This window comes from Pseudobacillus badius (assembly GCF_002189605.1).
In the GTDB taxonomy this organism is placed as follows: domain Bacteria; phylum Bacillota; class Bacilli; order Bacillales; family Domibacillaceae; genus Pseudobacillus; species Pseudobacillus badius.
In genome coordinates, this window is the sequence record NZ_MWMM01000005.1 from 56997 (window position 1) to 171953 (window position 114957).

114 protein-coding genes and 1 riboswitch (2 of these 115 running past the window's edge) are annotated in these 114957 nt (G+C 45.5%); of the genes, 81 read left to right on the forward strand and 33 right to left on the reverse strand.

Features of this window, described 5'->3' with window-relative positions; translation table 11 throughout:
- Positions 1–838 carry the 3' portion of a histidine ammonia-lyase gene (gene hutH, locus B1A98_RS10910; protein WP_063385941.1) on the forward strand. Its footprint begins 683 nt before the window's first position, so 838 of the gene's 1521 nt are visible here — the last part of the coding sequence; its start codon lies beyond the left edge, outside the window; it ends in the stop codon at positions 836–838.
- A 153-nt stretch (positions 839–991) separates the two neighbouring features.
- Entirely contained in the window at positions 992–1435 is a 444-nt protein-coding gene (locus B1A98_RS10915) for a hypothetical protein (RefSeq protein ID WP_063385942.1), read from the forward strand.
- A 41-nt stretch (positions 1436–1476) separates the two neighbouring features.
- Here the strand turns inward: B1A98_RS10915 and B1A98_RS10920 are convergent, their stop codons facing one another.
- Complete coding sequence (locus B1A98_RS10920) at positions 1477–1836, reverse strand: DoxX family protein (protein ID WP_063385943.1); 360 nt, start codon at positions 1834–1836, stop codon at positions 1477–1479.
- A gap of 257 nt (positions 1837–2093) precedes the next feature.
- On the opposite strand from B1A98_RS10920, the gene B1A98_RS10925 reads away from it, so the two are divergent.
- Both B1A98_RS10925 and murB read left to right on the forward strand, forming a co-directional pair.
- Positions 2094–2459 (forward strand): MGMT family protein, encoded by a 366-nt coding sequence (locus B1A98_RS10925; protein ID WP_370511065.1) that lies wholly within the window; start codon positions 2094–2096, stop codon positions 2457–2459.
- Between the two features lie 234 nt (positions 2460–2693).
- Complete coding sequence (murB, locus tag B1A98_RS10930) at positions 2694–3611, forward strand: UDP-N-acetylmuramate dehydrogenase (RefSeq protein WP_087903755.1); 918 nt, start codon at positions 2694–2696, stop codon at positions 3609–3611.
- 250 nt (positions 3612–3861) lie between these two features.
- On the opposite strand, the gene B1A98_RS10935 is transcribed toward murB, so the two are convergent.
- Positions 3862–5010, reverse strand: a complete 1149-nt coding sequence (locus tag B1A98_RS10935; RefSeq protein WP_063385945.1) for an MFS transporter — start codon at positions 5008–5010, stop codon at positions 3862–3864.
- Between the two features lie 181 nt (positions 5011–5191).
- On the opposite strand from B1A98_RS10935, the gene B1A98_RS10940 reads away from it, so the two are divergent.
- Complete coding sequence (locus B1A98_RS10940; RefSeq protein ID WP_063385946.1) at positions 5192–5557, forward strand: hypothetical protein; 366 nt, start codon at positions 5192–5194, stop codon at positions 5555–5557.
- Positions 5558–5736: 179 nt separating this feature from the next.
- On the forward strand, positions 5737–6942 hold the full coding sequence (locus B1A98_RS10945; protein WP_063385947.1) for a cytochrome P450 family protein: 1206 nt from the start codon (positions 5737–5739) through the stop codon (positions 6940–6942).
- Between the two features lie 174 nt (positions 6943–7116).
- Here B1A98_RS10945 and trhO read toward each other — a convergent pair whose 3' ends face one another.
- Positions 7117–8076: an oxygen-dependent tRNA uridine(34) hydroxylase TrhO gene (gene trhO / locus B1A98_RS10950; RefSeq protein WP_063385948.1), complete on the reverse strand. Its 960-nt coding sequence runs from the start codon at positions 8074–8076 to the stop codon at positions 7117–7119.
- A 175-nt stretch (positions 8077–8251) separates the two neighbouring features.
- On the opposite strand from trhO, the gene B1A98_RS10955 reads away from it, so the two are divergent.
- Positions 8252–9025, forward strand: a complete 774-nt coding sequence (locus B1A98_RS10955) for a vWA domain-containing protein (RefSeq protein WP_063385949.1) — start codon at positions 8252–8254, stop codon at positions 9023–9025.
- 62 nt (positions 9026–9087) lie between these two features.
- Here the strand turns inward: B1A98_RS10955 and B1A98_RS10960 are convergent, their stop codons facing one another.
- A complete protein-coding gene (locus B1A98_RS10960; RefSeq protein ID WP_063385950.1) occupies positions 9088–9834 on the reverse strand; it encodes a MerR family transcriptional regulator in 747 nt (248 codons plus the stop codon).
- 109 nt (positions 9835–9943) lie between these two features.
- Here B1A98_RS10960 and B1A98_RS10965 point away from each other — a divergent pair, with 109 nt between their 5' ends.
- Positions 9944–10552, forward strand: a complete 609-nt coding sequence (locus B1A98_RS10965; protein ID WP_063385951.1) for a flavin reductase family protein — start codon at positions 9944–9946, stop codon at positions 10550–10552.
- A gap of 859 nt (positions 10553–11411) precedes the next feature.
- On the opposite strand, the gene B1A98_RS10975 is transcribed toward B1A98_RS10965, so the two are convergent.
- Positions 11412–12404: a LacI family DNA-binding transcriptional regulator gene (locus B1A98_RS10975; protein WP_063385953.1), complete on the reverse strand. Its 993-nt coding sequence runs from the start codon at positions 12402–12404 to the stop codon at positions 11412–11414.
- 210 nt (positions 12405–12614) lie between these two features.
- Between B1A98_RS10975 and B1A98_RS10980 the strand changes: the two genes are divergently transcribed.
- Both B1A98_RS10980 and wrbA read left to right on the forward strand, forming a co-directional pair.
- Complete coding sequence (locus B1A98_RS10980) at positions 12615–13796, forward strand: multidrug effflux MFS transporter (RefSeq protein ID WP_063386019.1); 1182 nt, start codon at positions 12615–12617, stop codon at positions 13794–13796.
- 264 nt (positions 13797–14060) lie between these two features.
- Positions 14061–14672 carry an NAD(P)H:quinone oxidoreductase gene (gene wrbA, locus B1A98_RS10985; protein ID WP_063385954.1) on the forward strand — a complete coding sequence of 204 codons (612 nt, stop codon included), beginning with the start codon at positions 14061–14063 and terminating at the stop codon, positions 14670–14672.
- 100 nt (positions 14673–14772) lie between these two features.
- Here wrbA and B1A98_RS10990 read toward each other — a convergent pair whose 3' ends face one another.
- Both B1A98_RS10990 and B1A98_RS10995 read right to left on the reverse strand, forming a co-directional pair.
- On the reverse strand, positions 14773–15564 hold the full coding sequence (locus B1A98_RS10990; RefSeq protein ID WP_041100560.1) for a TIGR00266 family protein: 792 nt from the start codon (positions 15562–15564) through the stop codon (positions 14773–14775).
- Between the two features lie 103 nt (positions 15565–15667).
- Entirely contained in the window at positions 15668–16276 is a 609-nt protein-coding gene (locus tag B1A98_RS10995) for a hypothetical protein (RefSeq protein WP_063385955.1), read from the reverse strand.
- 353 nt (positions 16277–16629) lie between these two features.
- Between B1A98_RS10995 and B1A98_RS11000 the strand changes: the two genes are divergently transcribed.
- The 6 genes from B1A98_RS11000 (at position 16630) to B1A98_RS11025 (ending at position 22955) form a co-directional block, all read left to right on the forward strand.
- On the forward strand, positions 16630–18729 hold the full coding sequence (locus B1A98_RS11000; protein ID WP_063385956.1) for a methyl-accepting chemotaxis protein: 2100 nt from the start codon (positions 16630–16632) through the stop codon (positions 18727–18729).
- A 172-nt stretch (positions 18730–18901) separates the two neighbouring features.
- Positions 18902–19867, forward strand: coding sequence for a cation diffusion facilitator family transporter (locus B1A98_RS11005; RefSeq protein ID WP_063385957.1), 966 nt, complete (start codon positions 18902–18904; stop codon positions 19865–19867).
- Between the two features lie 69 nt (positions 19868–19936).
- Positions 19937–20034, forward strand: a riboswitch (guanidine-I (ykkC/yxkD leader).
- Positions 20035–20094: 60 nt separating this feature from the next.
- On the forward strand, positions 20095–20433 hold the full coding sequence (locus B1A98_RS11010; protein WP_063385958.1) for a DMT family transporter: 339 nt from the start codon (positions 20095–20097) through the stop codon (positions 20431–20433).
- Complete coding sequence (locus tag B1A98_RS11015; protein WP_063385959.1) at positions 20430–20744, forward strand: DMT family transporter; 315 nt, start codon at positions 20430–20432, stop codon at positions 20742–20744. Before B1A98_RS11010 ends, B1A98_RS11015 begins: the two co-directional genes overlap by 4 nt.
- A 226-nt stretch (positions 20745–20970) precedes the next feature.
- On the forward strand, positions 20971–21981 hold the full coding sequence (locus B1A98_RS11020) for an ABC transporter substrate-binding protein (RefSeq protein ID WP_041100574.1): 1011 nt from the start codon (positions 20971–20973) through the stop codon (positions 21979–21981).
- 290 nt (positions 21982–22271) lie between these two features.
- Positions 22272–22955: a hypothetical protein gene (locus B1A98_RS11025; protein ID WP_063385960.1), complete on the forward strand. Its 684-nt coding sequence runs from the start codon at positions 22272–22274 to the stop codon at positions 22953–22955.
- Between the two features lie 57 nt (positions 22956–23012).
- On the opposite strand, the gene B1A98_RS11030 is transcribed toward B1A98_RS11025, so the two are convergent.
- The 3 genes from B1A98_RS11030 to B1A98_RS11040 form a co-directional block, all read right to left on the reverse strand.
- Positions 23013–23495 carry a hypothetical protein gene (locus B1A98_RS11030; protein ID WP_063385961.1) on the reverse strand — a complete coding sequence of 161 codons (483 nt, stop codon included), beginning with the start codon at positions 23493–23495 and terminating at the stop codon, positions 23013–23015.
- A gap of 117 nt (positions 23496–23612) precedes the next feature.
- On the reverse strand, positions 23613–24803 hold the full coding sequence (locus B1A98_RS11035) for a chromate transporter (protein WP_063386020.1): 1191 nt from the start codon (positions 24801–24803) through the stop codon (positions 23613–23615).
- A 31-nt stretch (positions 24804–24834) separates the two neighbouring features.
- Positions 24835–25143 (reverse strand): PadR family transcriptional regulator, encoded by a 309-nt coding sequence (locus B1A98_RS11040; RefSeq protein ID WP_063385962.1) that lies wholly within the window; start codon positions 25141–25143, stop codon positions 24835–24837.
- 406 nt (positions 25144–25549) lie between these two features.
- Here B1A98_RS11040 and B1A98_RS11045 point away from each other — a divergent pair, with 406 nt between their 5' ends.
- Both B1A98_RS11045 and B1A98_RS11050 read left to right on the forward strand, forming a co-directional pair.
- A complete protein-coding gene (locus tag B1A98_RS11045) occupies positions 25550–26611 on the forward strand; it encodes a DUF5105 domain-containing protein (RefSeq protein ID WP_063385963.1) in 1062 nt (353 codons plus the stop codon).
- 13 nt (positions 26612–26624) lie between these two features.
- A complete protein-coding gene (locus B1A98_RS11050) occupies positions 26625–27764 on the forward strand; it encodes a TcaA second domain-containing protein (protein ID WP_082028235.1) in 1140 nt (379 codons plus the stop codon).
- Positions 27765–27790: 26 nt separating this feature from the next.
- Here the strand turns inward: B1A98_RS11050 and B1A98_RS11055 are convergent, their stop codons facing one another.
- Together B1A98_RS11055 and B1A98_RS11060 are read right to left on the reverse strand one after the other, a co-directional pair.
- A complete protein-coding gene (locus tag B1A98_RS11055) occupies positions 27791–28276 on the reverse strand; it encodes a GNAT family N-acetyltransferase (RefSeq protein ID WP_158286031.1) in 486 nt (161 codons plus the stop codon).
- Positions 28257–28892: a TetR/AcrR family transcriptional regulator gene (locus tag B1A98_RS11060; protein WP_063385964.1), complete on the reverse strand. Its 636-nt coding sequence runs from the start codon at positions 28890–28892 to the stop codon at positions 28257–28259. The genes B1A98_RS11055 and B1A98_RS11060 overlap by 20 nt, the downstream gene beginning before the upstream one ends.
- Before the next feature lie 117 nt (positions 28893–29009).
- Here B1A98_RS11060 and B1A98_RS11065 point away from each other — a divergent pair, with 117 nt between their 5' ends.
- From B1A98_RS11065 to B1A98_RS11090, 6 genes are all read left to right on the forward strand, one after another.
- Positions 29010–29543, forward strand: coding sequence for a hypothetical protein (locus tag B1A98_RS11065; RefSeq protein WP_063385965.1), 534 nt, complete (start codon positions 29010–29012; stop codon positions 29541–29543).
- A gap of 96 nt (positions 29544–29639) precedes the next feature.
- Positions 29640–31688, forward strand: coding sequence for a transporter substrate-binding domain-containing protein (locus B1A98_RS11070; protein ID WP_063385966.1), 2049 nt, complete (start codon positions 29640–29642; stop codon positions 31686–31688).
- Entirely contained in the window at positions 31685–33061 is a 1377-nt protein-coding gene (locus B1A98_RS11075) for a sigma-54-dependent transcriptional regulator (RefSeq protein WP_063385967.1), read from the forward strand. Before B1A98_RS11070 ends, B1A98_RS11075 begins: the two co-directional genes overlap by 4 nt.
- A 242-nt stretch (positions 33062–33303) precedes the next feature.
- Positions 33304–34308: a TAXI family TRAP transporter solute-binding subunit gene (locus B1A98_RS11080; RefSeq protein ID WP_063385968.1), complete on the forward strand. Its 1005-nt coding sequence runs from the start codon at positions 33304–33306 to the stop codon at positions 34306–34308.
- A gap of 21 nt (positions 34309–34329) precedes the next feature.
- Positions 34330–36306 carry a TRAP transporter permease gene (locus tag B1A98_RS11085; RefSeq protein ID WP_063385969.1) on the forward strand — a complete coding sequence of 659 codons (1977 nt, stop codon included), beginning with the start codon at positions 34330–34332 and terminating at the stop codon, positions 36304–36306.
- Positions 36307–36527: 221 nt separating this feature from the next.
- Complete coding sequence (locus B1A98_RS11090) at positions 36528–37223, forward strand: uracil-DNA glycosylase (protein ID WP_063385970.1); 696 nt, start codon at positions 36528–36530, stop codon at positions 37221–37223.
- Here B1A98_RS11090 and B1A98_RS11095 read toward each other — a convergent pair.
- A complete protein-coding gene (locus tag B1A98_RS11095) occupies positions 37170–38474 on the reverse strand; it encodes an MFS transporter (RefSeq protein WP_063385971.1) in 1305 nt (434 codons plus the stop codon). The two genes, B1A98_RS11090 and B1A98_RS11095, sit on opposite strands and share 54 nt — an antisense overlap.
- A gap of 114 nt (positions 38475–38588) precedes the next feature.
- Here B1A98_RS11095 and B1A98_RS20470 point away from each other — a divergent pair, with 114 nt between their 5' ends.
- The 16 genes from B1A98_RS20470 (at position 38589) to B1A98_RS11170 (ending at position 57409) form a co-directional block, all read left to right on the forward strand.
- On the forward strand, positions 38589–38732 hold the full coding sequence (locus B1A98_RS20470; RefSeq protein ID WP_158286032.1) for a hypothetical protein: 144 nt from the start codon (positions 38589–38591) through the stop codon (positions 38730–38732).
- A gap of 270 nt (positions 38733–39002) precedes the next feature.
- On the forward strand, positions 39003–39944 hold the full coding sequence (locus B1A98_RS11100) for a manganese-dependent inorganic pyrophosphatase (protein WP_041113901.1): 942 nt from the start codon (positions 39003–39005) through the stop codon (positions 39942–39944).
- Positions 39945–40198: 254 nt separating this feature from the next.
- A complete protein-coding gene (locus B1A98_RS11105; protein WP_063385972.1) occupies positions 40199–41692 on the forward strand; it encodes a peptide MFS transporter in 1494 nt (497 codons plus the stop codon).
- 116 nt (positions 41693–41808) lie between these two features.
- Entirely contained in the window at positions 41809–43032 is a 1224-nt protein-coding gene (locus B1A98_RS11110; RefSeq protein ID WP_063385973.1) for an alanyl-tRNA editing protein, read from the forward strand.
- A gap of 128 nt (positions 43033–43160) precedes the next feature.
- Positions 43161–44141, forward strand: coding sequence for a DUF4003 family protein (locus tag B1A98_RS11115; protein WP_063385974.1), 981 nt, complete (start codon positions 43161–43163; stop codon positions 44139–44141).
- 571 nt (positions 44142–44712) lie between these two features.
- Positions 44713–45393 carry a GntR family transcriptional regulator gene (locus tag B1A98_RS11120; RefSeq protein ID WP_063385975.1) on the forward strand — a complete coding sequence of 227 codons (681 nt, stop codon included), beginning with the start codon at positions 44713–44715 and terminating at the stop codon, positions 45391–45393.
- A 44-nt stretch (positions 45394–45437) separates the two neighbouring features.
- Complete coding sequence (lhgO, locus tag B1A98_RS11125; protein WP_041100611.1) at positions 45438–46652, forward strand: L-2-hydroxyglutarate oxidase; 1215 nt, start codon at positions 45438–45440, stop codon at positions 46650–46652.
- A gap of 18 nt (positions 46653–46670) precedes the next feature.
- Positions 46671–46997 carry a DUF3870 domain-containing protein gene (locus B1A98_RS11130; protein ID WP_041100613.1) on the forward strand — a complete coding sequence of 109 codons (327 nt, stop codon included), beginning with the start codon at positions 46671–46673 and terminating at the stop codon, positions 46995–46997.
- A 301-nt stretch (positions 46998–47298) separates the two neighbouring features.
- Positions 47299–48240: a glutarate dioxygenase GlaH gene (glaH, locus tag B1A98_RS11135; RefSeq protein WP_063385976.1), complete on the forward strand. Its 942-nt coding sequence runs from the start codon at positions 47299–47301 to the stop codon at positions 48238–48240.
- 339 nt (positions 48241–48579) lie between these two features.
- Positions 48580–49929, forward strand: a complete 1350-nt coding sequence (locus B1A98_RS11140; RefSeq protein ID WP_063385977.1) for an APC family permease — start codon at positions 48580–48582, stop codon at positions 49927–49929.
- Positions 49930–50233: 304 nt separating this feature from the next.
- Complete coding sequence (locus B1A98_RS11145; protein WP_041100619.1) at positions 50234–51532, forward strand: Glu/Leu/Phe/Val family dehydrogenase; 1299 nt, start codon at positions 50234–50236, stop codon at positions 51530–51532.
- A 34-nt stretch (positions 51533–51566) separates the two neighbouring features.
- Positions 51567–51746: a hypothetical protein gene (locus B1A98_RS11150; protein ID WP_063385978.1), complete on the forward strand. Its 180-nt coding sequence runs from the start codon at positions 51567–51569 to the stop codon at positions 51744–51746.
- 21 nt (positions 51747–51767) lie between these two features.
- Positions 51768–52016: a biotin/lipoyl attachment domain-containing protein gene (locus B1A98_RS11155; RefSeq protein WP_041100621.1), complete on the forward strand. Its 249-nt coding sequence runs from the start codon at positions 51768–51770 to the stop codon at positions 52014–52016.
- Positions 52017–52121: 105 nt separating this feature from the next.
- On the forward strand, positions 52122–54251 hold the full coding sequence (locus B1A98_RS11160; RefSeq protein WP_063385979.1) for a sigma 54-interacting transcriptional regulator: 2130 nt from the start codon (positions 52122–52124) through the stop codon (positions 54249–54251).
- Between the two features lie 258 nt (positions 54252–54509).
- A complete protein-coding gene (locus B1A98_RS11165) occupies positions 54510–56015 on the forward strand; it encodes an aldehyde dehydrogenase family protein (protein ID WP_063385980.1) in 1506 nt (501 codons plus the stop codon).
- Between the two features lie 23 nt (positions 56016–56038).
- Positions 56039–57409, forward strand: a complete 1371-nt coding sequence (locus B1A98_RS11170) for a putrescine aminotransferase (protein WP_063385981.1) — start codon at positions 56039–56041, stop codon at positions 57407–57409.
- Positions 57410–57460: 51 nt separating this feature from the next.
- Here B1A98_RS11170 and B1A98_RS11175 read toward each other — a convergent pair whose 3' ends face one another.
- The 3 genes from B1A98_RS11175 to B1A98_RS11185 all read right to left on the reverse strand — a co-directional run bounded on the left by B1A98_RS11175 (position 57461) and on the right by B1A98_RS11185 (position 58771).
- Complete coding sequence (locus B1A98_RS11175; RefSeq protein ID WP_041100629.1) at positions 57461–57775, reverse strand: DMT family transporter; 315 nt, start codon at positions 57773–57775, stop codon at positions 57461–57463.
- Positions 57772–58110, reverse strand: a complete 339-nt coding sequence (locus B1A98_RS11180; protein WP_041100631.1) for a DMT family transporter — start codon at positions 58108–58110, stop codon at positions 57772–57774. Before B1A98_RS11180 ends, B1A98_RS11175 begins: the two co-directional genes overlap by 4 nt.
- A gap of 82 nt (positions 58111–58192) precedes the next feature.
- Positions 58193–58771, reverse strand: a complete 579-nt coding sequence (locus B1A98_RS11185; RefSeq protein WP_063386023.1) for a TetR/AcrR family transcriptional regulator — start codon at positions 58769–58771, stop codon at positions 58193–58195.
- Between the two features lie 210 nt (positions 58772–58981).
- On the opposite strand from B1A98_RS11185, the gene B1A98_RS11190 reads away from it, so the two are divergent.
- The 12 genes from B1A98_RS11190 to B1A98_RS11245 all read left to right on the forward strand — a co-directional run bounded on the left by B1A98_RS11190 (position 58982) and on the right by B1A98_RS11245 (position 70123).
- Positions 58982–59524 carry a helix-turn-helix domain-containing protein gene (locus B1A98_RS11190; RefSeq protein WP_063385982.1) on the forward strand — a complete coding sequence of 181 codons (543 nt, stop codon included), beginning with the start codon at positions 58982–58984 and terminating at the stop codon, positions 59522–59524.
- Positions 59525–59542: 18 nt separating this feature from the next.
- Positions 59543–60649 carry an ABC transporter ATP-binding protein gene (locus tag B1A98_RS11195; protein ID WP_063385983.1) on the forward strand — a complete coding sequence of 369 codons (1107 nt, stop codon included), beginning with the start codon at positions 59543–59545 and terminating at the stop codon, positions 60647–60649.
- Positions 60639–61442, forward strand: coding sequence for an ABC transporter permease (locus B1A98_RS11200; protein ID WP_063385984.1), 804 nt, complete (start codon positions 60639–60641; stop codon positions 61440–61442). Before B1A98_RS11195 ends, B1A98_RS11200 begins: the two co-directional genes overlap by 11 nt.
- A gap of 1 nt (position 61443) precedes the next feature.
- On the forward strand, positions 61444–62247 hold the full coding sequence (locus B1A98_RS11205) for an ABC transporter permease (RefSeq protein WP_041113895.1): 804 nt from the start codon (positions 61444–61446) through the stop codon (positions 62245–62247).
- Positions 62244–63317, forward strand: coding sequence for an ABC transporter substrate-binding protein (locus B1A98_RS11210; RefSeq protein WP_063385985.1), 1074 nt, complete (start codon positions 62244–62246; stop codon positions 63315–63317). The genes B1A98_RS11205 and B1A98_RS11210 overlap by 4 nt, the downstream gene beginning before the upstream one ends.
- Before the next feature lie 276 nt (positions 63318–63593).
- The gene (locus B1A98_RS11215) at positions 63594–63947 is read left to right on the forward strand and encodes a lmo0954 family membrane protein (protein ID WP_063385986.1); all 354 of its coding nucleotides are present in this window, start codon (positions 63594–63596) and stop codon (positions 63945–63947) included.
- Between the two features lie 16 nt (positions 63948–63963).
- The gene (locus tag B1A98_RS11220) at positions 63964–64614 is read left to right on the forward strand and encodes a PspA/IM30 family protein (RefSeq protein ID WP_063385987.1); all 651 of its coding nucleotides are present in this window, start codon (positions 63964–63966) and stop codon (positions 64612–64614) included.
- A gap of 100 nt (positions 64615–64714) precedes the next feature.
- Positions 64715–65458 (forward strand): cell wall-active antibiotics response protein LiaF, encoded by a 744-nt coding sequence (liaF, locus tag B1A98_RS11225; RefSeq protein WP_063385988.1) that lies wholly within the window; start codon positions 64715–64717, stop codon positions 65456–65458.
- On the forward strand, positions 65455–66534 hold the full coding sequence (locus tag B1A98_RS11230; RefSeq protein WP_063385989.1) for a sensor histidine kinase: 1080 nt from the start codon (positions 65455–65457) through the stop codon (positions 66532–66534). The genes liaF and B1A98_RS11230 overlap by 4 nt, the downstream gene beginning before the upstream one ends.
- Complete coding sequence (locus B1A98_RS11235; protein ID WP_041100649.1) at positions 66527–67159, forward strand: response regulator transcription factor; 633 nt, start codon at positions 66527–66529, stop codon at positions 67157–67159. The genes B1A98_RS11230 and B1A98_RS11235 overlap by 8 nt, the downstream gene beginning before the upstream one ends.
- Before the next feature lie 245 nt (positions 67160–67404).
- A complete protein-coding gene (locus B1A98_RS11240; RefSeq protein WP_063385990.1) occupies positions 67405–68580 on the forward strand; it encodes an LL-diaminopimelate aminotransferase in 1176 nt (391 codons plus the stop codon).
- A gap of 16 nt (positions 68581–68596) precedes the next feature.
- Complete coding sequence (locus B1A98_RS11245) at positions 68597–70123, forward strand: aldehyde dehydrogenase family protein (protein ID WP_063385991.1); 1527 nt, start codon at positions 68597–68599, stop codon at positions 70121–70123.
- Positions 70124–70207: 84 nt separating this feature from the next.
- On the opposite strand, the gene B1A98_RS11250 is transcribed toward B1A98_RS11245, so the two are convergent.
- The gene (locus tag B1A98_RS11250) at positions 70208–71419 is read right to left on the reverse strand and encodes a CdaR family transcriptional regulator (protein ID WP_063385992.1); all 1212 of its coding nucleotides are present in this window, start codon (positions 71417–71419) and stop codon (positions 70208–70210) included.
- 143 nt (positions 71420–71562) lie between these two features.
- Here B1A98_RS11250 and B1A98_RS11255 point away from each other — a divergent pair, with 143 nt between their 5' ends.
- The 5 genes from B1A98_RS11255 to B1A98_RS11275 all read left to right on the forward strand — a co-directional run bounded on the left by B1A98_RS11255 (position 71563) and on the right by B1A98_RS11275 (position 75456).
- Positions 71563–73230: a thiamine pyrophosphate-dependent enzyme gene (locus B1A98_RS11255; RefSeq protein ID WP_063385993.1), complete on the forward strand. Its 1668-nt coding sequence runs from the start codon at positions 71563–71565 to the stop codon at positions 73228–73230.
- Between the two features lie 146 nt (positions 73231–73376).
- Positions 73377–73682, forward strand: a complete 306-nt coding sequence (locus B1A98_RS11260) for an antibiotic biosynthesis monooxygenase family protein (RefSeq protein ID WP_063385994.1) — start codon at positions 73377–73379, stop codon at positions 73680–73682.
- Entirely contained in the window at positions 73679–74026 is a 348-nt protein-coding gene (locus B1A98_RS11265; protein WP_063385995.1) for a globin family protein, read from the forward strand. The genes B1A98_RS11260 and B1A98_RS11265 overlap by 4 nt, the downstream gene beginning before the upstream one ends.
- 31 nt (positions 74027–74057) lie before the next feature.
- Complete coding sequence (locus tag B1A98_RS11270) at positions 74058–74708, forward strand: cobalamin B12-binding domain-containing protein (RefSeq protein WP_063385996.1); 651 nt, start codon at positions 74058–74060, stop codon at positions 74706–74708.
- Positions 74695–75456 carry a hypothetical protein gene (locus B1A98_RS11275; RefSeq protein WP_063385997.1) on the forward strand — a complete coding sequence of 254 codons (762 nt, stop codon included), beginning with the start codon at positions 74695–74697 and terminating at the stop codon, positions 75454–75456. Before B1A98_RS11270 ends, B1A98_RS11275 begins: the two co-directional genes overlap by 14 nt.
- Before the next feature lie 31 nt (positions 75457–75487).
- Here B1A98_RS11275 and B1A98_RS11280 read toward each other — a convergent pair whose 3' ends face one another.
- The 3 genes from B1A98_RS11280 to B1A98_RS11290 all read right to left on the reverse strand — a co-directional run bounded on the left by B1A98_RS11280 (position 75488) and on the right by B1A98_RS11290 (position 77456).
- The gene (locus B1A98_RS11280) at positions 75488–75943 is read right to left on the reverse strand and encodes a hypothetical protein (protein ID WP_041100663.1); all 456 of its coding nucleotides are present in this window, start codon (positions 75941–75943) and stop codon (positions 75488–75490) included.
- An 87-nt stretch (positions 75944–76030) separates the two neighbouring features.
- Positions 76031–76825 carry an HAD family hydrolase gene (locus tag B1A98_RS11285; RefSeq protein WP_063385998.1) on the reverse strand — a complete coding sequence of 265 codons (795 nt, stop codon included), beginning with the start codon at positions 76823–76825 and terminating at the stop codon, positions 76031–76033.
- Positions 76826–76910: 85 nt separating this feature from the next.
- Entirely contained in the window at positions 76911–77456 is a 546-nt protein-coding gene (locus tag B1A98_RS11290) for a MerR family transcriptional regulator (protein WP_052477324.1), read from the reverse strand.
- 231 nt (positions 77457–77687) lie between these two features.
- Between B1A98_RS11290 and B1A98_RS11295 the strand changes: the two genes are divergently transcribed.
- Both B1A98_RS11295 and B1A98_RS11300 read left to right on the forward strand, forming a co-directional pair.
- Positions 77688–77963 carry a hypothetical protein gene (locus B1A98_RS11295; protein ID WP_063385999.1) on the forward strand — a complete coding sequence of 92 codons (276 nt, stop codon included), beginning with the start codon at positions 77688–77690 and terminating at the stop codon, positions 77961–77963.
- Positions 77960–78841, forward strand: coding sequence for a diacylglycerol/lipid kinase family protein (locus tag B1A98_RS11300; RefSeq protein WP_063386000.1), 882 nt, complete (start codon positions 77960–77962; stop codon positions 78839–78841). The genes B1A98_RS11295 and B1A98_RS11300 overlap by 4 nt, the downstream gene beginning before the upstream one ends.
- Before the next feature lie 56 nt (positions 78842–78897).
- On the opposite strand, the gene B1A98_RS11305 is transcribed toward B1A98_RS11300, so the two are convergent.
- From B1A98_RS11305 to B1A98_RS11315, 3 genes are read right to left on the reverse strand one after another with little or no spacing between them, the layout of a single operon-like run.
- Complete coding sequence (locus B1A98_RS11305) at positions 78898–80382, reverse strand: sodium/proline symporter (protein ID WP_063386001.1); 1485 nt, start codon at positions 80380–80382, stop codon at positions 78898–78900.
- A 35-nt stretch (positions 80383–80417) separates the two neighbouring features.
- Positions 80418–81389, reverse strand: coding sequence for an ornithine cyclodeaminase family protein (locus B1A98_RS11310; protein ID WP_063386002.1), 972 nt, complete (start codon positions 81387–81389; stop codon positions 80418–80420).
- A 27-nt stretch (positions 81390–81416) separates the two neighbouring features.
- Positions 81417–82577, reverse strand: coding sequence for an NAD(P)/FAD-dependent oxidoreductase (locus B1A98_RS11315; protein ID WP_063386003.1), 1161 nt, complete (start codon positions 82575–82577; stop codon positions 81417–81419).
- A gap of 172 nt (positions 82578–82749) precedes the next feature.
- Here B1A98_RS11315 and B1A98_RS11320 point away from each other — a divergent pair, with 172 nt between their 5' ends.
- A complete protein-coding gene (locus B1A98_RS11320) occupies positions 82750–83949 on the forward strand; it encodes a CdaR family transcriptional regulator (RefSeq protein WP_063386004.1) in 1200 nt (399 codons plus the stop codon).
- A gap of 78 nt (positions 83950–84027) precedes the next feature.
- Here B1A98_RS11320 and B1A98_RS11325 read toward each other — a convergent pair whose 3' ends face one another.
- Both B1A98_RS11325 and B1A98_RS11330 read right to left on the reverse strand, forming a co-directional pair.
- Positions 84028–85410 carry an FAD-binding oxidoreductase gene (locus B1A98_RS11325; RefSeq protein WP_063386005.1) on the reverse strand — a complete coding sequence of 461 codons (1383 nt, stop codon included), beginning with the start codon at positions 85408–85410 and terminating at the stop codon, positions 84028–84030.
- A gap of 220 nt (positions 85411–85630) precedes the next feature.
- Complete coding sequence (locus B1A98_RS11330; protein WP_063386006.1) at positions 85631–85813, reverse strand: SE1832 family protein; 183 nt, start codon at positions 85811–85813, stop codon at positions 85631–85633.
- 80 nt (positions 85814–85893) lie between these two features.
- Between B1A98_RS11330 and B1A98_RS11335 the strand changes: the two genes are divergently transcribed.
- The gene (locus tag B1A98_RS11335) at positions 85894–86961 is read left to right on the forward strand and encodes an NAD(P)H-dependent flavin oxidoreductase (protein ID WP_063386007.1); all 1068 of its coding nucleotides are present in this window, start codon (positions 85894–85896) and stop codon (positions 86959–86961) included.
- A gap of 582 nt (positions 86962–87543) precedes the next feature.
- Here the strand turns inward: B1A98_RS11335 and cls are convergent.
- Positions 87544–88998 (reverse strand): cardiolipin synthase, encoded by a 1455-nt coding sequence (gene cls / locus B1A98_RS11340; protein ID WP_063386008.1) that lies wholly within the window; start codon positions 88996–88998, stop codon positions 87544–87546.
- Positions 88999–89175: 177 nt separating this feature from the next.
- Between cls and B1A98_RS11345 the strand changes: the two genes are divergently transcribed.
- Both B1A98_RS11345 and B1A98_RS20475 read left to right on the forward strand, forming a co-directional pair.
- A complete protein-coding gene (locus tag B1A98_RS11345) occupies positions 89176–90564 on the forward strand; it encodes an L-cystine transporter (protein ID WP_041113885.1) in 1389 nt (462 codons plus the stop codon).
- Between the two features lie 407 nt (positions 90565–90971).
- On the forward strand, positions 90972–91115 hold the full coding sequence (locus B1A98_RS20475) for an Lmo0850 family protein (protein WP_169713112.1): 144 nt from the start codon (positions 90972–90974) through the stop codon (positions 91113–91115).
- Between the two features lie 110 nt (positions 91116–91225).
- On the opposite strand, the gene B1A98_RS11350 is transcribed toward B1A98_RS20475, so the two are convergent.
- The 6 genes from B1A98_RS11350 to mgtE form a co-directional block, all read right to left on the reverse strand.
- Positions 91226–91807, reverse strand: coding sequence for a YqaA family protein (locus B1A98_RS11350; RefSeq protein ID WP_063386009.1), 582 nt, complete (start codon positions 91805–91807; stop codon positions 91226–91228).
- 87 nt (positions 91808–91894) lie between these two features.
- Positions 91895–93058, reverse strand: a complete 1164-nt coding sequence (locus B1A98_RS11355) for an MGDG synthase family glycosyltransferase (RefSeq protein ID WP_063386010.1) — start codon at positions 93056–93058, stop codon at positions 91895–91897.
- 14 nt (positions 93059–93072) lie between these two features.
- Entirely contained in the window at positions 93073–93669 is a 597-nt protein-coding gene (locus B1A98_RS11360; RefSeq protein WP_041100689.1) for a DedA family protein, read from the reverse strand.
- Position 93670: 1 nt separating this feature from the next.
- Positions 93671–94393 carry a polysaccharide deacetylase family protein gene (locus B1A98_RS11365; protein ID WP_063386011.1) on the reverse strand — a complete coding sequence of 241 codons (723 nt, stop codon included), beginning with the start codon at positions 94391–94393 and terminating at the stop codon, positions 93671–93673.
- 158 nt (positions 94394–94551) lie between these two features.
- Complete coding sequence (locus B1A98_RS11370) at positions 94552–95919, reverse strand: hemolysin family protein (RefSeq protein WP_063386012.1); 1368 nt, start codon at positions 95917–95919, stop codon at positions 94552–94554.
- Between the two features lie 399 nt (positions 95920–96318).
- Complete coding sequence (gene mgtE, locus B1A98_RS11375) at positions 96319–97677, reverse strand: magnesium transporter (protein WP_063386013.1); 1359 nt, start codon at positions 97675–97677, stop codon at positions 96319–96321.
- Between the two features lie 189 nt (positions 97678–97866).
- Between mgtE and B1A98_RS11380 the strand changes: the two genes are divergently transcribed.
- Together B1A98_RS11380 and B1A98_RS20480 are read left to right on the forward strand one after the other, a co-directional pair.
- A complete protein-coding gene (locus B1A98_RS11380) occupies positions 97867–98637 on the forward strand; it encodes a hypothetical protein (RefSeq protein WP_082028238.1) in 771 nt (256 codons plus the stop codon).
- A 1112-nt stretch (positions 98638–99749) separates the two neighbouring features.
- The gene (locus B1A98_RS20480) at positions 99750–99920 is read left to right on the forward strand and encodes a hypothetical protein (RefSeq protein WP_158286033.1); all 171 of its coding nucleotides are present in this window, start codon (positions 99750–99752) and stop codon (positions 99918–99920) included.
- Positions 99921–99975: 55 nt separating this feature from the next.
- On the opposite strand, the gene B1A98_RS11400 is transcribed toward B1A98_RS20480, so the two are convergent.
- Positions 99976–101130 (reverse strand): dicarboxylate/amino acid:cation symporter, encoded by a 1155-nt coding sequence (locus B1A98_RS11400; RefSeq protein WP_063384439.1) that lies wholly within the window; start codon positions 101128–101130, stop codon positions 99976–99978.
- A gap of 274 nt (positions 101131–101404) precedes the next feature.
- Here B1A98_RS11400 and B1A98_RS11405 point away from each other — a divergent pair, with 274 nt between their 5' ends.
- The 16 genes from B1A98_RS11405 to B1A98_RS11480 form a co-directional block, all read left to right on the forward strand.
- Complete coding sequence (locus B1A98_RS11405) at positions 101405–102460, forward strand: D-alanine--D-alanine ligase (RefSeq protein WP_063384440.1); 1056 nt, start codon at positions 101405–101407, stop codon at positions 102458–102460.
- Between the two features lie 17 nt (positions 102461–102477).
- A complete protein-coding gene (locus B1A98_RS11410) occupies positions 102478–103854 on the forward strand; it encodes a UDP-N-acetylmuramoyl-tripeptide--D-alanyl-D-alanine ligase (protein ID WP_063384441.1) in 1377 nt (458 codons plus the stop codon).
- A gap of 218 nt (positions 103855–104072) precedes the next feature.
- Positions 104073–104783, forward strand: coding sequence for an alpha/beta hydrolase (locus tag B1A98_RS11415; protein ID WP_305954913.1), 711 nt, complete (start codon positions 104073–104075; stop codon positions 104781–104783).
- Between the two features lie 118 nt (positions 104784–104901).
- Entirely contained in the window at positions 104902–106365 is a 1464-nt protein-coding gene (cshA, locus tag B1A98_RS11420) for a degradosome RNA helicase CshA (RefSeq protein ID WP_041100705.1), read from the forward strand.
- 153 nt (positions 106366–106518) lie between these two features.
- On the forward strand, positions 106519–106998 hold the full coding sequence (locus B1A98_RS11425) for a PH domain-containing protein (RefSeq protein ID WP_082821693.1): 480 nt from the start codon (positions 106519–106521) through the stop codon (positions 106996–106998).
- Positions 106991–108493 (forward strand): PH domain-containing protein, encoded by a 1503-nt coding sequence (locus B1A98_RS11430; RefSeq protein WP_063384444.1) that lies wholly within the window; start codon positions 106991–106993, stop codon positions 108491–108493. The genes B1A98_RS11425 and B1A98_RS11430 overlap by 8 nt, the downstream gene beginning before the upstream one ends.
- On the forward strand, positions 108456–108812 hold the full coding sequence (gene acpS / locus B1A98_RS11435; RefSeq protein ID WP_063384445.1) for a holo-ACP synthase: 357 nt from the start codon (positions 108456–108458) through the stop codon (positions 108810–108812). The genes B1A98_RS11430 and acpS overlap by 38 nt, the downstream gene beginning before the upstream one ends.
- Positions 108813–108891: 79 nt before the next feature.
- A complete protein-coding gene (locus tag B1A98_RS11440; protein ID WP_063384446.1) occupies positions 108892–109908 on the forward strand; it encodes a LolA family protein in 1017 nt (338 codons plus the stop codon).
- A gap of 172 nt (positions 109909–110080) precedes the next feature.
- A complete protein-coding gene (locus B1A98_RS11445; protein ID WP_063384447.1) occupies positions 110081–110287 on the forward strand; it encodes a hypothetical protein in 207 nt (68 codons plus the stop codon).
- Between the two features lie 122 nt (positions 110288–110409).
- Positions 110410–111573 (forward strand): alanine racemase, encoded by a 1164-nt coding sequence (gene alr, locus B1A98_RS11450; protein WP_063384448.1) that lies wholly within the window; start codon positions 110410–110412, stop codon positions 111571–111573.
- 188 nt (positions 111574–111761) lie between these two features.
- The gene (locus B1A98_RS11455) at positions 111762–112043 is read left to right on the forward strand and encodes a CopG family ribbon-helix-helix protein (RefSeq protein ID WP_041100717.1); all 282 of its coding nucleotides are present in this window, start codon (positions 111762–111764) and stop codon (positions 112041–112043) included.
- Between the two features lie 5 nt (positions 112044–112048).
- Entirely contained in the window at positions 112049–112399 is a 351-nt protein-coding gene (locus B1A98_RS11460) for a type II toxin-antitoxin system PemK/MazF family toxin (protein WP_041100719.1), read from the forward strand.
- 432 nt (positions 112400–112831) lie between these two features.
- On the forward strand, positions 112832–113665 hold the full coding sequence (locus B1A98_RS11465; protein WP_063384449.1) for an RsbT co-antagonist protein RsbRA: 834 nt from the start codon (positions 112832–112834) through the stop codon (positions 113663–113665).
- A complete protein-coding gene (locus B1A98_RS11470) occupies positions 113662–114018 on the forward strand; it encodes an STAS domain-containing protein (protein WP_063384450.1) in 357 nt (118 codons plus the stop codon). Before B1A98_RS11465 ends, B1A98_RS11470 begins: the two co-directional genes overlap by 4 nt.
- 3 nt (positions 114019–114021) lie before the next feature.
- Positions 114022–114417 carry an anti-sigma regulatory factor gene (locus B1A98_RS11475; RefSeq protein WP_041100725.1) on the forward strand — a complete coding sequence of 132 codons (396 nt, stop codon included), beginning with the start codon at positions 114022–114024 and terminating at the stop codon, positions 114415–114417.
- 11 nt (positions 114418–114428) lie between these two features.
- Positions 114429–114957: the 5' portion of a PP2C family protein-serine/threonine phosphatase gene (locus B1A98_RS11480; RefSeq protein WP_063384451.1), read on the forward strand. 482 nt of this gene lie beyond the right edge of the window; 529 of the gene's 1011 nt are visible here — the first part of the coding sequence; the start codon lies at positions 114429–114431; its stop codon lies off the right edge, out of view.

Genomic DNA, 114957 nt, shown 5'->3' on the forward strand with positions numbered 1-114957 from the left:
GCTCGAAGGAATTATTGATGCGTTTCATCCGGCTATCCATGAAGCCAGAGGTTATCCGCAGCAGCTTGCTGTCGCTCAGCGCATCAGCGAATGGCTGGAGGGCAGCGGACTTATCACACGCCAGGGAGAAAAGCGGGTGCAGGATGCCTATTCTATCCGCTGTATTCCCCAAGTGCATGGCGCTTCCTGGCAGGCGCTGGATTATGTGAAGGAGAAGCTGGAAATTGAAATCAATGCGGCCACCGATAACCCGCTTATTTTTGAAGGAGGCGCCCTTGTGATTTCAGGCGGCAATTTCCATGGCCAGCCGATTGCCCTGGCAATGGATTTTATGAAAATAGCCGTAGCCGAACTGGCTAATATTTCTGAGCGGCGGATTGAGAGGCTTGTGAATCCGCAGTTAAATGATCTGCCCCCATTCTTAAGCCCGGCCCCCGGTCTGCAGTCCGGTGCGATGATTATGCAGTATGCCGCTGCTTCTCTTGTATCGGAAAATAAAACTTTAGCTCATCCGGCAAGCGTTGATTCGATCCCTTCCTCGGCTAACCAGGAAGACCATGTAAGCATGGGAACGATCGCTGCCCGCCACGCCGGTTTGATTATCCAAAACGCCCGACGCGTACTGGCGATTGAGTGTATTTGTGCCATGCAGGCATTAGAATACAGAGGAATAGAAAAATCCTCCCCGAAGCTTCGCGCTAAATGGGAACAGCTGCGCAGCATCGTGCCAAGTATAAAGAAGGATCGAGTATTCTCGGAGGATATGGAAAGGATGAATCGCGCCCTTCACCCAATTACTGCTGAACGTCTCAAAAAAAGGGTGTCTGACCTCGCTTGAAACCGAAAAAGCTGCCAGTTCTTTCGCAGAACCGGCAGCTTTTTCGGTTAGATCCTGCCTCTTTCAAAAAGTGTGAATGTGATATGATGAGAGAGAATCTGAACAAAGCTAATTTGCTGAAATTCTGCAGGGTCAAAGAAGGAGACGATCAAGTTGAACCAGTTCCTGACACTTTTAGTCTGCTTAATTGGAATGCCGATAGCCGGTTTTTTGGTTTATCGATTGCTTGAGCGCTTAATGAAGCATATAGACGTTAAAGAAGAAGAAAAAAAGAAATTGGCGGAGCTGAATCAACTCGGTGAATGCAGTCATTGCGGGCGGTTAAGCCGAATATATCAACGCGAGCTGGCTCGCTGCAGCTTGCTCCTAAGCGAACGTCCAGCAGGAAGCCCTTCACTCCCTTGTCCTCATTGCAAGCAGGAAGCGGACTATTTCCCTGTTCCGGCAGCTCTTCCTTTCCATGATACCCATCCGGATTGTTTGCCCCTCCAGAAAAGTGAGTATGCCGAGTATTACAAGGAAAAGGAGCAATGGGCACAGCTTTTATATTTATCAAAACCCGCTCGTCCCTTGATGAAGGAGGAAGGGGAAGCATAAGGCCTTTTTAAAGGGCGGCTGCATCCCCTGAATCCGCCGAGCTAGCGCTCCAATTTTTTCGCTCCTTTGATCAATGCCCATTGCAAGGGCAAACGTCCCCACAACAGCGGCTTCGGCAATTGCTTGCCATTGAGCGGCACATTTTTCGCTGCCATATAAAGGTTGGCCGGAAATACAGCCGTTAAGAAGGACGGCAGCAGCCTTGCAACAAAGTTGACGCCCTTGTTGATAAGAAGCAAACCGCCGAACAAGATTTCCATGACACCAGTGATCCACACAATTTCTTTTTTAAAGGGAATTTGACGGGGAATGATCGTTTGGAATCCTGCTGTGCGCGTAAAATGAAGGATACCCGCAGCAAGAAATCCTGCTCCATATAAAAGCCGCAATATTTGTTTCACTAAAACCACTCCTTCTTCAGACTAGTGGACAGATACTCTATTTCTTGCGGTCGACTTGCCAAGAAAAGAGATATTGTCTGCAGCCACCTTTTTTCCTTTACCCTATTATGAACAAGGCGGGCATCAAAAAATAAAAATAGCTCCAAGGTTGGAGATCAAATGATTTCTTGGGAAATAAGCCGTTGATCTGGCGAAGAAAGTTTCCTCGGAAGGAGTTGTTTGTTCATTAAAAGAAATAGATGTATGGGGGTGTCTTTTTGGGAAAGAATGAGCAATTAACACCGTTTACCGCGGAAGTAATTCGTATCTTAAAGGAAATTCCTTCCGGATGTGTTGTCACCTACGGCCAGGTGGCGCGCATGGCGGGCAGCCCGCGTGCTGCTCGGCAAGTGGTGCGCATTCTGCATTCTATGAGCCGGAAATATCAGCTGCCGTGGCATCGGGTCGTGAATGCAAAAGGGGAAATCGCTGTGCCGGATGCTGATTCCCGCCAATGGCAGCGAAGCTTGCTGGAAACAGAAGGTATTGCGTTTACGAAAGACGGGCGCGTAGACTGGAAGCAATTTGACTGTTTGGCGAAGGGAGAGGGCGCAGGAGAAGAACACGGCACAAAAGAGTCATGAAGCCATTCATCATTCAATATATAGTATAAGTGACCTTCTCTTTTTTGCTCTATTCAACCAGCCAAAAATGAACAAGGCCAGACAATAGATCGATAAATGAAGAAAGGAGCTGATCGGAGCAGATAGGCGGTCTCCCTTTCCAAAACTGTTTTTTTTGGCTAGAATGGAAAAGGGAAGAATAGTTCTTCCACCAGATTTTTTAATAATACGATAAACGTAATGAGGTATGAACATATGCGGAATGAAGAGATTTATAAAGAACTGGTTGCTATTTGCGGCGAGAAGAACGTCCTGCGTGACGAGCCCCTGAAAGATCATACGCTAGTAAAAATCGGCGGCAAGGCAGACTTTCTGGTCATGCCTGAAACATATGAAGCGGTCGCCCAAGTCATTCGCTTAAAAGAAGCGCATCAGCTGCCCTTTACCCTGCTGGGAAATGGATCAAATGTGATCGTTTTGGACGGCGGCATTCGCGGGATTGTGATGCAATTTAAACATTTGGCAGGGCTGCGGGTTGAGGGGAATCAACTCATTGCTCAAGGAGGGGCCAACATTAAGGACGCTTCCCGTTTAGCATGCGAGAATAGTTTAACGGGCTTGGAATTTGCTTGCGGCATTCCGGGATCAATCGGCGGAGCGATGGTTATGAATGCCGGTGCTTACGGCGGCGAGGTCAAGGATGTTATCGACCATGTAAAAGTAGTGACCCAACAGGGTGAGCTGCGCACCTTAAAGAAAGAGGAGCTGGAGCTTGGCTACCGCACAAGTATTATCAGCAAAAATAAAGACATTGTTCTCGAAGCGGCTTTTGCGCTTGAAGCAGGCGACCAGGCTGCAATTAAAGAAAAAATGGCTGATTTGACATTCCAAAGAGAATCAAAGCAGCCGCTTGAGTATCCGTCTGTGGGAAGTGTCTTTAAGCGGCCGCCGGGCTATTTCGCCGGGAAGCTGATCCAGGACAGCGGCCTGCAAGGAAAAGGAGTCGGCGGTGCGGAAGTGTCAACGAAGCATGCGGGGTTTATTATTAATAAAAACAATGCAACAGCGGCTGATTATATTGCCACGATTGAAATGGTCCGCAAGAAAGTCAAGGAAACATTTGGAGTAGAGTTAGAGCTAGAGGCGAAAATCGTCGGAGAAGAAGTAAAATAGGTGAAGCAAACAGCCTTGGCATGCACAGGGCTGTGCAGCTGATCGACCAAGGGGTTCGGAATGACTTTATTCCGAGCTCTTTTTGATTTTTCATTTAAAGCCCTGGAGCGACGTGCCAAGGGACATGGTGAAGAGGGACAGCGTCCGCCGGAATGGAGGTCGGCTGTTTCCGAAAAGAAAAAGGACCGGCCCGAAAAGTCATTGTTCATGACCCTTTAGGACAGCCCTGAAATATCAGCAACTGTATTTTTTATTGATTTTCCTTCATGACCGGCGGCTCTTTGAGCAGACTGCCGACGGCTGCAAGCACTAATAAGATGCCTGTAAATAGAAAGCCTTGGTTCACTGTAAAGGCAAGAAGGCCGGTCACGCCCGACCCGGCTACAACGCCGAATGAAAAGAATGCATAAAAATATCCATAAGCTTTGCCGCGGTGGGAAGGGGCAACCGCACCGACGAGCAAGGAATTGAGAGAAGGGAATAAGAAGGCAAAGCCGATGCCGTACAAGGCCATACATAGATAGAGCAGTGAAACCTCTTCCATTTGGCTGGCTAAAGCAAGGCTGAGTCCCATCATCGTCATTCCAAAAGCTAAAGTGGAGGTGGCTTTGACCCGGTCAAAGATTCTGTTTGTCGGCAACAAAAAGATCATGACCGCAACGATGCCAAAGACACTCAACAGCATGCCGCTCGTCTGGGCATCATTGCCGAGAAGAATCACTTTTAATGGAAGCATGTATGCGAGCACGCCTTGGGAAAACATAAGCAAAAAGGCGCCGATAAATGCTTTGACTACTTCTGTGCTTTTGAAAAAATCCCGAACTGTCATTTGTTCGCTCGGTTCCTCGCTTTGGTTGGCTGCCAAGCTCGTACGCAGCAAGAACAAAGTGAGCACGCCTAATAGAAGCAGAGCGGCGCCTGTAATTGTTAAGACCGTTGTTTCGCTTGTTCTGCTGGCGACAATGCCGCTGAAGGCCGGTCCGATAATGGCTGCCAACCCGACGAACGCTCCGGAGATGGCAGCGCCTTTTCCTTTTTTTTCTTCCTCTGCCTCATTAGCTAAATAAGTGAACGCGGCAGGCACAATAAAGCCCGCAAGCAGTCCGTGTAAAAAGCGGATAGCAAGCAGCGACCAGGCATCCGCCGCCAGATGATAGAGAAACAAAGCCCCGCTTGTTAACAGCAGTCCGGCTAATAGAACCTGGAACGCTCCTTTTTTGTCGGTAAGAAACCCGGAGAGAATATTGCCGATGGTATTAGAAAACGAATACATGCCAACAGCAAGCCCTGTCAAAAACGGCGTAGCGCCGAGAGACGCCGCTAAGGGGCTGATGATTGGCAGCTGGGTAAATAAATCAAAAAATGAAAAGAAAATAATTAGATAAACAAACACACGCATATGTTCAGCCGCTCCTATCTCGATGTCCTTTCTACTATTCTTCTTTTCGTCTAAAGTTTTGTCAAGGCAGCCTGTATCTTTTTAAATATTTCCATACTTAACTATTGAGTCTTACCGGTAAATAATTCAAAATAAGCAAGAGGAGTTTTATCCCTGGCAGCATAAAAAGAGGAGTTTTGTCATGAATAAAGTGTGGTTTTGGATTGTGTGGGGGCTGGCGTTTCTTGTTACGAATCTGTCTGCTCTCCCGATTGCGGCATTTATATTGTACGGCGCAGAGGCCGATGCCGGTATCTTTTCTGTTTCCTTTATGAAGCTGATTGGCCTGTTTCTTCTCATGAACCTGATTACTCTGCAAATGTTTGTAGCCGGCCGCAAAAAGGACAAGACGGGATTTATGGTCGGACTGACGGTTGCATTCCTGCAAGCGGCTAGTTTGATCGTATTTATGTCTACTATTTCAACGGCGGCTGTAATAGTTGCGATGATTGTGTTTGTAGCGGCAGCTGTTTTGCTTGTGATGGAAATACGCCGAAGAGCCTATTAATTAGATGCGGAAACTTTGTCTTCAATGGCAAAGTTTTTTGTTTTTTCGCTATAGTAATAATCAGTCGGCTGTTCAATCTTTACGTTTGGATCGGTTCCCCTGATTGTGTTATTCTTTAGGAAATCAGTTATTTTCTGTAAAAACTGAAATTTATTGTGGAGGGAGCAGGTTTCTCACCGATGAATGATTCTGAAAACAATGGCGGTTTGGCTCTATTTACAAAGGAATTCGCGAAAAATCCCTACCCTGCCTATGAAAAACTAAGAGAAACAGATCCCGTATACCCGATAACTTTGCCTGACGGGCAGCGCGGATGGATGATTACCACGTATGAAGCAGCAGTAGAGGCTTTAAAAGACCAGCGGATGATCAAGGACTTTTCCAAGCTGTTTGGCGACCAAATGGGCCATCGCAGCGTGTTTACTGAAAATATGCTTTTTTCTGATCCGCCTGATCATAAACGGCTGCGCGGGCTTGTTCAAAAGGCGTTTACACCGAAGATGATTGCAGGCATGAGAGGGCGCATTCAAGAGATTACTGATGAGCTTTTGGAGAAGGCAGCTGAAAGGCCGCACATGAACTTAATTGATGACGTTGCTTTTCCGCTGCCAATTATCGTTATTTGTGAAATGCTTGGCGTTCCATCGGCAGACCGCGATAAGTTCCGGATTTGGTCCAACTCCTTAATCGAAGGGTCAAACGGTGAAAATGCGGAGCGGATTTATGAACATATGAATGAATTTACCGGGTACCTCGGCGACTGGTTTGCCAAAACCCAGGAGAATCCAGGGGATGATTTAATCAGTCAGCTTATTCAAGCAGAGGAGAAGGGCGATCAACTGACGGAAAGAGAATTGTATGGCGTGGTCTCGCTGCTTATTATCGCCGGCCATGAAACGACGGTGAACTTAATTGGGAATGGCATGCTTTCTCTTTTGCAGCATCCTGATCAATTCAAGAAGCTGCAGAGCCATCCAGAGCTGATTCAGTCGGCTATTGAAGAACTGCTGCGCTTTGAGGGTCCGGTTGAATTCAGCACCTCCCGCTGGGCAGGAGAAGATTTTGAATTCAAGGGGAAGGCGATGAAAAGAGGCGACATCGTCATTGTTGCCCTTAATTCTGCTAACCATGATCCTTTGCAGTTTGAGAACCCTGACCTGCTCGATATTACGAGGGAGAAGAGTCCGCATTTGGCGTTTGGTACAGGAATTCATCACTGTCTTGGCGCCCCGCTGGCCCGAATGGAAGGAGAGATTGCCATTAGCAGCTTGATGCGGCGTTTTCCGGCAATGAAGTTAAGTATCGATCCAGCTGAATTAGAGTGGAGGCCGGGAATGATTGTCCGCGGGGTAAAAGAAATTCCCGTTTCTTTATATTCATCATGAAGCATTGAATAAGAGCAGTAAAGGTTTACTTCTGAAAGTGAGCGGCTAATCAGGCTCTATCATTTTTATAGATGTTATTTCGGAAAAACATTTTACAAAGAATATAGAATTGTAAGCAGAAAAGTGAGTATTCACAAAAGACCCCTTCAAAAAATGGAAGGGGTCTTTCTGGATTTATTGCTGCTTCTGGAGCTGTTTGGCTCTTTCCTGCCACTCTTCTTCAGAAATTCCATGTTCAGCCACGTATCTATTTCGCGGATGCACGCGGCATTCATGGGAACAGCTGCGCAAATAGTTATGTTCATTTTCTTCTGAGGTCAAAATCTTTTTGTTGCATTCCGGGTTGGCACAGTTTACATAGCGTTCGCACGGCTCGCCGGAAAAGTAATCCCGGCCGACAATGACATGCTCTTTCTGATTGACAGGAACACTGATGCGCTCATCAAATACATAGCATTGCCCGTCCCATAATTCACCTTGAACATCAGGGTCTTTGCCGTACGTGACAATGCCGCCGTGCAGCTGGGACACGTCTTCAAACCCTTCCTTTAGCAGCCAGCCGGAAAACTTCTCACAGCGGACGCCCCCGGTGCAATACGTTAAAATTTTCTTGCCCTCCAGCTTTTCTTTATTTTCGCGCACCCAGTCCGGCAGCTCCCTGAAGCTTTTAATGTCCGGCTTGATAGCTCCGCGAAAATGCCCGAGGTCATATTCATAGTCATTGCGGGCATCCAGAATCACCGTGTCCTCCTGCTGCATCCGCTCAAAAAACTCTTTAGGTTCCAGGTATTTGCCGGTAAGCTCTAACGGATTAACATCGTCTTCGAGCCGTAAAGTGACAAGCTCCTTTTTCGGACGCACGTGCATTTTTTTAAATGCATGGCCTTCCGCTTCGTCAATTTTGTATACCATGTCAGCGAAGCGGGGATCTTTCTTCATCTCGATCATGTACTTTTCCGTTTGTTCCACTGTGCCGGATACGGTGCCGTTAATCCCTTCATCAGAAACTAAGATGCGCCCCTTCAGCCCAAGCTCTTGGCAAAGTTGCAAGTGCTGAGCTGCATATTCTTCCGGATGATCTATCGAAACATAATGGTAATATAATAAAACTCGATATGGTTTTGTGGTAATCAATGTTTTTACCGCCTTTTATAAAATAGTTTCACCCTAAAACATACAATTATTATTTAAACAATTTTTCAGCGCGATAGCAAATGTTCCTTCTTTTATAAAAACTATTCGTTTTCATCATCTGGAATATTCTGTACAATTATAGCAGAAATGACAAATTGAAAGGTGGAGAAGCGAAATGGGAACCATTGATTTGCAAAAAAAGAGTTTGAAAGTTGTTCTTGAAAAAAAGCAATTAACAGCGGTAAAAGCCCGTGTCGGTTTAGTACTCGATATTACCGGCTCCATGAGAACGCTTTATAAAAGTGGAACCGTCCAGAAAGTAGTGGAACGGATTTTAGCTGTAGCGACGGAATTCGATGACGACGGGATGCTTGATATTTGGGTATATGACAACGAATTTTCCCGGCTTGACCCGGTGACAGAGAAGGATTTCGAAGGATATGTAGACCGGAAGATTTTGCAAAACGAGGCTGTTCATAAATTTGGAAGAAATGATGAATTGCCGGTTATGAAAGATGTATTAACAAAGTATTTACAGGAAGATCCAGCGGAAGAGCCGGCTTTTATCGTCTTCATTAATGACGGCGGCTGCCGGAAAAATATTAAGTCACTGATTGAAAGTTCAGCAGACAAGCCTTTATTTTGGCAATTTGTCGGTGTTGGGAATGGCAACTTCGATTTCCTGAAAAAGCTGGATGAGCTGGAAGGGCGAGTGACAGATAACGCTCATTTCATTCACATTGAGGAAATTGATAAAATCTCAGATGACGAACTGTACGATGCGCTCTTGAATGAATTTCCAAGCTGGATAAAGGAGGCGGGACAGAAAGGCCTATTAGCACAAATGGCAGGGTCAGGAGAAGCTGCCGCTGCCATTGCCGAGGAGCCTTCCCCTGAGCCGGAAGCCAGAGAACGAAAAGGATTTTTCGGCCGGTTGTTCAATCGCTAAAGGGAGAGTATCCATAAAAGCAGCGCAGCACCGGTCTGGATGCTGCGCTCTTCGCATATAGCCTATTTCTTATGAGCGTCTGTGTAAATGCTCATTGCCTCGCACATAAACTGCGCAAGTCCTTCACCGAACTGGTCAATATTCTTTGTGAAGCGTTCGTCGCTGATATACAGCTGTCCCAATCCTTTAAAGGCATCGAGAGAATAGTTCCCCATTCGATTTAAAAGCACATACCATTCTTTAATAGCCGCTTGTGCTTCATCGGAGTGAGGAGAAGTGTGGCGCAAAGCCGCAAGCCTCGCATAGAGCGCATTCATTTCCTCAGCGAAGCCGTCTTTTTCGTCTTTGGACAGGCTCGCCAGCTTAGCGTTTGATGCCTCTACCGCTTCATTTCCCCAGCGTTCCCGCGCCTCCTGTTCAAAAGGATTTTGGCTAAAGTCAAAGCCTGCAAATTTTTCTTTGTTCGTCATGTGAATGTCTCCTTTCATATGTTGAATGGTTTTCGCTACTGTAGCGATCATTTGGTCGAGCCGCCGCCGTTTTTCAAGCAGCATTTTTTGATGGAGCTCCAGTGCTTCCTGGCGGTTAAATGAGGGACTTTCAATAATTTCTTTGATTTTCTTCAGCGGGAAGCCAAGCTCTTTGAAAAATAAAATTTGCTGCAGGGCTTCGAGATCTTCATCCGTATACAATCGATAGCCTGCTTCGGTGGTGCTAGTCGGGCGCAGCAAGCCAATCTGATCATAATAGTGCAGTGTGCGCACGCTGATGCCTGCAATATCAGCGACTTCTTTAATTTTCATCGTCATTCCTGATTGCCTCCCCTATAGATGTAATATAAAGTATGACGTAACGGCAGAGTCAACCGCCAGTCAGAAAAAAAATAATGTTTTAAAAATAGGACAGGGAGTGAAGAGCTTGATTTCAGTTGATCCAGCAGCCAATAGCGTAAAAGAGAATTACAAGTTGTTAATTGGGAGCATTATCCCCAGGCCGATTGCATTTGTGACAACAAAAACGGAGAGCGGAGAAATTAATGGCGCGCCATTCAGTTATTTTAATATTGTGTCGGCCAATCCGCCGCTTCTCTCTCTTGCTGTTCAAAGAACGGGAACAAAGCAAAAGGATACAGCCCGCAATGCGGTTCAATTTAAGGAGTTTGTCGTTCATATTGTGGATGAAAGCAATGTCGAGAAAGTCAATGAGACAGCCGCGGCACTTCCGCCTGATGAAAGCGAAATTGAACGGGCCCGTTTAACGTTAGAAAAGAGCGAAAAAATCTCTGTCCCTGGTGTGAAGGAAGCCCGTATCCGTATGGAATGCGTGCTGGAGCACGCGTTGGAGCTGGGAGGAGGGGAGTCTCCTTCGACCGATCTTTTGATCGGAAAAATTGTGTTCTTTCATTTTGACGAGCGCGTTTATAAGGATGGCAAAATTGATTACAGTGAATTACAGGCTGTCAGCCGGTTAGCAGGAGCTGACTATGCAAAGATTGGAGATATATTTTCATTGGAGAGACCGAGATAGTCTGAAGAGTTTGAGCCCGTACATACCGATGTGCTGCCGGAAATGATCCAATGATCCTTATTTGACTAAATCTCCGGAAAGCTGTGCAGTGAACAGCTTTCTGGACGCCTCTTAAAAAATAGAAATGGTTATGGTCTTAGTTCTTATCATTCCTTTCATTAGGGAGCCTCGTGTCCTTTAAAGAGAACAGCATCTGAATAAAATAGCCGTTGGCCGTCATCTATGCAGTGACGGCCAACGGCTATTTTTTGGATGAAGGAGCCAAAAATAAAAGCGGAAAAAAGTCGAATTATAAGTTCAGCGCAAAGATTTTTTGCGAAAAAACGAAAAGGAAATCTGCACAAAGGGTTGTCTGGCTGAAGAAAACAACGAGTTATTTCCCGGTTTTTTTTCAAAAGGAAGGGCTGAAAAGCGAACAAATCGGCTGGAAGTCAGTTCAGGATATGTATGATTTATTCATTTTTTATGCACTGTCATTCATAATATATGCATAAAAAATGAATAAGGATTGCTGGAAGGTATAGTGATTAATATTTTAAAATAGAAATCAACGTAATAGACTTGTCGAATCGTGTTAAACAAACGCTAAGAGCTGCCTGGCTAGTTTGGTTCGCCAGCTTGATAACGGGGAGGAGAGAAAAGAATAAAGGAATTCGGTACACGCGAAAAGCCTTGTTATGACTGTGTTTGGAACCGGTTCTGTAAAAATGGATAAAAAATCGATTTTTGTTCCAAAATTAAGGAACCGGTTCCGAAAAGAAGGATAAAAATATGCCCCGGCTGGCTGAAAGGGGAGGGAAACTCTTTGCTAATCAACTAGTTGTCCTCTCTTCTGCTATACATGAGATGAATATAGCAATCAGCCAGGGGCAAAGCGCTTGTCGACACTTTCTCTTGCGATAATTTCAAAGCCTGAATAAATGAGCTTGGGGATGTCTTCCCCATTGGCCAATTTGATTATGTGACGGGCAGCTTTTTCACCGGCTTCGATGAAATGGAGCTTCACTGTTGTTAAAGCGGGATTCATCATCTCGGTAATGCTGTAGCCGCCAAATCCGGTGACTGAGATGTTAGCCGGGACATGCATCCCCTTTTGGTAGGCAGCTTTGACCGCACCGATGGCGATGTCGTCTGTTGCACAAATTAGAGCAGAAGGAAAGTAGCCTTCAAAAACCGCAAGTGCGCCTTCGGCTGCTTCTTTCATCGTAAAGCCGGTTTCGAAAAAATGCACTTCACAGCCGTTCGCTTCTCTTACTGCCCGCTTAAAACCTTCTTTTCTATTGATGCCGATGGCGATATTTTGTTCGCTGACTCCCAGAAACGCCAGACGCCTATGGCCCTGTTCAATAATGTATTTTCCGATGGCGTAGCCGGCTTCTTCATCATTGTGAACGAGACTGTGCACTTCTTCGTGCTGCTGGCCGACAAGGAGGACAGGGATAGCGATTTCCTCAAAGGCCTGCAAGTGCGCCTCTGTAATTTCCGTAGCCAGTAAAATAATGCCGGCAACCTTTTGCTTTGCCAGCCTATAAATAAGTTCAAGCTCGCGGGCCAGATTTTGATTGGTGTTTGACACCAGCATGTGGCTATTCCACTTGCGTAATTCATTGTCAATGCCAGCCAGAATTTGTGACGTTTCGTATGAGTCGAGGCCGGGGACGATCGTGCCGATCATATTGGTTTTCTTTGCCTTTAAGCTTTGGGCAAAGGTGTTAGGTGTGTAGCCTGTTTCCTCAATAATCGCTTCGAGCCTTTTTTTCATTTGTTCGCTGACAGAACCGCCGTTTAAGTACCGGGATACAGTGCTTTTTGCTACGCCGGCAAGCTTCGCAATATCCGCGATGGTTTTCATTTTCTCATCCCCTATGTCTCTTTCTATCGGTTCCTATTATACACTATTCTAAATTTAGGCAGAAAGGATGAATCCTTGTTGGGACGGCTAGTGTATAGAAACGACATGGTGTATGATGGAAAAAAATAGATGGCGCAACCGTTATCATAGGGACAAGGAGGGGAAAGGGTGAAACAATCTGCATTAAAGCCATTGCCGCAGAAAGAGGCTATGAGACGGCCCAATCGGTTATGGATGATTGTATTGCTTGGTTCGCTGTCGGCATTTGGACCGTTATCGGTGGATATGTACTTGCCGGCTTTGCCGATTTTGGCGAATGATTTACATGCATCGGCATCTGTTGCTCAGCTTAGCTTGACCGCCTTTTTAATTGGCCTGGCGGCAGGGCAGGTAGTCGCGGGGCCTTTAAGTGATGCGAATGGGAGAAGGAAGCCGCTGATGGCGGGGCTTGTTATTTTTACGGCCGCTTCTGTTTTGTGTGTGATCATGCCTTCCATTTGGGGACTTATTGCGATGCGGTTTGTCCAAGGAACTGCGGCCGCAGCGGGAATCGTCATTTCGCGGGCGGTGATTCGGGATCTTTATTCTGGATCGGAACTGACCAAGTTCTTCGCTTTGACGATGCTGGTGAACGGGGTGGCTCCGATCGCGGCACCGGTGATCGGAGGGCAGCTGCTTTCCTTCGTGTCCTGGCCTGGTGTATTTGGTGTGCTTGCGATAGTAGGAGCGATTACTTTGTTTGCGGTATTTGCCGGCATGCCTGAAACACTTGCGGCGGAGCGGCAGTCTGCCGGGGGGATCAAACAAACCCTCTCTACTTTTAAATTATTAATGACAGACAAAGTATTTATGGGCTATTGTCTGGTGCAAGGATTTGTTATGGCGGCCATGTTCGCTTATATAGCGGGATCGCCGTTTGTGTTGCAGGACTTCTTCGGATTATCACCTCAAGCTTTTAGTTTATGCTTTGCGGTCAATGGCCTGGGCATTGTTGTTGCTACGCAAATAACCGGTCAGCTTGCCGGGAAAATCGGCGAATCCGCTTTACTGAAGGCCGGACTTGTGATGGCGCTTGGGGGCAGCGCCCTTATGCTGCTGATGCTCGCTATAGAAGCCCATTTAATAGCTGTTCTGATTCCGCTCGTGTTCGCTGTGTCAAGCGTAGGGGTCGTATCGACCACATGCTTTTCGCTAGCAATGAATAATAAGGAACAAACAGCTGGCAGCGCATCGGCATTTCTTGGCCTTATGCCTTATATTTTTGGCGCTCTGGCAGCGCCGCTTGCCGGTATTGGCGCCGGAAGCACTACTTTGCCGATGGGAATCATTATGGTCGGCTGTCACTTGGCGGCCGTGTTCTCTTACATGCTTTTATGCCGGAAAGCTCATTAAGGAAGACCCGAAAGCAAAGGCTTTCGGGTCTTCCTCTTTTAATCGGCACCGGTTTACTGTCAATCCTCCCTCCTTTATAGACTGAAATAGAACAGGTGATTTGTTCAACGTGAAGAAAAGCTGGCAATCAAGCGTGTCAGGCTCTCGTCTGAATCGTTGGAGTCGAGGCTGTTTAGCTGTTAGTCAGAGGGGGAACTTTGAGAATAGATATTGAAAAACAGGTGAAGAATGAATGTGTAATACGTGATAGAAAGGAGATGCAAAATGGAAAGTGTAAAAGCAGCCATTGTTTATTACAGCTCGACAGGCACCAATTATCAGTTGGCCAGATGGGCAGAAGAAGGAGCTAAAGCTGCAGGTGCTGAAGTAAAAGTGCTAAAGGTGCCGGAGATTGCGCCGCCGGAGGCCATTGAATCAAATGCAGCCTGGAAAGCTCACCATGAAGCAACGAAAGAGGTGCCTGAAGTAACCGTTGATGATCTTGTCTGGGCGGATGCCATTGTGTTCAGTGTGCCCACCCGTTTTGGAAATGTCCCTGGACAAGTGAAGCAGTTTATTGATACAACCGGAGGGGCGTGGGCGAAAGGGAAGCTGGCAAACAAGGCGGTGAGCGCGATGACGTCAGCGCAAAATCCGCATGGCGGACAGGAACAGACGATTTTGCAATTGTATACGACGATGTATCATTGGGGAGCGATCATCGCAGCACCCGGCTATACGGGAGAAGCGGTGTTTGCTGCTGGCGGCAACCCTTATGGCACCTCTGTTACAGTCGATCAGGACGGCAAAATGAAGGAAAATGTGGAAGAGGCTGTGAAGCACCAGGCGAAACGAACAGTGGCCGTTGCCAAAGCTATTAAAAGTGGCATGCAGTGAACAAAATAAGTGGTGAAAAGGGTGTCCGGAACATTGTCTGGACACCCTTTTCGTCGCTGGCGGGCTTGCAGAAGTTACAAGCCGCTGCCAGTGTGTTTCTTTAATCGTTATCGCTGAACATATTGAACAGCCCGCCGATTCCGCTTTCGTCTTTTCCTTTGCCTGTCGCTGGCATAGAGGCAAAGACACGGCTGGCCAGACGGCTGAATGGGAGTGATTGCACCCACACGGTTCCCGGGCCGCGCAATGTCGCCAAGAAAAGTCCTTCGCCGCCGAATAAGGCTGTTTTTACACCTTTTACCATTTCGATATTATAATGAACGTCTCTTGTCATTGCCACCAGGCAGCCGGTATCAATCCGCAGCACTTCGCCAGGCGCCAATGTTTTTTCATGGATCGTTCCGCCGGCATGCACAAATGCCATGCCATCGCCTTCAAGCTTTTGCATAATGAATCCTTCGCCGCCGAAGAAGCCGACACCCAGTTTGCGCTGCAGCTCAATGCCGACAGATACGCCTTTTGCGGCTGCCAGGAAGGCATCCTTTTGACAGATCACTTTTCCATTTAGCGCACTCAAGTCCATCGGAATGATTTTGCCCGGGTATGGAGAGGCGAAAGAAACATGCTTCTTTCCTTGTCCTTCATTCGTAAACGTAGTCATGAACAAGCTTTCCCCGGTTAGCACCCGTTTGCCTGCGCCAAGCAGTTTCCCCATCAATCCGCTGCCCTGGTTAGATGATCCGTCACCGAAGACAGTCTCCATTTCAATCCCATCCTCCATCATCATTAAGCTGCCTGCCTCAGCGATCACGGTTTCTTTTGGGTCCAGCTCTACTTCGACAAATTGCATATCGTCTCCATAAATCTTGTAATCAATTTCATGGTTATTCATCAAAACTCCTCCTTCTTATACAGGATAGTACGGTAATTTTTTCAAAAAGGTTTCATTCTTTTTAAAATGTTTTGTAAAAGCAGGAGCAGCGCTCAGCCATTCTTTATTCAGCGTCCGTCCATTCTATTTTGTACAACAAGGCTACTTCCATCTCCTTCAATCCTTCCGGAAGCTCCCCGTGTTCGCTGTTGAGGCTCCGCATTGTACTCTTCGATGTGCCGGCCCAGCCTGACAAGTACAGGGGCTTGTTTTTCTTTAATGTGACCTTTTCATGAATCAGGGAGCTGAATGTCCAGCCCGTTGCTTTATGACTGAATTCTGTGGAGGACAGGCCGTCTGGCGACCCCTCCAGCAGTGTGGTGGCCTGTTGATCCCCGCCCGCATCGCGCATGCCGAAAGAAATCAGTTTGTCTTTAAATTTGTTTTCCGTCTCACCATAGGAGAAGAGCATGTTTTGCTTGAACTTTCCTTTTTCATACAAAACGATGGTGTACTGAATGTCCTCCCCTTTCTTCAATGTACCGTCTAATGTGAAAAACTCGATATGGCTGACCCCTGTTTTGCTGATCAATTCTTCCTCTTTCTCGCTGAGGGGGTAAGGCGCCACTGTTAATTCCGTACTGGCTGGCGCTTGCTTTTTCTCACCAGCTGCACATCCAGCCGCCAATAATCCGACGGCAATGATAAGTCCCCGCTTTAATAGTTGTTTCATTCCGTTCTCCTTTCGCTGCTCGGTCTTTTCATATAGTATAATCCAAATGAAAAACATATGAGGAAAAATTTACTACAAATGAATGAGAGAGAGCCGGTTCCCAGCCTTTTTGTCATGGAAATGATAAAAAACTATTTGCGCCTATTAACTATTATGTATGGACAGCCGATGAATTTAGAGAACATCTTAGAAAAAAACAGGTGAAAGAGTGACGGCTGTTTTTGGGGTTGTCAGAAAAAATAGAAATCTCGCTTTTTCACTCACAGTGAACAGCTGATGACAGCACGCTTATGAATGAAGAAATGAAAAACGGGACGCGGCGTGATTAAGCCCGAAGAAGAGGAGTGAAGCAGATGGGAAAGACGAAAAGTATTGCCTGGAAATTGTCCGGACTGATTGTTGGCCTATTTTTATTGCTTTTTGTCGTGTATTCTTTTGTCACAAATACGATTCTATACAATAAAAGTGTAGAAGATTCAGAGGCATACGCGAGTGAACATGCGAAGTTATATGCAGCTGAATTAAGCCAGCGCTTTGAACAAACGAGTAACATGCTGTTCACCTCAAAGCGCGTGTTTGAAGCTTTGCATAATGATAAGAAGCTGACAGCGCAGTCTGCTTTGCGAATGATTGAGAAGAATCTTTCCGAGAACCCGAACATTTTCGGTATGGGTCTCGTTTTTGAAGAAAATGCGGTTCCGATTGAGAAAACTGTCAACAAAGAGTTAACCGATCAAACCCGCCGTTTCATCCCCTATTTATATAAAGAAGAAAGCCGCATTCAAACAGAGGCTATTCACGGCTATGAAAAGGAAGGAGAGGGCGACTGGTATTTAATTCCTAAGAAAACAGGAAGACCGGTTTTAACAGAGCCTTATGAGTATGAGGCTGGAGGTCAAACTGTCTCCATGACTACTATTTCTGTTCCGTTATTTTCCAAAGACAAGCAGTTTATTGGAGTGATGACAGCGGATTTCTCGATTGAGTTCTTAAATGATCTAGTAAGAAACATGAAGCCAGATGGCGGCTATGCCAGCATTGTGACCGATCAAGGCTTGGTGGTAGCTAACAGCATTAATGAGAAGCTAACCGGGACGAATATAGAAGAGGCGTTGGATTGGAAGACCATCCGCTCCCACTTAGGCGAGCGCAAAGCCGATACGTTATATGTGGATTCCAAGCAGCTCAAGGAAAAGGCGTTTAATACATTTGCTCCGGTATCTGTTGAAGGAATAAATCAAATCTGGTCTGTACAGACAGTTGTTCCAAATTCGAGTATTTTGCAGACATTTAAAACGGTGTTATGGCTGACAATTGCCGCAGCTGTTTTGATGATTCTTTTAATGGCTGTCGTTTCAACCTGGTTCATTCATCGGCAGCTAAAGCCTTTAACGTACTTAAGGGAAGCCATTGAAAAAGCCGCGACGGGTGATTTAACAACTAAGATTGATCCCTCGCATATTCGTCCGGATGAAATCGGCTTAGTCGCAGAGGCCTTTAATGATATGCTCGGTAAAACGAACGAAGCGATCAATGTGGTGAAAGACTCATCTGTTCAATTAAAGGACTCTGCCGGTCAGGTGCATCACACATTTGAAGAGGTCTCTGCTGCGAGTGAACAAGTGGCGGCGGCTATTGATGAAATTGCCCAAGGCGCTTCTCAGCAGTCGATAGACACAGAGGACGCCAATCAGCTAATGGCCGGCCTTGCCGAACAAATAGATGCATTGGCTGCTCTCTCTGCTAGCATGAATCAGTTATCTGTAAAAGCTGGCCAATCAAATGAGCAAGGGCTGGCGCAGGTGCAGCTGCTGCGGGAGCACAATCAAGATACCGACCGGATGAATGAAAAGGTTCAAGAGCAGATTCAGACACTATCCGGCAAAATTGCTAATATTGACATGGTGATCGCTTCCATCCACGGCATTACAGCACAGACCAATTTGCTTGCTTTAAATGCCAGCATCGAAGCGGCGCGGGCGGGAGAACATGGAAAAGGATTCGCTGTTGTGGCTGAGGAAGTAAGAAAGCTTGCCGAGCAATCTCGCCAAGAAACGGATGTCATTCAACAAACCGTCCAGGAAATATTGGAGGAGTCCAAGCAAACAGTTGCTGTGATTACGAAAAATATTGAATTGGTAGAAGTTAAAAACCAATCGGTGCTTCATACAGAATCTTCATTTAAGGAAAACGCCGAACTTGCTAACCAGCTGGGTGAATTAGTCACGCGGCTAGCTGCAAAGCTAGATGAAATGGTGGAGTATAAAGAGAAGGCGGTCGAATCTATTCAAAGCATATCGGCTATCTCAGAGGAGACCGCCGCCTCTGCTGAACAAGTCAGCGCTTCAGCTGCCGAGCAGCAGAGAGAAACGGCGCGGGTGGCCTCATCCACAGAACAGATGAACAGTATTGCCCATGAATTGAAGGACGTGGTCAGCCGCTTTACCGTGTAAGAATTCCGCTTTTTTATTAGATCGGCGGAAGAATAGAAAACCCGGAGATTAACATAATAATGTTAATCTCCGGGTTTTCTTATATTGGTTTTCTATCTGCTGAAATGGATCGTCTGTATGGATAACTGCGGTTAAACCTGGGTAAGGCAACAAAAAAACGGGGAGGCGAATCATGGGCTTTATTCAATTATTGAAAAAAGGAAACACATCGTCAGGCATTGCAGCTATTGGCAATACAGTACTTGCTATTTTGAAAGGAATTGCCGCTGCATTCAGCGGTAGCGGGACGATGTTTGCCTCAGCTATGCATTCGCTGGCCGATGCAGTGAACCAGGGGTTTGTGTACTTCGGCAGCGCCTTGGCTGAAATGAAGCCATCTAAGCGGTTTCCGGTCGGCTTTGGACGGCTGATCAATATTTTTTGTATGGTAGCAGTGATCGTCGTAACGATTATGGCTTATGAAACAATCATGAAAGGCTGGAAGCTGTTAAAGCATCCGTCTGAGCCAAGTGACTTTCTATTGAATTTATTTGTGCTGGCAGCGGCGATTGCCGTAGATGGATTTATTTTAGTTAAAGCAATGAAGGAGATTGCAGAAGAAGCGCGTGCAGAGAAACAAGGAAACATTATCGTCACTGCTTTTAAAAATGCAGGAAAGGCTTCTCCTGCTACACGGTTAGTATTTTATGAAGATTTAGTGGCCACCTCGGGAGCAGTTCTTGCTTTGCTTGGCATTATTGTTACCCAGTTTTTTGGGTTTCTGGCAGCGGATGGCGCCATTACCATATTGATCGGTTTATTGATGATCATCGTCGCTTTTCGTGTTGGTTATGACAATATGGTCGGACTGATTGGTGTCGCTGCGCCCACGGAGGTAGAAAATAAGATGGCTGGCATTCTGCTGGCTGACCCGGATGTTGTCGATATTTATAAGATGAGAATGATTCAGGAGGGACGGATTTATCACATTGATGGGATTGTCGAGTTGAGAAAAGGCCTCTCGCTCGCTCAGGCGGATGATATTAAATTCCGGGTGATGGACCGGCTGCTCCGCGAACCTGAAGTGGCCGATGTCACTCTCGGCATCATTGAAGATGACGAGAAAAGACATTGGAAAGAGGTGTCTGAGCCGACCTGATTCTTTTCAAAAAGATCATTGACCGTCCAATTATTTGTTGCTAAAGTTAAAAACATAACGACTTGAATAGTTTATGCTTTCTAGGGTTCCGCGGATGCTTCCGGCCTGGTCCGAGAGAAGGCGCACAGAGCTGTTCTGTGACACGGAGGGATAAAAGCCCGGGAGATTACCACAATGAGATTGTGTAATCTTTCGGGCTTTTTTGTTTTCAAAAGGAGGAAAAATGGATGACGAAAGAATGGGTTAAAGTATTTTTTGCGGCTTTCTTCGAAGTCTTCTGGGTAATTGGCTTAAAGCATGCCGACGGTCCATGGGAATGGGCAGGAACGGCCATCGCTATTGCTATCAGCTTTTATGCATTAATCGCGGCCGGCAATAAGCTGCCGGTCGGCACTGTATACGCTGTGTTTGTCGGACTAGGAACAGCTGGCACGGTTTTATCAGAAATTCTCTTTTTTGGCGAACCCGTCAAGGCGGCCAAGCTTGTGCTGATCCTTGTGCTGCTTATCGGAGTGATCGGTTTAAAGCTTGTGACAGATGAAACGGAAGGAGAGAGGTCTTCATGAGCTGGTTTTATCTTATTCTTGCGGGAATTTTTGAAATGATGGGAGTGGCGATGATTAACAGTCTTCATAAAAATAAAAACTGGCAATCATTCGTTCTTATGGCCGCTGGCTTTGGCGCAAGCTTTCTTTTTCTTGCTTTAGCGATGGAGACACTGCCCATGGGAACAGCCTACGCTATTTGGACAGGCATCGGTGCTTCAGGCGGCGCAATTTTAGGAATGCTGCTATATGGGGAGTCCAAAGACTGGAAGCGAATAGCTTGCATTGCCATCGTGCTCGGAGCCGCCGTCGGTTTGAAGCTTGTGTCCTAAAAGAGAGAGGTCCCATATGCTCCTAAAATAGATTGCTTCTTCTGGGCTGATTGGAATGAAGGCGGCAACTCCTGCAGAAGGCGTCCGCTGGAATGAAGATCAGCCTGTTTGAAAGAAGGTTCTTTCTTAAATTAATGATTGTATCTTTCTGTAAAGGCATGGTACTATCGTAATATAAAAAATATTTTGAAAATAAAAACAGTTTTAGGGTCTAGGAGGAGAACGAATGAAAAAGTGGCTACTGGGAGTTATGCTCGGCTTGCTGCTCGTGTTAGCAGCGTGCAGCTCGGACGGCAACGAAAGCGGAGGCGGTGCTGAGGGGGAAGGCACCTCCAAAAAGAAAGATGTGAAGGTAGGAATCACCCAACTGGTAGAGCACCCATCCTTAGATGGAGCGAGAGAAGGATTTATTGAAGCATTGAAGGATGCGGGGTATGAAGAAGGAAAGAACTTAACGCTTGATTATCAAAATGCGCAAGCGGATGTAAATAATAATATGACCATTGCACAAAAGCTTGTGAATGATGGGAATGATTTAATTTTAGCGATTTCTACGCCAAGCGCTCAGGCGGCTTTGCAAGCAACGAAGGATATTCCGGTTTTATTTACGGCGATTACTGACCCTGTCAGCGCTAAGCTCGTCAAAAGCATGGAAGAGCCGGGCGGAAATGTCACAGGCACATCGGACACTCATCCGGAAGCTATTAAAAACACAATTGCTTCTATTAAAGAGTTTTTCCCTGATGCTAAAAAAGTAGGGATTATTTATAATTCAGGCGAGCCAAATTCTGTAGTCAACGTGGATAAAGCGAAAAAAGCGCTGAAGGAAAATGGTATGGAGGCCGTGGAAGTGACAGTTTCCGCTAGCTCGGAGGTCAAGCAGGCAGCCGAAACGCTGGTTGGACGGGCTGATGTTTTGTATATTCCGAAAGACAATACAGTTGTTTCTGCTCTTGAATCAGTCCTGACGGTGGCCAATGCGAAGAAGATCCCGGCATTTGTCGGAGAAAGCGATTCAGTCAAGCGCGGCGGATTTGCCTCCTACGGGTTTGAATACCATGACCTTGGCTATTCAACGGGAAAAATGGCTGTTGACATTCTTGAAGGGAAAAAACCGAGCGACATTCCGGTAGGCGTTCCTGAAAATCTGGAGCTGGTCGTCAACAAGAAAACGGCCGATCTTCTTGGAGTCAAATTAACAGAGGAACAGCAAAAGAAAGCAAAAATAGTAGAATAAAAATCTTGCATCCAGACCGCCGCAGCACTCCATGATATTTGAGTGCTGCGGCGGTCTTTGGCTTTCATGCCCCTTCACAGAATAATTAAATATGCTGCCAGTTCATTTAATTTTTTAAAACCTTTTTCGTTATGATCCGTATGATTAAATAATCCGGAAAGAGGCAACGATGAATAAAAGTCGCAAGATCGAGGGTAAGAGAAAACAGTTGCTGCATATACTTAGCAAGAACGGGGAAAAGTTGATAGCGGCGAGCTAGCAATCTTAGGAAAGGGTAGAGGGGCAATCTTGTGAAAGAATTCCACTGGGAAGAAGCTATACCATTAATTGAAGAAATTGAGGTGCAGGCGGGAGAAGGAAATGTGCCGGTAACGATAAGGAACATGCCTGACCAATTGCATTGTGCAGGCATAGGAACGGATGCTGCTGTATTTGTTCATGCGTCTAGTCCAAGCTATGCATTTAAAGTGTATGCGGAGGGCAAGGAGCAAACGAAAGTCAATGAAGTCGCTGCGTATAAGAAGCTGGCCGGCTCTTCCTGCTATCCCGTTTTTTATGGGGAAGGAAGCCGATTCATTGTGATTAGCTTCGAGCCGGGCATGAATTTATACGACTGCCTCGCGACAGGCACCTATATTCCTCCCGAAGCCATCGAACAAGTGGATCAGGCAATAGAAGAGGCCGAGCAGACTGGCTTAAACCCGCGGGATATTCATTTAAAGAATATTATTCTGCAAGATGGCGGAATTAAGCTGATTGACGTCTCGGAATATGTAAAGCCAGGAAGTGACCGGAGATGGGAGCACTTAAAAGAAGCCTATAAGCTCTATTATCCGCTTATCGCTTCCAAACCCATTTCTCCAAAGTTTATGGAATTTGTTAAGATGCACTATGAACGGCAGAAGCATAACAATTTCTCTCCAGGGCGATTCGGAAGGATGTTCGCTGCTTGGCTGGAAAAAGAGAAAAGATAAAGGCAAAAAGAGCCTGCCCCAAGGGGAACAGGCTCTTTCAAAGCATATTGCAAGAACTTAGGAGTTTGAAGCTGTTTTTTCTTGGAACGCGTTTAATTTTTCTATCGTCTTCGTAAGTAAGGGTTTGATTTTTTCAGCATCGGGCTGATCCTTTTTTGTTTCATCAATGAGAGGATACAGGCTTTCTTCAATATTCTTATAGTCCTCTGGATGTGCTTCTTCTACTTGTTCTTCAATGGCATCCCATTTTTCCTCTGCTTTTTTTCCGGAAGCTTGTAATTGAGCAGCATTCTGGGGGGCGGTATCTATAGCGCTTTGCAGTTCTTCCAGAGCAATAGATACTTCTTCCAAGCCGCCGGACAGATCAACCGGTTTCTCTTTCTCCTCTTGTTCTCCTGCTTCCTCTGTTATCACCGGTTCTTTAGCTGTGTCTGTACTTGTTGAAGCAGGCTCGGCTGCTTCGTCTTTTTTAGAGCCGCAGCCGGCAGCTGTCAGCAGCATAACAGTCATAACTGCAAGTAAATAAATAGGCGTTTTCATGTCATTCCTCCTTTTTCTCCTATCATTCCCAGCTGATTTGTCTTTAAACGGAGAAGGATGAATTCATAAGTCCTATTGAAATATTGAATAAGTTGTTTCTCTTTTTATCGATAAAAACTAGATTGGCAGGAAAGGGAAGATGAATCCCCCAGCAGCACCGGTCAGCACAACAACCCAAGGCGGGAGCTTCCAATAGGCAAGCATGCTGAACAGGATAGCCGCAAAAGCAAAATCGGCTGGTTTCAATACGGAGCTTGTCCAGATCGGATCATAAAAAGCAGCGATCAAAATGCCAACTACAGCCGCATTTACCCCCATTAGAGCCCCTTGCACATGCGGGTTGCGGCGGAGTGTATTCCAAAAAGGCAAGGTTCCCAGGATAAGTAAAAAAGCGGGCAAGAAAATCGCAAATGTCGCAATCAATCCGCCTTTCCAGCCGCTAATAACAGCGCCGATATAGGCTGAAAAAGTAAAGAGTGGTCCAGGAACAGCTTGGGCCGCTCCGTAGCCTGCCAGAAATTGCTCAGCGCTCAGCCAGCCTCCGGGAACAAATTCTCTTTCTAATAAAGGCAAAACAACGTGCCCGCCGCCAAACACTAATGAACCTGCCCGATAGAAGCTGTCTGTCATCGCCAGCCAGTTCCATGAAACCATTTCCCTTAAGAGCGGAAGAGCAAAGAGCAAGCCGAAGAACAGACCAAGGCAGATGGCCCCGAACTTCCGGGATAAAGGGAAGGACAATGTGGAGCGTTCTGTGCTGTTTGTCTGCTTATATACAAGGTAGCCGGCTATTCCGCTAATCACAATAACGAGTACCTGTGAGAGGGAACTTTGCCAAAGCAGCGTACCAGTTAAAGCTGCTAATACAATCGCCTTTCGGGTTAGATCAGGCGCCAGCTTTCCAGCCATTCCGGCAATTGCATGAGCAACGACTGCTACGGCGACAAGCTTTAACCCATGGATCCAGCCGGCACTCTCCATATCCATTCCTTGCAAAGCAAGCGCAAAGATCATTAAAGCAAGGACAGAGGGAAGGGTAAAGCCAATGAAAGCAAGAATCCCTCCAATGACTCCCGCACGCATCACCCCGATGCCAATGCCAACCTGACTGCTCGCTGGCCCAGGAAGAAATTGGCACAGAGCGACTAAATCAGCGTAATCTTTCTCGTTCAGCCACTTTCTGCGGCGGACGTATTCTTCATGGAAATAGCCCAAGTGCGCAACCGGCCCGCCGAAGGAAGTGAAGCCCAGCCGGGTGGAAATAAGCAGAATTTCCATGAGCTGGCTTATGCTAGTTTTTTTCTTCATGTTATTCACTCGATCAAACTCCTTTCCAGTTTCAATCCCGAATTTCTTTAAACAGCTCAAAGGCTTTTTGTCGTGCTTCTGCAAGGATGGTTTCGCCCCTGGCAGTCGTTGTATAATATTTGCGGATTTTCCCCTCGACTAGTTTGTCTTCACGATGTAAAAGACCGTCACGTTCCATCGAGTGCAAGATTGGATAAAGAGTGCCGGGGCTGATCGTATACCCATGCCCCCTCAGCTCCTCTACCATCCAAGCCCCGAAAACCGGATGCTCCTTTGCGTGATGCAAAATGTGGATATGAATAAACCCTAAAAATAACTTGCGCAGCACTTTTTCTTCCAAAGGAAGGTCCCTCCTTAATTTTAAATTATCAATTACGGAAATCGATATCGAAAATCATAATCAATTATAATCAACAACGAAAAGTAAATCTATGAGGTGCGGGAGATTTTACAAAACCTTTACAAACCTAGAAAAGAGATAGAGAAGGCACCCAAAGAAGAAAGAGTTTTAATTATAAAATTGGTAATGTATGACAAAAATAGTGTTTGATCAGGAAAATATCATCAAGAATTTTTGCATATTTTACAGAATATAGTTAAATAGACCTTATAAGTGTGAGGAACCTTTGTCAAAACAGGAAGAAATCCCCGCGGATTCCATCTTGTTCTATTGAAATTGATTAACTATTATGGAAAGAGGAGAAAAAATACCAAGAAAAAGCAACTTGTGTAGAGGGGAGAATACAATGAATAAAAAGATTGGTATATTCGCATTCATGCTTTCTATTATGCTTGTACTGGCTGCATGCGGCGGGTCAGGCACTAAGGAGGCCAGCGGGGAAACAGGAAAAAGCAAGGTAGCGGAGGTTTCTATTGATAAAGCAGAATTTATCCTGGCAGGAGATGACGGAGAAGCCGAAGAAGAGACAGCGGGGATGCTGCTTGTCGATTTAAAGGTAAAAAATGATTCTAAATCTTCTATTAATGTATCTTCATATGATGGTGTGTATTTATATGACGGTGATGAACAGCTGAGCCCGGAGACATCGGTCTATGCGCGGGGAATTGATTTAGAGACTGAAGGAAGCAGCGATATCGGTGCGGGAAAAGTAAAGACGATTCCTTTGTATTTCAATGCTGAAAAAGATAAAAAATACAAAATCGGCGTCACGCCGCGTTTATCTAAACCAGGCGAAGAAGCAGAAGAGATTATGCTTGAACTTGATACGAAAAAATATGCAAAAAGCTTTAATGAACTTCAAGATCCAGCAAAAGCATTAACAGCTTACATTGACGTTATTTATCTTGGGAAAGACAATGAAGATTATGAAAAGCTTGTAACTGCCGATAAAGAAGCTGTTCAAGAAGAAGCAAAAACTGGATTTAAGAAGCAGCTTGATCTTTCGTTGCCGGATGCGACAACTGATGCGGATATCGACAAGTATTATAACAGCTATAAGTCAGCTCTTGGAGAAAAAGCTACAGTAGAAGCGAAGACTACGGCTAAAGCAGGCGATAAAGCTGTGGTGAAACTTGACTATTCGACCGTTTCAACGAATAAGCTTTATGACAAACTATACGATTATCAAAAAGAATACCGAACAAACACAGGCGGCTTTGATACAGAAAAAGAAAAACAATACGCTCTTTCTAAATTCGATGCAGCAGTTCAATCGTTAGAAGTAGCTAAAAGCCAGCACGGAGCAGAGATCAAGATGGTGAAAAAGGATGGAAAGTGGACAGTAGACACTTCTGATCATTATGCTGATTATCTGGTTCAGGCGTTTGGTGAAGGAAAAGCTTACTAAATAGGAGAGAGCTATGAATAAAAAAAGCTTGATTATTATTCCGGCTGTGATTCTTCTTCTTGTAATTGGCGGTGTATTTTTTGCCTTGAAGCAGTCTGCATCACCGGAAAAGACGGTAGATGTATTAAAAAAAGCGGTGGCAGACGATGATCCTGCTCTCTTGCAAGACGTCATTGTAACTGACAATAAGCAGGCGGCTGTTAATAAGACAGCTGTCCAGGCGCTGATTGCTTATTTAAAAGAAAACAGCAGCAGTTATGATGCGATTAAGGAAGGGCTTGAGGAACAAATCAACGAAGGTGACTATACATCAACGTCCCAGCAAATTTCCTTAACAGAAGACGGAAAAAAGTGGGGTCTGTTTCCTCAATATAAATTGAAAGTAAAAACAGCCGTCATTAAGGTAACAGGCCAGAATGAGGATGACCGGGTGAGCTTGACGGCCGGCAAGTCGGACCAAGCGATTAAAAAGCAGAAGGACAATAAATATGGTCCTGTTATTCCGGGCATCTATCAGTTAAAGGTGAAAGTGATCAATGATTTAGGCACATTTGAGAAAAAAGAGAAAAAGGAAGTATGGGGCAGCTCAGAAGTGAGTGTAGTCATTGACAGCAACGCACTGGCGAGTTCCGATAAAGGCGTGCAGAAAGCTGTCATGAAAGCCATGGATATGTTTAATAATGATATCGTGGTCTATCAAACATCAGGCTTTGATAAAACCAAGCTGACCAATGTGACAGATGAAGTGCTGGAAGGATCTTTATCGCTTCAGGAAAGCTTTGAAGCGGTGAAGGATTATATCGATGAGATTCATGCCCAGTACGAAGGAGCTGTCGTCAATCTGGATGACCTGTCTGTTCACCACTTTGATGGACGGTGGTCTGCTGATGTCACGGCCCTTACTGCTTATAATAATAAAGTGAAATATCGCAACGTCCAAGAATTTGAGGATACTTCTTTTAAGTCGGTGAACACGTATTCTTTATTCTATGATCAATCAAAGAAGAAGTGGCTCATCAATGATGTGAAAAGCCGTGAACCAGGCAACCAGGAAGCAGACTATTGGAAGAACAAACAAGAAATGAAAATGAGCAGCCCGCCTGTTCTGAAGTGGAAGAGGGAAGGCAGTCCGGGAACCGAGGTTCCATTATAAAAAAAGCAGCTTTGGAAACCAGGTTTTCAAAGCTGCTTTTTTTCTTTTGAGAAGAAAGTAAGTGAAAGGTTTTCCGGAGTAACGACTTTCTTTACTTCTTTAAAGCCTTGCTGCTTATATAGTTCGACAGCTGGAAGATTATCAGTGCCGGTTGCAACGATGATTTCTTTTTGGCCGGCAGCCAGCTGTTCCACGTACCCGATAAGAGCCCGGGCTACACCTTGCCTGAAGAAATGCCGGGCGACCATCAAACGGTGAATATCAAGCGCGTCATCCGTTATTTTAAAGGAAATGGCTCCAGCAAGCTGGCCGTCGATAAACCCGCCGTAAAACGTTTCGCCGCATTGTTGGAGGCAGGCAGCTGTTTCTTTTAAGGGAGGCAAGTCCCAGCACTTAATTAGTTCTGCTTCAGCTTCATAAGCTGGAATCTGGATCTGCCACACCTGCTGCGCTGTCTCTGCCTCAGTAATATCAAGTTCTTGAATCAATAGCTTACGATTTTTCTTCCTCATCTTTGCACCCCCCTGACGTTTGATCATCCTGTTCTTTCAAAATCAAATCAATTTGGCTAGAAAGCACATCTATAAGCCGTTCCCTGTCAACCCGATCCGGGTCCAGCAGGGCGTGGAGAGCCAGTCCGTCTACAAGGGCATACAGCCTTTCCGCCTCCAGGCTGGGATTTAAGCCGTCCTTTAAGAGATTAGCTTGATAAAGGGAATAAACCATCCGGCTGATCCCATCCCAAACCCCGTCATCTTGGGCACTGAATGGGGCATCTTTATGACGGGCGTAAGCAATAAAAGCAAACCACACCTCTGTTTCTGCCATCGTTTCTGGAGTGGCTGGAACAAGTTCCATCAAAATTTTTAAAAGAGCAGCCTTTGGCGGCAAGTTTTCTAGAACAATTTGATTAATTCGTGCCTCTGCCTGCTCCTTTACGAGTTCCATCGCATAAACAAGCAGCTCATTCTGGGTAGAAAAGTAATGGCGCAGCGCACCAAGGGAGAGGTCTGCTTCTTTAGCGATATTCCGCACTGTCGCTCCTTCCATTCCTTGCTCCAGAATAACTCGCCATGTGGCTTCAGCAATATCTTTTTTTCGTTTATCGTGATCAACTATTTTAGGCATATCCTTATCTTAGCAGGAAAAAAAGCTGGAAGCAATTTTATAATACGGTTGTATTGTAAAAAGATACATGTTAAACTGTTTTTAAATAATACAAATGTATTAAAAAGGAGAGGTTCCATGAACCTGATTGTTTGGCTAATTGTAGCGTGTGAAATTGCATTTTGGGTGGTCATTATTCTGGGGCTGGCAACAAGATATGTGTTCAAGCGCAAAAAATTAGGCCTTTTGTTTTTAGCCTTAACGCCAGTAATTGATTTAGTGCTGGTCCTTGCTACGGGGGCAGATCTATTGAATGGAGCGACTGCAACGCAGGCTCACGCGCTGGCAGCTGTATATATTGGTGTTTCTATTGGGTTTGGAAAAAGCATGATTCAATGGGCGGATGAAAGGTTTGTATATTATGTGATGAAACAAGGGCCAAAGCCGGTCAAAAAATATGGAATGGCATATGCCAAACAGTACTTTTCCGGCTGGGTCCGGCATGTGCTCGCTTATTTCATTGGGGCTGTTCTGCTGGCGGGATTAATTTTCTTGGTTGGCGACCCTTCCCGGACGGAAGCGCTAAGCGGCATATTGCGTTTTTGGTCACTCGTTTTAGGCATTGACTTTTTAATTGCCATCAGCCACTTTGTCTGGCCCAAAAAAGCATAGAAGCGAACGTGTATCGCCGGCTGCCGATGGCAGGCCGGCTAGTTTTTATCTATGTGATACAATATTGTAAAGATTCTAACAAGGAGACGCTAGACGATGATGCCCTTTTCGCTTCGATTAGCCGCAAGTTTTATTTGTGTCATTTTAATAGCCGGCATTCTGCCGTCCGCGGCTTCGGCAAACCTGATTGATCGCCCTTCCAGGCAGATCAATAAATTGCCGGCCAAAAAAGTATATCGAATTGCCGGGGAAAAGCATTTGCCGCCTTTTTCTTATATTAATAAGGAAGGAAAGTTTACGGGTTTCAGTGTGGAGTTGTTTCGCCGGATTGCTGATGAGGAAGGTGTGGAATTTCAATTTTACCCCATGAACTTCTATGAGGCGTCACAGGCGCTGAAAGCAGGAAAAGTGGATGCCATCATGGGAATGAAATATTCCGCTGAGCAAAGCGAACGGTTTCAGTTTTCCGAGCCCTATTTTACGATGGCGGATGTTCTTATTGTGCCGAAGGAGGCAACGGCGGACATCAAAAATTTAACGGACTTGCGTGAAAAAACAATCGTCATGCAGGAGGAGCCTGCTTCATTTGATCTGCTATTGAACGTAAGACGGGTGGAGTTTCAGCTGGCCCTTAATCCGCGAGATGCTTTTGATTTCTTGCTGATGGAGAGAGCGGATGCTTTCTTAACGAATAAATGGACAGCGGAATTTTATTTAAAGAGATCTGGTGAACAGGATCATTACCGCATTCTTGAGAATATCGGCGTGCCATCTGATTTCTCTGCTGTTGTCCGTCCGAGGGAAACCGAGCTATTGTCAATGATCAACGGTTCCTTGGCGCGCATGAAGGAAAATGGAGATTACCAAACGCTGTATTTACAGTGGTTCGGTTTATATCCCGATGGCCAGCTGAAAGAAATGCGCAATTGGATTATTGTTTTAGTGATCCTCATTAGCTGCGCCGTGGCAGTGCTTATCTTCGCTTATTTATGGAATAAACGGCTGCAGAGAGAAGTAGCGAGACGAACAGCCGCTCTGGCCGAGGCAAACGCCCAATTAGAAGTCCAACAGCAGGCGATTTCAGAAGCACACGCGTTTAAAACACAAATCATCCACCATATGTATTATGGAATCTTGACATTTGATGATACCTTGCAGCTTACGAGCTTGAATGAACGGGCAAAGACGATGCTGGGCATTGATAGCCAGGCTAAGGTAGTGACGGAGGATATACTTCGGCAGCCGCACATGGCCAGTATTCTCCAGCATTATAAATATTTTAAGGGACGCAAGGAAGAGCAGCTGTTTTCCGAGGAAATCACCTTTGAGGAAAAGGGGGAGAAGCGTTTTATTTTATGCCGTCTGATTCCCCTATACGAGGAAAGCGGCAAAAAGAATGGCTGTCTTCTGACATTAGCTGACCGGTCAGAAGCGAAGATGCTGGAGGAGAAGCTGGCCACACAAGAGAAGATGCGGGCACTTGGACAGCTGGTTGCCGGAGTTGCCCATGAAATCCGCAATCCGCTTACTTCGATGAAAACATTCGTGGATCTTCTGCCAAGGAAGTACGAGGACCCGGCATTTCGCCAGGAGCTGGTTAAATATGTGCCGGAAGCATTAAAACGGATGAATACGATTGTTGAATCCTTGCTTGATTATGCCCGCCCCAAGCATCCGCAAACACAAAAGCTGAAAGCAGCGGCATTTATTCAGTCAGCAGCCGATATTATTGAGCCGACGCTGAAGAAGCATCGTGTCCGCCTAGAGATTCAGGCCGATCCGCAGCTAGAGGTGATTTGTGACCCTGATCAGTTAAAGCAAGTCATGCTCAATTTGCTGTTGAATGCATTAGATGCTATGGAACAAACAGAGAAAAAACAATTAACAATTAAAGCGGCAAAGAGGAAAGGATCAGGGGTGATCCAAGTAGCGGATACAGGCATGGGCATAGATTCGCATAGCGCCCTGCAGATTTTTGAGCCATTTTATACAACAAAGCCGCATGGGGTCGGTCTTGGGTTGGCTCTTTGTTATCAGTGGATAAAGGAAAACCATGGCGATTTGCAGGTAGAGACAGAGCCAGGGAAAGGAACAGTCTTTACTATCATTTTGCCAACCGCAGAAGAAGAGGGGGAGAAAAAGTGAAACCTGTTGTCTTAATTTTAGATGATGAGCCGGCGATCGGGGCATCACTGCGGTTCGCTCTGGAAAATGAGTATAACGTGCGGGCCGTTACAGCAGTAGAGGACGCCCGAGCCATTCTGGAGAAAGACCAGGTACACGTCATGCTGCTGGATTGGCGGCTTGGGGAAGCGGACGGGCTGCAGGTCTTGGCTGAAGTGAAAGCGGATTATCCGCAGCTGTCTGTCATTATGATGACGGCTCACGGAACGATTGAATCGTCTGTTGAAGCGATAAAGCGGGGCGCTTATCACTATATTACTAAACCTTTGGATATTGATGAATTGCACTTGCTGATTGAAAAAGCGCTGGAGCATCAATCGCTGTACAGCAAGATCCGCGAGTTAAACGAAACGATTGAGAAGATTCAAGGTTATGACCAAATGATCGGCGACAGCCCGGCAATGAGAAATGTATTTTCCATCATTGAGCGAGTGAAAGATATTGATTCGAGCGTCCTTATTTTTGGAGAAAGCGGGACGGGGAAAGAGCTTGTAGCCCGCGCTTTGCACAGGCAGGGCCGGCGACGGAGCGGACCGTTCGTATCCGTGAATTGCGCCGCTATTCCCGAAGCCTTGCTGGAAAGTGAGCTGTTTGGCTATGCCAAGGGCGCATTTACCGGAGCGGCGGGCAGCCAGGAAGGAAAAGTGGCAGCCGCTGATGGCGGGACCTTGTTTCTTGATGAAATCGGCGATATGCCGGCTTCTTTGCAGGCAAAAATGCTGCGCGTATTGCAGGAGAAGGAATTGACGCCGCTTGGTTCTACAGAAGTCAAGAAGGTCAATGTGCGAATTATCAGCGCCACTAATAAAAACCTGCCAAAAATGGTGGCAGAAGGCTCTTTTCGGGAGGACTTGTTTTTCCGCCTGAATGTCATACCGATTGAACTGCCGCTGCTAAGCGAGAGAAAAGAAGATTTGCCCGTGTTAATTCCTTATTTCCTGAAAAAATATGCAGAGGAGATGCAGCGTCCGCTGCCGGTGCTTTCAGATACAGCGTGGAACCGTTTGCTCGCCTATGATTATCCGGGGAACATCCGGCAATTGAGCAATATTCTTGAGTATGCAGTTGCCATGGCCAAAGAAAAGGTGATTACTGAAGAAGATTTGCCAATTACCGTCCGTACTGAAAGCAGCTCACCTAAGCAGGCGCCTGATCCTTCTTCGGGGATTATCGCCGTGCCGGTCGGCGCCACGATGAAGGAAGCGGAAAAAATAATGATTGAGTCTATATTAAAACATTGCGGGGGAAGCCGGAAAGAAACGGCCAGAATACTCGGTATCAGCGAGCGGAGCCTGCGCAATAAGCTGCAGCTTTACAGGGAGGAGCCTATCTAACAGCTGCAGTCCTATTTGAGGCTGAGAGGATCAAGGAAGGCATCCGCCTGCAGCGGAATTGATGAAAAAACCCATCATGCTCTTTGTGAGAATGAAAAGAAAAACATGCCGGTCAGGAATAATTTGCCGCCCCTGACCGGCATTTTTTGCCGCTTTTTTGAATAAACAGTTGATTTGACTGAATTTTATTAATGGTACAAATATTGCATTATAAAGATGGAAATAGATAAAGAGGTGAGGACATGAAGCTACGTAAAGGATTTATTTTATTTTTAATGTTCGTTCTTATGAGCTTGTCTGCGTGCAGCAATTCCGCTTCGTTAGAGGACGAGAAGCAGGAGGGAAAGGCCGCAGGACCGCTGGCGGGAGAGCCGGTAACGATTTTGACAGGGGGAACATCAGGAATTTACTTTCAGCTTGGCAATGCGCTTGCCAAAATTTACGGGGAGGAGCTGGGTGCGCAGACAAGTGCACAGACCACCGGAGCCTCCGCAGAGAATACGGCTAAGCTGTCCAGAAAGAAAGCGGAGCTCGGCTTTGCAATGGCTGATACAGTAACCGATGCTTATATGGGAAAAGGCAATTTTGCGAAGGCAGGGGCGCTTTCAAACGTCCGCGCTGTTGCTTCGCTTTACCCGAACTATATGCAAATCGTTGCTCCTAAAAAGCTCGGCATTAAGACGCTTAAAGATTTAAAAGGAAAAGATCTTGCGGTTGGCGCTCTTGGAAGCGGTACCGAAATTATGGCTAAGCGGATTTTAGAAGAAGCCGGCATTACTTATGATGAGGTAAATGCAGATTTCTTATCGTTCTCGGAAGGCATTGAAGGAATTAAAAATGGCACAACTGATGTGGCTTTCCTGTCTTCCGGCTATCCAAACTCCGGAATTATGGAGCTGGCGGCCACAGATGAAGTAGAAATTATTCCGGTTCCGAAGAGCATTACGGAAAGCCTGCAAAAGAAATATCCTGCTTTTGAAGTAGGCAGCATCCCGGCCAATACGTACAAAGGAGTCAAAAAAGACAGGGAAACGGTGAAAGTCAACAATTTGCTGATTACCCATAAAGATCTTCCGGATGAAGAGGTATATTTGCTGACGAAAACATTATTTGAAAATCTTGACCAGCTTCAAAATGCTCATAGCTCAGCCAAGAACATTAAGCTGGAAAAAGCTGCAGATAAGCTGCCGCTGCCTTTGCATCCGGGTGCAGAAAAATATTTTAAAGAACAAGGCGCTTTGCAGTAAAGGAATAAAGGAGGGATATCAATGACAAATGCAATAAAAGAAGTACCAGAGACGATAGAAGGCCAGGAAGAAATTTTGCAAAAATATGATAGTGAATCGCGGTTTCGAAAAATTGATCACGGCTTTTGGCGCTGGGCGATCTTTGCGCTAAGTGTAGGCCTTGCCGGTTACCATTTGTATACCGCTTACTTTGGACCGCTGGATGCGCTCCGCCACCGGTCGCTGCATACTGCTATCATTGCTGCACTTGTATTTATTTTGTATCCGGCTTTCTATAAAAAAGGATCGAAGAAAGTTACCCCGATTGATATGATTTGGATGGCCGCTGCTCTTGCTACAGGCGGCTACATGATCATTGACTATCAAGGCATTGCAGAAAGAATGTCCATTTATATGCCGAGCGGTGTGGATATCGCCTTTGGACTGCTGACGATCGCTGTTGTGATTGAAGGCGGCCGCCGTGTAGCCGGCAATGCCTTAACCATTTTAACTGTGCTCTTTCTCCTATATGCCTTTTTCGGCCAGTATTTTCCTGACTTATTCAAGCACTCCGGAAAAGACCTGGAAGATATCGTGACATATATGTACTTATCAACAGAAGGGATTTACGGTATTGCGATTTCCGTTTCCGCTTCTTACATTATTCTTTTTATTTTATTCGGTGCTTTTTTAAACCGGTCGGGAATGGGCCAGTTTTTCACCGATATTTCACTCAGTATCGCCGGGCACACGTCCGGCGGCCCGGCGAAAGTGGCTGTTGTATCAAGCGGACTCCTTGGCTCTATTAACGGCAGTGCGCTTGCCAATGTTGTAACGACAGGAGCTTTTACGATTCCGCTGATGAAACGCGTCGGCTACAAACCGGAGTTTGCCGGTGCCGTGGAAGCAACAGCTTCCGTTGGCGGCCAGATTATCCCGCCGGTCATGGGAGCGACCGCTTTTATTATGGCAGAAACACTTGGCATGCCGTACAATCAGATTGCTCTTGCTGCTATCCTGCCGGCTTTTCTATACTATCTCGGCATTATTTGCATCGTTCATTTCCGGGCGAAAAAGTTAGGTCTTCGCGGCATGTCCAAAGAAGAGCTGCCTAACTTATGGCAAGTGTTTAAAAAAGGCGGCCATTTGCTCATCCCGATTGTTGTGCTGATCGGCATGCTGATTGCTGGGAAGACCCCGCTATATGCTGCTTTTTATGCGATTGTTCTTTCAATCGTTGTCAGCTGGTTCAACAAGGAAACAAGAATGGGGCCGAAAGAGATCTTGGGAGCCATGGAAGATGGTGTCCGTTCAGCGCTCGGGGTTGCTATGTCGTGTGCGATGGTCGGCTTGATTGTGGGCGTCAGCACGCTGACAGGTCTTGGGCCAAAGCTGACGCAATCTATTCTCGTGCTTGGTCAAGGAGACATGTTCCTGACGCTGGTCTTTACGATGATTGCGTGTATTATTATGGGAATGGGGCTGCCATCCATTCCGACCTACATTATTACGGCAACGATGGCTGCTCCAGCCCTGCTTGAGCTCGGCGTCGCGCCATTTGTTACTCATATGTTTGTCTTTTATTTCGGGATTCTAGCCAATGTGACGCCGCCGGTTGCCCTAGCTGCATTCGCGGGAGCCGGAATCGCCGGCGCCAGTCCAAACAAAACGGGGTTCGAAGCATTGCGGCTTGCTTTGTCCGGGTTCATCATTCCGTACATCTTCGTCTTTTCGCCGGTGATCCTGATGCAGGACGTTACGAGCCCGCTTGAGGTGGCTTGGGTTGCTGCTACGGCAATTATCGGCATTCTCGGGCTGAGCGCAGCGCTGGAACGATATTTAATCGCAGACCTGCCGCTGCCGCTAGCTGCTTTGTGCTTAGCCGGCTCCGTGACATTAATCATTCCCGGCATGTGGACAGATATTATCGGCTTGGGCATTCTTGCTCTTGTGTTCATCCAGCAGCTTCTTGCCCGCTCGAAAGCACGGCCGGATATCCCGACATCCAAAATTGTATAAAGTTTTTGAGCCGCAAGCATCGCTTGCGGCTCAAAGTCATTTTGCAAGAAAAGCACCCGTAGTTAACAGATAGCAGCGAGCGGGTATAGATTCAATAGAAAGGGCGGAGGATAAAGGCTGTACAGGCTGAAGAAGCAGCGATCAGTCCAATATGGCTGAGGCTGCTTTCCGGCTGCCGGGCTAATACCTTGCGCCCAACAGTGGGAAAGGAGATATAGCGGATGAGAATACCAGAATGGCTGGCGGAACTCGGAAGAAAACGGATTAGCCCTTATCCCGTCGAAGGGTTTGTTTATGGAGCCGGCCCTGAAAAGCCGAAGCTCCTGCTTGTCGGCGAGGCGCCGGGAGAAACAGAAATCCATAACGGCATTCCCTTCAGCGGCAGGGCGGGCAATGAATTGATGAAATTTTTGGAAAGAGCCGGCGTGTCCAGAGAAGACGCATACATAACCAGCGCGGTGAGAAGCCGCCCTTACAAATGGCGGGAAAAGCGGACAAGAGCCGGGGAGACGGTTCGAAGAAAGTACAACCGTGCCCCTTCCTCCGCGGAGATTTTGGCTCATGCGCCCTTGCTTGACTATGAAATAGAGCATGTCCAATCCCCGCTCATTGTCACGCTCGGCAATATCGGCTTAAAACGCTTATGCGGCCCGGATCTAAAAGTGTCAGAAGCACATGGCCGTCTGATGAAGCAGCCGGTGAAGCGGCTGAAGAGCCTGGAAAGCAGCGAGTATGAATGGACAGATAAAGAGTACGTGATTTTTCCGACCTTTCATCCGGCTTCCATCTTCTACAATCGCCAGCTGCTGGAGCTGATTCATGAGGATATGGACAAGCTGGAAAGATTGGTGCAGCATCCGGACTTATATGCGAATGCGGCGGTGAACGATGAGACCGGCGAGCACAAGAATCATTAAAGATCCTAAGGCTGTGCGGCTTGCGATATTGCCGTAATCAGCGAGAAGCAATGTAATGGTGCCGTACAGGAAGGGGCCGACCATGGCGGATACCTTGCCGGAAAACGCAAACAGACCAAAAAATTGCCCTCTTTTCTCCTCGGGTGTATGCTCGATGATAAATGTTCGTGAAGTCACCCAGACGGCGCCAAGGGACACGCCGAACAAACTGCCCGCCGCCCAAAACATCGCTTCATTGACAGCGAACGTGCCAGCCAGCAGAGCGGCAAGCAGGACGAGGCCAACAAGGGTGACGGCTTTTTTGGCACCGATGGCTTTGGTAATATAACCAAATAGAAAAGAGCCGATAATGCTGGCAATGGTGGAGACAAGGTAAAGAAGAATAAATTGACCTGAAGAAAAGCCAACAATTGCTTTAGCATAAACGGCCATCATGGCGATGGCTGTAGCGATCGCATCATTTAAGAAAAAATAGACTATCATAAAAAGGAAGATCACACGGTGCGCCTTGACTTCCTTAAACGTAGAAAAAATTTCCCTATATCCGCTCAAAAAAGATTGTCTTTCAGCAGAAGGCCGCAATCTTGTTTCCCGCCCTGTCAGCATGAGCGGAAGGGAGAAAATAAGAAATAAAAAGGCGGTCGGAATAAACGCCCGGTGAAAGCTTTCATCCCCAATGAAAGGATAAATAGAAAGACCGGCGAGCGTACCGATATAGCCGACTGCTACGCCAAAGCCGGACAATAACGGAACCTCCTCCTTCGTTCCTAAATCAGCCAGCATCGTGTCATAAAAAATTAAGCTGGAGTGATAGAAAAACTTGGCAGCTACAAACAGCAGAATCACGAACACAAGCGAAACGGGCAGGCCGGCGAAACGCTGCGGAGTATCGGCGGAAGCCGCAAGCCCCATTAAAATCGTACAGGCAACACAAACGATCGTGAACGGAATAATGTAGCGCTTCTTCTTGCCGGTCCGGTCAATCAAGACGCCGAAAAGAGGCGAAAACAGCACAAGAAGCAGGCTGGCCGCCGCATTGGCATAGGAAATAAAGGTGCTTGCTATTTGGTTAAGCTGTTCATTTCCCCCGATGGTTTCCTGCAGATAAAATGGAAAAAAGATCGTAATAATATTGGAGGAGAAAATTGTATTTGCAAAGTCATATAACGCCCATGATAAAACGGGCAGAGAAAAGTACAATCCCCAAAACGGCCGTTTTGCCCTCGGTTCACTTTGTTCTAATTGTGCCATCGTCCCATCCTCTCCTGATCTGTATTTTCTTTATTGTAGCCGAAGTGCAGCCAGAAGGGACAAGAACCCTGTCGAATAGAAAAAGAGTTTTAATGAAGCGGGCGAGGGAAAAGAATGGATACCAAGCAAGAGGAGGGGAAGGAATGGCTCATAGCAATCAGAATCATCTCAGCGACGAAGAAAGAAGAAAGCAGGAAATGCAGCAGGAAAATGAATTTAAAAATTAAGCCCGCCGTCTGGACGAGCAAAATCGTTTGAAAGACCAGGAAAATATGAGAAAGTGAAGAAGTGAAAAGGCTGTTCCGTACAGGCTTTTTTCTTTTGCTTGCGGGTGGAGACGGTTCATTTCCCTGTCAGGCGCTTCGCTGTCCGAAAAATGAATATTAATCTTATTAATTAGATAAGATTAATTGAAATTAGAAAGTTAACGAGAAATTTTAGCGGATTTGCGTTAAAATAGGAGCATGAAGTGAAAGCGGGGCCATCTGGCGCTGCTGCCTATTATTTATACAAGTGAGGAGTTCAATAATGAGTAAAGTACTTATTTTCGGTCACAAAAACCCAGACACAGATTCTATTTGTTCTGCTATTGCCTACGCTGCGTTGAAAAAAGAACTCGGGATGGACGTTGAAGCTGTCCGCCTGGGCGAGCTGAACGGCGAAACAGAATATGCGCTGAAGCAATTTAACGCGGAGCCTCCACGGCTGATCGACAAGGCGGCACCGGAAGCTGCACAAGTCATTTTAGTGGACCATAATGAGCGCCAGCAAAGTGTGGATGACATTAACGATGTGCGTGTGCTTGAAGTCATCGACCATCACCGCATTGCCAATTTTGAAACGAGCGATCCATTATACTATCGTGCAGAACCAGTAGGCTGCACAGCAACAATTTTAAATAAAATGTACAAAGAACATGGCGTTTCCGTCCAAAAGGAGATCGCTGGCCTGATGCTATCAGCGATTATCTCTGATTCGCTTTTATTTAAATCTCCGACTTGCACGGAAGAAGATGTAAAAGCAGCACAGGAGCTGGCAAGCATTGCGGGCGTTCATGCAGAAGAGTACGGCCTCGACATGCTAAAGGCTGGAGCTGACTTAAGAAGCAAGTCAACGGAGGAGCTCGTATCGCTTGATTCCAAAGTATTCTCCATGGGCGATTATCAAGTGGAAGTGGCTCAAGTGAACGCGATTGATGTAAAAGATGTCCTGGTACGTAAAGAAGAGATTGAAAAAGCATTAGAGAGCACGATTGCAGACAAGAATCTGGACCTATTCTTATTCGTTATCACAGACATCTTAAACAGTGATTCTGTGGCGATTGTGGCAGGCACAGAAGCGGCAGCTGTGGAAAAAGCATTTAACGCGCCGATTTCCGATGATAGAACGATTGTCCTTGATGGGGTAGTATCAAGAAAAAAACAAATTATCCCGGTTTTAACGGATACTTTTCAGGGAATGACAAAATAATAGAGGCAAAAGCATGGCCAGGCTAACGCTTGTGCCGTGCTTTTTTATTGGCGTTTTAAATGAATGAAGGTGACTTCTTATTAGGAATTCAAATAAAAAGAACATTTTAATTATTTTGAAATAGTTTTATTTGATTGACAATTAAGTAAAATCAATTTATGATAAGATGGTTTAATTTTTCTTAAATAACTTATACCTATTGAATTTTTTGATAATACAGGAAATAAAGAGATAGGTAGAGAGGAGAGTTTTCATTGGACAGTCACCAGAAAGAACAAATTGTCCAAAGTGTACCGCAGAAGGGATTTTTCGGTCAGCCTAAAGGGCTGTTTACGCTGTTTTTCACAGAATTTTGGGAGCGTTTTTCGTATTACGGCATGAGAGCAATCTTGCTCTACTATATGTATTATGAAGTGACTAAAGGCGGTTTGGGTCTTGATAAAGAGACAGCTGCTTCGATTATGGCTATTTATGGCTCGCTTGTTTATATGTCTGGTATTATTGGCGGCTGGCTTGCTGACAGGCTGCTGGGCACCTCGAGGACTGTATTTTACGGCGGCGTGCTGATTATGATTGGCCACATTGTTCTTGCCTTTCCTTTTGGTGTAAGCGCATTATTTGTATCGATGGGTCTTATCGTTATCGGTACCGGCCTGTTAAAACCGAATGTATCAAGCATTGTCGGTGATCTATACGCAGATGAAGATCCGCGCCGGGATTCAGGGTTCAGTATTTTCTACATGGGAATTAATGCCGGAGCGCTGATTGCTCCGTTAATTGTCGGTACTGTCGGCCAGCAATATAATTTCCATCTTGGCTTCAGTTTGGCAGCGTTTGGCATGCTGCTCGGCTTAATTGTCTTTGTGATCACCAAGAAAAAAAATCTTGGATTAGCAGGAACTTATGTGCCTAACCCATTAACTGGCGACGAAAAGAAGAAAGTATTCATTCGTCTCGGCGGAAGCGCACTGCTCATTGCTGTCTTAGGTGCGATTGGCATCCAAACAGGCTTATTGACAATCAAGCGTTTTATTTTCATGGTTAGTATTCTTGGGATTATTATTCCGGCTGTTTATTTCTTTGTGATGTATCGCAGCCCCAAAACATCAGCAGTGGAGCGTTCCCGCCTGCTTGCTTATATCCCGCTCTTTATTGCGGCGATGATGTTCTGGGCCATTCAGGAACAAGGCTCGATTATTCTTGCCAGATATGCTGATGAACGGACACAATTGAGCTTTGCGGGAATGGAACTGCAATCTTCTTGGTTCCAATCCTTGAATCCGCTGTTTATCGTGGCATTTGCTCCAGTGTTTGCCTGGTTATGGGTGAAGCTTGGAAACCGCCAGCCGACAACTCCGCGAAAGTTCTCGTTTGGCTTATTATTTGCCGGGTTGTCCTTTATCGTGATGATTATTCCGGCGTATGTGAATGGAACCGAATCACTTGTCCACCCGATGTGGCTGGTGCTTAGCTTCTTCCTCGTCGTTATCGGTGAATTGTGCTTGTCTCCTGTCGGTCTTTCTGCAACAACTAAATTAGCGCCGTCTGCCTTTACAGCACAGACGATGAGCTTATGGTTCTTGACGAATGCTTCCGCGCAGGCGATCAATGCGCAGATCGTCCGCTTTTATCATCCCGATACAGAAATCATTTATTTCGGTGTGATCGGTGGAATTTCGGTTCTGCTCGGGTTAATCCTTTTCTTGGTATCGCCAAAAATTCATAAAATGATGAAAGGGGTTAACTAAGAGGAGACAACCGTTGCCGTTTCGTTCAGATTTTTGATAAAGCCTTTTGCTGATTGATTCAGCGAAGGGCTTTTTTGTTATAGTAAAGGCGATAGGGGATACAAAGGAGGAAAACGATGACAGAGAAGCTTTTTTATGAAGATGCTTATAAGACATCCTTTGACGCCTGCATTGTAGACGTTGGCGCGGATGAGGCTGGACGGAATTTTGTGGTGCTCGACCGCACTGTTTTTTATCCGGAGGGCGGCGGCCAGCCGTTCGATACCGGATGGATCAGCGGGGAGAGAGTGCTTGATGTGCAGACGGTTGATGGAGTGATTCGTCATTACCTTGAGAAAGAATCGGAGCTCAAAGGCGGGCAGGTGCAAGGGCAAATTGACTGGGAACGCCGTTATGACCATATGCAGCAGCATGCGGGCCAGCATATTTTATCGGCAGTGTTTGAAGAATTATTTGGTTTAAAAACGACGAGTTTTCATTTAGGAGAAGAGACCGTTACGATTGATCTTGAGGCAGATTCTTTGACGGAAGAAATGCTGGAGCAGGCAGAAAAGAAAGCCAACCAAATAATTTTGGAGAACCGCCCGATTGAAATAAAGTGGATGACGTTAGAGGAAGCTCGCCGCTATCCGCTGCGTAAACAGCCGGCAGTGGCAGAGGATATTCGTCTTGTTATCATTCCTGAATTTGACTACAACGGCTGCGGGGGAACGCATCCGCGCCATACGGGCGAGGTAATGGCGGTTAAGCTGCTGAAATGGGAAAGGCAGCGCCAGCAAGCGCGCTTGGAATTTGTGTGCGGCTGGCGGGTCTTAAAGCAGCTGGGGCAAAAGCAAACAGTCCTTCGGGAGCTTTCGCGCTTGCTGAACAGCCCCCAGCCCAAAATGGCCGAGGCGGCCGCTCAGCTGCTGGGCGAGAAAAAAGCGCTGCAGACCGCCCTTGAAGAAGCGAAGGAAGAGCTGCTTAACTATGAAGCGCAGGAGCTGTTGATGCAAGTGATACAGAAGAAAGGGTATCAGCTGCTCGTTCAAGTGTTTCAACAGCGGCCGATACAGGAGCTGCAAAAGCTGGCTCGTCTGGCGGTCGAAAAAGAAGCAACAGCTGTTGTTCTTTTTGTAGCGGAAAATGGAGAGAAGCTCCAGCTGACAGCTGCGAGCGGGCATCAAGCCGGGCAAGTGGATTTAAAGCAGGCTGCTGCCGCTGTGTTTCCGCTAATCAAAGGCAAGGGAGGCGGCCAGCCCCGCTTTATTCAAGGCGGCGGTCAGCGCGTAATGTCCGGTATGGAATTAGCAGAGAAGTTTGAGCATGCTTTAGAGGAGGCCGTTCCCTCGGCTGATTAAGAAGTGATGGAGAACGAATGAAGAAGCAGGCAGAGCATTCAATGAAACCTTCTGCCTGTTTCTTTCGTAAGTAAAGTAACTTCCATTATTTTTAATAAAAGGAAAAAATCGAAGGGTGGCGAGGGAGTATGAATAAAGAGGCAGCACAACAAATAGCGGCCCGGTTTGCCTGTGATTACGAGCAGCTGGTGAACGCGGTCAGCTGGGGGACGGATAAGCGCCAGTTATTGTCTATCATTGCCCAATATGCAGCGGCCGGAAAAGATTTTTCAGCAAAGGAGTTTTTGCAGCTTTCTGACCATATTAAAGCAAATTCAGGCTGGCTGTCAGGGCTAAAGGGAGCACTCAATTATTCCGTTACCGCTTTATTGCTGACAGGGGCGAGCGATCCGTACGATGCCTTTGACAAGATGCAGCAAAGCTATCAATTGCTTTTAGACAACAAGTTTCGAAAGACCTCCTTTACATATATCGCAGCTATTACATTGATGTCCGCCGCAGAAGATGCAGAGGGCAGAGCGCAGGTGGCCGCACAGGCAAAAGAAGTGCATGAAAACATGAAGAAGAAACATTATTTTTTAACTTCTTATGATGATTATCCATTATCTATTTTGCTGGCGGTCCAGGATCAGGACGGGCTGATGGAAAAGATCGAATTTTATTATGCGGCATTAAGCGAAGGACCCTTCCGGAAAGGGAATGACCTGCAGCTGCTTTCCCACATCTTGGCGCAAGGCACGGAAAGTGATAAGGAGCTGCTGGTTGACAGAGCAATTCATTGGATGGAAAAGCTTCGCAGCGGCGGCCTGAAAATAAAAGGGCTTCATTATCCGATCATCGGTTTGCTTGCATTAATAGACAAGCCTGAGAACTTACTAGAAGAAGTGATGGTACTGTCAGAAGCATTTTGCGAGCAGAAGCTATTTAAATGGTATAAAGATATGGGGCTGTTAATTGCCGGACAGATGGTTGTGAGGCAAAGAACGGCCGGGAATCAAGCAGCCTCCGCAAGTTTGGCCGTATCAATTGAAGCGGTGCTGCAAGCCCAGCAGGCGGCCGCGGTTGCTGCGATTTCCGCTGGCGCGGTCGCGGCTTCGTCCGGCGAATAAAAAAACAATTGACAGAAAAGTTAAAACTGGATAAGATGAGGGTAACGAATGATAAGCGGGCATGGAAAGTCACTTCTGTAAAGACTTCCTCTTTATGATCAAGTGAAATGGCCATTCTGCTGTAATATATGTAGAAACTGTCAAATCTGCTTTAGTCTCAAGAAAAGGAGACAAGAGCGCAGGTTAAGCCAGTAATATCTTCTCTATTAGGAGGGTATTGCTGGCTTTTTTCGTTTCACTTTCCGTCATAAAAAATCGAGGAGGGAAAAGAACGATGTGCAAACAAACGTCCGGATGCGGCAAATGTAAAAACTGCCCAATGGCAGCGGCGGTTCAAAAAAGAAAAGCACAAAAGAAAGCTGCTGTATTGAAAAAAGAAGCATAAAATTGGATACAATCATTAACGAAAATAGTCATCTCTTTAAAGAGATGACTATTATTAATGTCTTTATTTATAAGGTTTTCTAATAATTTATAAAACATTCTTGCAATTCTATTATTTTTGTGTTAAGTTTTTTGTATCCAATATCCAATATGAAAAGACTAATCTTTCTGATCAGGGGGTCCATCTATGAAGTTTCAGCCCTCGAAGGACAAAACAACCGTCGTAAGCTATGTAACGAAAAACTTACGGCAGGCCATTTTAAACGGAACGTTTAAGAAAGGGGAGAGGCTGATCCAGGAAGACTGGGCAAATACCTTGAATGTCAGCCGGATGCCGATCCGCGAAGCGCTGGCCCAGCTTCAAACTGAGGGACTGGTAAAGCTTGTTCCTCACAAAGGAGCCATTGTGACTCCGATTACCAAAGAGGATATTGAAGAAATTTATCATTTAAGATCCTATTTGGAAGGAAAGGCTGTCGAGAAATCCCTTCCGTTTTTAACAGCGGAAGATAAGCAGGAGCTAAAAGCAACAGTAGAAAAAATGGAAGCTCTGCAGCTATCGGATGAAACAAACGATTCCTATATTGCTTTAAATGAGAGCTTTCATAAGCTGCTGCGGAAAGGCTGTCCGTGGCCGCGGCTGACAAAGGCGGTAGAAAACCTGGGGATTTCGCCGATCGCTCCTAGCCTGCTTGCGGATTACTATGCGGAAACGCAAAAAGAACACCGGTTTATTTATGAAGCGGCCGTCCGGAATGATCCTGCCGAGCTGCGCGCCGCAGTGGAATATCATCTTTTGCGGACAAAAAATAATTTGATTTCTTATATGGCCAGTCTGGAATCGGCCGAAGACCATTCCTCGAAATAATGATGAAGTAAAAATATTAAAGAACAAACAAGGGAGAAGATAAAATGTACGATTTCGCGATTGTTGGCGGTGGCATTGTTGGGTTATCTACGGCAAAGGCATTATATGAACGGTATCCAAATGCAAAAGTGCTTTTGGTAGAGAAAGAGGCCGAATTGGCTGCTCATCAGACAGGTCATAACAGCGGGGTTATCCACTCTGGAATTTATTATAAGCCAGGAAGCTACAAGGCGCGCTTTGCTCGTCAAGGCAGCAAGTCAATGACTGAGTTCTGTAAGGAATACGGCATTGAACATGATATTTGCGGGAAAGTAATTGTTGCAACAAAAGATGAAGAGCTGCCGCTTTTGGACAATCTTTATGAGCGCGGTCTGGAAAATCAGCTCGATGTGATGAAGATCAGCAAGGAAGAGTTGAAAGAGATCGAACCTCATGTCAATGGAAAGGCTGCAATTAAAGTAGCGGCTGCCGGCATCGTGAATTACAAGCAAGTCACTGAAAAATTCGCAGAAATCGTTCAAGAACAAGGAGCGGATATCCGCCTGAATACAAGAGTGGACAATATTGCTGAATCTAGTGATGGCATTACCATTGAAACAAACCGCGGCACATTCAAAGCAAGATTCTTGATTAACTGTGCCGGGCTGCACAGCGACCGTGTAACGAAGCTGGCTGGTTATAAGACAGATGTCAAAATCATCCCATTCCGCGGCGAATATTATAAGCTCGTCCCGGAAAAAAGATATTTGGTGAAAAATTTAATTTACCCTGTTCCGAATCCGAAGTTCCCATTCCTTGGCGTACACTTTACACGGATGATTGGCGGGGAAGTGGATGCCGGGCCGAACGCTGTTCTCAGCTTTAAGCGTGAAGGATATAAGCTATCTGATTTCAATTTAAAAGATTTTGCTGAAGTAATGGGGTATCCTGGATTCTGGAAGCTGGCAAGCAAATTTATGGGTGAAGGACTCGAAGAGATGGCCCGTTCCGTCAGCAAGGCAAAATTTGTAGCAAGTCTCCAGGAGTTAATTCCGGAAATTCAAGCAGAGGACTTAGTGCCGGGACCGGCAGGCGTACGCGCGCAGGCAGTCAAAACAGACGGCGGTTTCGTGGATGACTTCCACATGATTAACGGCGAAAACAGCATCCATGTTTGCAATGCACCATCGCCGGCTGCTACGGCTTCAATCGAGATCGGCAAAGAGATTGTCAGCCAGATTGCTGAGCAGCAGCATTTAACAAGTGCGATTAGTTCGTAAGTTGAAAGGGGAATTCTTATGATTAACTCAAGAGTAATGTTTATTGCAGGGCACGCGCGGCTGCCGCAAGGAATGGCTGCAAAAAGCGTGTTTGACACATTAACAATCACCGCAGAAGTTGACACCAAGTATGGAGTGATCATTGAAGCTTCCTGTACGCTGGCAACTGAGCATGGAAGAGAGTTTATCGGGCAGCTGCTGAAAGGAGTCAGCCTGAAAGATGGCATTGACGAACCGCTTAAACAGCTTCAGCAGTATTATAAAGGCAAGGCGGCCAATGCGCTTGCTGCTGCACTGAACGATCTGCATCTTCATTACCAGCAAGTAGCGAAAAATTCGAAATAAATAATTAAATATATTGACAATTATGTGACAGCCGCATATACTAGTATTAACCTAGAATTAAATACTCGCCTTTTGAAAACAGCCTTTTCAAAAAACGTGAGTAATACTATAAACCGAATGTTTGAGTTGGAAAATAAAATAACAAACTGAAATATTTACTGTGACTCCATTTCCATGGAGCAATGAAGTAATTATTGGCCAGTTTACTACCCTTGGACGCAAAGGGTGTAAACTGGCTTTTTTATTTTTCCGGCTAAACAAAACACTCATTATAATTAAAAATAGCAGGAGGAATGAAATTATGAGTACTTTAGAAACGAAAAACAAAAAATTTGTTCAAAAAACAGCAAATTATGAGGTGAAGTCGCATCCGCAAAGCGATCGTCTATACCACATTGAGTTAAGCCCGCAAGTGATCAGAGAATTTTTGGCGAAAATCAAAGAGGAAAACGTTTCTGTTCAGCATTTAGAGTACACGCCTTATGCAAGACGCATTGTTGCTGACTACTTATTGCAGCTGACAGGAAAAGAGTTCCAGGATATTTTAAGAGGCATCGTCCATGACCGGGAAACAGGCGGCTTTACAATCGGTCTTCAAGGAGAAACATTAGATACAGATGACTACGTTATTTTCTCTACGGCGCTGACTCACCTGGTTGGAACGCCAAACTTTGATGCAATGACAGGCAAATATTATGCACGATTTACAGTAGCCCATACAGACAACAGTGATTCTTACCTTCGTCAAGCGTACCGCTTATTTACGCTCCATACAGATGGAACGTTTGTTGACGAGCCGACTGACTGGCTGTTAATGATGAAAATGAAGGAAGAAAATGCGGTAGGCGGCGAATCTCGTTTGCTTCACTTGGATGACTGGAAAGAGCTTGAAAAGTTCTCTACTCATTCATTAGCTACTCATAAATTTACTTACAAAGCGCCAAACAGCAAAAATGTTGGCCAGGAAGTACAGCGCGCGACTTTCTTTAATGATAACAATGCGCCTTGCATCTGCTATATCGATCAGTTCGTTTACCCGGATACTATTGAAGAAGCGAAGTATCTGAAAGAACTTTCGGATTCCATGGAAAGTGATGAAAGTGTTATTGAGCTAAAACTTCCAGTAGGCGACCTTGTTATGCTGAACAACTTGTTCTGGCTGCATGGCCGTGCGGCATTCGAAGTAAATCCTGAATTAAATCGCGAACTTCTTCGCCAACGCGGAAGATTTGCTGAAATTTAAATAAAAGACACGAAGATGCAGGAATATCCTGCATCTTCTTTTTTTGTTATTCGGAAAAAACATCGCTATGTAAAACGGAATGAATTATGCAATGGTGAATAAAAAACTTCTGGATCAAAAAGTAAAAAAAGTTTACCTTTACCTTTTATCGCTTTAATCTCCTAAATAATTTATTTTCCTGTTAATAGCAAACGGACAGTCAGCTCCGTCGGTAACCGCTTTCTTTGTTTTGGGAAAAAATATGAAAGTTTTTGCACTTTTTTGTATTTTTGGCACGGAACTTGTATGAATATTTTAATAATTAACATTTTAAGCGGTTACAAACAGGAGGAATGATATATGCAGGAAAACGTTCAATTGAAAAGATCTTTAGGTTTATGGGCGATTGTCATGCTGGGTGTCGGCTACATGACGCCAATGGTGGCATTTGATACATTTGGAATTGTATCGCACGAGACGGGAGGGCATGTACCTGCTTCTTATGTGATTGCGTTAGTTGGGATGTTATTTACAGCAGCCAGCTACGGGAAAATGGTAAGAGTTTATCCGGTAGCCGGCTCGGCCTATACGTACACACAAAAAACGATTAGCAAAAAACTTGGATTTTTCGTTGGATGGGCCTCGTTGCTTGATTATTTGTTCTTGCCAATGGTCAATGCGCTTTTGTCGAAAATTTATTTATCAGCACTATTTCCAGAAGTGCCCGGCTGGGTCTGGGTCGTCGGTTTTGTGGCGGTTGTGACCATTGCCAATTTGTTCAGTGTAAATCTGGCAGCTAATTTTAATAACTTTCTTGTATTCTTTCAGTTTCTGGTCATTATTGTGTTTGTTGTGCTTGTTGTTAAAGGACTTGGCAGCGGGGAAGGAGCCGGCACAGTCTTTTCGCTCGTTCCGTTTGCAGAAGAAGGGATGTCCATGGACGCACTGGTCGCAGGAGCCACCGTTTTATGCTTCTCCTTCCTTGGCTTTGATGCGGTGACGACTTTATCAGAAGAGACGCCTGATGCCGTCAAGACCATTCCAAGGGCCATTTTCTTAACGGCGCTTGTCGGGGGTGTCCTGTTCATTACGGTTTCTTACTTTACGCAAATGTATTTTCCGGATGTGTCCCGTTTTTCCGATCCTGAGGCAGCTTCTCCTGAAATCGCTTTATTTGTAGGCGGAAAGTTATTCCAGGCATTTTTCTTAGCGGGAACACTGACAGGTACACTTGCTTCAGGGCTTGCTTCTCACACGAGCGTTTCCCGGCTCCTGTACGTCATGGGACGGGATAACGTGATTCCTGCCAAGTTTTTTGGATATATCCATCCGAAATGGCGAACTCCGGCACTGAACGTGGTATTGGTTGGCTTCATTTCGCTGATTGCTATTTTCCTTGATTTAGAAACAGCTACTTCTTTAATTAATTTCGGGGCGCTCATTGCCTTTACGTTTGTTAACTTAGCAGTTATTTCTCACTATGTGATTAAAATGAAAAGGTATAAAAATATCAAGGATTTCATTAACTATTTAGTCTTCCCGCTTATTGGGGCCGGCATCGTCATGATCCTATGGGTGAATTTAAATATTCATTCACTGATTCTCGGAATCATCTGGTCAGCCATCGGAATCCTGTACTTAATGTATATTACAAACTGGTTCCGTTCACCTGTTCCGCAGATGCATATGGAAGAAGTGCACGAATTATAAACTGCAGATAGCAAAGCCGGAAGGGCTGGCGACAGGAGAGTCGCTGGCTCATCCGGCTTTTTTTATGGAGGAAACGTCAGCAACTGCAGGTTGAAAAGGAAGGAGATCAGCCATGTGAGACTATCCGGCTTATGCGAAAAATAATAGGCTATGCAATTAAGCATAACTATAGTGTAAGGAAAAGGAAATGGAAAGCGGCGGGAAGCCCGTCTGCCATGTGCAAAACAAATTTTTGAATTTTTTGAAGCTTTGGCACGAAAATTGCTTCTATATAAAGCAATAAACAAGAATGAGGTGTGATGAATTGAGTACCAATGTACAAGCAACAGAGACTGAGAAAACAACAGGACAACATCATAAGGATAATCCGCAAGAAGAATTTCAATCCATTTTAAAAGAAGCGGTAGAGATTCTTGGTTACTCTGATGAAGTATATGAATTCTTAAAAGAGCCGATGAGATTTTTAGAGGTCAATATTCCCGTCAAAATGGATAATGGTCAAACACAAGTCTTTAAAGGCTATCGTGCCCAGCATAATGATGCGAACGGTCCGACAAAAGGCGGCATTCGCTTTCATCCGGATGTCACAGCTGATGAAGTGAAAGCGCTCGCTGGCTGGATGAGCTTAAAGTGCGGCATTACCGGCATTCCTTATGGCGGAGCCAAAGGCGGCATTATTTGCGAACCGAGAAGCATGAGCATGAATGAACTGGAGCGTTTAAGCCGCGGCTATGTCCGGGCGGTCAGTCAGCTTGTCGGCCCAACGAAAGATATTCCGGCGCCGGATATGTATACGAATTCTCAAATTATGGCGTGGATGCTCGATGAGTATGATCATATCAGAGAATTTGATTCGCCGGGATTTATTACTGGAAAGCCGCTTGTTCTGGGGGGCTCTGAAGGGCGCGAAACGGCCACTTCTAAAGGTGTCTTATATACATTGCAGATGGTCAGCGAGTTAAAGAATATGCCTTTGGAAGGAATGAGAGTCATTGTGCAGGGGTTTGGCAACGTTGGCGGCTACCTTGCCTACTACTTGCATGAATTAGGAGTAAAAGTAGTCGGTATTTCAGATGCTCTCGGTGCGATTTATGATCCTGAAGGACTGGATATTCCTGACTTGCTTGGACGCCGCGACTCATTCGGAATTGTCACTGGCTTGTTTGAGAACGTCATTACAAATGAAGAGCTGATTGAGCAGGAATGTGATGTGCTGATTCCGGCAGCGGTTGGCGGAGTCATCACGACTGAAAATGCCGATCAATTGAAATGTAAGTTTATCGTTGAAGCTGCCAATGGACCAACAACGCGAGAAGCGATCCAAAAGCTGGATGAGCGCGGAATCTTAGTCGTCCCAGATATTCTTGCCAACTCCGGCGGCGTGATTGTTTCTTATTTTGAATGGTGCCAGAACAACCAAGGGTATTATTGGACGAAAGAACAAGTGGAGGAGCGGCTGCAAGAAAAAATTCATGCGAGCTTCTTAAACGTTCAGAATACCGCTGAGCAGTTTGGAATAAATATGAAAACAGCGGCTTACGTCGAAGGAATCCGCAAGATTGCTGAAGCTTCCGGATTGCGCGGCTGGATTAATCTTTCATAAATGAGCCAGCTATAAAACAAGTATAGGGGATGAGGTGGTTGGATCAGGGGAGTTCCGTTCAGGCAGGCAAGGCAAAATGATCGGGAAATCATTAGCAGAAGGCAGAACAAATGGGAAAAGACTGCCTGCGGAACACCAACTGATCGAATCCGGGGAGGGCAAAATAAACATACAGCAGCGGCTGAATGACGACACGGCCATTACTATAGCTTGAAAGAAAAGGAGATGAGTACCATTGTTTGAAGAATTGATTACAAGCCCATATAACGGAGTTGTTCAGCAAGTTCTCGTACAAGAAAGCATCAGAATTTATGAATGGGAGCCGCTGTTTTTAATTAGAGATGAGCACGGCGAATTGCTGCCAGTGAAAGTGGGCGTCAGCGGAGAAATCCAGTCGCTGGAAGTCCAAGAAGGAGACAAGGTCATTCCCGGCATGGTACTCGCCTATGTGAAAGAAGAACTGGTAGTAAGCGCTTGTGATTGATCAATAAGCAACGGAGGAAGATGGTGTTTCCATCTTCTTTTTCTATTATTCTGTAAAAAGTTTGTTAAAATAATAGAAAGGGGACAGCTGAGAGGGGGATCGAACATGTTTACGATTGATGAAAACAAATTGAATCCGCTTGTTTCCATTGCGGTGGAAGATCAAGAGGAGGACAACTTCATAGACATCAGTGCAATCAAAGAACCATTTATCTTTATGAGCGAGAAGGGCAAGCTTATTTCTTATGTTCATTTAAAGAGCAACCGTCTGGCTCATAAAGGAAAAGTGACCTTCCAAACGCTGTTGTCTCAGTCCATTCCGATTGAACAAGTCTATCACGTAAACAAAATTATTTCATTGCCTGTTATTTTTCAGGTAATTGGGGAGCCGTTAACCATCATTAATGATGAAACAGGTTCGCCCAGCGGTTATTTAAAGCGGGAAGAGCTGCTAGCCGAGCTGTTTAAACAAGAAGAGCACGGCGTCAATTTATTTAAAACACTTCTTACCTCTATTCCGATGGGGATGTTTGTAGTAGATCGGGAAAAGAAAATCATTAACTGCAATGATGCTGGTTTGAAAATGATCAAGTCAACGGCAGAAAAGGTGATGAATAAACCGGCTGAGTCTATTTTTGACAGGGAGCTTATCGAAAGCGTATTCGCGACCGGGAAAACCATTCTGAACCAAGTGCAGCTGACAGATGAGATGGGGGTTTTGCTTGATTATTGCCCGATTTCAACTCAAGATCAAAAAATTGAGGGCATGCTCATTGTTGTTCAGGATATTCCGACCATTGAAGACATGGCAATGGAAATTGAAGACATCAAAAATCTTAATACCGATTTAAACGCCATTTTATCCACTATTTATGATGAACTGCTCGTTGTTAACAGCAAAGGTGAACTGATTCGTTACAGTGAAAACGTCATTAGCGGATTTTGGGATACGGATTTAAAAGATATGATAGGAAAAAGTCTTCTTGAGTTAGAGAAGAAAGGGATGTTCAGTCCTTCTGTAACAAGGCTCGTGATGGAAAAGAAGAAAAAGGTATCTGTGGTGCAGGAGGCGAGAAGCGGAAGAAAGGTGCTGGCAGTCGGCAATCCTGTTTTTAATGATAAGGGAGAGATTGACCGCATTATTATCGCTTCCCGCGATATTACAGAAACATCGCGCTTAAAAGACGAATTAAAAGAAATGAAGAAGATTTCCGAGAAATATAAAAAAGAGCTCGATACATTCAAGAATCAGGATCGCACCTTGAAAAAGCTGATGTACCGCAGTCCGAAAATGGAGAAAATTATTCTCCAGGTGAAGAAAATTGCCGAATTTTCTTCCACTGTGTTGATTACCGGTGAATCGGGGGTCGGGAAAGAAGTCATCGCTCAGGCGATCCATCAGCTTGGCCGCCGTTCAGATAAACCGTTTCTGAAGTTAAACTGCGGCGCTATTCCGGAAAACCTGCTTGAAAGCGAGTTGTTCGGCTACAAGAAAGGCGCTTTCACGGGAGCAGATAAAGAAGGAAAAGACGGCTATTTTAAAATGGCTGACCAAGGGGTGCTTTTCCTTGATGAGATCGGTGAAATGCCGCTTCATTTGCAAGTGAAGCTGCTGCGTGTGCTGCAGGAGCAGGAGGTCATTCCGGTTGGCAGCACCATTGCTGAAAAAGTGGATGTGCAAATTATTGCGGCCACCAACAAAAAACTTGAACAAATGGTGGAGCAAGGCACCTTCCGCGAAGATTTGTTTTACCGGCTGAATGTTATCCCGCTTCATATCCCGCCTTTACGGGAGCGGATCGAGGACATTTCGGTGCTAGCTTTTCATTTTCTTCAGCAGCTCAACGAAAAGTACGATAAAAGCTTTTACTTAACACCTGATGCCATCAATGTGCTAGAGTTCTATTCTTGGCCGGGAAATGTGCGTGAGCTGCAAAACATCATCGAGCGGCTTGTGGTTTCTTCGGATGATCAGGCGATCGACGCCGAGTTTGTCAGCCAATTCCTGTCGCTTGGTTATGATTTCAAAAAGGCACGGCCAATCATTACTAGAGTCGTGCCGCTTCAGGAAGCTCTGGAAGATGTGGAGGAGCAGCTGATTGTTCTGGCAATGAAGCAGTATAAAACGACAACGAAAGCAGCTAAAGCACTCGGAGTCAGCCAATCATCTGTCAGCCGCAAGTATCAAAAGATTGTGAGCAGCAGAAAAACAGAAAACGAAGCGTCTCTTTATTAATAGAAACCGTTCAAAAGTGAGAGAATACTTGCTTTTGAACGGTTTTTTTGTATGGCGAGCATGAGTACTATGCGAAGATGGATGATTTATTCAATTAAACATACATTATTCAATTTTGCATAGAAAAGAACCGTTCCTCTGCGCTTATCATATAAAAAAAGCTTAATAGGACGGGTTTTTCAAAAATATTTAAAATATTTAAACTTGGCACGTTAATTGCATTATATAAAACAAACAAAGAATAGGAGGATGAAAAACATGTTAGAAACGCAAAACACGCAAGCAGTGAAAACTCTTGATTTGAAAATGTATATTAATGGGGAATGGACAAACTCCAGTGACAATAAAACACGTGAAGTAATCAATCCGGCTACTGGAGAGGTAATCGCTCAAGCAGCTGAAGGCACGGTGGCAGATGCAAGAGCGGCTATTGCTGCAGCCAAGGAAGCTTTTGAAAGCGGTGTCTGGTCAGATCTTCCGACAGTTGAGCGCGCTGCTTACTTATTGAAAATAGCGGATAAAATTGATGAAAAAGCGGAAGAGCTAGCTGCTTTAGAAACAATGAACAACGGCAAGCCGCTTCGTGAAGCCGGCTTCGACATGGGAGATGCGGCCGCTTGCTTCCGTTATTATGCAGGCATGATCACTCAGCCGGATGGCGAAACGTATCATGTAGCGGACCCAATGCAAGCAATGGTTGTCAGAGAACCAGTTGGCGTGTGCGGATTAATCGTTCCTTGGAACTTTCCAATGCTGATGAGTGTTTGGAAAATCGCTCCGGCATTAGCGGCAGGGAACACAATTGTTTTCAAACCTTCTGAAGTCACACCAGTTACACCTACAAAATTGATCGAAATCATGGAAGAAGCCGGCGTGCCAAAAGGCGTTGTGAATATGGTGCACGGTGCGGGCCCTGTTGTTGGGAACGAAATTGCTTCTCATAAAGATGTGGACATGGTGTCCTTTACCGGCGGTACAAAAACAGGTAAGCACATCATGAAAGCGGCAGCTGACAACATGAAAAAGATTTCTTTAGAGCTCGGCGGAAAATCACCAAACATTATTTTTGCGGATGCTGATTTTGAAGTGGCAGTTGATTACGCCTTGTTTGGCATTTACTGCGGATCAGGCCAGGTATGTTCAGCCGGATCAAGAATTCTCGTAGAAGAAAGCATTTATGATAAGTTCATTGAACGCTTCACAGAGCGTGCAAAACAAATTCAAGTAGGAAACGGTGCAGATCCGGAAACAGAAATGGGACCGCTTGTGAGCCAGCAGCACATGGAGAAAGTATTAAGCTATATTGAAAGCGGTAAACAAGAAGGGGCTCGCCTTCTGTTCGGCGGAGAGCGCTTAACAGAGAACGGCATGGACAAAGGATTCTTCGTTGCTCCAACAGCGTTTGCTGATACGACACAAGAGATGAAAATCGTTCAAGAAGAGATTTTCGGACCAGTTGTAGCAATTCAAAAATTCAAAGACGAAGCAGAAGCCATCCACCTTGCGAATGACACAGACTACGGATTAGCCGGTGCAGTATTTACTGTTGACGGAGCAAAAGCGCTTCGCGTCATCAAGAAATTGCGCGCAGGGATTACATGGATCAACTCTTATCATCCGACTTACAACGAAGCTCCATGGGGCGGCTATAAGCAAAGCGGCATCGGGCGCAGCTTAGGAACGTACGGACTGGATGAATTCCAAGAAATCAAACAAATCAACATCAACTTAGAAGTAGAACCAGTAGGCTGGTTTAAAAACTAATCAAATTGCAGGAGTGAAGATAAATGAGTACAAAAACAGAAGTGAAAAACAACGAGCAAGTAGAACAAGTAAATGAATATATTCAGCAGGTTCTTGCGTTAATCGAGAAGCAAGAAGTAACAGCAGAAGAAGCAGCATGGGTAACGAAAGAAACAGTAGATAACTTCCGTGATCACGTGAATCCGGGATTCCTTTCCTACCGCAAGACAGTAACAGAAGGCGGCCAGTTCGCAGCTGTTGAATGGTCTGACGGTGGTTCTTGCTTCACTGACATCAACGGCAAGAAATATATCGATTGTTTGGGCGGCTTCGGTATTTACAATGTCGGCCACCGTCATCCAAAAGTGGTGAAAGCCGTAACGGATCAGTTGAATCGCCAAGCGCTTCACAGCCAAGATTTGCTTGACCCGCTTCGTGCAATGCTTGCTAAAATTTTGGCAGACATTACACCAGGCGACCTGCAATATTCTTTCTTTACAAACAGCGGAACGGAAAGTGTGGAAGCGGCATTAAAGCTTGCAAAAATGTACAGCGACCGTTCAACCATTATTTCAACAACACGCTCTTTCCATGGAAAAAGCTTAGGCTCGCTTTCCGGTACAGCTAAAGGAATCTTCCGCAAGCCATTCCTTCCGCTGATTCCTGGATTCCGCCATGTGCCGTACGGCGACATTGATATGATGAGAAAAACATTCGAATCTTGCGCGCTTGTCGGCGAAGATGTAGGAGCAGTTATTTTAGAACCAATTCAAGGTGAGGGCGGTATCATCATCCCTCCTCAAGATTACTTAAAACAAGTAAGAGAATTGTGTGACGAGTACGATGTTGTCTTGATCTTTGATGAAGTGCAAACAGGAATGGGACGTACAGGAAAAATGTTCGCGGCGGAATTATACGAAGTGACACCTGACATTATCTGTCTTGCAAAGGCATTCGGCGGCGGTGTCATGCCAGCTGGAGCGGTAGTAGCGAACGAAAAAGTGTTCAAAAACTTGTTCGACAACCCATTCATGCACACAACAACATTCGGCGGCAACCCGCTTGCTTGCGCGGCAGCTATCGCAACAATCGGCGTGCTGATCGAAGAAAACCTTCCGGAAAGAGCAGCGGAAGTTGGCGAGTACTTCTTAAAAGGCTTGAAAGAAGCGGCTGCTGAGCATGGAGATAAAGTATTGGAAATCCGCGGTCAAGGGCTTATGATCGGTATTGAGTTCCACAAAGATGAAATTGGCTACGAAGTATCCAAAGGCATGTTTGATCATGGCATCCTTGTGGCTGGCACACTTGTTAACTCAAAAACAATCCGCATCGAGCCGCCATTGACAATCAGCTATGAAGAAGTAGATACAGTGATCAATACATTCAAAGAAGTATTGGCTAAAGTAGCAATATAATAAAGTTAAAAAAGAATCTCCGCCGTTTGCAAACGGCGGAGATTCTTTTAATTAAGAAGTAAATTTCAATCCGGCTACGCCAAGCATAATGAAGGCCAATGAAAGAAATTGAAATTTATTTAATTTTTCTTTAAACCAGACGATGCTGACGAGGGTAATGCCAATCGATCCGATACCGGTCCAAACCGCGTAGGCAATTCCGGCGGAAAGCTCAGTCATCGCTCGTGATAAGCAATAGAAGGAAAAAATAAAGCCAACTACCATGATGGCAATCGGTAATTTTCGCTTTGTGCCATTTACATATTTCATGGCAATTGTCGCAATGACTTCTTCAAAACCAGCTAATACTAAAAAGACCCAACTCATTGATATTCACCTCTATTTTCATCTTCCTGCGCCGATGTAGATAGTTTCATGCCGGCTACACCTGACAGCAGCAAGGCAACGAATAATAATTGCACAAGAGAGAAAGGCTCTCCTAAGTAGATTCCCATAAAGTATGTTCCTGCTGTTCCGATACCGACGAAAACGGTGTAAGCAGCGGCCAGCGGGAGCGTTTTATATGAACGGATGAGCAAAAGGAAGCTGACGGCAATCAGCACGGTGATCACTGTCCAATCCGCCAGAGAGTCGGCGTATTTTAAGCCTGTGGCCCATACGACTTCCAATGCACCTGCGATAAATACAATAAACCAATTCACTGTAAGCACCTCAATTAAATTTGTGAATGACTGTCATTCATTTTTTTATGAAAAGTGAAACGCCTAAGAAAGCGCCTCTGGATTACCTGGAAAGCGAACGCTGCAGAAAAGAAAAGGCAGATTGTTTATAAGCAGTTAAATCTTTTCCCTCTTCGGCAATATAAAAGCGTTCAGCCGCATTTTCAATTAAGTTAATAATGAGACGGGCTGTCCATTTCACATCAATATCTCCGATGATCGTTCCTTTGCTGATAGCTGACTGTAAAACCTCCTCTAGCCAGTCATAGTAGGGGGTATAGATCGTTTCCCATTTTTCCATTGAATGCACGATCGCCAGTCCTGAGTAGCACAAAATAATGACGTCCTTATAGGATTTCGTTAATTCAAAGGTTTCATCTATTAACGTTTGAATGATGTCCCAGAAATCACTTTTAAGTTTTGTCTCGCTTTTGATTTTCTCTAGCGTCAGGCTAAGCAAATCCTCCGCGATCGCAGGGATTAAATCTTTTTTTGAGGGAAAATACAAATAAAAGGTCCCCTGTGCAACCCCTGCCCGTTTGACAATATCAGTGATCGATGTTTGGTCCAATCCCTTTTCGGAAATGACCTCGATCGCTGCCTGAAGAATTTTGTTGTATTTCCCATCACTCTTTACCCGCATAATAAAATCCCCCGATAATAATGACTGAATATCATTCATTTTACAGTATTTTCTTCCTTCTGTCAAGTTCGCTAAAAAAGTGAAACTTCTTCTTGAGATTTCGGCGCTATACTTTATAATGAGAAACTGGGTGTAAACTTATAGTTTGATAAAAATAAACTTTGTTGATTAAAAGTTTACTAAAACTAAACAAAATCGAGGATTAAGAGGATGGAAATCGGCAAGAAAATCAGGAATTTAAGATTGAAAAAGGGGTTAACACAGGAAGAACTCGGAGAAAGAACTGATTTGAGCAAGGGATATATCTCGCAATTAGAGCGGGATTTAAGTTCTCCTTCGATAGAGACGTTTTTTCACTTATTAGAAGTGTTGGGCTGCTCCCCGAAGGATTTCTTTGATGAGGAGAAACGGGAACAAAAGGTTGTTTACAGGCAGGAAGACCATACCGGTTACATGGATGAAGAAAAAGGATATGAAATTCAATGGCTTGTGCCGGAGTCCAACGAGAAAGAGATGGAGCCGGTGAAGCTTATTCTCCAGCAAAACGGCGAATTTAAACAGTTCGAGCCCTCTTTGGCTGAAACATTTGGCTACGTTCTGAGCGGACGGATTAAAGTGCTGCTTGGCAATCAGGAATATGTAGCTAACGCCGGTGAAGCGATCTATTTTCACTCATCTGAAGCCCATCAAATTGTCAATTGCTTCGAAGGGTCATCTGAGCTTGTTTTGACTGTGACTAAGTCTTATTTATAAGAGAAAAGGGAGGGTACTATGACAAAGGAAGTCATTATTCGCTTCGATCATGTAACGAAGCGCTATGATAACGACGCAGTCGTATTAGATCATGTAAGTTTTGAAATTGAGCGGGGAAAATTTTATACGCTTCTCGGTCCTTCAGGCTGCGGAAAGACGACTATTCTCCGGCTGATTGCCGGTTTTACGGAAGCGTCAGAGGGCGACATTTATTTTAACGGCAAACGAATGAATAACGTGCCGGCGAACAAGCGGCAAGTAAACACGGTATTTCAAGATTACGCGCTCTTTCCTCACTTAAATGTATATGAGAACGTCGCTTTTGGCTTGCGGATTAAAAAAGTCAAAAACTCGGAGATTGACCGCCGGGTAAAAGAAGCGCTCCGCTTTGTCAATTTGAGCGGCTATGAGAACAGGGAAATTACTGAAATGTCCGGCGGGCAGCGCCAGCGGGTAGCCATTGCGCGCGCTATTGTGAATGAACCGGAAGTCATTCTCCTGGATGAGCCTTTATCCGCTTTAGATTTAAAGCTGCGGACGGAGATGCAATATGAGCTTCGCGATTTACAGAAGCGTCTCGGCATTACTTTTATCTTCGTTACCCATGACCAAGAAGAGGCGTTGGCCATGTCGGATGAAATCTTTGTGCTGAATCAAGGAAAGATCCAGCAGAGCGGCACGCCGACAGATATTTATGATGAGCCGATTAACCGCTTCGTAGCCGACTTTATCGGGGAATCCAATATTGTGCCCGGGAAGATGATCAGAGATTTTGAAGTGGAATTTGCCGGGAAGGTATTTGAATGTGTAGACCAGGGGCTGAACCAGAATGAATCTGTAGACATTGTGATCCGTCCGGAGGATTTGGAGATTACTTCATGGAACGAAGGCAAGATTCAAGTAAAGGTGGATTCCCAGCTGTTCCGCGGTGTCCATTATGAAATAATCTGTTATGACGAAGCGCAGAATGAGTGGCTTGTCCACTCCACTAAGAAGGCGACAGTAGGCGAGAAAATCGGTTTGAACTTTGAACCGGAAGCCATTCATGTTATGCGCCTCGGCGAAACAGAAGAAGAATTCGACAAGCGGCTAGAGTCCTATCAAGAGGCCGGCTATGAACAATAAAGCGCGCTGGTTTTATCTTCTGCCGTACGTCCTGTGGATCGGCTTGTTCGTCGTTACGCCTATTTTGCTTGTTGTTTATTATTCGTTCTTTGATTTGCATGGAAACTTTACTCTCGCCAACTATGAAAAACTGTTTACCTTTGTATATATGAAGATGATTGCCAGTTCTTTCTGGTACGCCTTTTTAATTACCGCTTTCTGCTTAATCATTGCTTATCCGGCAGCTTACTTTATTACGAAAACAAAATACAAGCAACTGCTTCTGCTGCTTGTTATTTTGCCGTCATGGATTAACTTGCTGCTGAAAGCTTATGCTTTTCTGGGCATTTTCAGCACGGATGGCGCGGCGAATAATTTTCTTGAAGCGGTCGGCATCGGCGCGCAGCAAATTCTGTTTACCGACTTCAGCTTTGTATTTGTGTCTGTTTACATTTTTATTCCATTTATGCTGCTGCCGATTTTTAACGCGCTTGATAAGCTGAATCCTGCTTTAATCGATGCTTCCCGCGACTTGGGGGCTTCCGCATGGACAACATTCCGCAAGGTTGTTTTTCCGCTTACGCTGAGCGGGGTCAAGTCGGGGGTGCAAGCGGTATTTATTCCGGCATTATCGCTGTTTATGATTACCCGCTTGATTGCCGGCAACCGGGTTATTACTCTGGGAACAGCCATCGAGCAGCATTTCCTCGTTACCCAGGATTGGGGGATGGGATCAGCGATTGCGGTGTTTTTAATTATCACGATGGTCGTTATTATGATTGTGACCGGCACGAGAAAGCGGGGGGTTCAATAAAATGAAAAAGAAGTCTGTTTGGCCAAGAGTTTATTTGGCTTTTATCTTCATCGTTTTATATGCGCCCATCTTTTATTTAATGTTTTATTCATTTAACAGCGGCGGCACGATGAACAATTTTGAAGGATTTACGCTGGAGTGGTATAAGGAGCTTTTTGGTGACAAGCGGCTTTTGATTATTGTGCTCAATACAATTATTATTGCCTTGCTATCCTCGGCAATTTCCACAATTATCGGCGTGCTTGGCGCGCTGGCTATTGTGTATATGAGAAAAAAGACAGCGAAGCAGGCGCTTTTGTCGTTTAACAATGTCTTGATTGTTAGTCCCGATGTCATTATCGGCGCTTCCTTTTTAATTTTGTTTACGATGGCAGGAATTAAGCTGGGCTTTACGTCCGTGCTGTTATCGCACATTGCTTTTTCGATTCCGATTGTGGTCATCATGGTGCTTCCTAAATTGCAAGAGATGAGCAGCTCTTTGATTGATGCCGCCCGTGATTTAGGGGCAGGCCACTGGGATGTGCTCTCGAAAGTTGTTCTGCCGTATATCTCGCCAGGGGTGTTTGCCGGCTTCTTTATGGCGCTCACTTACTCGCTTGATGATTTCGCGGTTACCTTCTTTGTAACGGGCAACGGCTTTAGTACATTATCAGTGGAAATTTACTCACTGGCCCGCCGCGGCATCTCCTTAAATATTAACGCGCTGTCCACGCTGTTATTCCTGTTTACAATCATTCTTGTGGCCGGGTATTACTTTATTATGCAGCGAAACAGCCGGTCAGCTGGAGCGGGGGTGCAGAAATGAACAAATTAATCCGTGCATTTGCAGCCATCTTCGCCATTGCTTTTTTGCTGATGTATGCCGTGTCTGTTCTTAATGGACCCGAACAAAAAGCAGGCGGCAATGTATTGACCATCTATAACTGGGGAGATTACATTGACCCTGAGCTCATTCACCGGTTCGAAAAAGAAACGGGTGTCAAGGTTATATATGAAACCTTTGATTCCAATGAAGCGATGATGACAAAGATTGAGCAAGGCGGCACTGCTTACGATATTGCGGTGCCTTCCGAGTATGCCATTGACAAAATGAAAAAGGCAAACCAGCTGCTGCCGCTTGATCACTCTCAGCTGCCAAATTTAAAATATATCGATCAACGGTTCATGGATTTGCCTTTTGATCATGACAACCAATATTCCATTCCTTATTTCTGGGGAACGGTTGGCATTATTTACAACAAAGATTTAATGAAGGGCAAAGAAATTAAAGCATGGAACGATTTATGGAGCCCGGAGCTGCGCAACAATATTTTGCTGGTGGACGGTGCCCGCGAAGTCATGGGAATGGGACTGAACTCGCTCCACTATTCATTGAATGATACAAACAAACAGCACCTAATTGAAGCAAAGGAAAAGCTGGATCAATTGACTCCTAATATTAAAGCGATCATCGGTGATGAAATCCGTCTGCTGATGGAGAATGATGAAGCGGCTATTGGTGTTGTCTGGTCAGGAACTGCTTCAGAAATTATGTGGGAAAAGGATAATCTGGAATATGTCGTGCCGGAAGAGGGATCGAATCTTTGGTTTGATAACATGGTTATTCCGAAAACAGCCAAGAATATAAAAGCCGCCCACCAATTTATCAACTTTATGCTGGATCCGAAAGTAGCCGCGCAAAATGCGGAGTATGTCGGCTATTCGACGCCCAATCAAAAAGCTCTCGAATACATGCCGAAAGACGTGGTGAATGACCAGCGCTTCTATCCAAGTCCGGAACAAACAGAGCACTTGGAAGTATATGAAAACTTAGGGGCGGACATGCTGGCCTACTATAACGAACTGTATCTTGAATTTAAAATGCACAAGAAATGAGCCAGAGCATCCGAAGTCTCACTTCGGATGCTTCAGCTTCTAAACAAAATAGAAATCAGCCTCTTTGTAAGAAAGAAGAAGGAGCCGCCCCAACAAGTCATGTTTCATGATCGGTTGGGGCGGCTCCTTTTTATTTGCTCTTTAGGAACGCTATTTTCTTTGGGGCTTTTACAGTCTCGGTCTTAAGGAGGAGGGAAAGTTCAATCCAGGGCTCGTTATAGAAAAGGGCAGTACGAGGTAAGATGAAATCAAGATATCGAAGGGAGGAAAAAATAAATGAAAAAGGTGATGCTGTTTTGTATCGGAGGTCTTGCAGCGATCATAGCGATTGCAAGTGTCGGTCCGATACTGGGCCTTGTGCTATGTGCCGCTATTATGTATGTGGCGTGGAAGCAATACAAACAAGCTGCTTCAAAGGGTCTCAAGTTCTTTTGGGGAGCAACCGGAGTGATCGCGTTCTTCGTGGCAGTCGGCAATGTGCCTGCTTTGCTTGGTGTAGCTGCTTTAGCCGTTCTGTATGTTGTATATAAAAAGTGGCAGGAAGAAGAGGAAGACTTTGTTGACGTTGCCAAGGAAAAAGACCCATTCGTTAATTTTGAAAAGCAATGGAATCAATTGAAAAACAATTAAGCGAGGAGAGATCAAGATGACAAGCATTTTTACAAAAATGAAACGAACCATCGAAGCGGAGCTATTTGATTTTGTAGAACAGAAGGAACAAAAGAATCCAATCGCCATGCTTAACCAGTATTTGCGCGAGGCGCAGAGAGAAACGGAAAAAACAATGAAGCTGCTTGAACGGCAGCAGCTGTTGAAAAACGAATTTGAACGGGAGCGCCGTGAGGCCCTCCGTATGCAGGATAAGCGTTTGAAGCAAGCGGCACTGGCTGCGGAAGCAGGAGAAGAGAGCCTTGAGGAATTTGCCAGAAAAGAAGCAGACGTCTATAAAGAACGGGCGGATCGGCTGCAGCAGTCAGAGCTCATTGTGAGTGAACAAATTATCAAGCTCGAAGAAAAAACAGAAGAAATGAAGCACAAACTGAAAGACATGAACGTTCGGCGCCTGGAATTAATGGGCCGGGAAAACGCTGCAAGGGCTCATCATAGCATGAACAAGGTATTGAATGAAGAATCGGGAGACCATTATCCATTCGGACGATTTGAAGAACTGGAGCAATACATCGATAACCTCGAAGGAAAGGTAAATAGAAAGTATGAAATGTCACTGATGGATGCCCGCCTTGCAGAATTGGAACGTCAGTCTTATAAGAAAGAAAAGCACACACAGTCTATGTAAAACGTGCTATGATTAACAATTGAAGAGAGTGAAACAAACCCGTAACAGCGGGTTTGTTTCACATTCCAGCGTTGCTGGGCCGGGGAAGGAGGAAAAAAGAATGTCACCATTTAAAAGAACCGATATGCTGACGATGTTTTTGCTTGCCGCTTTCATTATTATTTTAATTGAAGCGACATTTTTTCATAGTGATTTTGTGTTTTCCCTCTTCTTCGGGATAGCAATGATTTACTTTGGCAGAAAGTGGAACTCAAGTTGGTTTGGCAAGCTGCTGTTCTGGTTTGGCGTCTTTTTGTCAATTATCATGGTGCTTAGTATGAGCAGCTTGCGCATGCTTGTTCTGGCTGGGGTGATTTATATATTTTACCGGTTTTTTCAGTCCAAAAAAGAACCGATACGTTTTTCCTTATCAACAGATGGGGTCAAGTCGATGCCAATGGAAGCCGGTGAATCAATTAAGCACTCTTTCTTGAAAAATAAGCTGTTCTCCGTTCAATCTACTCCGGAGCATTCGTATGAATGGAAGGATATCCACATTCAGGGGGCTATCGGGGATATAACGGTTGATGTAAGCAATACAGTATTGCCGAAGGGTACGGCCATTATTTCTGTTAGGCAAATAATTGGAAAAGTGAAAGTGGATATCCCTTATGAAGTGCCTGTGCGCATTCGCTTTGCAACAGTAGTTGGGAATGCCCATTTGTTTCAGCGTTTTCCAATTCCTTTGTGGAATGACACGTTGTATTTTGAAGATGAACATCATAGCGAGCAGGAAGGAGCAGAAACAACTGTCGTGCTTCTCATCTCCACTATGATCGGCGATGTGGAGGTGAATCGAGTATGAATATCTTCGCCAAGCAAATCCGGCAGGTGTTTTTAGCTGTTCTTTTTGTAACAGTTGTATTGATCTTTGCGTTTGAAATGAGTTTTCTGCACTCGACGTGGCGGATTTACTGGGAAGAGAAGGTATTTGATCTTCCGCTTGCTGTGTTTATAGCGGCAGCTGCGGTCGGTACGGCTTTCCTGTTCGGTGCATTGTATGGCTGGGGTCAATGGACGTCAGTTAAAACACTTGATCAGCGGCTGGACGCGCTTATTTCTGGAAAAGAGCAAGAGGAGAATCACCCGGTATGCGCGGAATTTTCGATTATTGAACAGAAGTTCCAGCAGCTTGAACGTGTCGTTGCTGAGCAGAAGCAGGCGGCCCGCCGGCTGGCGAGGGAAAGAGCTGAAAGCCAAGAAACGCTTATTCAAGAAATGGTGTCACAGGAGAGGCAGCGCCTTGCCCGGGAACTGCATGATTCCGTATCGCAGCAGCTGTTTGCGGCTTCCATGATGATGTCGGCGATCAATGAAAACCGCGAGCCGGCATCTGCCATCGAAACGAAGCAGCTGGCTATGGTTGAAGAGATGATTCAGCAATCTCAGTTGGAAATGAGGGCGCTTCTTTTGCACTTGCGTCCTGTCGCGCTGAATGGAAAGTCGTTAAAAGAGGGAATTGATGATCTGCTTTTGGAATTAAGGCAAAAGGTTCCATTGGCCATCCACTGGACGACAGAAGAAATTCAAATGGATAAAGCGATGGAAGACCACTTGTTCCGGATTGTGCAGGAGTCCGTCTCGAATACGCTGCGCCATGCCAAAGCGAGCCGGCTGGATGTATTGAATGTTTGGCGGAATGGCTTTGTGATCTTGCGGATCAGCGATGATGGAGTTGGATTTGATCAGGAACAGACGAAGCTGGGGTCTTACGGTTTGCAAAATATGCATGAGCGTGCAATTGAAATTGGCGGAACATTAAAAATCGTTTCGTTGCCTGCCAAAGGGACGAAGCTGGAAGTAAAAGTTCCGCTTGCAAAGCAGCACCGCGATCAGACACAAATAGAAAAAACAGAAGAAAAGGTGGAAACAAATGATTAGAGTTCTTCTCGTAGATGATCATGAAATGGTGCGTATTGGCGTATCCGCCTATTTAATGGCCCAGCCGGATATTCAAGTAGAGGCTGAAGCAGAGGATGGAGAAAAAGCCGTATCTGCCGCTCTTGAATTAAAGCCGGATGTTATTTTAATGGATCTTGTCATGCCAAAAATGGACGGAATTGAAGCGACAAAACGCATTATAGAAAAATGGCCTGAAGCCAAAATCGTGATTGTAACGAGCTTTCTGGATGACGAAAAAGTGTATCCGGCGCTTGAAGCAGGAGCCATTAGTTATATTTTGAAAACCTCAAAGGCCAGTGCCATTGCTGAAGCTATCCGCAAAACGTATGAAGGCGAACCGGTGCTCGAACCGGAAGTAACGGGAAAAATGATGAAGCGCATGCGGCAAGGGCAAAAGGCGGCCCTTCATGAAGAGCTGACCGAGAGGGAGAAAGAGGTGCTTCTGCTGATTGCCCAAGGCAAGGCGAACCAGGAAATTGCCGATGAGCTATATATTTCGTTGAAAACAGTCAAAACACATGTCAGCAATATCTTATCCAAGCTCGAAGTGAACGACCGGACACAAGCGGTCATCTACGCTTTCCAAAACCATCTTGTCCGATAGATTGAGATCCAGCAGGCGCCGCTTTTTGCGGCGCTTTTTTTATATAGGGTTCTCCGGCATTTTTGATGGCCAAGAAAGCGGATGAGCAGAATCCTTTGTGAAAAATGCATGGATTTTCCCGTTAATTCTTTGGGCATTTTTGTACAAAAAGACCATAGTCTATAAATGTAAAAGAAGTTAAAGTAAGAGTATGAAAACGCTTGCTGATTTTTCTCATAAATGTAAAGAGGTGGTGGTGACTATTCATGCGCTATCAATCACAAAGAATAGCTCAAATTCCGCCGTATATGTTTGCGGAGTTCAACAAAAAGAAACGAATGATGCAAGAGGCGGGAATAGATGTGATTGATTTAGGAATAGGCGACCCTGATCTGCCGACACCGCAGCACATCATCGATAAGCTGGTAGAGGAAACGGCAGATCCGCAAAACCTGAAGTATCCGAGCTTCATTGGCTGCACGGACTTTAGAAAGGCGGTCGCCGCTTTTTACCAACGCCAGTTTCATGTGGAGTTAGATCCGGAAACAGAAGTGCTGGCCTTGATCGGTTCAAAAGAGGGGCTTGCCCACCTAGTGCCGACGGTCATTGACCCGGGAGAAACCGTATTGGCTCCAGACCCCGGTTATCCTCCTTACCGAATGGCCATCTCTCTTGCAGGCGGGCAATTATATCCAATGCCGCTGCTTGAGAAAAATAATTTTGAGCCTGAGTTTCAGAATATTCCTGAAAATACAGCGGCTAAGGCAAAGCTGATGTTTTTGAATTATCCGGGCAACCCGACAGCTGCGACGGTAGATGTTGATTTTTTCCGCAAAGCGGTGTCATTCGCCAAACAGCATAAGATCGTTATTGCCCACGACGCGGCTTACAACATGGTTACCTTCGACGGTTACCAGGCACCAAGCATTTTGCAGGCGGAAGGGGCAAAAGAGGTGGCTGTTGAGTTTGGCTCCTTATCGAAAACATACAGCATGACTGGCTGGCGGATCGGCTACGCCGTCGGGAATAAAGAGGTCCTTCGGGCGTTGTCTACTTATAAGAGCAATACGGATACCGGCCAATTTACTCCGATTCAAAAAGCCGCTGCCCATGCCCTGACAGCGAGCCAGGAGTCCATAAAGACCAGCAACGAAATTTATGCAGAGCGAATGAAGGCAATGACGGAGGCGTTAAAAACCATCGGCGTGAAAACCGGCCGGACGCGCGGAACTTTCTTTATCTGGGCACCGGTGCCCGATGGATATACATCCGCTGAATTTGCCGACCGGGTACTGGAAAAGACAGGAGTCATTATTACACCCGGCCATGCCTTTGGCGCGGCGGGTGAAGGGTATTTCCGGCTTTCGCTGTCCGTGCCGACCGCCCGGCTGACTGAAGCCATTAACCGCATGAAAAAAGAACTCACTATTATGACCAATTAAGAGGAGTGATCGCGCTATGAATAATCAAACCGTACAAGACACTGTTCAAAAAAATAAAGCAGTAAAAAAATACTTAAACTTTATTAACGGGGAATGGGTAGAATCTGAATCAGGAAGATATACGCGGAATACAAATCCGGTCAACGGAGAAGTATTGGGGGAAGTAGTGGCTTCGACAAAAGCAGATGTGGATAAGGCGGTTCAAGCGGCAAAAGAAGCGCAAAAGAAATGGCGCAACGTTCCGGCGCCTGAACGGGCGGATTTCTTGTACAAGGTCGCGTATCTGTTGAAAGAGCGCAAGGAGGAATTAGCTCAAACGCTAACGCTGGAAATGGGGAAAGTGATCTCGGAAGCGCGGGGGGAAGTGCAAGAGGCGATCGATATGGCGTTCTATATGGCTGGGGAAGGGCGACGTATGTTTGGCGACACGGTGCCTTCCGAGCTTCGCAATAAATTTGCGATGAGCGTCCGTGTGCCAGTTGGCATTGCTGGATTGATTACGCCTTGGAATTTTCCGATCGCCATCGCTTCCTGGAAATCGCTTCCGGCGCTTGTGACAGGCAATGCTGTCGTTTGGAAGCCGGCTTCTGAAACCCCGTTTTTAGCTGGAGAATTCGTCAAAATTTATGAAGAGGCCGGCTTGCCGAAAGGCCTTGTCAACCTTGTATATGGCTCAGGAGGGGAGGTCGGCAACGCGATTGTCGAGCACCCGGAGATCGATATTGTTTCCTTCACCGGTTCCAACGAAGTCGGCAAACAAATTAACGGCCGCGCCGGCGAGCTGTTAAAACGCACATCGCTGGAAATGGGCGGAAAAAATGCGGTCACTGTGCTGGAGGATGCGGACATCGATTTGGCTGTGGACGGAATTATCTGGAGCGCATTTGGCACGAGCGGACAAAGGTGTACAGCGTGCAGCCGGATCATCGTGCATGAAGCTGTGAAAGAAGAGCTTGAACAAAAGCTGCTGAAGCGGATGGAGACGCTAAAGGTAGGCGACGGCTTGGATGAATCGGTAGATGTGGGGCCTGTTATCAACCGTTCCTCCCTAGAGAGAATTCATAGCTATGTGAAAATCGGCAAAGATGAAGGAGCTAAATTATTAAAAGGCGGAGAAATCCTGACTGACAACGGTTTAGACAAAGGGAATTTCTATGCGCCAACCTTGTTTACAGATGTAAAATCTGACATGAGAATCGCTCAAGAGGAAATCTTCGGGCCGGTTGCTTCCATTATTCCTGTTCAAAGTCTTGAAGAAGCGATTGAAGTGAACAACAGCGTAGAGTTTGGCTTATCAAGCTCCATTTTTACCGGTGATGTCAACCGGGCGTTCCAAGCTATGCGGGACTTAGACACCGGAATTGTTTATATTAATGCAGGGACAACAGGTGCTGAAATCCATCTGCCATTTGGAGGAACGAAGGGAACTGGAAACGGCCACCGTGATTCCGGGGTCGCTTCACTAGATGTATATACTGAATGGAAGTCCGTGTATGTTGATTACAGCGGCAAAATTCAGCGGGCGCAAATTGACAACTATTGATTCCTTTCGCTGAATAGAAAAACAAGCAGGAGTGCTCGCAGTAGGCTGCGAAGGCATTTCTGCTTGTTTTTTCAAAAAAAGCCCTTATTTTGAGCGGGGGATCCCCTCTTTCTTTTCTTCATAGCAGCGGATCGCCATGTAAAGCAGCAGGCAATCTTGGAAGCTTCCCGTGTCGAGACCGGTCGCTTCATTGATCTTCTCCAGTCTGTAAATAATCGTGTTCCGGTGAATGAACATATTGCGGGCGGCTTCGCTTAAATTTAAGTTATGCGTGCAATAGCTGAGAAAAGTCGCGGCGAGCACCTCATAGCTGTCTAAATGAGTGAGCGGCTGAATAATATTGATCAGCTTTCTTTGAAGCTCAGGGGTCATTTCTTTCGGCAGCAGCTGAAAAGCAGCCTGCTTTTCGTCATAAATAAACACCCCTGGCCCGTTAGCTGTTCCCTTGCCCAGAGACATGGCTTTTTCGGCGTTACGGAAGGATTCGGCGATGCCGCTTATTCCTTTTTGCACATCACCGATGGCAAGAGAGGCAGATAGGTGGTACTTCGCCTGCAAAAAGCTGTTCAGCTTATGAAGCTGCTGTTCCAGGGAAGAAACGAGAGCTGCATAAGCTTGCTCTGTGGCGGCTGGTTTTACAATCATCAATTGTTCAATATTAATAAAGGAAAGGATGTCTTCTTTAGAGTCGCGGAAAATCAAATGGAGGTAGTCTAACAAATCCCTTTGAAAATAGGGCAGTGAGTGGGAATCATTGGATTCACTCGAGCCTGTCCGGATCGGCAAAGGGCGGTGAATATCTATTAAGATGCAGGCCCGGCAAATTTCCTGGTCGTACCCAAGGGTTTTAGCATACTGAATAATCCGTTCATCTTGTTCATCTGTATCATAGTGAATAATCTGCTGGATAAACACCTCAACCATCTTGGTTTCCAGTTCTTTCATTTCTTTATGAAAGGCATCCTGGCACATCATTTCCACTTGATTTTTCACGAGGTGAACGTACTTTTCGACCTCCTCCGGCTGTCCGATAATGCCAAGAACACCGATGGCTTTGTTGTTAATCATAATTGGGACAGAGCTGCCCGGCAGCACCTGGCCGAACTGTTCGCCGCGGCAGTGAATCAGGCCTTTTTTTCGAATAACATCCAACGAAGGACGATGGAAGAGGCCAAGTCTTTCTTTGTCGGTTGAGCCAATAATATATCCTTCATTATCGGTGATGCTGATTGGATAGCCTAACACAGCGCTTGTTTTTTCGGCGATGTCCTGAGCGATATGCTCTAAAATTTTCACTGACAGCACCCCTTGTTTGACAAAAATGTCCAGTTTGAAAGAGAGAAGGTTGACCAGAGTATACCATATTTTAAAATTCAATAGACAAACAATTTGGAATTTTATTGATTACTTTATTTGAACAAGAAAGCGGGGCGTTGAACATGGCTAAATTATCCGGCGGACAGGCAATTGTGAAAGTAATGGAAAGGGAAGGAGTGAAAAAAGCTTTTTGCGTGCCGGGGGAAAGCTATCTTGGAGTGATTGATGCCCTTTATGAACATCCGGACATTCAGCTGGTCGCAACCCGCCACGAAGGGGGAGCCGCTTTTATGGCAGAGGCATATGCGAAAGCGTCCGGCAGCACGGGAGTTTGCATGGCTACCCGAGGGCCTGGGGCTGCCAATCTTTCCATCGGTCTGCATACAGCGATGCAGGATTCTACCCCGCTTGTTGCTCTGATCGGGCAGGTAGAGAGGCCGTTTAAAGGCAGAGAAGCTTTTCAGGAAGTGGAGTTTACGGCTTTCTTTAGCCACTTATGCAAATGGACAGTAGAAATTGAGTCGGCGGACAGGATTCCTGAGCTCCTTCATCGGGCGTTTTACATGGCAAGATCGGGGCGGCCGGGACCTGTCGTTGTCTCCCTGCCCCACGACATGCTGGAAGAGACAGCAGAATATATCGAACGACATATTCAAGCGGAACAGGTGCCTGAGCCTTCTGAAGACGCTGTCCGGGAAGCATTGGAAAGAATTAGGGCAGCTGAGAGGCCAGTTGTGATTGCCGGCGGGGGAGTGACACGGACGAAATCAGCCGATTTGCTTGCCCGCTTGGCTGAAAAGCTGAACGTGCCTGTTGTTACGGCTTTTCGCAGGTTCGACGCTTTTCCTAACAGCCATTCGCATTATGCCGGGTGGCTCGGCTTTGGCTCGGAGCAAGGGCTGCTGGACTATATTAAAGATGCCGATCTCGTCGTGGCGCTTGGTACCCGCTTTTCACAAGTCACTGCCCAAGACTACACGCTCCTTGGAGAACAAACGGAGCTGATTCAAGTAGATGTTTGTCCGGATAGTATCGGTAAAGTGTATGCTCCTGTATTAGGCATCACAGCCGATGTCAAACGGTTTCTAGAAAAAGCGCTTGATATGGCTGTCCCTGCGGAAGAACAGGAGAAACAGCAGGCTCTTCAAAGGCTGCACGCCGCTTATCTTGCCTTCTCATCACCCCCAAAAGATTATGAGGAGCAGCATGTCGATATGGATGGCTTATTGCATGACATGGTAAAGTCATTCCCGCCAGATGCAATTTTAACAAGCGATGCCGGTAATTTCTTTGGCTGGCTGTCCCGCTATTACCGTTTTGACCGCCAGGGTACTTATATTGGCCCGACATCCGGTGCGATGGGATATGGGCTGCCGGCAGCAATCGGCGCGAAGATGGCCTGCCCGGATAAAATGGTTGTGTCTTTTTCGGGAGATGGAGGGTTTATGATGACGATGCAGGAGCTGGAAACGGCTGCCCGCCTTCAAGTCCCTGTCATCGCCATCGTTGTAAATAACAATATGTACGGAACCATTCGGGCTCATCAAGAAAAGCATTTTCCGGGCCGGGTAGTGGCTACGGAGCTATCCAATGCGAATTTTGCCGAGCTTGCCAAGCTGTTCGGCTGTTATGGAGAGCAAGTCAGGAAGAATGCGGACTTTTTGCCGGCATTGGAAAAAGCGAAGGCGAGCGGGCGGCCGGCTGTTATTGAAGTGTTGACCAATCCCGAGATTTTGTCTGCGAGCCAATTAAAGACGGTTCAACCGAATGCGGAAAGGGTAAACAAATGAAACCGGGAGAAACCAATATGGATGGGCGGTACTCGAAAGGGGTATCGCCCTTTTTGATTTCAAAAAAAAAACAAACAATATAATAGATTAGCAGGAAGTGGAAATGATAGAGTAGTACATATACTGTAGAAGAAGGGGGTTTTAACGTGTACGTTGTTCACTCCACATTTTCTGTACAGGATCATCAGGCAGAAGAGGTTATTTCCATCTATAAAAATCGTTCGCGATTTGTCGATAAAGCGGCTGGCTTTCAGCATTTTCTCTTGCTCCAAAATGATAAAAAACCGGGAGAACTGACCGTGCAATTAGCTTTCCAATCCAAAGCTTTGTATTTATCGTGGGTGCGGAGCGAAGAGTTTAAGAAAATTCATGAGCTGGAAAAAAACTATCCGGATCAGGAGCTGGCCGCTGTTATTCCGACAGTCCGCCAATTTAAGGTGGTGGCTACATGAAGCAAAGCTGGAAAACAGTCTTAGCAGAGAAAGCAACGGATGAAATATATAAGCGTGAGCCTGCTCTTCTTGTCCGCTTCGGAGAAGAAGGAAAAGCTAAATGTCTGGAAGATAATCATCATCATATGAAGCAGCTGGAAACGGCTTTGCTTTTGAATAACCAGCAGTTTTTTGTTGATTATGCGCTCTGGCTCAACGGCATTTTAACGAAGCACGGCATGAGTACGAGGCATTTGATTGATAACTTTGTCATTATTCAGCAGCTGTTAATGGAAAGCGGCGAACAGGAAAATGAGAAAGGGTGGTCTTATTTACAGGAAGCCATATTAGCCTTGCAGCAGTGAAGCTATTAAACAGGCAAATGAGGTGAAGAAGATGAACAAGGAAGTGCACGAGTTAGCCGGTTATCTACTGGAAGGGGATGCACTAGCCTCCATCGATTTTGTGAAAGGAAAACAGGAGTTGACGACACTGGAGGTATTTGATCAGCTTCTCACCCCGGCGATGCAATATGTCGGCGAATTATGGGAAAGCAATAAGATCACTGTAGCAGATGAGCACCTGGCTACTGGTACTTGCGATTTTGTTTTATCCAGCTTGTTTCCTTGGCAAAAAGAACACTCTTCAACAAATAAAAAAGCGATGTTTTTGTGTCCGGAAGGAGAGCGCCATTATCTTGGACTAAAGATGGTTAGCAGCTTATTTGTGGAAGCGGGCTGGAGTGTCCGGCTTTTTGGTTCAGATTTGCCGCTGGAATCAGCATGGAAAGCGGCCGAAAGGTGGCAGCCCGATGTCATTGGCTTGTCCGTAGCGATTGTTTATCATCTTCCGCTTTTGCAAGACTATATTCAGCGGTTGTCCGGGCTTTCCTCCCAGCCGTCGATTATTCTTGGAGGAAGGCTGGCGGGAATGTATGATTTGCAGTCCTATTGTTCGGAGAAAACAGTGATTTTTCAAGATTTGCACGCTGCTCATTTATGGCTGCATACTCAGAAAGTAGAAGGTGAACCCAATGTCTCTTTATAATCAGCCGCTTCCTATTCCTTATATTCAGATTGACAAAGAAGGAAATATTTTAACATGCTCGGGGGCGGCTTCCCGTATGTTTGATCTTCCCGCAGACAATATTGTTGCGCTGGCAGATGTGGCAAGCAAAGAAAAGCTAGTCAAATTCATTGTTTATCAAGAGGAACCGTGCCAGTTTGAAGTGAATTTACGGACAAAAACGGCTCCAGCCCAGTTGTTTGATATTCATTTATCGTGGGATGGACAAGCGAACGGCCATATTGCGCTGCTTCCTAAAGATCAGCAGAATGAACATTTGGAGGAGCGGTTACTCTCCTTGCAGAACCGTTTATCTTCTACTAATTTTGAACTGCTGGCAAAAAAGGAGGAGCTGGAGAGAGCCCTCATTCGTTTAAGAGAGCTTTCCGGCCCCTTTATTGCTCTGTCTCCGACTTTGGCGTTCATCCCGCTTTTCGGAGACATAACAAGGGAAAAAATGGAGTCGATCACGAAACAGGCGCTTCATACGGCTTATGAGGGAGAGTACACTCATATTGCTGTGGATTTCACGGCTGTCGGGCAAATAGAAGAGGAAGGGGTAGACAAGCTGCTTGCGCTTTTTACGATGCTTCAATATATGAACGGAGCAAAAATTGAAGTAGTGGGAATGAAGCCTCAGCATTCACAGATGCTGCATTCCTTTCATCGAGAATGGCCCTTCGCTTTTTCGCCTTCCTTAGCATACGTGCTGCATGGAAAAGACAAGTAAAAACGTGCCAAGCAACAGCTTGGCACGTTCGTTAAAATTCTACTTGGACTTGTTCCAGTTCTTTTTCCGTTTTCTCCGTAAATGTGTAGCCGAGCTCTTTTAATTGGCTGCATATAGCGGCGGCAGCATCGTCCTCCACGATAATAAACGTTTGATCGAATTGCATTTTATCTTTAATGGAGGAGAGCAAATGAAACAAAGCGCTTGTTTTTTCTTCTTTCAAGGATTGGGTAAGCGCGGAGGTTTCTGTCGTCACTGGCACAATCCATAGTTCACATTTGCTGGGCACGTCCAACAGCTGCTCGAATACCTCTGCTTTTTCAAGCGGGGTCCGCAGTGTTTCATCGTGAATTTCATATACATGTTTCGATGACAGGTCTTTTCCCTTAAATGGAAAGCAGCCCTGTTCATCAAATACTTTAATCTCTAATTTAGAAGCTTGAGGCAATTGGTGTTCCTGCTCATTTTTCGTTAAATGGCTGGTCATCTTTCTCTCTCCTTTTCCTTCTTCCCTTATCTATATGTAAAGAGGGATCTGCTGGTCTATTCCCTTTTTAGGAAGAAAGAAAACCTGTTAGACGCTTGTTAATTTTTGGAGAGTGTCAGCAGCCTCGCTTAGTGTGCGAACAACGTAGGTAGGTGTGGCCCCATCTACTTTTCGGCCGTCACCGTGATCGATCAGGATAGATTCCATGCCAAGACGGGTAGCTCCGAGGATGTCGGTTCCTAAGTTGTCACCGATCATCATCGCTTCCTCTGCGCGTACGTCCATTAACTTGAGCGCATGAGCAAAAATGGCAGGGTCCGGCTTTCCAAATCCAAAGTTCCCTGAGATGACGATATGTTCGAAGTAAGGTACGAGCTCTGGTGTCATCGTTAGTTTTTCTAGCTGAAGAGAAGGCGCCCCATTAGTTAAGAGCAGCAGCCGGCAGCCATTTTCTTTGAGCTGATCCAGCACAGCGATCGTGTCCTCGTACAGGAAAGGAGAACGGCGGCGAACTTCCCGGAACCGTTCTTTTGCCCAGTCAGCTGCTCCTTGGATTCCAACAGCCGCTAATCCTTTTTCCCATGTTTTTAATTGATAATCGCTGATGTCCTTGCCCATCTGGCGCAGCTGCCAATGATGCACATCGCCAAAATCTCCCCACAGCCCTTCAAAAGGGTTAATGCCGAGATGAAGAGTCACTGGATAAAAAGAATACTGCTGATATTGTTCCCGTGCTGCTTCTCTGACAGAGGCTTCAATTTCCGCCTGGCCAATTCCGTATTTTTTTTCTAAGTCCCCGCAGGTCACATCGAAGGCGGTTTGAATGCTTTTGCGGTCATTTAACAGTGTATCGTCTAAATCAAAGAAAACTGCTTTTTTCATTATGTAAAGGCTCCCTTTTAAACGTGATGTTTGACCTAATTCTACACAAACCTAAAAAGTCCTGCAAAGAAAAAAATGAAGCCGCTTAATTAAAAGTGGCTTCATTTTTTTTCCCTCTAAAAATAGAAAACAAGGAAGGGAGCCGGTATTTAGGAGGCTCTCTTTTAATCGGCGGAGGCTGAAGGCTGTTTAACAGCAGGCGGTCACGAATCTCTATCTCCTGATGCTCTAATTTCTCCTTCATCCACCTTTGGTATTGAGCAAGCTCTTTAACAAGCTCCTTGTTCACTTGAATGAGGGTTTCCTGCTGCTCCTCCAGGCGGGCAATCCGTTCAGATAATTCATTGCTTTCGGCTTTCGGCTGTTCCGCTTGTTTCTGCTCTATGTGTGTATCCGGCTCCGTTTTCATCGCTAGTTCGATGGCTGCTTCAAGCGGCAAGTTTTGCTCTTGGATCAGCTTTAAGAGACGCTGGACCGTAATAATGTCTTTTTGGTAAAAAACACGTGAGTTGTTGATTCCCCTGTCAAAGCGGTAGCCGGCCGCTTCCAGTGCTGATGAGTATTTTCGCAGCGTGCTTGCCCCCACACCAAGGCTTTTGGCTACTTCTGAACTAAAATAAGCCTGTTCCATGTTCATCCCTCCGTTAAATAATGATGTCTCATTTCCTCAAGCGGCTGTTTACGGGATAATAGACTGTTACTACTACTTTCCATGAAAAAGGCCAAAGTCCTTTCACTAGTTTTGTTGATTGATCAGTAGTTTTGTCGAGAAAAGCGACAAGGAATTTATCGTTGTCCGCAGTTGAAAAAGCAGAGAAGAGGGTATATAAAAGATATTATTCTAATAATAGGTGGCTAATTTATGAGGCTTGAGAGATGGGCATATTCCCGCCGCTACAATATCAAGGCGGTATTTGATAAGTTTCCCCATTCAAATGTGATTTTTCGAACGATTAACCATTTTTATTTTATTTATATCGTGAACTGGTCAGAGAAAGATCCTGTCGTGACAAGGTCAGATCTGGAGCAAATGGAACTGCTTCTGAATGAAGAGCTGGGAACCGGCTCTTTTTACCAGCAGCGCAAGTCGCAAACAGAGAACAGCCAAGGCGGAGCAAATGGAGGGAAGGCCGAATGAAAAAAGCTATGATTATCGCTAATCCTTCTTCAGGAAAAGAAGAGGCGCAGGGGTATGTGGAAAAAATCCAGCACCAGCTGGCGAACATAGGCTATACAACCGATATCCGGTTAACAAGCCAGGCTGGAGATGCTGCTGCATGGTCGGCGGAGGCAGCTGCAGCTGGTCTTGACATGGTTGTTTCAATCGGTGGAGATGGGACGTTAAATGAAGTAGTCAATGGCCTCGCGGAAAAAGAACACAGACCGACGCTTGGAATTATTCCGCTCGGCACAGTGAATGACTTTGCCAGGGCATTGCAGGTGCCTCTTGAACCGGCGGAGGCGATGGCTGTCATCGGCCGAGCCAGGCTGCAAAAGGCGGATGTCGGAAAGGTCAATGAACGCTATTTTTTAAATATTGTTGCACTGGGTGATATAGCCGAATCTGCAGCGGCGGTATCTCCTGAGAAAAAAACGGCGCTCGGTTCGTTTGCTTACTTTCTGGAAGGGGGCAAAGGGCTGGTGAATAAGCAGCCAATGGCCATCTCAGTGACGGCGGATGAGGAAGAATGGAAGGGAGAGGCGCTGCTTTTTCTAGCTGCTTTGACCAACTCTGTCGGCGGGTTTGAAAGTATGGCACCTGATGCGGAAGTTCATGATGGCAAGCTTCATTGCTTTATCATTCATAAAGCATCCTTGCCAAAGCTTGTGCGGATGACGGCCAACTTGCTGAAGGGGGAATTGAATGAAGACCCGGATGTCGTGTATGTTCGTACAAGCCGGGTGAAGGTTGCTTCAGAGGCTCTTTTAAAAGCAAACGTTGACGGCGATATCGGAAGCAGTCTCCCGCTCACGCTTGAAGTCTTGCCGCGACACATTGAAGTATGGGTTCCTTGATTGCCAAAAGCACTGTTCGGGCAGCCGAACAGTGCTTTTTAGCATGAATGGACCAATTATCCGATCACTTTTGGTGATATGTCTGCTTCAGGAGATTCTTTTATATCGCGGGCGCTTTCCTTGGATGGGAAGAGCAGGCTGAATACAATGCCGAAGAAAGCAGCGATCAAGAATGTGGTAAAGCGGGAAGAAATAATCTCTTCAAGCGGCGTGGAAATCCAGACGATGGTGCTGATGAATCCGGCCAGAATCGTGGCGATGACGCCAGCGCCAGAGTAGCGCTTCCAGAAGAACGTGAGAATAATAGCGGGTGAAAGGGTGCAGCCTACACCAGCCCAAGCCCAGCTTACAACAAGATATACGAGAGACTGAGAGGTTAAGGCGATCAGCAGCCCAAGCAGCCCCGCACCGATAATGGTGAGCCGGGAAATCGTCACTAGTTGTTTTTCAGTCAAGTTTTTGCCGAGCGCATGGTTGACGATATCTTCGCTGACTGAGCTTGTAATGACGAGAAGCTGCGAGTCGGCGGTAGAAATAATTGCGGCCAAAATCCCTGAAAGCAAAATTCCGGCGATCCAAGGCGGCAATAAGTCTAAAACCATGAAAGGCAGGATCGTTTCTACATCGGCGAAGTTTTGCCCTTGATATAAAGTAAGGGCGGTTAAGCCGATCATGAAGGCTCCGCCGTAAGCGAGAATGGTCCAAATAATGGCGACCCTGGTAGCTGTTTTTGCTTCTTTGTCATTTTTTAATGCCATAAAGCGGGCACTCAGCTGCGGCTGGCCGCCGAGAAAGCCGAAAAACCAGGCGAAATTGTTAAAGAGAAGAAGGCCAAGAGCAAATCCTGCCGCCCCGCCTGTCCACGAATCCATAGCCGGGCCAGAGGCGGCAAGGGCTGCGCTGATGGAGAGGCCGGCTTCCTGAATATGAAAAAGAGCGATGATGGGCAAGACAACAAGTGTGACAAGCATCATTAGGCTTTGAATCATATCGGTCCAGACAACAGCCGTGAACCCGCCAAGGTAGGAGAGGAGAATAACAATGCCTAGACTAAGCAATGCCCCTGCAGTGGGATGGATATGAAACACAGTGAATAATGTTTTGCCGGCACCGGCAATTTGTGCGCCGAAATAAAACATCATAAAACTAATAATTAAAATGGCAGACATCCAAAGAATAATTTTTCCGTGGCTGCCGAATCGCTTCGCCAGATAGCCGGGAAGGGTCATAATTTGATATTCTTCCGCTTCCTTCATAAAGCGCTTTGCTAAAAACAGCCAGGAAAAAACAATTCCTAATGAAATGCCGACAGCTACCCATATGCCGGACAGGCCCGTAGCGAAAACAAATCCTGTATAGCCAAGGAGGAGCCAGGCGGATTCGCCGGTGGCTCTTTCTGAAAAAGCGAGCGCCCAGCCCGGCAATTTTTTGCCGCCGAGCAGGAAGGAAGCATGATCCATTTCTTTTCGGCTGAATAAGTAGCCGGCTCCAAGCATCAGCAAGCAATAAAGAATGAACTCAACCATGATGATTGTATGCATATTTATCATCCTCTCCAAGGTTTTAGGCTTAACTTTTACAATTCAATTTCCAGTCCGATCTGCTGCTGAACAGCTTTTTCATAAATAGCCCGGGCGGCAATGACATCGAATAAAGCCATCCCGACCGATTTGAAAATCATGGGGTGCTTCTCGCTTAATTGCGGGCGCATTTTGCCGGCGATTAAGCTGGAAAATGGAATGACCTGCGACGGGCTTAACCAGCCGTTTTTGAGCGGGTCGGCCACATCGCCCGATTCTTCGATCGCATCAAGGGTATCAATAAAAAGGTGATTTGCTTGTTTAAAGAGCTGTTCAGGCAGCTCGCGCATCTGCGGCTGAAAGGATCCGACGGCGATCATGAGCTTGCCGTTGTATAAATCAGGTTCGTCTAGAAGAACAGGTATGCTGGATGTTGTTGCAGTAACAAGAATATCTGACTGGCTGATTACTTCATTGGGGTGATGTTCAATGTGAATCCGGATGTGTGAAGGCAAGTGCGATTGAAGGTTGCCCGCAAAAGCAATCGCTTTTTCAGGTGTTCGGTTATATAAATAAATGTTCTGAATATTGCGCTCCAGGCAGATGGCCAGGAGCTGGTAGAAGCCTTGGGCGCCAGTGCCGATCAAGCCTGCAGAGCTGGCGCCGGCCGGTGCGAGATGCCGGGCAGCCAATCCCCCGAGAGCGCCGGTACGGAGTGCGGTTAAATAGGTGCCGTTCAATAAGGCTTTCGGCGTCCCCGTGTGGGCGTCAATCAGCACCATCAGCCCTTGTACAGCCGGCAGAGACCGCTGATGATTAGCAGGAAACACACTGACTATTTTTGTTCCGAATAACTCGCTGGCTTGGCAAGGCATAAGCAAAAGTGTGTTTTCTTCATGAGCGATCTGTGTTCTTGCGTCCATATGAAACTGCTCTCTATCGTAAAGTTCATAGGCAGTTTCTGCAGCTGCAATGATATCTGCCATGCCAGCAGCCGCTCGCATGCTGCTTTCAGTTAATATTAGCAAGCCGTTTCCTCCTTTGATAAAAGTCAATTATACAATTGCTTGCTCCAGCACTAAGTCATTTTCCGCAAAACGTTCGACACGCAAAGGAGACAGATTGAGGGTTTCATAGGTTCCTTTATAAATGAGTTCAGCTAATCCGAGACCGACGCCAGGCGCTTGCTGCATGCCATGTCCGCTGAATCCAAGAGCAACATAATAGCCTTTCATAGACGGATGTTCGCCGATGATCGCATTTTGATCTTCGGTATTAAAGTCGTACAGCCCCGCCCAGCCGGATTCCAGCTTCACACTTTCGAAGTTTGGCACACGGTGGGCCAGCACCGGCCAGAGCTCTTCAAAGTAAGAACGCTTCCAGGAAAAGTCAATTCCAGGCTTGACATCTTCTGCGTAGCCTGTAATTACACGGTCGCCTTCGTGGCGGAAGTACACGCCGGTTGGATCAATCGTAAGAGGCAGCGGTTTTTCCAGCGGGACAGCCGGATGGAATTGGAAAATTTGCCGTTTTAACGGCACGACCGGCAGAGAAAGCCCGATTTTTTCACTGAGAATCGCACCCCACGCCCCGGCACAGTTGACTACGATTGGGGCCGTATATTCTTCTCCGTCGACCAAGCGTACTCCTCTTATGCGGTCATTCTCCGCCAAAAAGGTGGCCACTTCCTTAGAGACATAATCCACATTCAGCTTTTGGGCATTTTTCTTATACGCCTGCATAACTGAATAAGCATCAAGGTAACCGTCTTCTGCACAATAAAGCCCGCCCGCGAGATCTTCCAGCTGCAGCTCGGGAATGACGTCCTGAAGTTCATCGGGAGAGAGAAATTGGGAAGGCACGCCGAGCTCGTTTTGCAGCTTTCTTTGGCGCTCGATCGCCGGGACCATTTCTTTTTTTGCTAAAAATAAATAGCCTCTTTGTTGAAAGTCAATTTTGGCCGGCTCGCCGTCAATCGCCATATCTTCAGCAAACGTTTGATATTTTTGCAGGCTGAACCGGCTTAATTGAATATTGATGGCTGTGGTAAATAGCTGGCGAATCCCGCCTGCGCTGCGGGGTGTAGAGGAAAACTCATAAATTGGGTCTTTTTCAAACACTGTAATTGTTCCTTCAAAACCAATCTTGCGCAGGGAATAAGCTGTACTTGATCCCATAACTCCGCCGCCGACGATAATGATATCTGCTTTATTCATATAAAAACCTCCCTCAGGCGTGATATAGCTCCTTTAAATTATTTACCATTATATTCGGAAAGCGCTTTCAATCAATGTACAATTTATACAAAAATCTGGTAGAATAATAACGAATATTAATCAGAAAATTAAGAAAAATATTAAAAGATTAGCTAATGACTGAGGTGAAGCAATGAAGTTTTTTGAACAAATTGCCCAATCTATCGTAGAAAAAACATCCACTGTCCTGGGGGTATCTATGAGCATTACAGATGCCAAAGGAACAATCATTGGCTGCAATGACTTAACAAGAATCGGTTCTCATCATGAGGTGACAGAGGAAGTCACAAAAGCGGGCAGAGCGGTTATTTTCACAAAGGAGAACATAACAGGACGGAAAAACGTATTGCCGGGTGTGGCTACACCGATACGCTTTCAGCGGCAAATCATTGGCGTTTTAGGGATCATTGGCGAGCCGGAGGAGGTGGGGAAGTATGTGGAGTTTGTCCGGACGCACGTTGAAATGCTGCTGCAGCAGTCTTTCCGGACAGAATCATTTTATTTGCAAATGAAAACGACCGAGCTTTTCATTCAGCATCTTATCCACTTTAAAGAGTGGGAAAGTGAAGACACCCTGCAAAATTATTGCAGCATGTCGGGCTTTCATTTCGATTGTCCCCGAATGTGCATTCTAATCGACCTCTCCTCCCTGCATACGGCGAAAGGGGAAGAAGGAGTGCTCCGGATTTCCCAGTATGATTTGTTTCAAGTCATCAGCCATTATTTTCAAGTTCATGATGAAGACATCATCAGTCCGGTTCACCAAGGACAGTGGATAGTCCTAAAATATATGGATGGTGCTGACATGAAAAAAATGAGGCGGCAATGTGAGCATGCGCTGAAGGCCTTAAGGAAATTTTTTAGAAACCAGCAGGTAGCCGGTTCTGTTTCTATCGCTTATGGAAAGAGCTGCAGCGGCTTTGCAGGTGTCAGCCGTTCGTACCAGCAGGCATTGCAGGCGCTCTCAACAGGGAAGGAGCGCGCGAAAGGCGCATCGGGTGTTTATGCATTTGATGACTGGAATATTTTATTAAGTGCGCTCGTGCAGGACATTCAGCCGGCTTTGGCAGAGACGCTGGATGACTACGCTGAAAAATTAGTCTCCCATTCCAATGCTTCGGCACTCATAGAAACATTTCTTGTCTACTGTGAGCAAGGGTTAAATGTCAGCCGGGCGGCCAGAAAGCTGTTTGTTCATCGCAATACCCTGTTATACCGATTGAATCAGCTAAGCGAAATTCTTTCCATTGATACACAATCTTTTGAGCAATGCTTGCTGCTTTACATGGCCTTAAAAAAACGAAAGGATCAGGCGATAAAGGTGCACACCTGATAAATATCGATGATTTACCAAGCTTAATTCCCATAAAAAAAACTGCTCTGCAGCCGGTTGCAGAACAGTTTTTTTGCATTACAGTGTCGCTTTCTCCGCGGAAGGAATCAGTTTTCCCGGATTCAGAATATGGTCGGGGTCAAGCAGACTTTTAATGCCAGCCATGACGTTCAGCGCTTCGCCATGCTCTTGGATCTGGTATTTCATTTTGCCCAAGCCGACGCCGTGTTCTCCTGTACACGTTCCTCCAAGCGACAAAGCAAACGTAACAATCTCTCCGTTTAATATTTCTGTGTTGCGAACTTGTTCAGGGTCCTGCGGGTCAAACAAAGTAAGTGTATGAAAATTTCCGTCTCCAATATGCCCAAGGATCGCGCCATCCATCCCGTAGGCTTCAATTCGCTCACGCGCGTAAGTAACCATGTCCGCAAGCTTTGATATTGGTACACACACGTCCGTGTTAATCGTATGCAGCTTCGGATTGCTGTGGCGGAAAGCGTAGGATAAGTCATGCCGGGCTTTCCAAAGCTGAGCTCTTTTCAAGCTGTTTTTTTCAAAGGTAAAGGTCTGGCATTGATACTCCTCTAACAGTTCCTGCACGAATTGGGCATCGGCTTCATTGCCTGCTTCATTCCCGTGAAACTCAAGGAACAGCGAAGGCTCCTCGGGAAAGTCTGTTCCGCTAAACTGATTGACTTGTGCAATGGAACGGTCATCTACAAGTTCCATGCGGGCGATTGGGATGCCGGCGGTTAAAATGGCGGCAGCTGCTTCTACGCATTGCTTGACGGAAGGGAAGCAGGCTCTGGCTGCAATGATGGATTCGGGTATGCCATGCAGCTTGAGAGTAATTTCGGTGAATAGGCCAAGTGTACCCTCCGAGCCGGTGAACAAACTATTTAAGTTGTAGCCGGAGGAGGATTTTTTAGCAAGTGATCCGGTGTGAATGATCCGGCCGTCAGCGAGCACGACTTCAAGGTCCAAAATCTGGTCTTTCATGACACCGTACCGAACAGCTTGCGTGCCGCTTGCATTGGTAGCAACCATGCCGCCGATTGTGGCATCGGCTCCGGGATCAACCGGGAAGAAGAGACCATGCTTATTTAATTCTTGATTTAATTGCAGCCGCGTTACGCCGGGCTGAACTTTGACGAGCAAATCCTCTGGACGCATGTCAATAATCCGGTTCATTTGGCTGAAGTCCACGGATATTCCCTTATGTATTGGAATGGCATGACCTTCAAGGCCGGAGCCAATGCCGAAAGGAACAACGGGAATGTGCTGTTCCTTGGCAAACCGCACGATCTTTTGGACATCCTCAGCAGAAGCGGGAAATACGACAACATCGGGAAGAACCGCTTCAAAATGTGATTCATCTTTGCTATGATGCTCCAATATAGTTTCATTCACTGTGACTTTTTCCTGGCCAAGCAGACTGGCTAACTGTTCAACGAGATTCATCCTGTCACCACTTTCAACTAAAATTTTTTAAATATTCATTTATTTGAATGATAGCATAATAGGTAATTGCTGTATACTTGATATTGACTATAATTCCCAGCAGGGAAGGCACATTCATTGGAGAGGCTGGTTTATTTGTAGAAACGGATGAACCTGATCAGTTGCTGTTCATAAAAAAAATCGTCCGCTAAAGCGAACGATTGCTGTTTTTTCATGCGTCTTATTTAGACAAGGCGGCCAGCTGTTGATTCAGTTCCTTCAGCTCATTTTCCATGCGAATGAGCTGTTCTTCCGCTTTTGTTACAGCATTACCTGTGGATTCGAGTTTTTCAATGTCTCCTTGTACACGGATATAGTCCATTTTTAATTCAGCAATTTTTGATTCGATTTCTGATTTCGTCATGATCAGTCTCCTTTGTTGTTTTCTTATTATATTAAAGGAGAAAAATCTTTGATGGCAACTTTAAAGAATGGAGGATGACTATGCTTGGATTAACTTTAAAGCTTCCGGTATGGCAAGCTCCCATGGCGGGAGTATCCACACCAGAATTAACTGTTGCGGCCTCAAATGCCGGTGTTCTGGGCAGCATCGGTGCCGGTTATCTATCGGGTGAGAAGACGGAAGAATTTATCAGACGCGTGAAACAACTGACAACGGCTGATTTTGCCGTTAATTTGTTTGTTCCTGAGGAAGGAGAGGCGAGCGCCGAACAAGTGCAGGCCGCCCGCCAATTGCTGGCGCCTTATCATAAGGAGCTTAAGGCAGAGGAGAGTCTATCTTTCGGATCTTCCGCTTTTAATGAGCAGCTTGCGGTCGTGTTGCAGGAGAGAGTCAGGGTATGCTCCTTTACTTTTGGGCTGCCTCCGAAGCGAGCGCTGGAGCAATTAAAGGAACGAGGCATTATAACGGTCGGCACTGCCACAACGGTAGAAGAAGCGGTTGCTTGTGAACAGGCAGGGGTAGACGCTGTTGTGGCACAAGGATGTGAAGCAGGAGGGCATAGAGGGTCATTTCAGCCGCCTGAAAGCATGATTGGTTTAATGGCGCTGCTTCCTCAGGTTGTGCAAGAGGTGAGTATTCCGGTTATTGCTGCTGGCGGGATCATGAACGGGCAAGGCATAGCTGCTGCTCTATGTCTGGGTGCTTCAGCCGCTCAGCTCGGCACGGCGTTTCTAGTGACTGAGGAAAGCGGGGCTCATCCCCTTCATAAAGAAGCAATCTTGGCAGCCGATGAAAAGGAAGCTGTGCTGACGAAGGCTTTTTCCGGAAAAACGGCCCGGGGCATTTCCAATCAATTCATTCAAGACATGCAGGGGCATGAAGAGGTTTTTCTGCCGTATCCTCTGCAAAACACATTAACCCAATCTATGAGAAAGCAGGCCGGAAAGCAAAATAATAAAGAATATATGTCCCTTTGGTCCGGACAAGGGACAAGGTTGAGCAAAAGGCAAACGGCTGATGAGCTGGTTGCTCGTTTGCTGGAAGAAACGGATGCAGCGTTGCTGGCAGCTAACCGCTCTGTGCAAAATATTAAAAGAACCAGCAGGTGACGAGGGACCAGTTGACACCGGGCTAACGCGTAATTAAAAAAGATCAGCCATCGGGCTGATCTTTTTTAATGACTGGCAATGCTTTAATGTTTCCTGATCCTTCATTGCCAGCTATGAAGGAGGTTCGAAAATCAGTTTATATATTTAATAAAATTGCACGAAGTCAAAAGCTAAGTTTAAAAAGAATAACGAATGAATAGTGACGAAGATCAATCCTTGCTTATTTAATTTTTGTGTTATTACCTGATCCATAAATATCACCTCGTTAAAAGTTTGTAGACTTATTATATAACCAATTTTCTAAAAGTTCAAAACATTTTTAACGAATTTGTCACATTTTTTTTGCGAATAGGCTTGACTTGTATTTTTTATATGGTATAAAGAACCATTTTTTCAAAATAGATGGATGTGCGCTGGCAAAACAACCTGCTTGTTGTCAGGGCTCTATGAAAGAACATCGTTAGTTTTTAGGCTGCCTCGCTGCGCTCGCTCTTCCTTTAATGGAGATCAGCCTGTTCCAGAGAAGAAAAAAGCCGCCCCCAAAAGTCATTTTTCATGACTTCCTGGGACAGCTCAACGATGTTACAAAATAGGTGACAGCAGCCTTGAAATAGATTCTTTAAATTTAATGAGTGTTTTCCGGTTGTTATAAATTTCGAGCGTCAGCTCTGAGCAAAGCTCCATATCCTTTTCGAATATCTCCGCAAGTTTTTGGCCCGTTTCCAGGTGGTAAATAAAAGCATTCACCTCAAAGTTTAACCGGAAGCTGCGCACATCAATATTAGCTGTGCCCACAGAACTCAGTTTTTTATCGACGACAATCATTTTTGCATGAATGAAGCCGGCATCGTAGATATACGTTTTCGCTCCTGCTTTCATCAGCTCGCCGATGTAGGAGTAGGTGGCCCAGTAAACAAAGGGATGATCTGGTTTATTCGGAATCATGATCCGGACATCTACGCCTGAAAGGGCCGCAATGCGCAGAGCATCCAGCAGGCTGGCATCCGGGATAAAGTAAGGGGTTTGAATATACACAGACTCTCGTGCAGATGAGATCATTTTAATATAGCCGTTCTTAATTTGTTCCCACTCTGAATCCGGGCCGCTTGTAACAATCTGCATCGATACATCGCCAGCAGCCGTCTTATCGGGAAAATAGGCTTCAGCGTAATGGAGATCATGGTGATCTGATGCTTGGTTCCAATCCAGGATAAACCGCGTCTGGATGGAGTGCACTGCTGTTCCTTTGATTCGCAAATGGGTATCCCGCCAGTAGCCGAACTTTGGATCAAGTCCAAGGTACTCATCACCAATATTAAAACCGCCTACATAGCCGATCTCACCGTCAATAATAACAAGCTTGCGATGATTGCGGTAATTGAGACGCAAATTAATAAAGGGGATTTTGGAAGGGAAAAAGATTTCCACTATGCCGCCAGCCTCAATTAATTCTTTGAAGTGCCGCTTATGGACTCCGCGGGAGCCCATTTCATCATAGAGAACCCTTACTTCCACGCCTTGCTTCGCTTTTTCCGTCAATAGCTGGACAATCTCGGTTCCAAGGTTGTCCACCCGGAAAATATAATATTGCAGATGAATGTGATGCGTTGCTTGTCTGATGTCTTCAAGCAGGGAATTGAATTTATCTTTGCCGTCAACAAAAATGTCTACATCGTTGTCTTCGGTGAGGACAGCATCATTGTTGCACAGCAGCATATAGACCAAATCTTCATTTTCCTCTGTGTGAGGGTTGCGAAACCGGAAGAGCTGGTTTTTAATGGCATGCATTTGATTTTGAATAGCCGATTCAGTGCCAATCTTGACCTTTTCGTCCCAATCAAATAAACGCCGCCTGCTTAAATTCTGGCCAAAAATTAAGTAGAGAATGAAACCGAGAATTGGGATGAAGAACAACACCATCAGCCAGGCCCAAGTGGCTGCGGCATCACGCCTTTCCAAAAAAATAACAGCGACTGAAAAGGAAAAGTTTAAAAACAAAACAACGTAAGCGATCCAGCTCCACATAGGTATTTCCATTATTTCCACCAGCTTTATCCATAGTATTTGAATGATGTTTCATCTATTAAGATACGTCTATGTTACCAAGGAAAGGAGAATATTTCTATAAAGGAAAAAAAGAGAGGAATTAAAAACCCACTTGACACATAGGAATAGATGATATAGGCTATTCGTTAGTAAAAGGAGGAAGCATCCATGAATTCATTTCTTATTATTGTCAATGTTGCAGCTCTGCTTTTGTTAGCAGGTGTTTTATATTTTATGCAGAAAAAGCATATTTCATTTTCAAAGAGGGTATTTACCGCCCTTGGACTGGGGATTGTTCTTGGTTTTGTTTTGCAGCTGATCTATGGCTTGGAATCAAATACGCTGCTTCAATCCACCGAATGGTTTAACATCCTCGGCACAGGCTATGTGAAACTGCTGCAGATGGTCGTCATGCCGCTTGTGTTTATTTCTATTGTGTCGGCTTTTACAAAGCTTACTCTGACAACCAATCTTGGCAAGATTGCTGGCCTGATTATCGGTTTGCTTGTCGGCACAACAGCTATTGCAGCAGCCATCGGCATTAGTGCGTCTCTTGGCTTCAACCTCGAAGCGGTTCAAATCCAAGGAGGCGAAACAGAGCAGGCGCGCGGAATGGAGATTGAGCAACAGTACTCTGAAATTGAAGGACAGTCTTTCCCGCAAAAAGTTATTGAATTGCTGCCAGCTAACCCGTTTCTTGATTTAACGGGCCAACGGAGCACTTCCACGATTGCTGTAGTTATCTTTGCGGCATTTGTTGGATTTGCCTATCTTGGGGTGAGAAGAAAAGAACCGGAACAAGCCGAGTTTTTCAAGAAGATGATCGACTCGATTTACAGTATTGTCATGCGTATTGTGACACTCGTTTTGCGTCTTACACCTTATGGCATTTTAGCGATTATGGCTAAGACGGTCGCAACAAGCAACTTTACGGCGATTGCGAAGCTTGGAGAATTCGTTTTAGCTTCCTATGTAGCGCTGGCAGTTATGTTTATTATTCACTTGCTTATCTTGACTTTAGTCGGATTAAATCCGCTGACATATGTAAAGAAAGTGCTGCCGGTGCTTTCATTTGCCTTCACTTCCCGCTCAAGCGCAGGAACCTTGCCTTTAAATATTAAAGCGCAGACCTCCTCATTAGGAGTGCCGGAAGGAATTGCGAACTTTGCCGGCTCGTTCGGGCTGTCAATCGGCCAGAACGGTTGTGCAGGTGTATATCCGGCTATGCTGGCGGTCATGATTGCGCCGACGGTCGGCATTGACCCGCTTTCGCCCACATTCATTCTGACGTTAATTGCTGTAGTAGCGATCAGTTCATTTGGCGTAGCCGGTGTTGGCGGCGGAGCGACCTTCGCAGCGATCTTGGTGCTATCGACAATGAATCTCCCTGTAGCGCTGGCGGGACTGCTGATTTCAGTGGAACCATTGATCGATATGGCGCGGACAGCCGTGAATGTCAGCGGAAGCATGACAGCCGGGGTAGTAACGAGCCGCGTGACGAAAGAGCTGGATACAGCTGTTTACAATGAACCACAGAAAGAAGCTCTTTACAGCTAAGGGCATCATGAAAAAGGCAAACTTGGAAGCCGGCAGCGCCGGCTTCTCAGACTGTAGACAAACTCAATGAAAATTGAGCGTGGTCCGCAGTCTTTTTTTAGTTTGCCTGTAGAGGAAGGCTGTTGATTTCCATTCCAAATTAACAGAGTGGACAAAGTTAAGGTAGCCGTATAAGGATGCCTGTTTTAAAATAAATAGATCAAATACTTGAGGTGAGGAAGGGATTGATTTCTCTTTTATTTATGGTTGGCAGGAGCCGGCTTTAGCCGCAAAAAAATCAAAATTTCATGGATTAATTGCTAGAGAAAAGGGAATGTTAAAATTAAATAAAACAATAATTTTTTTGAAACCATTTTTACGATCGGACGTAGAAAAGGTAAGAAAAAACTTTTAAAGAGGTGTGTAAATTGGGGAAAGACCACGATAGAGTGTTAAAAATGATCGACCGGCTCGCTCAATTAGGTATTAAAGTGTCAAAAACCAAGTCCCGCATCGAAGTGTTCAACTCTTTAAAAAGCTATCAAGAATTAGCCGATCATGCAAAGGCCTGAAAATATAAGCTATACATAACAGATATTGAAACATCCCGGCTGCCATAGGCACCGGGATGTTTGTATAAATAAGTAATGATAGAGATGGCCCGGTTTTGGATCCAAGCTCTCTAGACGGTTTGTTTTCTTTTTTGCAGCAAACGGTATACAACGTAAATAACAATGATCAGCAATCCGCCTGCAATGGTCAGCAGCGTAAAGTTTTCTTCAATAAATGGTTTCGCCTGATCGCCCAGCCAGAAGATAATAATTCCTTCAAGGAAAAAGCGAAGCCCGCGCCCGATCAGCGACCAGATGAGCAGGACCCTGATGCGAATTTTTGCCACACCGGCAAAAATCGTGAACACTTTGTAGGGAATCGGTGTAAATCCGGCAATTAAAATGGCGAGAGGACCGTACTTTTTAAATAGATGCTCCACTCTTAAAATTAATTCTTCAGATACGAATTTCAATAAAATAGGCCGTCCCAGCTTGCGCCCGATCAGCCAGCCAAGTAAAGCCCCCAAAACAGAAGCTACAGTTGTATATAATGCAAAGAGAATGGCGCGGTCAGGATCGGCAAGAGCTAAAGGCAGCAAGATGACGTCTGGCGGAATAGGGAAGAAAGAAGATTCAGTAAAAGCCACAACAATTAATCCCAAAACCCCGTACTCCAGCAGCCACCCTTCCAGATGGTGAATCAAATCAGACATGTAAAAGAATTCTCCTTTAATTAAATTAACCACAAAGATTATACCATTATTCATTTAAGCGAACCAGCAAGAGCCCCATGAAGAAAATCAGCCGAGATAAGGATTCCAGGCTGATTTTTTTAATGACGGAGCATAGGAAGGCTCCTTGCTTTTAAAGACTGCCAGCAAGCTGTTTTTAATTTCTGCATCTTTTTCAAGCTGGTAACAGGCTAGGCGTTTGCGCCATTTATTCATCTCTACTTCATTGCCGATGACATCCAGGATTTGCTGTTCAACCGGCTGTTGCAGGTCAAGTGTATATATGAGGTGCTGCTCCCCTAAATACTGGCGGTTAATCTCTTCCTGTCCCGGCAGCGTATCAAGAATAAAAACGGGCAAAGATTTCTCCAGCACCTCGGTGATCGTCACTCCGCCCGGCTTGGTAATAATCGCGCAAGCTTCCTCATAGTAGCGATTCATCTGCTTCCGGCAACTGGTATAGGCGATCGCGTCTAGTTTTTCATGATTAAGAGAGCGAATTTGCTCATACAGCTTTTGGTTATGGCCGCATAGCACTTTGTAGCGATAGCGCAATTCGGCCTTTGACAATTGATCAATCAAGGCGGTTAAGTTCCCTAAGCCGCTGTTCCCGCCTGCAATTAATACATAGCCCTCAGATTCAGGGCGGGAAGCCTTTTGAAAAAATGGATGCACCGGAATGCCCGTTACAAATATCTGTTCTTTTTTCAATGAATAAGCTTTAATTAACTGCTCTTTTGCTTGCTGGTGCGGTACAAAATGAAAGTCAATGTGTTCCTTTCCCCATACATCATTCATGAAGAAATCAGTGTATACATTGATGACAGGAACGCTGACTTTTCCTTTTGCTTTAAGCTGATTAAGAAGTTTAGAAGGATAGCAATGCGTGCAAATCACAAAATCCGGCTGTTCTTCTTCCATCAGCTTTTCCAGCCGCCAGGCCAGATAGTTATCCCAGAAGCAAAGGGAGAAGCGGGGAGATGACGCACTTCTCGTGCCGTATGAGTACATAAATGTATGGTAGAACTTGCTATACAAGGCTGGTTTTCGGCTGATCCATTTTAAATAAGCGTTGGAAATGACAGCCTCTAGGCCACTATGAAAATGGCTTAAGCAATCAATCGTCTTCACTTCTATCTCCGCTTCCATAGTGGACAAATGGCCAACGATGGCTTCGGCCGCCTTATGATGGCCGGACGGCATGCGGAAAAGAGGCAGTAACAAAATTTTCATAGTCGAGAACTCCTTTAGCATTCGGTGTTAGCAGCTTTGTTTTTGGATTTCCTCCATTTGTATAGCAGCTGGATGACAAAGATGATGAAAAAGATGACACCAGCGATAGTTAAATAAACAGGCTTAATAGCAATATATGAACTCACTACATAACCAATCATTACATAAAACAATACCCATATCAGTGAGCCAAAAACAGAAATAAGGAGAAACAAGGGCCAGGGAAACTTGGCAACTCCGGCAAAGTACGGGTTGAACTGCCGGATGCCAGGGATAAAGAAGCCTGTAAACAAAGATTTCTTCATGTCCCAGTGGAGAACGAATTTCGTTACCTTGCTTTTATTCATTCCTAAATACTTCCCATAGCGGTCAAGCAAAGGCTTTCCGACTTTGCGCCCCAGGATGTAGCTTGTTATCATGCCGCAAAAAGCACCTGAGGAAATAGTCAGCCAGGCTGAAACAAGAGAGATTCCGTGAGTTTTTGCCAAAATGCCGATATAAACAAATAAGCTTTCTTCCGGAACCGGAATTCCTACAATGCCAAAAAAGCCGGCGATAAATAAAATAATGAACCCGTATTGAGATAAATAATCGAGAATTTGAGACTCCATATTACTGTTTGCTCCTTCTGGATGCCTGCAGCAAGGTATCGACGGTTACAAATTGATAGTGAGCGGATCCTTCATCCGCAAAAAAGATTTCCAGGGCTTTTAATGTATTGGCAGGGGCATGTTCATCAGCGCCGAATGTGGTTCCGCTGTCGTGCAGAGTAATGATGGCCCCGCTTTTTCTTTCTTTGAGAAGCTTGCCGGCCAGTACAGCTGGCTGAACCTGTTCTTTCCAATCACCTGGGATCGCTGTCCACATAATTATGCGCAGCGGCTGAGCATCGCGAAGTGTAAATAAATTAAAGTGTCCCCAAGGCGGCCTGTAATAGAGGGGGAGTTCACCTGTAATTTCTTTCAAAGCAGTTTGTGCTCTTATCAACTGCTTTTTGAATGTGAAAGGAAGGAAAAACCAATTGGATCGGTGGATGTCGTTATGAATCCCGACGGTATGGCCTTTTTTATGGATCATCCGGACAATGTCAGAGTGAGCGCGCGCCTTTTCGCCAACCAAGAAAAAGGTGGCTTTCGCGCCATGCTGGTCGAGCAAATCAAGCAACAGCGGTGTATATAGGGGGTCCGGCCCATCATCGAACGTTAAAGCGATCATCTTTTCTGCTGTTTCATTTCCGCGCTTGCATATCCCTATTCCGAATATTCGGATGAACAAGGTCGCTCCGGCGCTATAAATCAAAAGGAACAGTAAAATCAAAGTTGTTGTTATCAGCATCGTTATCCTTCCTTCACAGCAAACTGTTGGAGCAACTTTTCTTACATTCTCTATTTTACAAAAAAATCCTCCCGAAAAAACAGTCTTCAGACTGAAAAAAGAAAAGAGAATGAGCCGGATGATCATTATCCGGTTCATTCTCTTTTCACAGGAGACGGCTAAATTGCTTTCGATTCAGTTAATGAAAGAGAAGGCTGCTTATCCGCAAGAATCTGTTGATCCAGCTGCACCTGCGGCTTTTTTCGCACTTCTACATATTTAATTTGATGATCTTCCATCGCTTTAATGGTAAAAAGATAGTCATGGCAGTCAACTGTATCGCCTTGGGCAGCCTCGTAATTCTCTGTAAGAATCCAGCCGCCGATCGTATCGATATCTTCATCATCCAGCGAAAGCTGAAGAAGGGCATTTACCTCGTTGATCAATACTTTGCCATCGATGATATAGTGGGCCTCAGCAACCTTCTGTATGAGCGGCACTTCATCCGTGTCAAACTCATCCTGAATTTCGCCGACGATTTCTTCTAAAATATCTTCGATGGTGACCAGGCCGGATGTTCCGCCGTACTCATCCATTAACACAGCCATATGAATCCGTTCCTTTTGCAGTTTAACGAGCAATTCATGGATCGGTACAGAATCAATCACCCGGATGATTGGCCGGACATACTGCTCAAGCAAAATAGGACCGATTTCCTTTTGCTTTACATAATCAGTAAGCACTTCTTTAAAATTGACAAGACCGATAATATGGTCTTTGTCGCCAGCAATGACAGGATAACGGGTAAAACGCTCCTCCCGAACCACTTCAATGAATTCTTTGATCGTCATCTCTTTGGGCAATGTCACCATTTCGGTGCGGGGAACCATGATTTCTTTAGCAATCCGGTCATCAAACTCAAAGATTTTATTTACATATTTGAACTCAGAAGGGTTAATTTCTCCGCTTCTCAAGCTTTCTGATAAAATCAGGCGCAGTTCTTCTTCAGTATGCGCGGCTTCACTTCCAGAAACAGGCTTTATGCCAAACAAACCAGTAATGAGCCGAGCCGTTCCATTTAGCGTCCATATAAAAGGGTACATTGCTTTATAAAATATAATTAACGGCCGGGCAAAGAGAAGCGTGAGGGCTTCTGCTTTTTGAATAGCCAGCGTTTTTGGCGCAAGCTCCCCTACTACCACATGGAGAAACGTAATAATGAAAAATGCTGCTCCTATGATAATGATGTGGGACAGAGAAGGCGGGATATGGAGAAACTCCATAAACGGCTTCAGTATGCCGGCCATAGCCGGCTCTCCAATCCAGCCGAGTGCAAGCGCGGTGATCGTAATGCCGAGCTGACAAGCGGACAAGTATTCATCAAGGCTGGAAATAACAAGCTTGGCGGCAGGCGCCCGCGGATGTCCTTCCTCCAGCAATTGATGAATCCGCGAACTGCGGACTTTCACAATAGCAAATTCCGAAGCAACAAAAAATGCAGTTAAAGCTATAAGGATCACGATGAACACCAGGTTAAATATGTCCAAATAAATTCCTCAGTCCGTCAGCAGACAGACAAGGAGTCACCTCCTGCAGAGTAAAGTTACCTGATTGACGAGCCAATCTTTCACTTCAACGAGCCGCGTCTTCAATGAAGCGGGCTTACGGGAGAATTCATATTGAACCTTCATTGTCCCATCGAATCACCTCTTAACGCGCTTAAATAGTTACTAACAGTATAATGAATACTGATTTTTCAGTCAAATCTAAAGAAAAGATACTACTTTATATGCGGTTGGTGAAGGGAATATGCCTTAAACTGTTGAAAACGCCTGTTTTTGCGGCTTCCGAATCAAATACGGCGCTTCGGCAAACAGGCGTCGTCAATCAGTCTGATCATCAGAAAAAAGTTTCTTCATATATTTTAGAAACGGTGTATGTGTACCTTACATCAACTGCTGCAGAAACCAGGAAGCAATTGAGAAGTAAATAATTAAGGAAAAAATGTCATTAATCGTTGTAATCAGCGGTCCGGAGGCGACAGCCGGGTCAATATTCAGCTTATAAAGAACCAGTGGAATAACGGTTCCGGCAAGCGTGCCGATAATCAGAGTAATCAGCAAAGAGGAGCTGACAACGATGCCTAATATGGCGCTGCCCTGCCAGAAAAAGGCGATCAAAAAGATTAAAACAGCGCATACAATACCGATAATAAAGCCAACACCAAACTCCCGGCCAATCAAGCTTAATACAGTCTTCATGTCAATGTCCCGGGAGGCTAAGCCGCGGACGACGACAGCAAGGGATTGGGTGCCTGTATTCCCGGTCATTCCGGAGATCATCGGCATGAAAAAGGTCAGTGCCACAACTTGCTGCAAGGTGTTCTCGAAGCCGGAAATGATGCTTCCGGAAACAAGCCCGATAAATAGCAGAAGAATCAGCCATGGGAGACGGCGAAAAGCCGCGGTGGACGCTTTTGTATCGAAGTCGATCGATTTACCGGAAGCAGAAAGCTTCTCGATGTCTTCGTTTGCTTCTTGAATAACAACGTCAATGATGTCGTCAAACGTCACGATGCCGACAAGCATATCGTAATCATCCACTACAGGAATAGCGAGGAAGTCGTAGCGCTCAATTAAGCGGGCAACCTCCTCCTGGTCTGTATAGACAGAAACGGAAATAACTCGTCCGTACATGACTTCGTTTACTTTGTCGTTCGTATCCGCTAAAAGCAAATCGCGGTATGACACGACGCCGACCAGCTTTTTTTGCGCGTCAATGACATACAAGTAGTTGATCGTTTCTGCAAATTCAGCGAAGGTCTTTAATTTATCAACAGCCTCGCGCACGGTGTAAGTGTCCCGGATCCAGACAAATCGGTTTGTCATAAGACGGCCGGCCGTTTCGGCAGGGTACGCCATCATGCTTTCGATGATGGTGGACTCCTCTTTTTTCATTCCGGCTAGAAACGATTTGATTTTCTCGGGGGACATGTCATCGAGCAGCGAAGCCAAATCGTCGTTATCCATATCATCAAGAACTTTTCGGGAACGCTCTTTCCCCACTTTTTTCAGTACATCCAGCTGGTTTTCATTATCAAGCTCTTGAATCATGTCCGTCAAAATAGGAATGCTGAGCTGAAGCAAAAACCGTGTCTGGTGTTTGGGAGGCAGGTTTGTATAAATAGCTGCCATATCATAAGGGTGCAGCTCATCCAGCAGCTTTTGAAGCTCTTTCTTTTTTCCTTCTTTTAACGCTTTTATGACAAGAAGAGTCATTTGATCTTCAGTTAAGTTTGTCAGCATAAGCATCCCTCCTTGTTGAAAAACTCATTCTTTCCCATTATAAAACGAACAGAAAAAGAAAGTGAAAAAGAATCTCATATTTCTTAGATTTTAACATACGAGTTTTTCATTTCTTTTGCTAAAATAGAAAGTATAACATATTGATGCGGAAAAGATGTCGTAATTTCGAGAAAATCGGAGGTCATCGCTTTGAAGAGCCAAGGGACTATGAAAGAGCTGATTTATGTTCATTTAAATACAGCTCACCAATATGCAATTTCATATGGAATTGATTTTCATGATTTCGTTCAGAGCCTTTCTCAGGAGCTGAATCATTTATTGTTGCTGAAACATGAATACGGCGGGGCAGATTTTAACATGCATACGAGGTTTAATTACGTGGATGCTGGGGAGGTCAGGAGTCTTCTTAAAGAGCCGATTGCTGAGTACGGCGACTTTTGCTGGCTGGATTTCGATGATATGGAGGGGTTGAATGAGCTAGAGGATCAAGAGATTGCTGAGCTTCTTTACCTTGGCCATTGCAAGCACCATTTACGGGTCCCGTTCTACAGCAAGTTAAATAACCGGTATGCTTATCTTTCAGAGGAGGACGAATGGTTTAACAAAACATATTATCGTTATCTTCCTGATTTTTATTTTATGCTGGGGAGAGTCATTTCGTTCAAGCTTGGCTATTTCCGCAGCGAGAAGACCTTTTTTTCTTTGCGGAAAGGAACTTCTTTTCCGCCGGTTCCAAAAGAGATGGTGGCTTCCTTTATTGATAAAATGAAAGAAGGCATGGTTATCTCTTTGGCAAAGTCCGTTCAGAGCCGGACAAAGGTAGAGATACCGGTATGGGTAGTAGGCGATTATATCAATATGGATGAAATGTTTGATGAATATATGAATTGTTATAGGCAGCCGCCGGATGGCCGATTTGAATTTGATAAAAAGACGCGGGAATGGAGTGTTTGTTTTTAAAAAGGATACCGGTTATGCATGAGGTATTCGAGCGCCTTCACCTTGCCTGAAAAAGCCCTGGATACGCTATGTATTCAGGGCTTCAGACTGCCGTTTTTTGTTTGGATAGGAAGCCAGTTGATGTCCATTCCAGGCGCTTCGCTTTCCGCGGGGCGGGCGGTGAGCCTCCTCAGCGCCAAAGCGCCTGCGGGGTCTCACCTGTCCCGCAGATCCCGCCGGAGTCTTCGCGCCTTCCATTTCAATCGAGGGGGAAGAGGAAAGCTAGAGGAGCTGTTCGAAATAAAAACACTTTGACCTGCTTTCGTTGATCAGCGTAATGAACAGTGATTTCGTCTGCCATCCTCTGTCTGTTGCTTGCAGGATAGGAAGCCAGCTGATTTCCATTCCAGGCGCTTCGCTTTCCGCGGGGCGGGCGGTGAGCCTCCTCAGCGCCAAAGCGCCTGCGGGGTCTCACCTGTCCCGCAGATCCCGCCGGAGTCTTCGCGCCTTCCATTTCAATCGAGGGGGAAGAGGAAAGCTAGAGGAGCTGTTCGAAATAAAAACACTTTGACCTGCTTTCGTTGATCAGCGTAATGAACAGTGATTTCGTCTGCCATCCTCTGTCTGTTGCTTGCAGGATAGGAAGCCAGCTGATTTCCATTCCAGGCGCTTCGCTTTCCGCGTGGCGGGCGGTGAGCCTCCTCAGCGCCAAAGCGCCTGCGGGGTCTCACCTGTCCCGCAGATCCCGCCGGAGTCTTCGCGCCTTCCATTTCAATCGAGGGGGAAGAGGAAAGCTAGAGGAGCTGTTCGAAATAAAAACACTTTGACCTGCTTTCGTTGATCAGCGTAATGAACAGTGATTTCGTCTGCCATCCTCTGTCTGTTGCTTGCAGGATAGGAAGCCAGTTGATTTCCATTCCAGGCGCTTCGCTTTCCGCGGGGCGGACGGTGAGCCTCCTCAGCGCCAAAGCGCCTGCGGGGTCTCACCTGTCCCGCAGATCCCGCCGGAGTCTTCGTGCCTTCCATTTCAATCGAGGGGGAAGAGGAAAGCTGGAGGAGCTGTTCAGCCGTGGTGGTTAAAGTAAAAGGGGCTGTTACAGAATACGGCTGCTTTTTCTTTTAGTGGCGGGCTTATGAACGAGTTGTATTCGGAAGCAGGTCCCCCGAGTACGGCCCCTGTCACCTTGATTCCACTGACATTGATTCAACCTTCCTTTAAGATCCAGTTCACGCCAAGGGTGCTTACCGGCGCTGTCATGAACGGCCGGATCAGCGGAGCAGGGTTCGGGATAAGGTTATCCTGACTCTCTTTTGCCGGCAAACTAAAGTCCTGAATACGCATGTATTCAGGACTTTTCGTTATTCCTTATTTAATTTGTCAACGATGGCAGTAAGAGCTCCGTCGCCTGTCACGTTACAGGCTGTTCCAAAGCTGTCTTGCGCAAGGTAAAGGGCGATCATCAGCGATACCATGGTGGCATCAAAGCCTAACATCGTCTCAAGTAATCCAAGAGCCGCCATCACAGCCCCGCCCGGAACGCCAGGTGCTGCGATCATCGTAACGCCGAGCATCAGAATAAACGGCAGCATACTAGCGAATGAGTAGGCTTCCCCTTGCAAGAGCATGACCGCCATTGAGCAGCTGACGAGTGTAATCGTGCTGCCGGATAAATGGATGGTTGCCAGTAAAGGAACGGAGAAATCGGCAATGCGGCCTTTCACTCCCATTTGCTTCGTTTTTTCAAGGGTCACTGGGATCGTTGAAGCGGACGATTGTGTGCCGAGTGCTGTAAAGTAAGCCGGCAGCATCGTTTTCAACATCCGCAGCGGGCTTTGCTTTCTGATTGTGCCGGCCGCCGTGTACTGAACGCATAAGTACAAGATGTGAAGAATAATAATCATAATGAATACTTTCGCGAATACGCTCATAATAGCGCTCACTTGCCCGCCCTGTGTCATATTGGCGAAAATACCTAAAATATGGATCGGCAAAAGCGGGATGATGATTTTTTCAATAATGATTTCAATGATCTGCCGGAATTCATCCATTGCTTTTTGAAGGGTATCTCCTTTGATAGCAGCCATTCCAAGCCCCAGAGCGAAGGCAAGCAGAAGGGCGGACATTACACCCATAATCGGTGTCATTTCCACTGAAAAGAAAGGCTCTAACAAGGCTTTTTCAGGGTTTTCAAACGCCTTAGCCGCTTGGTTCGATAAGATAGATGGATAAATGGCTTTTGCTGTGAAAAACGCTACAAGTCCAGCAATAATGGTAGAACAATAAGCAATCAATGTGGTCATTCCGAGCAGTTTGCCGGCGCCTTTGCCGATGGATCCGATACCCGGAGCGATAAACCCGATAATAATTAACGGAATGACAAATCCGAGAAAGTTTCCGAATAAGCCATTAAATGTAGCCAAAATTCTAATGAATGCATCAGGCGCAAAGGTGCCTGCAATAATCCCTACTATAATAGCGACGATAATTCTTGGCAGTAAGCCAAAGCTTTTCATATGTTGTCCTCCTGGTGTGAACATTTGTATTTACCAAAAGAATTATACCTTCTATAGAGCAGAAAGTTAATAGAAATGAAAATAGAAATAAAATTCAGATTAATCTTTTGGGAAATATTTAAAGAAATTACCTAATTCAAGAGTTTATTCCAGAGCTTTGGCGGGCTGAATTTAAATCGGGAGGATAGTTGCATGGAAATTTAGTTTTTCTTTGCTTAAAGCATGATAGAATGGAGATAATGAAATCTTTTCATTTATTTATTGGAGGGTTACTATGAGAACGAAATTGTGTTTATTATATGGAGGAAAATCAGCTGAACATCAAGTGTCCTTACAAACAGCAAAAGCAGTTATCCGTGCACTTGATCTAAATAAATTTGATATCTACCCAATTTATATTACGACAGAGGGAAATTGGATTGAAGGAAACAAGCTTACGGCTCCGGCCAACGAAGTATCTGAACTGCAGTTTGCCGGCGATGGACAGTCATCGGCGGTGGCTCAAAGCTTGATTTCAAAAAAATATGATGTTATTTTTCCGCTTTTGCATGGGCCGAACGGTGAAGACGGAACGGTTCAAGGACTCCTTGAAGTAATGAACCTTCCTTATGTCGGCAATGGCGTGCTGGCCTCATCCGCTGGGATGGATAAGGTCATTATGAAAAATATTTTTGCCCAAGCGAATTTGCCGCAAGTAAATTATGTGTGGCTGACACGCAAAATGTGGGTGGAAAATAAAGAGGCGGCTTATGAAAAAGCGGAAAAAGTGCTTGGTTATCCGTGCTTTGTCAAGCCGGCCAATCTCGGTTCAAGCGTTGGCATCAGTAAGTGCACAAACCGTGAGGAACTTGAAGCCGCTTATGAGGAAGCGTTCCAGTTTGACCGCAAAATTATCGTTGAAGAAGGGGTTGTAGCAAGAGAACTGGAAATCGGCTTGCTGGGCAATGAGGACCCGCAATGCTCGGTCATTGGCGAAATTGTTCCTAAAAAAGAATTCTATGATTATAAAGCTAAGTATGAAGATGGAAACACAGCGCTAATTATCCCGGCTGAAATTTCCGAAGATGTACAAACTAATATGAAAAGAAAGGCTGTTACTGCGTTTCAGGCATTAGATTGCTCCGGCCTTGTCCGCGCTGACTTTTTCTTAACAGAGAATGGCGAGCTGCTGATTAATGAAATTAATACAATGCCTGGGTTTACTCCTTTTAGCATGTTCCCCCTTCTTTGGAAGCATGCAGGCGTTGAATATCCTTTGTTAATCGAAAAGCTAATTGATCTTGCAAAAGAACGTCATGAGGAAAAACAGCAACTTAAATATACTTTCTAAAGGTGGACATTGATTTTATGATGCGTAAGACCATTGAACAAATAGCCAATATAATAAAAGTAGAAAATAACATTGAAGCATTTAAAGAACGGATGGTGTACGGGGTAGCTATTGACTCCAGAAAAGCAGTAGCCGGCCAGTTATTTGTTCCTTTTAAAGGGGAGAACACGGATGGCCACCAGTATGTCAAACAAGCGCTGGAGCAGGGGGCGGGCGCTGCTCTCTGGCAAAAAGACAGACCTAATCCTCCAGTTGATTTGCCGGTGCTGGTAGTAGAAGACACGCTGAAGGCTCTTCAGCAGCTGGCGAAGGCTTACCGGGAAGAGCTGGATGTGAAAGTCATCGGCATCACTGGCAGCAACGGAAAAACGACAACGAAAGATATGACAGCGAGCCTGCTTTCTTTAAAGTTTAAGGTCCAAAAAACAGAAGGAAACTTCAACAATCATATCGGTCTTCCGCTTACGATCCTTTCTTTAGATCAAGAGACGGAAGCGGCTGTGATTGAAATGGGCATGAGCAGTAAAGGAGAAATCGACCTGCTAACGAAGATTGCTTCCCCGGATATAGCGATTATTACGAATATTGGTGAATCGCATTTGCAAGATTTAGGATCAAGGGAAGCGATCGCTGAAGCAAAGCTTGAGATTATTAACGGTCTTGCTGCTGATGGCATCCTTATTTATCATGGCGATGAACCGCTTTTGCAGGAAGCTTTACAAGAGACAGAGGTGCAGACAAAAACTTTTGGCCTTGCTGAAAGCAATGACCTGTATCCGATTAACATTGACACGCTTCAGGATGGAAGCCGATTTAAGATCAATGGTGCGCCCGGCACAGAGTTTTTCCTGCCGATTATCGGGCGGCATAATGTGCTGAACGCAATGGCGGCTATGCTGGCCGCCCGTGAAATGGGCATTGACTTTGAAGCGATGAAAACAGGTCTGTCATCTGTAGAACTAACGAAAATGCGCATGGAAATGATTGATGGCATCAAGGGAACTAAGTTAATTAATGATGCCTATAATGCCAGCCCTACTTCTATGAAAGCGGCTATTGAGCTAGCTGAAAGAATGCCGGGATTTCAGCGAAAAATCCTTGTATTGGGGGATATGCTTGAACTTGGGCTGGATGAGGAGCTATTCCATTATCAAGTAGGTCAAACCGTGAGCGGTGAAGCGATTGATTACCTTTTCACGATCGGACGGTTAGGCCAGTTTATTGCCGCTGGTGCGAAAAACTCTTTAGGAGAAGACCGCATCTTTGCTTTCAATGATAAGCAGGAGTTGATTGACAAGCTCGAATCTCTGCTTGAAAGCGGAGACTTAGTCGTTGTTAAAGCCTCTCGCGGTGTGCGGCTTGAAGAAGTGATAGAGGCCCTGGAAAAGAAGTAACTGGGCAAGAGCAGCCAGAAAAACAGTAAGATAAAGAAGGCTCCGTTTGGTCTGCACCCTCACACCAGGCAGATGCCTGGTGTTTTTCTTTTCATTCATAAACAATAACCAGTTATTATTAAAAGATCTTCAGCTTCTGAGTTGTACCAGTTTTGTTAATGAAGAAGGAGACCGGGTAATAATTACAGTATATAAAGGAAAATAATGAAGAAAAGGAAATGGTGAAGATGATTGGCTGTTTGTGCATTCATGGGTTTACGGGTGCGCCTTATGAAGTCGAGCCGCTCGCTAAGTACTTGCATAAAAGGACAAATTGGAAAATTGTCGTTCCGACGCTCCCAGGCCATGGAACAACGCTGTCACTGAAAGGAATCACGTACCGGCAGTGGCTGGAACATGCGGAAGGTGAGCTGAAGCAGCTGTTGACTGAGTGCGAAACGGTTTATGTGATTGGTTTTTCGATGGGCGGGCTGATTGCCGCCTATTTAGCGGAAAAATATCCTGTAAAAAAGCTTATATTATTAAGTGCTGCCGCTAAATATATTAATGTAGGGCAATTGTCCAAGGATATTAAAGGGATGTGGCACGACGCGAAAAAAGGCAAGCTGAGTGAGAATGAGCTATTTTTGCGCTATAAGAATAAGCTTTTGTTCACTCCCTTGTCAGCGGCCTGGCAGTTTCGGAAAATGGCTGCTTACAGCAAGCCGCTTTTCGCTAAAATCCAGATACCCACCTTTATTGCCCAAGGGTTGGCTGATGGCATTGTGCCGCCGAAAAGTGCCGAGTATATTTACCGCCGTCTTCCATCTGTCCAAAAGGAAATTTATTATGTGCCGCATGCTAAACACCATATTTGCCATACGGGAGAAAAGGAGCTGCTCTTTGAAAAAGTCTTTACATTTCTAACTGAACGTAGTAGAGTGATTTAAATATCGAGTGTGTTGTAATGAAGCGATAAAAATGATATGATGACAATAACTTTTGCTCTTCATATGGAAGAGTATTTTTTGTTTGATACGGCAAACGAAATAGAAGGAGAAGAAAATATTGACGAAATTTAAAGATCTAAATTTAAGTGAAACCACTTTAAAAGCTATTGATAAAATGGGATTTGAAGAGGCGACGCCTATTCAGGCTCAAACGATTCCGGCTGGCCTTGAAGGCCATGACATTATTGGGCAGGCGCAAACAGGAACAGGTAAAACGACAGCTTTCGGCGTACCAATGATTGAGAAAATTGATACTAACAACCATCTGATTCAGGGCTTGGTTATTGCTCCAACCCGGGAGCTGGCCATTCAGGTATCTGAAGAGCTTTATAAAATTGGCAGCGGCAAGCGCGTTGGTATTTTGGCTGTATACGGCGGCCAGGATATTCAACGCCAAATTCGCGCACTGAAAAAGCGTCCTCATATTATTGTAGGGACACCAGGCCGGATTCTTGACCATATTAACCGAAAAACACTGAAGCTTGATCATTTGCAAACGCTTGTGCTGGATGAAGCGGATGAAATGCTGAATATGGGATTTATTCAGGATATCGAGGCTATTCTTTCCCACATGCCAGTTGAACGCCAAACTTTGTTGTTCTCAGCAACGATGCCTAAGCAAATTCGGGCGATAGCTGAGAGGTTTATGAAGGATCCTGTAAGCATTCGTGTGAAAGCAAAAGAAATGACGGTTTCTAACATTGAACAGCATTATGTGAAAGTGCATCAGCGCGATAAATTCGATGTGCTCTCCCGCTTAATTGATGTTCACTCGCCAGAATTGGCTATTATTTTCGGCCGTACCAAAAGACGTGTCGATGAACTGGCTAATGCATTAAGCCTCCGCGGCTATCAGGCAGAAGGAATTCACGGCGATTTAACTCAGGCGAAACGCTTAACAGTGCTAAAACGCTTCAAAGAAGGAAAAATCGACGTTCTTGTGGCAACAGACGTAGCTGCACGCGGCCTTGATATTTCCGGGGTCACTCATGTATACAACTATGACATCCCGCAAGATCCGGAAAGCTATGTTCACCGGATTGGCCGTACGGGCCGTGCCGGCAAAGAGGGCGTTGCGATTACATTTGTTGAACCAAGAGAAATGGGCTATTTAAAAGAGGTCGAAAAAACAACGAAGAAAAAGATGTCGCCAATGGCTGCTCCTACATGGGATGATGCATTGGTTGGCCAGCAACAGGCAGCTGTCAATGAGCTGGAAGAATCTGTTGCCAAAAACGACCTTTCCCAATATAAAGCATTGGCAAAAGGACTGCTTGATCAGTATGATGCTGAACAGATCGTTGCTGCTGCTTTAAAATTGATTACGAAGGAACCAGATCGGACACCGATCCATATCACAAGTGAAGCTTCTCTTCCGCAAAAGAAAGATAAGTTCCGCTCTAAAAATTCAAGTTCCAAAAAGCCGTATGGCAGCCGTCAAGGCGGACGTTCATCCGGTGGCAACCGCTCATATAACCGTGATCGCAAAAGCAATCCAAGAAGAAAATATACTTCTCAATAAATAAGCAATGACAAGGAGCTGTCCCTTTAAGTTAGTGAAACGCTGACTTTTGGGCAGCTCCTTTTTTTAGGATTGATGTAAATTCCAAAAAATGAAACCTTTTCCTGTTGTGAAACGTTATAACAGAAAAATGATAATAAAGGCTGTGAATATGTGATGGATGAACCTGCAAAAAGAATTTCAAAGAAAGCTTTAAAAGTATGGAGAATATCAGGAATGATCGGTTCGGCTTTTATATGGCTGCTCCTTGTAGCGGCCGCTATATTGGTCCTGATCAAGCAATGGCCGCTTTGGATTTTATTTGTTCTTGGTGCGGCCGGAGTGTTAGAAGTGCTGGCTGTTGTCGTTATTTTGCCGACCATGCGCTGGAAAAGATGGAAATATGAAGTTAGAGAGCAGGAAATTGAGCTTCAGCGAGGGGTATTCATTGTCCGCCGCACGCTGATTCCGATGATTCGCGTCCAGCATGTAGACACGGAGCAGGGTCCGCTTCTGCGCAAGTATGGGCTTGGCGCCATTAAAGTTTCAACAGCCGCTACCGTGCATGATATACCGGCTGTTGAAATAGAGGAGGCGGAGGAAATGAGAAAAGTCATTTCAGCTCTTGCAAGGGTGGCAGAAGAAGATGTCTGATCCGCAAAAGCTTCACCCTATTGCTGCGTTATTAACGTTTCTTAAGGAATTGAAGAACCTTGTCTTTCCGGTTGTTTTTTTAGTTCTCATGGGCAAAGGCCAAAAGAACGGATTTTGGGATTACCTGCCTTTGGCGGGGGCCGGAGCGATGGTCTTATTTGTTCTCATTGCCGGTATTGTGAAGTGGCTGCGCTTTACTTATAGATTAGAAGAGGGCGAGCTGAAAATTGAATATGGATTGTTTATAAAGAAGAAGCGTTATATTCCGATTGAACGCATACAAAGTTTACATATATCCGAGGGGCTTTTGCATCGTGCCTTCGGTTTAGTGAAAGTGAGCGTCGAGACAGCGGGAGGAGCTGAGTCAGAATCAGAAGCAGAACTGACCGCTATTAAGAAAGAAGAAGCGCAGGTTCTTCAACAATTTATCAAGCAAGAAAAGAAACGGAAAAGCGAGTCGGCTGTAAATAGCCACGCGGATGAGGCGGAAGAGGCTGAGCATGAAGACTTGATCTTTTATCGGAGCCGTCTTTCCGAGCTGCTGCTGATGGCCGCCACATCAGGTGGAATCGGTGTCGTTCTGTCAGCTGTATTTGCTTTTTTGAGCCAGTTCCAAGATGTGATTCCGTATGAGAAAATTTTTAAAGAAGCTTCCCATTTTATTGAAATGGGCGTGGCTGTCATAGCGTTTATTGTTTTTTTAGCTTTATTAATTGCATGGGGCGTGTCTATCGGCCTCACCTTGCTGAGATACGCCGGCTTTACAGTAAGAAGAGGAAAAGAAAACTTAATGATCCAAAAAGGGCTGCTTGAAAAACAGCAGTTGACCATCCCCGTAGACCGGGTGCAGGGAATTACGATTTCAGAAAATCCGTTGAGGCAAATTCTAGGTTATTGTTCTGTACATCTTGAAAGCGCGGGGAGCAGGGGAGAAGCGGAAGAAAGTGCAAGTATGATGATTATGCCAATGGTGAAGAAGGAGCGGGCGCTGAATATGCTGGCGGAGCTGTTTCCGGACTATTGCTTCTCCGCAGAGTTTACGCCTTTGCCGGCGCGGGCAGCGAGCCGGTATATCGGAAGGGCTTGTCTTTATGTACTTCTTCCCGTTGGAGCAGCGGTTTGGTTTTTTTGGCCGTTCGGACTAGGGTTTCTTGCCGCTTTCATGCTGGCCGCTCTTTATGGCTTCGTTAGTTTTAAAGGAGCTGGATGGCGTATTGATGGCCGCCAGCTTACGATAAGAACGAGAAAAGTGTCTTTGCAAACCGCCTTTGTATTGAAAAATCGGATTCAATCCTTGGAGGTTATACAAACGTGGAGGCAAAAGCAAAAAGATTTAGCTTCGGTTCATGCGGCTATCAGAAGCGGAATCGGCGGCAAAAGAATAAAGGTTGCAAATGTTTCATTCAATGATGCGCGAGAAATTTATCGCTGGTATGAGCTGAAGAAGGAGGAGGACTATGATCCAGGGGATCGGCATGGATATTGTAGAGATTAGCAGGATTCAAAAATTAATAGAACGGCAGCCGAAATTTATTGAGCGGATTTTAACAAAGAACGAACAGCTGGTGTTTCACAGCCGAAGCGGCCGCCGGCAAGTTGAATACCTGTCCGGCCGCTTTGCTGCCAAGGAAGCTTTTGCAAAAGCAATGGGCAGCGGAATCGGCGGGCAGCTCTCCTTTCAAGATATTGAGACGGCTTCAGACAGCAATGGAAAGCCCTGCGTTACAGCCCCTTTTTCTGCAGGCGTGCATTTATCTATTACGCACAGCAAAGACTATGCGGCTGCCCAGGTCGTTATTGAACAAATAAATTAAAAAAGAACAGCCCCTTTCGGACAATCATATTTTAAAAGGTTGTCTCATATATTTTTAATGCGAAAGGGGTTGTGATGACATGACAAAAAGAAGGTTAGTCTGGCTATTATGCCTGGTTGCTTTATTTGTTCTCTCTGCTTGCGGCGCAAAATCCAAGGAGGATGTCACAAAGGATTTAAATGAAAAAGCCGAAGAGATGAAAGGCTACAAGGCAACCGCCCAAATGACGCTTCAGACAGGAGAAGAAAAACAGGCGTATCACGTGGAGATTTGGAATAAGGACAATCATTTTTACCGCGTGGAGTTATCGAATGACAAAAAGGATCAGAGTCAGATGATTTTAAAGAATGAGTCCGGTGTATATGTATTAACGCCATCTTTGAATAAGAGCTTTAAGTTTCAAAGTGATTGGCCAAAAAACAGCAGTCAGGCTTATTTGTTTGAATCACTAGTCAAAGATATCAAAACAGACCAGGAAGCTGCTTTTAAGGAAACGGATAAGCATTATGTGTTTGAAACAAAGACAAGGTATCCTAACAGCCACATGCTTCCAATACAGGAAATCACCTTTAATAAGCGCGATTTAGCGCCTGTTTCAGTGAAGGTGATGGATCCGGATCGCAAGCCCGTATTGACGGTCAGCTTTAAGAAGGTGGATTTTAAAGCGAGCTTCGAAAAGTCATCCTTTGATGTAAAGAAGAATATGACCGGAGCCCAGCTGGAAATGCCGGTGCTCGCTCAAGAGAAGGAAAAGGAATTCACTGTCTTTTATCCGCAGGCCGAAGCGGTTGGCAGCCAGTTGCTTGAGGAAAATGAGATGCTGACAGCGAATGGCAAACGCATTGTACTCACTTATGGAGGCGACAAGTCATTCACTGTCGTCCAGGAAAAAGCATCGGCTCCGTCGAATGCTTCGGTAGAAACAGCGAGCATGAGCGGCGAAATGGCTGATTTGGGCTTTGCCTTTGGAGAAATTACTGATCAGTCGCTTTCTTGGTCCTATAAAGGTGTGGATTACATGATCGCTTCTAAAGATTTAAGCGAGGCGGAAATGATTGAGGTAGCGCGTTCGATGCAAGCGGAAATGGAGAAATAACTGATTTTTGCATGTGTTCGATAAATGATTCAAGTTGATACTTCAGTGCCGCCTCAGCTAAAGGCAGAGCACTTCGGGAACGGGAATTTGACGTTCCTTTTTTCTTTGTTTAAGGTAGGGGGTACATGGTCATGCTGCATCGTGGAAATTTGAATAAGAAAGGTCGAACTGGATGAGGCAAAGAAAGAATGTTTTAAAGAGCCGGATCATGCTTGTCGGATGTGCAGCATGCATTGTAGCTGCTTTTTTGATTACGGCTCAATCTTATTTTCACCATAAGGAAATAAAGGAGGCCGGCAAAGGCTGTTTAGATCAGGGCGGCACCGCGGTCGTGGAGAAGTCATTCTTGGCGCTCAATTATTCCTTTTCTTGCGAATAATGAAAATTCCCGGCTGGCGCCCCGGTCTTCTTATTGACAGTACTTGCTGTATACTTAAAAATAAGGTTGGCAAGCAAATAAATTTCACAACTTTATGTATACAGACAAGAAAGAAGGGGCATATGTTGACAGTAGAAGCGAAGTTTTACCGTGATACATGGGCAGAGATCAACTTGGATCATATTTCATACAATGTGAGCGAGACACTAAGGCTGCTTCCGGAAAACACCAAGCTATTTGCGGTAGTAAAGGCCAATGCTTATGGGCATGGAGACGTTCAAGTCGCTAAAGCAGCGGTTGAAGCAGGGGCACAGGGGCTGGCTGTTGCTTTTCTGGATGAAGCACTTTCCGTGAAAAGGGCCGGCCTGTCCGTTCCGTTGCTGGTGCTTGGGGCAAGCAGTCCGCAAGCAGCCAAAATGGCGGCCGACCGGCAAATCTCGTTGACGGTCTTTCAGAAAGACTGGCTGCTGAAAGCGGAGAAGCATTTGGAGGAGGGGCAGCTGCTCCGTGTGCATATCAAGTGTGATACAGGCATGGGACGGCTTGGCGTAAAGACCCCCGAAGAGTTAAACGAGCTGGCGGCGTTTATTCATCGTTCGCCGAAGTTTTTCCTCGAAGGCGTCTTTACTCATTTTGCTACGGCGGATGATTTGAGCACGGAGTATTTTGAAGAGCAGTACGGTCTTTTTGCCAGCATGGTGGACTCGCTTGAGGAGAAGCCGCCCTTCATTCATTGTGCCAACAGTGCGGCGACGCTGCGTTTTGGGAAAACCCATTTGAATGCTGTTCGCCTTGGCATCTCAATGTACGGTCTTTCACCGTCCGAGGAAATAAAGCAGGAGCTGCCATTTCCGTTGAAGCAGTCTTTCTCGCTGCGCACGAGAATTGTCCATGTGAAGAAGCTGAAAAAGGGCGAAAAAATCAGCTACGGAGCGACTTATGAAACTTCGGAGGAAGAATGGATTGCGACTTTGCCGATTGGTTACGCTGACGGCTGGCTGCGCAAGCTTCAGGGACAGATTGTGCTGGCCGGCGGCAAAAGGGTGCCGATCGTAGGCAGAGTGTGTATGGATCAATGCATGATTCGCCTTCCTGAAGAAATGCCAGTCGGAACAGAGGTCACACTGATTGGCAAGCAAGGAGAAGAAGAAATTACCATGGATGATATTGCCCGAAAGATGGACACAATTAACTATGAAGTTCCTTGCATTATTACCGCGCGGGTGCCGCGAGTTTACAAACGAAACGGAGAAATTGTCGAGATAGTAAATCCGTTAAGTGAATGAAAGTAACAAGCTGAAGGTTTATTTATCGGCATTTTTCGCCAGAGGTTTAGTGGATTTGCGCTTTTCTGAGCTATTATCAAAGGATAACAGCCGGGAATTTTGAATTCACCTTCCCCTGCAATAGAAAAGATGATATGATGAAAAGGACAGTTAACGAGACGGTGTAGTGATTGGTGGAGGTGTAGTTCGTGTCTGAATCAAGCGCAACAACAGAAGTGTTAATTCGTTTGCCACAACAATTTGTTAAGGAACTAGACGGGTATGCTGAACTTGAGAAGGTTAACCGCAGCGAATTTATCTACAGAGCAACAAAAATGTATCTTCGGGAAAGAAAGAAACGTCAGATTAGAGAATCGATGCGGCGCGGGTACATGGAAATGGCTAAGATCAACTTGGCTATCGCCTCAGAGGCGCTGCAAGCTGAGTGTGAGGCCGGCAATACTGTAGAACGTTTAGTAAGTGGAGGATAATCCGTGTGATAGTTAAGCGTGGTGACGTATATTTTGCAGACCTGTCCCCTGTTGTCGGATCGGAGCAAGGCGGTGTGCGACCTGTGCTGGTGGTCCAAAACGACATCGGGAATCGGTTCAGTCCCACTATTATTGTTGCTGCTATAACAGCGCAAATTCAAAAAGCTAAGTTGCCTACACATGTTGAAATCGATGCAAAGCGTTACGGCTTTGAACGTGATTCCGTTATCTTACTTGAGCAAATCCGAACGATCGACAAACAGCGTTTAACGGATAAAATCACTCAACTTGATGAGGAAATGATGGAAAAAGTGGACGAAGCCTTGCAAATCAGCTTAGGTCTTATTCAGTTTTAAATAGACGCCCGCTAGTATAACTAGCGGGCGTCTTATTTTTTTAGCATAAGGCAGTGGAATGAATATGGCTTTTTTATGAATTTATTCGCGTCTTGATGCCATTTTCTGATAGTATTTTCTGCCAGACAGGACTATCGCTTTTTAATTGCCGAAATAAACATTATAATGTTTAGTAGTGACGATAAATAATAGCGGGCATAAAAAAGAAAGGGAAATCAGTTTAGTTTTATGTTTGAAGTTGTTAAGATGAAGAAAGCAGATTGGGATAATCAGCGGAGGAGACTGCCTTAGAAAAGGAGTAGCTGCCTTCAGTTTCCCGGCATAAAGGTTGCTGTGCAGCGGGTAGCAGAGAAGGAGCCGATTGTTTATGGGACAGTCTCTACATAGAGTCGACGCCGCAGCCATCGAAAAAGAAGAATTGGAGTTGTCTTGATGCGTAAACTAATTTTTAACTATGTACAAACCCATAAAAGTGAAATTCTAGGCGAGTGGATTAACCGGATGAAGCAGGAGGCGGATGAGCGTGCTGTACAAACGATGTCTGCTCAAATGTTTACAAAAACAAGCAGTGAGTTTATCGAGCTGCTGGTTTCCAACTTTACGGAGACGGAAGAGGAATTTCAATCTAAGGTCACCGAATTTGCTGAGAAAATTGTCAGATTAGGCTGGCCGCTGACTGTTATTACACTGGGGCTGCGCATATTTGATCACATCATAACAGACGGCATGCAGGAAGAAGAATTGATTGACCGGCATAACTTTATGGACTTTTCTTCTGAGTTTGAGCGCTGGATGTTTCCTTTGTATAACACCATTATCGATGCTTACGCCTATACATGGGAGCGCACAGTTTCTTTGCAGAAGATTGCTCTTCAGGAATTGTCTGCCCCTCTTATACCAGTCTTTGAAAAAATATCAGTCATGCCTCTTGTAGGGACAATTGATACAGAGAGAGCCAAGCAGATTATGGAAAACTTGCTCGATGGGGTCGTGAAACATCGCGCGGAGGTCGTTCTGATTGATATTACGGGAGTTCCAGTGGTGGATACGATGGTCGCGCATCATATTATCCAGGCCGCTGATGCGGTTCGGCTTGTCGGTGCTAAGTGCATGATTGTGGGCATCCGTCCGGAAATCGCTCAAACGATTGTCACTCTTGGCATCAACCTTGATCAAGTCCTGACAACCAGCACGTTGAAAAAAGGAATTGAAAAAGCCTTAGAGATGACGGAAAGAAAAATCATTGAGGTGGAGGAAGAGCGATGAGAATACCAATTTTAAAACTTCATGATTGTTTGCTGATTTCGATTCAATGGGAACTGGATGATCAGACTGCCCTTCAGTTTCAAGAAGATTTGCTCCGTAAAATTCACGAAACGAGTGCGAGAGGGGTAGTCATTGATTTAACCTCTATCGACTTTATTGATTCTTTCATCGCTAAAGTGCTCGGAGATGTGATCAGCATGTCAAAACTTATGGGAGCGAAAGTAGTGATCACAGGAATTCAGCCAGCCGTTGCTATTACCTTGATCGAATTGGGGATACGTCTTGAAGATGTCTTGACAGCTCTTGATTTAGAAAAAGGTTTGGAGAAACTTCAACGGGAACTGGAGGACTAATCTATGGATTCTTGCGTCAAGATTACAAATGAATGGGACATCGTAGCTGCAAGGCAGCTTGGCAGAAATGTAGCCAAAGATCTTGGTTTTGGCACAGTTGACCAGGCCCGTATCACGACAGCTATTAGTGAGCTGGCGCGCAATATCTATCTGTATGCCGGCCAAGGGCAGGTATGTATAGAAAAGACGGAAAATGCCGGGAAGGTTGGATTAATAATTCTTTCAGAAGATCAGGGTCCTGGCATTCAAGATCTTCGTAAAGCAATGGAAGATGGTTTCTCCACCTCTGGAGGACTTGGAGCCGGCTTACCTGGAGTTAAACGCCTTGTAGATGAGTTTGCGATTGACTCCACTCCGGGTGAAGGGACACTTATCAAGGCAATTAAGTGGCTCCGATAAGGAGGGCAAGTATGGAATTTAGGGAAGCGATGCAAGAAAAGTATAAAGAAATTCTTGAAAGCTATATGAAGGATCAAAACGAACAAGCTTTGTATCTCAGCCAGAAATTCAGCAGAAAATCCATTGAACACAAAATCTCTCCTGAGGAAATTATCATTCTTCATCGAACGGCTCTGCTAGAACTTGGCATAGAAGCTGAGGCTGATATGCTCCAGTCTTTTGATATTTTACTGGAGGTCATGATGGCTTATGGAATTGCCTACCGGGAACATCAGAATCTGCGGACCATTCAGCAGGAGCTGAAAAGTGAGATCGAAGTGGCAGCCAACATGCAGCAAACGCTTTTAGGAACGCAGGTTCCAGAAGTGGATTGTTTGGATATCGGAGCTATCAGTGTGCCGGCCAGACAGATGAGCGGAGATTACTATCACTTTGTCCATGATGAGCAAGGAGCTGTCAGTGTAGCCATTGCCGACGTCATCGGAAAAGGGATCCCAGCCGCACTGTGCATGTCCATGATTAAATATTCGATGGACAGCC

Bases quoted from the DNA above. Each gene is read 5' to 3' on its own strand.
- murB (WP_087903755.1), top strand. From the start codon at position 2,694: ATGCGGAATGAAGAGATTTATAAAGAACTGGTTGCTATTTGCGGCGAG.
- B1A98_RS10935 (WP_063385945.1), bottom strand. From the start codon at position 5,010: ATGCGTGTGTTTGTTTATCTAATTATTTTCTTTTCATTTTTTGATTTA.
- B1A98_RS10940 (WP_063385946.1), top strand. From the start codon at position 5,192: ATGAATAAAGTGTGGTTTTGGATTGTGTGGGGGCTGGCGTTTCTTGTT.
- B1A98_RS10945 (WP_063385947.1), top strand. From the start codon at position 5,737: ATGAATGATTCTGAAAACAATGGCGGTTTGGCTCTATTTACAAAGGAA.
- B1A98_RS10955 (WP_063385949.1), top strand. From the start codon at position 8,252: ATGGGAACCATTGATTTGCAAAAAAAGAGTTTGAAAGTTGTTCTTGAA.
- B1A98_RS10960 (WP_063385950.1), bottom strand. From the start codon at position 9,834: ATGACGATGAAAATTAAAGAAGTCGCTGATATTGCAGGCATCAGCGTG.
- B1A98_RS10975 (WP_063385953.1), bottom strand. From the start codon at position 12,404: ATGAAAACCATCGCGGATATTGCGAAGCTTGCCGGCGTAGCAAAAAGC.
- B1A98_RS10980 (WP_063386019.1), top strand. From the start codon at position 12,615: ATGAGACGGCCCAATCGGTTATGGATGATTGTATTGCTTGGTTCGCTG.
- wrbA (WP_063385954.1), top strand. From the start codon at position 14,061: ATGGAAAGTGTAAAAGCAGCCATTGTTTATTACAGCTCGACAGGCACC.
- B1A98_RS10990 (WP_041100560.1), bottom strand. From the start codon at position 15,564: ATGAATAACCATGAAATTGATTACAAGATTTATGGAGACGATATGCAA.
- B1A98_RS10995 (WP_063385955.1), bottom strand. From the start codon at position 16,276: ATGAAACAACTATTAAAGCGGGGACTTATCATTGCCGTCGGATTATTG.
- B1A98_RS11000 (WP_063385956.1), top strand. From the start codon at position 16,630: ATGGGAAAGACGAAAAGTATTGCCTGGAAATTGTCCGGACTGATTGTT.
- B1A98_RS11005 (WP_063385957.1), top strand. From the start codon at position 18,902: ATGGGCTTTATTCAATTATTGAAAAAAGGAAACACATCGTCAGGCATT.
- B1A98_RS11010 (WP_063385958.1), top strand. From the start codon at position 20,095: ATGACGAAAGAATGGGTTAAAGTATTTTTTGCGGCTTTCTTCGAAGTC.
- B1A98_RS11015 (WP_063385959.1), top strand. From the start codon at position 20,430: ATGAGCTGGTTTTATCTTATTCTTGCGGGAATTTTTGAAATGATGGGA.
- B1A98_RS11020 (WP_041100574.1), top strand. From the start codon at position 20,971: ATGAAAAAGTGGCTACTGGGAGTTATGCTCGGCTTGCTGCTCGTGTTA.
- B1A98_RS11030 (WP_063385961.1), bottom strand. From the start codon at position 23,495: ATGAAAACGCCTATTTATTTACTTGCAGTTATGACTGTTATGCTGCTG.
- B1A98_RS11035 (WP_063386020.1), bottom strand. From the start codon at position 24,803: ATGAAGAAAAAAACTAGCATAAGCCAGCTCATGGAAATTCTGCTTATT.
- B1A98_RS11045 (WP_063385963.1), top strand. From the start codon at position 25,550: ATGAATAAAAAGATTGGTATATTCGCATTCATGCTTTCTATTATGCTT.
- B1A98_RS11050 (WP_082028235.1), top strand. From the start codon at position 26,625: ATGAATAAAAAAAGCTTGATTATTATTCCGGCTGTGATTCTTCTTCTT.
- B1A98_RS11055 (WP_158286031.1), bottom strand. From the start codon at position 28,276: ATGAGGAAGAAAAATCGTAAGCTATTGATTCAAGAACTTGATATTACT.
- B1A98_RS11060 (WP_063385964.1), bottom strand. From the start codon at position 28,892: ATGCCTAAAATAGTTGATCACGATAAACGAAAAAAAGATATTGCTGAA.
- B1A98_RS11065 (WP_063385965.1), top strand. From the start codon at position 29,010: ATGAACCTGATTGTTTGGCTAATTGTAGCGTGTGAAATTGCATTTTGG.
- B1A98_RS11070 (WP_063385966.1), top strand. From the start codon at position 29,640: ATGATGCCCTTTTCGCTTCGATTAGCCGCAAGTTTTATTTGTGTCATT.
- B1A98_RS11080 (WP_063385968.1), top strand. From the start codon at position 33,304: ATGAAGCTACGTAAAGGATTTATTTTATTTTTAATGTTCGTTCTTATG.
- B1A98_RS11085 (WP_063385969.1), top strand. From the start codon at position 34,330: ATGACAAATGCAATAAAAGAAGTACCAGAGACGATAGAAGGCCAGGAA.
- B1A98_RS11090 (WP_063385970.1), top strand. From the start codon at position 36,528: ATGAGAATACCAGAATGGCTGGCGGAACTCGGAAGAAAACGGATTAGC.
- B1A98_RS11095 (WP_063385971.1), bottom strand. From the start codon at position 38,474: ATGGCACAATTAGAACAAAGTGAACCGAGGGCAAAACGGCCGTTTTGG.
- B1A98_RS20470 (WP_158286032.1), top strand. From the start codon at position 38,589: ATGGATACCAAGCAAGAGGAGGGGAAGGAATGGCTCATAGCAATCAGA.
- B1A98_RS11100 (WP_041113901.1), top strand. From the start codon at position 39,003: ATGAGTAAAGTACTTATTTTCGGTCACAAAAACCCAGACACAGATTCT.
- B1A98_RS11110 (WP_063385973.1), top strand. From the start codon at position 41,809: ATGACAGAGAAGCTTTTTTATGAAGATGCTTATAAGACATCCTTTGAC.
- B1A98_RS11115 (WP_063385974.1), top strand. From the start codon at position 43,161: ATGAATAAAGAGGCAGCACAACAAATAGCGGCCCGGTTTGCCTGTGAT.
- B1A98_RS11120 (WP_063385975.1), top strand. From the start codon at position 44,713: ATGAAGTTTCAGCCCTCGAAGGACAAAACAACCGTCGTAAGCTATGTA.
- lhgO (WP_041100611.1), top strand. From the start codon at position 45,438: ATGTACGATTTCGCGATTGTTGGCGGTGGCATTGTTGGGTTATCTACG.
- B1A98_RS11130 (WP_041100613.1), top strand. From the start codon at position 46,671: ATGATTAACTCAAGAGTAATGTTTATTGCAGGGCACGCGCGGCTGCCG.
- glaH (WP_063385976.1), top strand. From the start codon at position 47,299: ATGAGTACTTTAGAAACGAAAAACAAAAAATTTGTTCAAAAAACAGCA.
- B1A98_RS11140 (WP_063385977.1), top strand. From the start codon at position 48,580: ATGCAGGAAAACGTTCAATTGAAAAGATCTTTAGGTTTATGGGCGATT.
- B1A98_RS11160 (WP_063385979.1), top strand. From the start codon at position 52,122: ATGTTTACGATTGATGAAAACAAATTGAATCCGCTTGTTTCCATTGCG.
- B1A98_RS11165 (WP_063385980.1), top strand. From the start codon at position 54,510: ATGTTAGAAACGCAAAACACGCAAGCAGTGAAAACTCTTGATTTGAAA.
- B1A98_RS11170 (WP_063385981.1), top strand. From the start codon at position 56,039: ATGAGTACAAAAACAGAAGTGAAAAACAACGAGCAAGTAGAACAAGTA.
- B1A98_RS11175 (WP_041100629.1), bottom strand. From the start codon at position 57,775: ATGAGTTGGGTCTTTTTAGTATTAGCTGGTTTTGAAGAAGTCATTGCG.
- B1A98_RS11185 (WP_063386023.1), bottom strand. From the start codon at position 58,771: ATGCGGGTAAAGAGTGATGGGAAATACAACAAAATTCTTCAGGCAGCG.
- B1A98_RS11190 (WP_063385982.1), top strand. From the start codon at position 58,982: ATGGAAATCGGCAAGAAAATCAGGAATTTAAGATTGAAAAAGGGGTTA.
- B1A98_RS11195 (WP_063385983.1), top strand. From the start codon at position 59,543: ATGACAAAGGAAGTCATTATTCGCTTCGATCATGTAACGAAGCGCTAT.
- B1A98_RS11200 (WP_063385984.1), top strand. From the start codon at position 60,639: ATGAACAATAAAGCGCGCTGGTTTTATCTTCTGCCGTACGTCCTGTGG.
- B1A98_RS11205 (WP_041113895.1), top strand. From the start codon at position 61,444: ATGAAAAAGAAGTCTGTTTGGCCAAGAGTTTATTTGGCTTTTATCTTC.
- B1A98_RS11210 (WP_063385985.1), top strand. From the start codon at position 62,244: ATGAACAAATTAATCCGTGCATTTGCAGCCATCTTCGCCATTGCTTTT.
- B1A98_RS11215 (WP_063385986.1), top strand. From the start codon at position 63,594: ATGAAAAAGGTGATGCTGTTTTGTATCGGAGGTCTTGCAGCGATCATA.
- B1A98_RS11220 (WP_063385987.1), top strand. From the start codon at position 63,964: ATGACAAGCATTTTTACAAAAATGAAACGAACCATCGAAGCGGAGCTA.
- liaF (WP_063385988.1), top strand. From the start codon at position 64,715: ATGTCACCATTTAAAAGAACCGATATGCTGACGATGTTTTTGCTTGCC.
- B1A98_RS11230 (WP_063385989.1), top strand. From the start codon at position 65,455: ATGAATATCTTCGCCAAGCAAATCCGGCAGGTGTTTTTAGCTGTTCTT.
- B1A98_RS11235 (WP_041100649.1), top strand. From the start codon at position 66,527: ATGATTAGAGTTCTTCTCGTAGATGATCATGAAATGGTGCGTATTGGC.
- B1A98_RS11240 (WP_063385990.1), top strand. From the start codon at position 67,405: ATGCGCTATCAATCACAAAGAATAGCTCAAATTCCGCCGTATATGTTT.
- B1A98_RS11245 (WP_063385991.1), top strand. From the start codon at position 68,597: ATGAATAATCAAACCGTACAAGACACTGTTCAAAAAAATAAAGCAGTA.
- B1A98_RS11255 (WP_063385993.1), top strand. From the start codon at position 71,563: ATGGCTAAATTATCCGGCGGACAGGCAATTGTGAAAGTAATGGAAAGG.
- B1A98_RS11265 (WP_063385995.1), top strand. From the start codon at position 73,679: ATGAAGCAAAGCTGGAAAACAGTCTTAGCAGAGAAAGCAACGGATGAA.
- B1A98_RS11270 (WP_063385996.1), top strand. From the start codon at position 74,058: ATGAACAAGGAAGTGCACGAGTTAGCCGGTTATCTACTGGAAGGGGAT.
- B1A98_RS11275 (WP_063385997.1), top strand. From the start codon at position 74,695: ATGTCTCTTTATAATCAGCCGCTTCCTATTCCTTATATTCAGATTGAC.
- B1A98_RS11280 (WP_041100663.1), bottom strand. From the start codon at position 75,943: ATGACCAGCCATTTAACGAAAAATGAGCAGGAACACCAATTGCCTCAA.
- B1A98_RS11285 (WP_063385998.1), bottom strand. From the start codon at position 76,825: ATGAAAAAAGCAGTTTTCTTTGATTTAGACGATACACTGTTAAATGAC.
- B1A98_RS11290 (WP_052477324.1), bottom strand. From the start codon at position 77,456: ATGGAACAGGCTTATTTTAGTTCAGAAGTAGCCAAAAGCCTTGGTGTG.
- B1A98_RS11295 (WP_063385999.1), top strand. From the start codon at position 77,688: ATGAGGCTTGAGAGATGGGCATATTCCCGCCGCTACAATATCAAGGCG.
- B1A98_RS11300 (WP_063386000.1), top strand. From the start codon at position 77,960: ATGAAAAAAGCTATGATTATCGCTAATCCTTCTTCAGGAAAAGAAGAG.
- B1A98_RS11305 (WP_063386001.1), bottom strand. From the start codon at position 80,382: ATGCATACAATCATCATGGTTGAGTTCATTCTTTATTGCTTGCTGATG.
- B1A98_RS11315 (WP_063386003.1), bottom strand. From the start codon at position 82,577: ATGAATAAAGCAGATATCATTATCGTCGGCGGCGGAGTTATGGGATCA.
- B1A98_RS11320 (WP_063386004.1), top strand. From the start codon at position 82,750: ATGAAGTTTTTTGAACAAATTGCCCAATCTATCGTAGAAAAAACATCC.
- B1A98_RS11325 (WP_063386005.1), bottom strand. From the start codon at position 85,410: ATGAATCTCGTTGAACAGTTAGCCAGTCTGCTTGGCCAGGAAAAAGTC.
- B1A98_RS11330 (WP_063386006.1), bottom strand. From the start codon at position 85,813: ATGACGAAATCAGAAATCGAATCAAAAATTGCTGAATTAAAAATGGAC.
- B1A98_RS11335 (WP_063386007.1), top strand. From the start codon at position 85,894: ATGCTTGGATTAACTTTAAAGCTTCCGGTATGGCAAGCTCCCATGGCG.
- cls (WP_063386008.1), bottom strand. From the start codon at position 88,998: ATGGAAATACCTATGTGGAGCTGGATCGCTTACGTTGTTTTGTTTTTA.
- B1A98_RS11345 (WP_041113885.1), top strand. From the start codon at position 89,176: ATGAATTCATTTCTTATTATTGTCAATGTTGCAGCTCTGCTTTTGTTA.
- B1A98_RS11350 (WP_063386009.1), bottom strand. From the start codon at position 91,807: ATGTCTGATTTGATTCACCATCTGGAAGGGTGGCTGCTGGAGTACGGG.
- B1A98_RS11355 (WP_063386010.1), bottom strand. From the start codon at position 93,058: ATGAAAATTTTGTTACTGCCTCTTTTCCGCATGCCGTCCGGCCATCAT.
- B1A98_RS11360 (WP_041100689.1), bottom strand. From the start codon at position 93,669: ATGGAGTCTCAAATTCTCGATTATTTATCTCAATACGGGTTCATTATT.
- B1A98_RS11365 (WP_063386011.1), bottom strand. From the start codon at position 94,393: ATGCTGATAACAACAACTTTGATTTTACTGTTCCTTTTGATTTATAGC.
- mgtE (WP_063386013.1), bottom strand. From the start codon at position 97,677: ATGCTGACAAACTTAACTGAAGATCAAATGACTCTTCTTGTCATAAAA.
- B1A98_RS20480 (WP_158286033.1), top strand. From the start codon at position 99,750: ATGAACGAGTTGTATTCGGAAGCAGGTCCCCCGAGTACGGCCCCTGTC.
- B1A98_RS11400 (WP_063384439.1), bottom strand. From the start codon at position 101,130: ATGAAAAGCTTTGGCTTACTGCCAAGAATTATCGTCGCTATTATAGTA.
- B1A98_RS11405 (WP_063384440.1), top strand. From the start codon at position 101,405: ATGAGAACGAAATTGTGTTTATTATATGGAGGAAAATCAGCTGAACAT.
- B1A98_RS11410 (WP_063384441.1), top strand. From the start codon at position 102,478: ATGATGCGTAAGACCATTGAACAAATAGCCAATATAATAAAAGTAGAA.
- B1A98_RS11415 (WP_305954913.1), top strand. From the start codon at position 104,073: ATGGTGAAGATGATTGGCTGTTTGTGCATTCATGGGTTTACGGGTGCG.
- B1A98_RS11430 (WP_063384444.1), top strand. From the start codon at position 106,991: ATGTCTGATCCGCAAAAGCTTCACCCTATTGCTGCGTTATTAACGTTT.
- acpS (WP_063384445.1), top strand. From the start codon at position 108,456: ATGATCCAGGGGATCGGCATGGATATTGTAGAGATTAGCAGGATTCAA.
- B1A98_RS11440 (WP_063384446.1), top strand. From the start codon at position 108,892: ATGACAAAAAGAAGGTTAGTCTGGCTATTATGCCTGGTTGCTTTATTT.
- B1A98_RS11445 (WP_063384447.1), top strand. From the start codon at position 110,081: ATGAGGCAAAGAAAGAATGTTTTAAAGAGCCGGATCATGCTTGTCGGA.
- alr (WP_063384448.1), top strand. From the start codon at position 110,410: ATGTTGACAGTAGAAGCGAAGTTTTACCGTGATACATGGGCAGAGATC.
- B1A98_RS11465 (WP_063384449.1), top strand. From the start codon at position 112,832: ATGCGTAAACTAATTTTTAACTATGTACAAACCCATAAAAGTGAAATT.
- B1A98_RS11470 (WP_063384450.1), top strand. From the start codon at position 113,662: ATGAGAATACCAATTTTAAAACTTCATGATTGTTTGCTGATTTCGATT.
- B1A98_RS11475 (WP_041100725.1), top strand. From the start codon at position 114,022: ATGGATTCTTGCGTCAAGATTACAAATGAATGGGACATCGTAGCTGCA.